Origin of the sequence: Stappia sp. (assembly GCF_048268045.1) — a bacterium.
In the GTDB taxonomy this organism is placed as follows: Bacteria; Pseudomonadota; Alphaproteobacteria; order Rhizobiales; family Stappiaceae; genus Stappia.
Map to the genome: position 1 here is coordinate 54,620 of NZ_JBLWWG010000010.1, position 102,949 is coordinate 157,568.

The following is a 102,949-nucleotide window of genomic DNA, read 5'->3' on the forward strand; positions in this document are numbered from 1 at the left end:
GATCTTGCCGTCGCCATCGGTGTCGAAGATCTCGGCGAAGGTCATCATCATGCCCATGCGCTGCGGGCCGTGGTGACCGTGGCGCTTGCCCCAGCCGCGCTTGCCGTCCTTGTTGTGATGCCCGCCCTTGTGCATCCAGGACCGCTCCTGGCCCTGCTCGTTGCGCTTGCCGTCACGATCGGCGAAAGCGGGCATGGCGAAGGCGCCGGTCAGGGCTGCGGTGATCGCCACGAGGGCCAGATTGCGTACGGTTTTCATATCGAAACTCCTCATCGAATGTGAAATCGATGAGCAAGAGATAGGCGGCGCCTGTCGCAGAACTATGCCCGGATTGCCCCTGTTGTGTCGCAAGCTGTCGCCCTGCGCGGCTCCGTTACACCTCGATACAATTGGGATTTCCAAGCTGGCGGCGGTCTCGATAGATAGAAGGTGCAGGCCTTATGGATACGAGACACATGACCGAAAGCGGACACCACATCCTCGTCGTCGACGACCATCGCGACATCCGGGAATCGCTCGCGCGCTATCTGCGCAAGAATGGCCTGCGCGCCTCCGTCGCGGAAAATGCCGCCCAGGCACGCAAGTTCCTCAAGGCGGCGTCGGTGGATCTTGTCGTGCTCGATATCATGATGCCGGGCGAGGACGGTCTGTCGCTCTGCCGCCATCTCATGGAGAGCGAGGCGACGCCGGTCATCCTGCTCACTGCAATGGCGGAGGAAACCGACCGGATCATCGGCCTAGAGATCGGCGCAGATGACTACGTGACCAAGCCCTTCAATCCGCGCGAGCTGCTTGCTCGGGTTCGCGCGGTGCTGCGCCGCTCATCCCAGGTGCCAAAGGAACGCGACCCGGTGGAGGCGGAGCAACTTGCCTTTGCCGGATGGACACTGGACGTGCCGAAGCGGCTGCTCACCGGAGAGGACGGCGTCGCCGTGCCGCTTTCCACCGGCGAGTTCCAGCTCCTCGTGGCATTCCTGAAGCGTCCCCGCATGGTCCTGTCGCGCGACCAGCTTCTCGATCTCACTTCCGGACGCAGCCCCGGCGTCTTCGACAGGTCGATCGACAATCAGGTCAGCCGGTTGCGGCGGAAGATCGAAGCAGATCCGAAGACCCCGGAGCTGATCAAGACCGTCTGGGGCGGCGGCTACACATTCACCGCTGAAGTCGAGGACAGCACCGCATGAGCGCCCGCGCCCGCTTCCGCCTCTGGCCGCGCTCGCTGGCCGGCCAGCTTATCGCATTGCTGCTGATCGCCGTCGTCGGCGCGCAGCTCATCACCCTCTGGCTCTTCACCGACGAGCGCCGCGTCGCGCTGGTGGACCTTGCCCGCAACGTCATCCTGTCGCGCACGGGCTCGCTCGTGCGCTGGATCGACGCCTCGCCTCCCGACATGCACGACGACATTCTCGGGGCCGTGTCGAGCCCCTTCCTGCGGTTCTGGGTTGCCAGCGATCCGGCGCTTGCCCGCAGCGGTGATCGCCAAACCGACACGCGGCTGGCCGAAATGCTGAGCGAGGAAATCGGCGACGGGCGCGAGGTGAGGATCGACGTGGTGCGACGCCCGCCGATGCCCCCGAAGGGCATGTACCGGATCGGTGAGTCCGATGATGACGATGTTGACAGGGACGCACCGAAAAAGAGCGGAAAGCGCCATCACCGCTGGAAGGACGCGCCGACCTTGCTCACACTGTCGGTGTCGCTTTCCGACGGGCGCTGGCTCAATGGTGTCAGCCGCTTCCGCGTGCCCCGCAACACACTGACGCCGCTTCTCGTAACCGCCGGCCTGATGGCCGCGGCCATCGTTCTCGTCATCGCCTTCACCGTGCGCCGGCTGACGCGCCCCTTGCGCGACCTCTCGGCGGCTGCAGAGCGACTCGGGCGGGGGGAGGACGTCGATCCGCTCGTCGAACGCGGCCCCTCGGAAGTTCGCGGGACGATCCACGCGTTCAACGTCATGCAGGACCGGTTGACCCGTTTCGTGCGCGACCGCACCCGCATGCTTGGCGCGATCAGCCACGACCTCAGGACCCCGATCACCTCCTTGCGCATCCGCGCCGAGTTCATCGACGACGACGAGAACCGCGAGAAGATGATCGAAACACTCGACGAGATGCAACGCATGGTCGAGGCAACGCTTGCGCTTGCACGCGATGAAGCATCGCGCGAGGATGTCGCCCGCATCGACCTCGGCGAATTCCTGGAGGCCATCGTCGAGGACTACCGCGACATCGGACAGACGGTTTCCTTCGAAAAGCCGGGCCGACGCATCGTTTCGTCCTTCCGCCCCCTTAGCCTCAAGCGCGCCCTGCGCAATCTTGTCGAGAACGCCCTGCGCTACGGCAAGGGGACTGAAATCAAGCTGGAGGCAACCGCCGACACCCTCGCCATCACAGTCCTCGACAATGGCCCCGGCATCCCGGAAGATCGGCTTCAGGACGTGTTTGAACCCTTTGTCCGGCTGGAGGAATCCCGTTCGGAAGAAACGGGAGGGATCGGGCTTGGCCTGTCGATCACACGCTCCATCGTGCATGCACACGGCGGCACGCTGGTGTTGTCCAACAGGCCGGAGGGTGGGCTCTCGGCGCGCATCGTCCTGCCGATGGGCCGGACGGCGTGATCCAGGCGCTGCGAGCGTCCGGCTCAAGACTCCCCTGGCGAGGGACACCGCACGCACCATGTAAACGCGGAAGCGGATGGCGGCACCCGGCAACGACCGGACAGGCGGACGCGGATATGTCGTGAGCGAGTTCCCGCCAAGGCTTGCATTCATTTCCGAGAAAATCCAGAAATTCTGGCAAGATACGATTCGTCGACACGCTTATCGGGTGGGAGAGAGAAGATGGCAGAGCCCCCACAGGGCAGCAACTTCGGTCCGTTCATTCAGATGGTTCTCGAACGCAACCGCACATCACCCGACGAGCCGCTTCGACCGCCGCTTTCCAAGGAGAATTCCCGCCGCCGATCCGAGGGCGAAAAGCCTGAACGGCGCAGTGCGCCGCGTGCAAGGGGCGAAGCCGATGTCATGGTCCTGACCATGCGCGGCCCGGTCGCCGGCACGCTTGTCGACCTGAGCCTGACGGGTTGCAGCATCGAGGCCGACGAGCTTCCGAAACTCGCCATCAACGCCAGGATCGCGATCCTGGCGCACGGGCTCGAGATGCGCGCCGAGCGGCGCTGGGTGCACGGCGCAAGGTCGGGCTGGCGCTTCGTCTACAGCGAAACGGAACAGACCCGGCTCTCCGCCCTCCTGCCGCGACGCGCCGAGCGCTTCCCGCACCCCTTCACAACCCGCGCCTGAGCGCGGGCGGCAGGACCAGAGGCGGAAAGGTCGAAAGTCAGCCGCGCGCGGATGCCTTCACCTCGAGACGACGGGCGTGCAGGATCGGCTCGGTGTAGCCCGACGGCTGGCTCGTGCCTTTGAACACCAGATCGCAGGCCGCCTTGAAGGCAATGGAGGCGTCATAGTCCTTCGCCATCGGCCGATAGAGCGGGTCTCCGGCGTTCTGGCCGTCGACGACGGCCGCCATGCGCTTCATCGTTTCCATGACCTGCGCCTGAGTGCAAACACCGTGACGCAGCCAGTTGGCGATGTGCTGCGAGGAAATGCGCAGCGTCGCCCTGTCCTCCATCAGTCCGATATCGTTGATGTCCGGCACCTTGGAACAGCCGACGCCCTGGTCGACCCAGCGCACCACGTAGCCGAGGATGCCCTGGGCGTTGTTGTCGAGCTCGGCCTGGATCTCTTCCGCCGTCCAGTTCGGCCGCTCAGCGACCGGGATCGAGAGAATGTCGTCGAGGCTGGCGCGACCGCGCGTGGCCAGCTCCTTCTGCCGGGCGGCGACATCGACCAGATGATAGTGCAGCGCATGAAGGGTCGCGGCGGTCGGCGACGGCACCCAGGCGGTGGTGGCGCCCGCCTTCGGATGGCCGATCTTCTGCTCCAGCATCGCCTGCATCAGATCGGGCATGGCCCACATGCCCTTGCCGATCTGGGCGTGCCCCGGCAGGCCGCACTCGAGGCCCACGTCCACATTCGAGTTTTCATAGGCCTGGATCCACGCAGCCGACTTCATGTCGCCCTTGCGAATCATCGGGCCAGCTTCCATCGACGTGTGCATCTCGTCGCCGGTGCGGTCGAGGAAGCCGGTGTTGATGAAGCAGACGCGGGCGGATGCAGCGCGGATGCACTCCTTGAGGTTGACCGTGGTGCGGCGCTCCTCGTCCATGATGCCCATCTTGAGCGTGTTGGCGGCAAGGCCCAGCACCTTCTCGACGCGGGAGAACAGCGTCTGCGCGAAGGCGACCTCCTCCGGCCCGTGCATCTTCGGCTTGACGATGTAGAGCGAGCCCGCGCGCGAGTTGGCGCGCAGGCCGCCGCCATTGGCGCCACCGCTGCCGATGTCGTGCTTGGCGATCAGCGCCGTCATCATGGCATCGAGAATGCCCTCTGGGATCTCCCCGCCATCCTCGTCGAGAACCGCCGGCGTCGTCATCAGGTGACCGACGTTACGCACAAGCATCAGCGAACGGCCGTGGAGGGTGAGCGCGCCGCCTTGCGGGGTGGTGTAGGTTCGATCCCCCTCCATGCGCCGGGTGACCGTCTTGCCGCCCTTCTCGAAACTGGCGGACAGATCGCCCTTCAGCAGGCCGAGCCAGTTGCGATAGGCGACGACCTTGTCCTCGGCATCAACCGCGGCGACGGAATCCTCGCAGTCCATGATGGTGGAGACGGCCGCCTCCAGCACCACGTCGGCGATGCCGGCGGCATCCGCCTTGCCGATCGGGCTCGTGCGGTCGACCACGATCTCCAGGTGAAGGCCGTTCTTGGTGAGGAGCACCGCGTCGGGGGCGGCGGCATCGCCGCGATAGCCGGCGAACTGGCCCGCGTCCTTCAACGTCATCTCGCCGCCAGAGGAAGATGCGACCACAAGAGTGCCGTCACGCACGCAAAGCCCGGCGGCCTCCGCCCAGGAGCCGGACAGTGGGGCGCGCGCGTCGAGAACCTGGCGCGCATAGGCCACCACCTCTGCGCCGCGCGCGGCGTCATAGCCGCCCGGCTTCGGCAGGCTGCCCATGGCATCCGTGCCGTAGAGCGCATCATAGAGCGAGCCCCAGCGCGCATTCGCCGCATTGAGCGCGTAGCGGGCGTTGGTGATCGGAACGACGAGCTGCGGGCCTGCGAGCGTGGAGATTTCCGGGTCGACATCGGCGGTCGTCACGGCGAAGTCGCCGCCCTCTTCCACGAGATAACCAATCTCGCGCAGGAACGCGGTGTAGGCCTTTAGGTCGACAGGACCGGGATGCGCACGGTGCCAGTCGTCGATCTTCGCCTGAAGCTCGTCGCGGCGCGCAAGAAGCTCGCGGTTCACCGGTGCGAGGTCGCGCAGAATGTCCGCGAACCCGGACCAGAAGTCACCGGCTGCGACGCCGGTTCCCGGCAGTGCCTCCTTCTCGACGAAGTCGCGCAATTCGGGGGCAATCTTCAGGCCGGCGATTTCGATGCGATCCATGATGCGTCGTGCTCCTGGGACTCTGTCTGCTGAAACCTTGTGAAGGGTACGAGGCGGCACGCGGCCGAACGCCGGGCGCTTCGCGGCGGATGCCATTGGTCACGGCATCCGGTTTTGCGCATCATCGAAGAAAGAGCGCCTACCGGTCAATCCGTCACAAATCGAAAAGACTTCCTCCACAGGAGAAAAAATCACGCGCGCCAAGACACCGGGCCGACTTGCATCGCCCGTGGCGATTGGTCATACGATATGGCAACCGGGGACCTGCCGCACGGCCTGCCCCCTCCTCCTCACGTTGCCCGATGCGCGGGCATCCCCCAAGACGAGGGCCTGGAACCGCCGGGGTGCCGGCCGATCCGCTTGCGCCTCCTCGAGAAACCCGGTCGCAATTCGCCATGTCCCAGTCAGGCACGTCCCTCACCGCCCGCTTCTACGCTCAGCCGCTCGTGCTGCTCTTCCTCACGACGCTGTTCTGGGGCGGCAACGCGGTCGCGGGACGGCTGGTGATCGGCGAGGTCTCGCCGCTTGCGGTGGTGTTCCTGCGCTGGATAGCGGTATCGGGTCTGATGCTCGTTCTCTATGGGCGGCAATTGCGCGCCGAGATGCCCTTGCTGCGGCGTCACCTGCCGATGATCGTGGCGATGGGTGTTTGCGGTTTCACCGCCTTCAACTCCCTCTTCTATGTCGCCGCCCACAGCACGACCGCGGTCAATCTCGGCATCATCCAGGGCGCGCTGCCGGTCTTCGTCCTGATCGGGGCCTTCATCATCCTGCGCTCACCCATCGGCGTTCTGCAGATCGTCGGAGCGCTGGTCACGCTTTCCGGCGTCGCCCTGATCGCCAGCCAAGGCAATCTCGCCCGGCTCGCCGCCCTTCAGATCAACCCGGGCGACGGGCTGATGATCGTCGCCTGCCTGCTCTACGCGCTCTACGCGATCCTGCTGCGCAACCGGCCGGCGGTGTCCGGGATGGTGTTCTTCGCCGCACTCTCGGTCGTCGCGGCGATCTCGTCGGTTCCGGTCGTCGCTTCGGAGATCATCCAGGGCACGGTGCAATGGCCGACCGCCAAAGGCTGGCTTATCGTCGCCTATATCGCCATCTTTCCGTCCTTCATCGCGCAGATCTTCTTCATGCGCGGTGTGGAACTGATCGGGCCCGGACGTGCGGGTGTCTTTATCAACCTCGTTCCGATATTCTCTTCACTGCTCGCGGTGGGGCTTTTGGGCGAGCCATTCCATCTTTATCACGCAGCGGCGCTCGTCCTTGTTCTGGTCGGCATCGCGCTTTCGGAACGCACCCGCCGAAAGCCCACGACACAAGGCAAAGGGGCCGACGCTTGACCGACGCACCATCGATTTGCCGCAGAGCGGTCCGATAGGAGGTCCATGCAAGCGCCACTTTTCATCGCCGCCATAGCCGGCCTTCTTGTCGTCATATCGCTGATCGAACCGCTGGCACGACGCCTCGGGCTGGCGGCGTCCGTGCTTCTCGCCGTGGTCGGCGTTGGCATCGGAGCTGCTTCGGCCTGGCTCTACCACACGCCGCGCACAGACGTTTTCAACGAGATCGCGAGCGTTTTCGTCAATCTGCCGCTTAACTCGAGCGGCATTTTGAACCTGTTCCTGCCGGTGCTGCTGTTCCAGACCACGCTGACGCTCGACGTGCGGCGCATGGCGGAGGATGCAGGCGTCATCTTCGCCATGGCGGTGGTGGCGGTGCTGGTGGCGACAGTCTTCATCGGCGCGGCCCTTGCCCCGTTCGCCGGTCTCTCCCTGGTTGCCTGCTTGCTGCTTGGCTCCATCGTCGCCACGACCGATCCCGTCGCCGTCGTGGCCATCTTCCGAGACATCGGCGCGCCGGCCCGCCTCGGGCGGTTGGTCGAGGGTGAGAGCCTTCTCAACGACGCGGCGGCGATCGCGCTCTTCGTCATCCTGCTCGGCGTTCTCACTGGCGGCCAGACGCCGAGTGTGCTCGACGGATTGTCAATCTTCGGCTGGAGCCTGCTCGGAGGCCTGACACTCGGCTATCTGGGTGCCCAGACGCTCGTCCGCCTGCTGCCTGTCGTGCGCGAGTTCCGCCTGGCGCAGGTCACGTTGAGCGTGGCGCTGCCCTACCTCGTCTATGTGCTTGCCGAGCATGTGGCAGGCGTTTCCGGTGTCGTCGCGGTCGTGGCTGCGGGCATCGTCATCAATCTGGTCGGACCGACGCGTGTGAGCCCCGACGGCTGGACTTACCTCAACGACGTCTGGAACCAGATCGCCTTCTGGGCCTCGTCGCTGATCTTCATGCTCGCCTCGATCCTGATCCCCAAACTGCTGGTCGATGTCGGCTGGTCGGACCTCGGTCTGCTTGTCATCGTCATCGTCTCCGCGCTGGTCGCACGCGGCGTCGTGCTCTTCGGACTGTTGCCATTGATGTCCGCGCTGAAGCTGTCGCAACCGGTGAGCACACCGTTCAAGACCGTCATGCTGTGGGGCGGCATGCGCGGCGCGATCACCCTGACGCTGGCGCTCGGCGTCACCGAGAACGCGGCGATTGATCCGCAGGTTCAGCGCTTCGTCGCCGTTCTTGCCACCGGTTTCGTGTTGTTCACGCTGCTCGTCTACGGCACGACACTGAAACCCCTCATCCGCATCTTCGGCCTCGACAAGCTCGCCCCCATCGACGTGGCGCTGCGCTCTCAGGTGCTCGCCCTCGCCCTGGCGGAGGTGCGAGAGGGCATCTCTCGTGCCGCCAAGAGCTATGGCATGGCGCCCGAGATCGCCGAAAACGTCGATCGTCCCTACCGCCAGCGCCTGTCGAACGAAGCGGAAGGGGCCAGTGGCGCGGCCGAGATCCTCGACAGAGACCGGGTCACGCTCGGACTGGTCGCGCTGTCGAACCGGGAACGTGAGATCGTCCTGCGCCACTTGCTCCAGCGTACCGCCTCAAGCCACACGGCGGAGGTCATGCTCGCGAAGATCGGACGGATCGGCGATGCCGCGCGCTCCGGCGGACGCATCGAGTACAACCGCGCCGCGCGTGACGCGCTCGCCTTCCCCGCGACAATGCGGATGGCGCAATGGTGCCAGCGGCGTCTGATGTACGACCGCTGGCTCGCCCGCCTGCTCGCCGACCGCTACGAGATGCTGCTGCTGAAACGCATCGTACTCGACGAGTTGCTGGCCTTCACCGGCGAGAAGATCGAGCCGCTGCTCGGTCACCGTGTGACGGAGATCCTCACGGAGATCCTGCTGCATCGGCGCGAAGCGACCGTGACCGCGCTCGAGGCGCTCAGGCTCCAGTATCCCGACTACGCCGACAGTCTCGACCAGCGTTTCCTGCAAAAGGCGGCCCTGCGCATCGAGGAGGACGGATACCGCACGCTGTTCTCGCAGAACCTGATCGGCGCGGAGCTGTTCTCCAATCTTGCACAGACCGCGCACCATCAGCGCGCCCATGCCGACCGCCGTCCGAAGCTGGACCTCGGCATGCATACCGAGGAGCTTGCCGGCCAGCTCCCCCTCTTCCACGATCTCTCGCCGGAGCGCGTCCACGCGATCTCGAAACTGATGCAGCCGCGCTTTGCCGTTCCCGGAGAGACCATCATACGCAAGGGGGAGCACGGCGACACGGCCTATTTCATCTCCTCCGGCGCGGTAGAGGTGGTCACCGGACAACAACGCATCCGCCTCGGCCGCGGCGACGTCTTCGGCGAGATCGCGCTCCTGACTGGCGGGCTGCGGACTGCGGACGTTCACGCCCTCGGATATTGTCATCTGCTGGTGCTGACGCGCTCCGACTTCCGCGAACTGTTGCGCCGGGATCCAGATCTGCAGACGCAGATGAGCGTGATGGTCCGCGAGCGCCAGGCGATGAACGCGCAGGCAGTGGAAGACGCGGCAGCCGAGGACACATGAGGGACCGCGCGAGTCGAGTCCATGCGGTCGCTCGTCGTAATCACCATGCCGCGCGCCGGCAGTCGGCTCAGGACGACGGCGCGTCGCCGGTCTCCCGCTCGCTCCACATCTGGATACGCCGATAGATCGTCGAGGGACTGACCCGAAGCGCCTGGGCGGCGCGTGGGATGTTGCCACCGCATTGCTCGATGGCGCGTTCGATGGTGCGGCGAATGACCGTTTCCAGCGGTTCGATGGCATGCCGGGCGGACAGGCCTGACGGCTCCGCATCGACGATGGGCGGCGCGCCGGCCGACTGCAGGGTGGCCAGCGGAGCGACGACGGCCCTCGCCGCCTCTCTGACCAGGGCGGGCAGCATGGTTTCATCCATGACCTCGCCATCGTTGAGGACGACGGCCCGGCGGATGGCGTTTTGCAGCTGTCGGATGTTGCCTGGCCAGTCGCAGGCAAGCAGGGCCTGCTCGCAGCTTTCGCTGAAGCTGCGAAACCGCTTGTCATCCTCCGCCGAAAAGGCGGCCAGAAACTCCCGCGCGATCAGCAGTACGTCGTCCTCACGTTCGCGCAAGGGAGGCAGCTCCACCGGAACCACATGCAGGCGGTAGAAAAGGTCCTCGCGAAAACGCCCTTCCTCGACCTCGACCTGGGGATTGCGGTTGGTGGCGCAGACGATGCGCACATCGACCGGCCGCACGGCATCCTCGCCCACCCGCTGCACCGAGCGCTCCTGGAGCACGCGCAGCATCTTCGACTGCAGCTCGAGGTCCATCTCGCAAATCTCGTCAAGAAACAGCGTCCCCCCGTCGGCGGACAACATCGCTCCCAGCCTGTCCGACACAGCACCGGTGAAAGCGCCGCGGCCATGGCCGAAGATCTCGCTTTCGAGCATTCCCTTCGGAATGGCCGCGCAATTGATCGTGATCATCGGCCCCTTGGCCCTGCGGCTCATGCCATGGATCGCGGCGGCACACAGCTCCTTCCCCGTTCCGCTCTCTCCGGTGATGAAGATCGTGGCGTTGGTGGGGGCGGCATTGTGCAGGATGCGATAGACGGTGCGCATGGCGCGCGAACGGCCGATCATGCCGGCCAGACGGTCCGGCTCCTCGCTTTCGTCGGCCTCCGCAGCCAGTTCCTCGATGCGGTGAGCCATGCACACCCGGTCGAGAGCATTGCGCAAGGTGACCCTCAGCCGCTCGGCGGAAAACGGCTTCATGATAAAATCGTAGGCCCCCTCGCGCATGGCCTCCACGGCCATTTTGACAGACGCCTGACCGGTGACGAGCACAACTTCACAAGCCGCCCGGCGGCGCTTGATGTCACGCATCAGGTCGAGGCCGTTCCCATCGGGAAGGTTGACATCGATGACGATGACCGAAGGACAGGCCTCCTCGACCGCCTCCAGGGCGCTGGCGCAGTCAGGCGCGATCAGGACCTCGACGTCCTGCGGCTCGAGATAGGCGCGATAGGTCTCGGCGAGGGCACGTGTGTCCTCGACCAGCAAGACCTTGGGCCGGTTCGCTGTCATCCCCTTCAAAAACCACCCCTGTCGGCGGACGCCCGCTTTCTCGTGCGGTCAGCAAGGACCAGCGCCTGGCGCGGGTCTCGAGACGAGCCATCCATGTTTCTACCGGATTACCCAGGAAGCCGAAATTCCCAGTTTGACTATATAGCCATGCGTTTCCTCCGCGCGCCGATGCCCTGATCGCAAGCCAACTCCCGAAATCGTGCCCGAGAAGGCATGCCACCCGGCAAGGCCAACAGCTTGCGCTAAGGCAAGTATACGCCAGAAGAGCCCGAATAAAATTGACATGCCAACGTCAATTCGCCGCCCTGAGAGCGTTCAGGCAATGGTAGTTCTCACCATACGCACCGCCCCGGTGCGGCGCGCCGGCGCCAAGCGGCGCCTCACGGCTGCTGCCGCGGATCCGTTGGGGCGAGATCATCGGGAAGAACGATACCTGCCCGGGCGAGATTGTCGCGCAGGGACGCCCAGACCTCGGGCGAACCGATGGGAAGACAGTTTCCGATCCAACGAAAGATATCCGCGTTCTCCGGCCGGCTCGGCAGCACCCATCGATCGCGGATACGCTTGCACAGGCGCTCCCCCTGCTGCCGCGCGCCCTCGACGCCGCCCGTCATGACCAGCGCGGCCAGATGCCAGGCATCGCCGATGAGACAGGCGCCATGCGCCTTTTCCTGGGCCCGCACAGCCGCAGCCCCCTCCCCGCACAAGACCATCGTTCCCGCGAAGAGGTTCCACTGCAGCGGAGAAAAGGGAAGCCCGCGGTCGCGCACCCGAAGCGCGGTGCTGAGCGCCTCCGCCGAATGCCCGTTGCAGGCCAGGCCATAGGCAGCGGACAATGCGACCCAGGGGTCGCTGTCGTTCAGATCGAGCGCCTTTCGGTGATGGCGTTCGGCAATGCCGAACCGGCGTTGCAAGGCGGCGCTCCAGGAAAAACAGGAATGGGCGCGGCAATCGAACGGATCGAGGCCGAGCGCGGTTCCCGCAAGTGCGCTCGCGCGCTCCAACGAGCGATGGGAGTAGCTCGTGCCCGGAAACACCAGGTGACGTGCATTGATAACCTGGGCGAGGCCCGAGTAAGCCGGAGCGTAGCGCGGATGTTCCTCGATCAACGCGCTGAAGACCGCCTCGGCACGCAGCGAATCCTCGATACGCATGGAATTCAGCAGTCCGCGCCCGCGAAGCAGCCGGTCGTAAACATCGAGTTCCGCGTCCGGCAGGTTTGCCAGTTCCTGAAGCCGCTCGGCCGAGATATGGGCATTGGTGGCCATGGCGATCTCGCCGAGCAGCGAAAGCTGGCGCGACATCAGGACATCAAGAGGCACTTCCGAAGTCCGCCCCCAGACATAGTGCCCCGTCCTGTGGTTCTTCACGGTCACCGTATAGGCAGCCCGGTCCTCGGCGCGCATGGCGGCGACGCCGATGCGGTAGACAGGGATGCTCGAGCGTTCCAACTCGTCATCCACCGTGTCGATCACCGTCCACTCGCGAAAGCGAAGGAGGCGGGCAACGAGGTCGTAGCGGAAAACCTCCGCGAGCGGTCCGTCGCCGCCGGCGCGCATCACCGCGCTCACCGGATCGACCACCACGACAAGATGCCCGTCAGCGCTACGGCCGGCGGAAGACCGGCCAGCCGGCCGCGCAGGAGGAAGAGGCGCGGCGGCGGGAGCCTCCGCGAACCCCGGCTGCCCGGAGGCGGTCGCCTCCGACGCAAGATCGAAGTGTTCGGGGAAGCGCCCGAGCTTAATCTCGACGATCAGTGCCTGGGTCTCGCTGGAGGGTTGGGTGTCGAATTCCTCCTCCAGGACATTCCAGAGGTCTTCGTAGGCGCGAAGCGCCGTCGCATAGTCCCCGTTCGCGGCACGCGCCCTGATGAAGGCACGGCAGGCCGGTTCGTGAGTCGGATCCAGATTGAGAAGCGCGAGGGCCGCATCCTCGACCCGACTCAAGTCGCCGTCGACCGCCGCGATGCGAGGTTCCAGCAGGCCGCGCAACTCGTCGTGCAACTGTTGTCGCCGCACCCGCAGCCATGCGGTGAACGGTTCCGCCAGCACCTCCCCTCCCTCGAACAACCGCTCGGACAGCCGCCGCTCGTGCAGCAGGCGCGGAGGCAACCTGTCTCCCGGCTTGAGCAGGACATCGACGTCCGTTCTGACCCGCGCCAGGTCGACGGCGATCGCCTGCTTGTCACTCGACAGTCCGTCGAAACCAAGGGTTTCGAGATTGCGCCGGAGGATCAGCAGCGTCTGACGCAGCGAGGACCGCGCGTGGTGCTCCGAACTGTCTTCCCAGAACAGATTGGCTGCGGCTTCTCGCGGCAAGTGGCCGTCCGGCGACAGGCACAGGCGCGCCAGCAGCCCCTCGGCCTTGCGCGAGCGGAAGGTGACCGGAATTCCGTCAACGGCAAACCGGGGAGCGCCAAGCACGACGACATCGAGCACCGGCCCACTGCGAGCGGTTTCAGAGCGCGACGGCGCGCCCTGCGCGCGTCTGGTTCGCCGGTCTTCCAAGCTATTTCCCCCCGCCGCCCGTAATTCGCCGCGAGCCTGGAACACCCGGTCGACGTTGCCTCATCCCGGTCCGGCGGCGCACCTGCCAAATGCGACCTTCCACCCAAGGCTGAGAAAATCACGGACAGATAACGCTAATTGGTGTTGCATCCGAATAACAAGCAATTGTTGCAATCGGTATCGACTACAAGCGCCTATGCGACCGTGGGGAGACCGGCCCCGCAGTCATAAAAGACATATGAATCAGTTCGTTGCCTTCTCCTTCAGGAGGAACGACGCGTTCTTGGGTCGGCCGCTCGGCCAACCCCGCACAGGTGCCATCGAAACGGCAAGGTCGAGGCCGGCCTCGCTGAGAGGCGTCCGTTTCGATGCACGGCGAGCTTTGGAAGCCTTTTCGGTTTCAGCTCACACGTGACCCAACTGGGCCGGGGAATTTCCCCCGGCCCGTTTTTCCCGCCACCAGCACAAGAGGCTGGAACGGGGGGGCTTGCGGAAAATGCCCTTCATCGCTTTGGGTAGGGAGCAAGCCGCCAGAATTGTGGGGAGCAGAATCGCCCGACGACGCGGCGCTGTAATTGCGCATTCGACGGGCAACGGGTTTTCAGTAGATGCTTTTGGGAGGAAATTCAGAAGGATCGGCCACCCGCACGCGATACTCGCGGCGGGTGGTCTTTTTTGTCGAACTGACTGCCCCGGGCAATCGCCTCAGGCCACGTGCACTTTCGTGTCCTCGCCCTGCAACCGTCGAATATCGGAGAAGAAGTCGCGGATATCCTTGGTGATGGACTTGGCGTGCCCCTGAAGGTCGGACGAGACCACAAGGAAGCTTGTGGCCGCACCCTCCGTCTTCTCGATCGCATCGCTCACACTCGAGACATTTCGGTTGAGAGTGGAGGTTCCCTGGGCCGCCTGCTGCACGTTGATCGAGATCTCGCGCGTCGCCGCACCCTGCTCCTCGACCGCGGCTGCAATTGCAGCGGTAAGACTGTCGATCTCGCCCACAGTCGAGGCAATCGACCCGATGGTGGCAACCGCGCGCGTCGTCGCGGCCTGCACCTCCGACACCTGCTTGGCGATGTCCTCGGTTGCCTTGGAAGTCTGGCCGGCCAGCTGCTTCACCTCCTGCGCGACGATGGCGAAACCGCGCCCCGCCTCGCCGGCGCGCGCCGCCTCGATGGTGGCGTTCAGCGCCAGCAGGTTGGTCTGCTCGGCAATCGCCTGGATCAGGCCGATCACATCGCCGATCTTCTGGGCGGTGACCGAGAGCAGGCCGACCTCGGAAGAGGCGTTGTCCGTGATTCCGGTGGCGCGGCGGGCAACGTCGGAAGCTCCGGAGATCTGACGCGCGATCTCGACGATCGAGCTGGCCAGTTCCTCGGCCGCGGCCGCAACCGTCTGGACGTTGCAACTGGTCTGCTCGGACACCGCAGAGGCGGACAGGGCCTCCTCCGACGCGGCGTTTGCCACAGCCTTCAGATTTCCGGCGCCGGCGCCGACCTGATCGGCGGTATTGCCGACGGCCTGCAGCGCACCATCCACCTTGACCTGGAAGCGGTCGACAGCTTCCTTCAGGGTCTTGGTCCGGTTCTCCTGCGCCTCCATCAGAATCTCTTGATAGGTGGAGATCGCATAGTCGAGATCGAGCATGACCGCACGGTTCATCGCCTGGATCGTCACCGTCAGGCGCTTCGGCGACAAGCGGTACTTTCGCACCACGATCGCGACAAGTTCGTTCAGGACAAACTGATAGCCGGCGATGTACCAGCGCGGCTCGAGGCCGATACGGACGTGAGCCCGCCCGATCCGGTTGATGCTGTCGACATATTCCTGGTCGAACGCGGCGTGAAACAGACGCCCCCAATGGGCTTTCTGCGCGCTCTCCAGCGAGGCTTGTCGGCTGCCGACCAGATTCTTCAACGCAGGCTCGGACATGACGTGCTTGTAAAAGCGACGCAAAATGTCGTCCAGATGCGCTTCCACCACAGGCCAGAGCGCGCGAAGGCAGTCTCTGGTTTCATCGGTAATGCAGGCAAAGGAGACGCGACGCCCGACTTGCTCAATTTCTGTTTTCGACATCTGGGGGGCCTCTATTCAATTCCGAAAACAAGTTTCCCCTATATTTCTTGAGATTCGACTAATTTTTGCCAGCCCTTCCGTAGGGTTTTTAAAAAACAAACCACAACAACCAATCGCACGAAGATCAAAATAATCCTTTGAAATCAAATGCATAAAAGCGAGACCCAAAATTCCCACGCGAAAATCTCCCCAAAGGCCGCACTGCCGCTGCGTTCCAGGATACCCCCGAAAAATGAATACTGACACAGAAAATCAAAAACCCGCAGACTTACGCAATTTACCGAAAATATTCATTTAAATATGAAAGAAAGCTCCTGCAATCGCAGCAGGAAATCTGCAACAGCGAATTCATGTCGCAATAAAACGGAATTAAGGGCGCGCTGCCGGCAAAGCCATTGGTGGAAACTCCGGCCGAGGCAGCGCTCGGAAACTGGCTGGGGCGGCAGGATTCGAACCTGCGCATGACGGTACCAAAAACCGTTGCCTTACCACTTGGCGACGCCCCACCGTTTGCGGTCGCCTGTATAGCCAGCAGCCATCGGAGACGCAAGCACGGCATTGTCATGGCCACCTTCCCCGACGGCGCGAACAAGCACCTACCGGCGGCAACGCCTGTCATCCACAGGCTGATTCAATTTCGAGGCAACGTCGGGCTTGCAGTCGCAAAATCATGGTGCTAATAACCCGCCACACAGACGAAATGCCTGCGGCGGCGACGCTCGACACGGCAGGTTTTCTGAAAATGTCGGAGTGTAGCGCAGCCTGGTAGCGCACCTCGTTCGGGACGAGGGGGTCGCAGGTTCAAATCCTGCCACTCCGACCATTATTTGAAGACATCTAGTTGTGCACTGTAAGTGGACCTCCTGTCGTCCCAGCAGAAACACACCATCGCTGATACGGTTCCTGGAGGTCACGCACCCTAGGTCCTCTTGCCAGTCAGCGTAGATCGCTGCCCCCCCATATCAAGAAACACGGCTCACGACCCTTGTTTGGGTATTTTTCGGCGACCCTAACGCTGGCCCGCCGAATCCTGCGGAACCTGCCGCGCGAATTCTTGCCCGCACAAAGATCCTTGCCGACAACGATGATTTTTAACTTCGTACCGTCGGCGGGGAGCTGCACCCAACAATCATGCCATTGCAGGCGAGACTACGAAAAGCAGGTTTTCCCGGCGCGAGCAGAACATTGCCCCCTCCGCGCGTGCAATCGCGGTCAAATGTCTTCAGCAGCCAAGCTTGCCCCCAGCCCCTTGCCCTGGCTCTCACGACATCTCAGCCCGGACCTATCCCTCGCCCTCCTGTCACGCCTCAAGCTGCGCTTCCTCGGGAACCGGGTGCACAAGCCGAGCACTGACCGCAATTCGGTTCCAGATGTTTATCGTGCCTATGGCTATGGTCAGCTGCGCGACTTCGGTCTCGGAGAAAACGGAGCGAACTGCATCGAATGCAGCGTTCGGGACACCCGTTTGGGCAATCAACGTGACGCTTTCGGTCCATTCCAGCGCGGCGCGGTCCCTGTTGTCGAAAAAGGGAGATTCACGCCAGACCGACACCAGATGCAGCGTTTGCGGATCCAGCCCGTCCGCGAGAGCTTCCTTGACGTGCAGATCGACGCAGAACGCGCATCCGTTGATCTGCGAGGCGCGCAGCTTGACCAGATGCAGCAAGCGACTGCTGATGCCGGATTTCTTCACCACCCCATCCAACTGCGCGACGGCGCGGTAGAGTTCGGGGGCGAGTTGCGCGATGTTGAGTCTGGGTTGCATGACAGGTCCTTCAGATATCGGCTTACCGCTAATCATGGATATATTATATCCATGATTAGCGGATGCAACCCTCATGATCCGCGGAAGGTGGGAGAAACTGAATGAGGCGATTGAGCGATGGGGTCGAGGCTGCGTTGCACTGCGCGTTGGTGCTCACCGGCCTGCCGGACGGAAAAGTTCTGCCCGGCAAGAGCCTGGCCGAACTTCACGGCGTCTCGGAGACCTACCTGCTCAAGCACCTTCGCGCCCTGACGGCAGCCGGAGTGATCAGGGCGTTGCCGGGTCCGCGTGGCGGCTATCGGCTGTCGCGCGCACCGGCGAGCATCACGTTGCTCGACATAGTGGAAGCCATTGACGGTCGTGAACCCGCCTTCCTTTGTCGTGAAATCCGGCGTCGTGGCCCTGAACAGACCAAGGACCCTTGCGCGTACAAAACAGACTGCTTCATCAAATCTCGCATGCTGGCGGCGGAAGACGCCTGGCGGGACGCCCTTCGTGTTCAAACGCTCGCCGATCTGGTGCGTGACGGGGAGACATTGATTGACGAACGCAACAAGGAAGCCATCTCCGCTTTCGTACAAAACGCGCAGCGTTAAGCTCTCCCGCTTTCGCCCCTCCCCTTTTCCAAGCTGTCGCCTTGCGGTTCAGCGGTGGCGCGGGCGCAGGAAAAGCATGGGGAAATAGCCTGCCGCGAAGAGCAGATAGGCGAGCGACCAGCAGCCGGCCGCGCCGTGAAACAGAGGCATCGCCTCCTGCGGGACAAAACCGGCGAGCACACGGGCGAGCGCGCCTGCGAAAACCAGCACAAAGATCGCCAGCTCCAGCCGCCCGGCGACAAGTCCCCTGCCGGAGTGTCCCCGGCTTGCGCGTGTCATGACCGCAAGCGTCATCATGCCCACCGTACCGGCTGTCCACACATGCACCATGGCCAAGGGGTCGATCGCGGCAACGCCGAGCACGCCGGCTCCGACCAGCAGGAAGCCGGCGGGAATCGTGGCATAGGCCGCGTGCAGCACGAAGAGCAGCGGCTCGCTGCGGGTGGCAAGGCCACGCCAGCGAGCAACGCGCACGCTGTTTGCAAGGCCTGCGAGGACAAGAAGTACGCCGGTTGCGCCCGCCTCCGGCCAGGCGATCCAGCTTACCAGGGCAATGACGGACATAAGCATGGCACTGCCATCAACGCGCGAAAAGGGCGCGGGAAGCCGGTCGCTGCCACGCATCATCAGCCAGTTTCGCGTGAAAGCCGGAATGATCCGGCCACCCACAAGCATGATCATGGCCAGCACGACGGCCACGGCCGCGCGGAGTGAATGATCGGCGGCGCCGGCAAGCGCGCTTTCCAGATGGAAGCAGGCATTTGTCAGGCCAAAGACCGCGACCAGAGCGACAATGCGCAGGTTGCGATAGTTCCCTCCGGCGATCACCTCGCGTGCAAACACAAAGACCAGTGCCAGCGGGAAAAGCATGTCGAGGGCCGCAGCAAGCCAGGGGCCGAGCAGAGCGGACGTCGAGACGGCGACGCGGCCGATCACCCACAGAACAACGAGCGCGAACAGCAAGCCTCCGCTTACCAACGGCCGTCCCGTCCAGTTGCTGACCGCCGTGAGCGCAAATCCCGCGATGATTGCCGAAACTCCGCCGAAAAGCAGCGTATGGACATGCCATTCGACCGGCAGGAAGCGGGTTGGCACTTCAAGACTGCCGGAAAATACCGGGAGCCACACCAGTATGCTCGCGACCATTGCGATGGCTCCGAGAAAGAAGAACGGCCGGAAGCCGCCGGAGAGCCAATAGGCATCGGCGAAAGGGAAGGCAGCACGGTCGGCGTGCGGGAGGGCCTGCGACATTGGGTGATGCCTCGAGCGTTTCGTGGAGTGGAACAAGACGGCAGGCGTGGCGAAATGCCCGTCACTGCCGCCTTCAGCGGAAGGACCGGGCTCATGCGCCCGGCCCTTGCCGAAGGATCAAAGACCGCCGAGCAGGGTCTCGAACTTCTTGCCTGCCCGGCCGGGGTTCTTAACCGCCTTTACCTCGGCGAGATTGACCGGCTCGCCGACGACGACCGCCGCCACCATACCCATGGCGAAATGTGGCTTGCACTTGATGCCGTAGACCCCCGGGGTGTCGAAGGTCACCGTCACATCCTTGCTCATCTTGCCGGCAAAGGGCTCCGCGCCTTGCGGGATCATGCCCTTGATCGTCTCGGCGTTGTGACCCGGATTGGTCGACACGAAGCGAACCGTGTCCCCAGGGGCGATCTGAAGGAGGTCGGGTTCAAAAACCATGACGCCCGTCGCCCCCTTGTTGAGCATCTTCACTTCGTGCTCCGCAGCCTGAGCCACGCCCATCATCGCGACGAGACCGGTGGCGAGCGCAAGGGTGAAAATCCTGATCCTGTTCATCTTCCTGCTCCGAATTTGGTTTCCGGGGGACTTTCCCGCGGGGGCGGGCTCGCAAAGCCCCGTCCCTTTCTGTCTAGCGCCCCGCGCCTTTGCGAACGTTGTGCGAGCGCAAACTCGGGGCGACTTGAAAGATCAGGGCAGCTTGAAGAAGTTGACGATCTCGACGCGGTCACCGCTCGCCTCGTCAATCAGGGCAAACGTTAGGTCACCCGCGAGGTCGGGAGTTCCCGCGACGGTGACGCGAAGCTGGCGTGACTGGCCCGCCTCAAGCGGGATCACCGCGATCCCGTCGTCGAACTTGCCTTCACCGACCACGCCGAGCACCAGCGGCGCCTGTCCATTCACCTCGAGACGAAGCCCGCCCGAACCCTGCGAGACACGCGACAGGCGAACCTCATAGGCGTTGCGAATGCGCCCCTCCGACAATGCCACGGCGATGGGATTGCGCTCGTGCGCGACCGTCATCGAGATCGTCGAGCGGGTCGAGACGGAAACAACAACCGTCGCGAGGATCGCGACCAGCGCCACCGTGAGGGCTACGATCTTGGGCCTGACCAAGCGGACGGGCTTGCGCGCCGAACCGGAGCGGCCGCGCTCGATGTTGGTCCAGGCTTCATAGTCGATGAGCCCGCGCTCGCGGCCGACCTTCGACATGGTGGAGTCGCAGGCATCGACACACAGTCCGCAGTTGATGCAGGCGAGATTCGGTCCCTCGCGAATGTCGATGCCCATCGGACAGACTTGGACGCAAGCCATGCAGTCAACGCAATCGCCGGCCGGCTCGCCAAGAGCGCGTGCGGCAGCCGCCTTCTTGACCGACATCCGCTCTTCACCGCGATAGTCGCGGTAAGCGACGACGAAGGCATCCTCATCCCAGACGGCGCCCTGCAGGCGGGGCCAAGGGCACATGTAGGTGCACATCTTCTCGCGCGCGAAGCCGGCCAGTGCATAGGTCGTGAGCGTCAACGTGAGAATGGCACCATAGGCGGCGACCGAGGCCTCGCCCGCAAGCGCCTGGGAGATGAATGTCGGCGCATCGACAAAATAAAGCACGAAGGCTCCACCCGTGCCGATGCCGATGGCAAGCCAGATCACATGCTTGAGGCTCTTGCGAAGGACCCGGCCGACAGTCATCGGCAGATGCATCTGCCGAAGTTGCTCCCGGCGGTCGCCCTCGAGCCAGCGCTCCGTCAGCAAGTAAAGGTCCGTCCAAACCGTCTGCGGGCAAAAATAGCCACACCAGATACGTCCGGCGATCACGTTGGTGAGCACCAGCATGATCGTCGCGGCGACCAGAACCGCCGTCAGATAGTAGAGCTCCTGCGGGCGGATCTCGAGAGCGAAGAGGAAGAAGCGAACATGCGCGAGGTCGAACAACACCGCCTGCCCCGGAAGCTCCGCCCCGCGATCCCAGCGCAGGAACGGCACGGTGTAGTAGACCGCAAGGCACAGGACGACCATCACCCACTTGAGGCGCCGATAGAAACCGGACACCGACTGCGGCACCACCGGCTCGCCCGTCTGGGCGGGCGGGCGCACAATCGGCTTTCTGCGACGCGTCGGCCTCGCCGCCGCAGTCGGTGACGCGGCCGGCAGCGTGGCGGTCACGGCTTCGGATTTCAGGAAGTCTGCGGGGATATAGGTCATTCAGGTCTCCACGGCCGGAGCCGTCCGCAAGGAGGGCCGCGACGGGGACCGGTGGTAAAACGGGGGGCACCGGTCTCCAAAAGTGCTGGAGACCACACTAGGAAACGTTCGCCGCCACTTCTTTGTGCTGGAACAAACTGAAAAGCGATCCGGCGCACCGCCGGCGGAGGCGATGCCTCAAAGCCCGATCCAGCTACGCAGGCGACTGAAGGCACCCTGCTCCTCGCGCACCAGACGGATGCCGAGGTTCGAGGGCGGAATGCCGACCGAGCAGGCCCCGGCCTTCGGGTCGCGGATGAACGCCGTCATATAGGCGCGGTGGCTCCCCTCCGCGATCCGTGCGCCGCAGTTCTCGTGGCTCGTCATTGCGCCGGTTTGCGGGTCGATGCGGGTTCGCACATAGCAGGTACTTGTCCATTCCCAGACGTTTCCGGACAGGTCGTAGAGGCCGTTCTCATTGACGCCAAAACTGCCGAGCGGACGGGGATGAGGGTTGGGCGCACGTGCCCGGGCCGCCTCTTCCTGATATTCCTGCAACCACCGGAGAGCGGGGTTGGCAGGATCGTCAACACCCTGGAACGCGTCGTCGGAAAAGCGCGATCCGGCGGCAAGCGCCCATTCGACATCGCTCGGCAAGCGCCAGCGATCGCCGGTCCTGCGGCTCAGCCATTCAGCGTAGGCGACCGCATCGTCCCAGTTCACACCGACGACCGGCAGGTCCGCTGCCTGGTCGGAAGCGAGCGCGACACACGCCCCATCCTCGACGCAAAGCCGGTACTCTCCCGCAGTTACCTGCCGCTTCATGATCTCGAACGGCTCATCCGCCACCAGCGTGACGAGGGCGCCATTGACCGCTCTCTCGCCCTTCAGGAACTCGCCCGGCTGCCTGTATTCAACCCGCACACCCTCGATGCGCACGCGCTCGGGGAGCTCAATCTCACCGGCCAACGTTGTCACGGGCGCGATGGATACCAACAGGCAGGCAAGTGTTCGAATGAAACGCGGTTCCATGGCAGGACGCCTTTCGCGGAGGGTTGGGCCGCCCCACCGCGGGGCAGCCCTGCCTTCAATTGACCAACCACCACCTCACTGGACAACAATCGGACCGGGTGCGCTGATCTGTGTCATCAGGTCGTCGTCCCAGTCGCCCTCGACCGTGACATGCCCCGTCGCGCCGAGTTCGGCCGCCTCGATCAGGTTGTGGTTGACATAGGCGTAGATGCCCGGCTGCAGGAAGGTGTAGAGCGCCGCTGCCGCGCTGCCGCCGCGCACGAACCAGGTCTCCTGATCACGCTGCGGGAGGTTGGCGAACTTGCCGTTCTCCCAGACCCAGTCGCCATGGCCACCGATCAGGTGCGGACGGGTGTCCCGGTTGGCAGTGCTGTGGATGAAGAGCACCGTCTCGCCGACCTTCGCCTTCATCGCGTTGTCGCCGGTCAGCGATCCCTTGGCGCCGTTGAAGACGACATGGGTCGGGATCAGGCCACGCATCACCTCGATGGTATCGGCGAAAGCATCGCCAGCGCTCTCATAGGTCTTGTAGTTGCCGTCCTCGTCCCGCGGGATATAGAGGTCGAACTCGCCGATGGTATAGATGCGGTCATAGCGGACCGGGTTGCCGTCGCCGTCCTTGAGCCCGTCGCGCGGCAGTACCATCAGAGCGCCGCTCATGCCGCTGACCACATGCCAGGGAACCATGCCCGGAGGGGCGCAGTGATAGACAAAGGTGCCGGTGCGGGTCGCCTTGAAGCGCAGCGTCGCCTGTTCGCCCGGATTGACGAGCGTCAGTTGCGCGCCACCCAGAGCGCCTGTGGCGGCGTGGAAATCGATGTTGTGCGGCATCGAGTTGGCTTCGGGATTGATCAGCGTCAGCTGGACATAGTCGCCCTCGTGCACCACCATGGTGGGACCGGGCATCGATCCATCGAAGGTCATGGCCTGGAAGGTCGTGCCTTCGTCGTCGACGACAACCGTCTTTTCCTCAATGGTCATGGTGAACTCGACCACTTTCGGAGCGCCTGTCGCAACCTGATCATGCTCCATGACGAACGGCGGACGCAGGAGCTTGGCCTTGACATGCTCGAGCGTGTCGGCGCTCTTGTCCGGGCCGGTGTAGCTGACTGTCCGAGCCTCCTCGGCGACAACCGGGGTGGCAGCCAGAAGTGCAGCTGCGGCGGTGCCGATGAGTGCGGTGCGGCGGGTGATCATGGCTGTGTCCTTTCGTGTCGTCGGTCGTTATCGACGCCACGACTGAACACCACGTCGCGGTTTCCCTATTTGAGAAAACGCAAACAAGATCGACATTCGGCCCGGATTTCTCAGGAAGTGCCGTTGCCGGGAACAGAAACTGCAAGGAACCCTTACGGGAGATTACACATGCCGCAAGGGAATCTCGACCGCTCGCTGATCCGCGACCTCACGATCTTCCAATCGATGGGCGAGGAAGATCTCGACGCTGTTCTGGCGATGGCCGTGTCGCGACGCTTCGCGCCCGGCGCCTCTGTCTTCGAGCAGGGATTTGAGGCGAAGGAGTTCTTCGCGCTACTGCACGGCAGACTCAAGGTCGTGCAGACGACACCGAACGGCCAGCAGGTGGTGGTCCGCCACGTCAGCCCCGGCGATATCTTCGGCATCGCCAAGGCGATGCGGCGCACGGATTATCCAGCGACAGCGCTTGCGGTCACGGACAGCATCGCGCTGGTCTGGCCGTCGAGCCAGTGGGACAGCTTCATCGCCAGAAGCCCCGTGCTCGCGATGAACGCGCTGCAGACGGTGGGTCAGAGACTGCAGGACGCCCACACCCGCATTCGCGAACTCTCGACGGAGGAAGTCGAGCGACGCGTCGCGCATGCGCTCCTGAGGCTCGTCAATCAGGCCGGGCGGAAAACCGAGGACGGCATCCTGATCGATTTTCCGGTAACCCGGCAGGACATTGCCGAGATGACCGGAACGACATTACACACCGTCAGCCGGGTAATGACAGCCTGGGAGGGCAAGGGCCTCGTCTCCAGCGCGCGCAAGAAGGTTGTCGTGTGCGATGCTCACAAGCTTTTCATGATCGCAGAACGTCAGACCTAGCGGGGCGGAGCGCCCTGCGGCTCCCCTAGTGCGACAGCTTCATCGTCACGATGCCGGCAATAATGAGCAGGGCAGCCACGACACGCTGCGGCGAGATTGCCTCGCCCAAAAACAACACGCCGACGCAGAAGGCGCCCACGGCTCCAATGCCCGTCCAGACCATATAGGCGGTGCCGAGCGGGAGATCGCGCATCGCAAGCGCGAGCAGGCCGAACGAGCCCAGCATCGCAACGATCATGACCAAGGTGGAGGGAAGATGGGTGAACCCTTGCGATTGCTTCATCGCATAGGCCCAGACGACCTCGAGCAGGCCAGCAACGAACAGAAGACCCCAGGACATAGCATCCCCGTATGCGGGCCGTCCCGAGCGCTATACCCACCATGGGTGGAGGTCGTCCTCTCCGCCAGCAGATAAACCACCCTTCACCGCCTGGCAAGAGGTGACGACGCCTCAGAGGGCACCCTCCCCTCGCGCCATCGCCAGGTTGAGATCCTCGATGAACCGGGGGAGCGCGACACCGTGCTCGCGGCAGGCCTCTTCGAGGTCGTGAAGACGCGCGACCGGGCAGCCGACGCACATCATGCGGTGACTTAGAAAGACGGCGATCGTCGCGCTGTGCGTTGCCATGAGCTCGCCAACGATGGTTTCAGCGCCGATCGGCAGCAGATTTTTCCTGACCATTCGAATGCTCCTCGCAGCTTGCAGGCTCCATCGCTACACCCGTTTTCTCTGCCGTTCTTTGTCCCCGCGCAACGAAGACAGCCATCGGGCGGGCTAAACGGGACCTTTCGAAGATCCGCGCGGGCGCAGTGTCCCGCGCCAACCGGGAGAGCCCTGATGGCAACCGCCACCTTCCGACGCGGACAGGAAACACGCGCAAACATCGGCGGGTGGTGGTTCGCGGTCGCATTTCGTCCGCTTTTCGCCGCCGCTTCGCTGTTTGCCGCAGCAGCCATTCCTCTTTGGATCTGGATCTACCTGACCGGCATTGCGACCATCGCCGGCATGCCGGCCGCCATATGGCACGCTCACGAGATGGTTTTTGGCTTTGTTCCTCCGATCATGGCCGGCTACCTGCTTGCAGCCACGCCCAACTGGTCCGGCAAGCTGCCGACCCAGGGACTGCCTCTTGCGGGGCTTGTGCTGCTCTGGGCGCTTGGCCGGCTGGTTCCGCTCGCAAGCCCGCTTGTTCCAGCCATTGTTGCCGAGAGCCTGTTTCCCCTCGCGGTTGCCGCGGTGCTCTGGCGCGAAGCGCGCCATCGCCGGCCCGGGCAATCCCGCCACGGACTGGCGTTGTTTCCCGTCATTGCGGCGGCGGCGGCGGCGCACCGCGTGTTCGCGTTCGATCCCGAGGTCGCAGCACTTTTCGCCAGGGGCGGTGTGGCGGTCGCGATGCTGCTGATCTCTGCCGTCGGCGGTCGGCTGGTGCCGAGCCTGACACGCAACAGCCTTGCGGGACGCTGCGCAGACCGTGTGCCCGTGCCCTACGGCCGGTTCGACGTGATCGTCCTGCTGATCGCAAGCCAAGCGCTCGCGGTGTGGGTCGCCTCGCCGCTCAGCCCCGCCTCGGCGGCCACCATGACCATCGCCGGCCTGCTCCAGGCCCTGCGCCTCGCGCGTTGGCGGGGGTGGCTGCTTCGCAGGGCCGATATTCTGGCGCTGCACGCCGGCTATGCCTGGCTTGTGGCCGGCACCCTGCTTGCCGGAGCCGCGGCCGAGCCGCTGTCGCTCGCGCCGCCGGACGCGGCACTCCATGCCATGACGGCAGGAGCCATCGGCTGCATGACGCTCGCGGTGATGTCCCGCCTTGCCGTGCACCGGGGTCCTGGCGGCAAGGCCAGCGGGCGACTTGCCGCCATTGCTCTCGTCGCGGTCAATCTGGGTGCAACGCTACGTGTCGCGGCGCCGCTGCTCCCCGAGCACATGCCGGTTCTGCTGATCGCCGGGGCAACCGTGTGGAGCGTTGCCTTCCTCCTCTTTGCGCTCGCACTCGCGCGCGGCCGAAGGCAATGACCCAAGCGCCACAGAGCGAGGTGACTGAGCAAGAAGACCTATGCCGCGTATCCGCCCGGAAGCGGCGTCACGGAACGGCAGCGACGAGCAGGAAGCTGCCGAAGATTACCAGATGCACAGCCCCCTGGACGATCGTCGTGCGACCGCTTGCAAGCGTCAGCGTGCCGATGAAGAGCGTCAGCGCCAGAAACAGGACGTGCTCCGTATCGAGGCCCAGCGTCAGGTTCTTGTGCGTTACAAGCGACGCGATGGCGATCGCCGGGATCGACAGGCCGATGCTGGCCAACGCGGATCCGGTGGAAACGTTGAGGCTGGTCTGCAGCCGGTTGTCCGCGGCGGCTCGCAGAGCCGTGAGCGCCTCGGGCAACAGCACGATGGCGGCGATGATGACGCCGACAAAGGCATCGGCGAAACCGATGCTTGCAACTCCATGCTCAATACCCGGCGCCAGCGCTTCCGCCAGCAGAATGACGGCGACGAGCGCGATCACCAACAACACCCCGCTCAGGACCGCCTGCCTTTTGGTCGGCATATGCGTACCTTCGAGTATCTCGTCGTCCATATCGACGAAATCGGCACGGTGGCGCACGGTCTGGGCGAACAGGAAGGTGGCATAGAGGATCGCCGAAACGACAGCCACGAAGATGAGCTGTACCGGCGAGTAGAACGGCCCGGCGACCGCCGTCGTGTAATTCGGCAGCGCAAGAGCGAGCACCGCAAGCGCGCCGAGCACGCTGAAGGCGGCAATCGCGCCGTGGCTTCGGAAGAGCTGCTCCTTGTGCCGGATGCCGCCAATGAGCAGGCTGAGACCGATGATGCCGTTGAGGACAAGCATCAGCGTCGCGAAGACGGTGTCGCGAGCAATTGTCGTATCTCCCTCGGAGGGCGCCATCATCATCGAAATGATCAGCGAGACCTCGATCACCGTCACCGCGGTGGCAAGCACGATGGAACCGAAAGGCTGTCCGAACCGCGCCGAGACAATCTCGGCATAATGCACCGCCCCGAAGACGGAGATGATCAGCAGCGGAACGGCAGGAACGATGAAGAATACGCTCTCCTCTGCGACGAGGTGCAACTGCTCGACAGCGACCAGCACGAAGGCAAGAGCAAGGCTTGCCAGTCCTTTCCAGGTGGCGACCGGATGCCCTGGCGCGCCCGCCACCGCCTTGGTCGTGCCGCTGCTTTCGCCAGTCATGGAGCCCCTTCCTGAATCCGCGCGCCGTTACGGCCCTTAAAGAGCGAGCTTTAGCCATGCGGCATGACGAAACTGTAAAGGTCTGCCTGCCCGCTGGTCTTTCGCGGCGAAAGCCCGTCCTCAGGGCAAGGGCGCGGATGAGGGCGCAAGGCGTCCGGCGCGCAATTCCGCGACGAGGATGCCAAGCGCGACCAAAGCGAGCGGATAGGCAATCGCGAGCCCCTGTGCCAGCACGAGAGCAAGGGCCAGCAGGCCGACGCCGACGGCCAGCATCCTTTCCAGGAGATTGCGTCCGACCCGGAACAGCGCCATCGCAGCGACGCCGTAAAGGATCAGGAAGTTCTGGCCCGAAAGCGCCAGCATCCAGTCGAGCCGGAAGAGCCCCGCGCCGCTGGCGCCGATCACCGCGGCAAGCGCCAGCGCGGTCGTCATGACCGCCACCCAGGGCGAGCCGCCCCGCGTCCGGGCGAAGACCTCCGGCAGAACGCCCTCGCGGCTAAGGGAAAAGACAAGGCGCGAGACCGCCCATATCGCTCCGGCGAGATTGGCCAGGATGATCGTGCCCGCGAGAAGCGCCACCGCGGTCTCTCCGGCCGCGCCCAGGCTTGCCCGAGCGATGGTGGCAAAGGCCGTCTCGTAGCGCCCACCGAGGTCCAGCCGCTGCGCGAGGTAGGCAATGGCGAGATAGAGCGCCACTGTCACGGCGTAGGAGGCGAGCATCGCCAGTGGAAAATCCCGCCGAGGATTGCGGAATTCCTCGGCCGTGTTCGCCGCGATCTCCCAGCCAGTGAAGGCGAAGAACAGCATCATGAAGGGCGCTGCGGCGCGCGAAAGGCTGATTTCCTCCGGGATCAGGGGACCGACGCCGCCCTGCGCGCCGCCATCCGCCGCTGCCCCGGCGAAGGCAAGACCGGCGATGGCCAGACCGACCACTGCCAGCGTGATCGTCACCGCCATCACGGAGTTGACCCGCGAGACCGCTTCGCTGGGGGCGAGATGCAGGAGCGTTGCGCAGGCGAGAAGCATCAGGCCCGTCGCATAGGGCGGCAGGCCTGTGAGCGCCGCCAGATAATGCCCGCCCGTTAACGCAATGGACGGCAAGCCGAACAGGACGGCACCCAACAGCAGGAAGGAGGCGGCGACATAGCCGCGCCGGCCGAAGCCCACATCGGCATAATGGGCGATGCCACCGGCGTTCGGATAGCGCCGGCCGAGGAGGATAAAGGCGCCCAGCAAGGGCAGCGAGGCCAGCGCGCAGAGCACCCAACCCAGGAACGCATGGTCACCCGCCTGCCGCACGGCCAGGCCCGGCAGCGCGAGAAGTCCCGCGCCGATGACGATGTTCATCATCAAGGCGATGCCCCGGGGAACTGTCAGGGGATGGCGAAGTCCGGACATTCCTGCCTCATTCTCGCATTGCGTGCGGGCCGCGAGCGTCTGAACGGGCGCGCGCAGTCCCCTTCGCGAACAATCCGCGCGGCGCAACGGCCTTTCCCGGTCGCTCGGGCTGTATTGCCGAACTTGCGGGAACGGCCGCCGCTTGCCAGACATGAAGCGCCCAGACCCCATCGGACAGCGGACTTCCGCTGCGGCGAACCCGGTCGCGTCTCCCTCTCGCGTCCTCAACGCAATCGCAAAAGCCCTGCTCTCTGGATAGTCAGACAAACCGAAAGGCGATATCTTGCGATTTGACAAATAGCTATCGAAATGCGAAAAAATTCGCGTATCGGTTGCATATCGGGAAGCAACATGACCGGATCCAACGGAAATGCCCGTGCGGACATCGTACTGTCCCCCCTCGACAGGAAACTGCTTCATCTGCTTGAGGAAGATGCCCGCCGGTCCTACACCGAGCTTGCCGGGCTGCTTGATGTGTCGCGCATGACCGTCAAGAACCGCATTGATCGCCTGCTGGAGAAGGGCGTCATCGAGACGTTCACCATCAAGCTCGCAGATGCGGTCGCCGGGCGCACCGCCGGAGGCTCCGAGGGTGAGACTGCGTTCTTCCACCTGAAGTTGAAACGCCCGTTTTGCAAGACGGTCTATGACACCGTTCGCTCCTGGCCGGAGATTATCGGCGCCTGGTCGATTGCAGGCGAAACCGACATGACATTGCTCGTCCGCTGCGCTCCCGACGGCACGCTGGAGGAGGTTCGCGACCGGCTGGCCAGGCATCCGGAAGTGCAATCGCTGTCGACGGCGATGATCCTGCGCCAATGGCGACACCGCACAACGCCCGCGGCAAGCGGAATGGCAAGTGTCGTGGCCGAGGACGAAGAAGCGGATCGCACGATCCACGCAATGCCGGAGGGCGTAATGTGAAGACAGAAACGAAAGCGAATTCCTTCGTCCTCATCTCCACCGAGATCAATCGCTGCATCTTCGAAGGGGATGTCGACCAGGCGCTCAGCCTGATCGGTGACTACATGCAGCAGAACGGCATGAAGGCCTCGCTTGAGGTGGTCGCGGCAATTCCCACCGACGCCGTGCCGCGCGTCACGCGCCACTCCGTCCAGTAGCAAGGGGCCCCGACGACCCGGTGCCTGCCCTCAGAGCAATGCACGGGTGCCATGAGCTGCCGTCTGGCAGTCTAGATCGATCAGCGTGACGATGCGGTTGCCGCGCAGGTCGTTGGCGCAGACGATAAATCCCTGCTCTTCCATATGGGTGAGAAGCCAGCGCGCACGCCCGGGCGACCGCGTTCCATAGGCTGTCGCGATGTCCTGGTCCGATGGGCAGGGCTCCCCCTTCAACGCCGAGCGCGCAAGCAGAAGGTAGACGCCGCGCATCTCCTCAGGCAGGCTTGCCGCGACCGTCTCCGCGTTGGCCCACACCTCGGGATCGAGATCGGTCGCCTCAACGCCGGCCCGAGCCAGCGCCACCCGCTGGCGGAAAGCCGCCAGATCCGGCGGCCTGCCCGGCAGCCGGGCAATCCGGCAGCGGACCTGAAAATCCTGGTAGAGCGCCGCGACCGGCTGGAAGGCCGCTTCGGGATCGCCGAGAAGTTCCGCGATGATCGCATCGACCGCCTGGTCGAGCGCAGCATCATCCCTCGGCGCAGCCGTTTCAAGCGCCTCGCGCGCCGTGGCCTGCCGGGTCAGCCGCTCAAGCACCTCGGATGCGGGGACGGTCTCCTGAACGGGCGGCCGCTCGGCCTCCGTCCGCTCGACATGGGACGCCGGCTGGAAGAGCAGGTCCTGCAGTTCCTCCGGCCGCCCCTGCGGAAGCGGTGTCAGCTTCGGCCCACCTCCCCGGCCGACGGTCTCGACCACGCCGATGCGGACCTGCGTTGGCCGGCGCGATACCGCCGGACCGAGGGCGACGAAATGACCCCGGTCGAGATTGCGGAAGGCTTCCGCCTGACGCTTCTCCATGCCGAGAAGGTCTGCAGCGCGCGCCATGTCGATGTCGAGAAACGTCCGCCCCATGAGGAAGTTGGAGGCTTCGGCGGCAACGTTCTTGGCCAGCTTCGCCAGCCGCTGGGTGGCGATGACGCCGGCCAACCCGCGCTTGCGGCCACGACACATGAGGTTGGTCATGGCCCCGAGCGAGACGCGGCGGGCGTCCTCACCCGTGTCGCCGGAAGCTGCGGGTGCGAAGAGCTGCGCCTCGTCCACGACCACGAGTACCGGGTACCAATGGTCGCGGTCCGCCTCGAAAAGAGCGTTGAGGAACACCGCCGCCGCCTTCATCTGGCGGTCGGGGTCGAGACCCTCGAGATTGAGCACGACAGACACTCGATGCGCACGAACGCGCGCCGCGATGACCGCAAGGTCGCGCTCGCTCGCCGCCGCGTCGACGACCACATGGCCGAAGCGGTCGGACAAGGTGACGAAGTCCCCTTCCGGATCGACGATCACCTGCTGCACCCAGGCCGCGCTCTGCTCAAGCAACCGCCGCAGCAGGTGGGACTTGCCAGAACCGGAATTGCCCTGGACGAGCAGTCGGGTCGCGAGCAGTTCCTCGAGATCGAAGCAGCACGGGCCGGACATTCCCGCACCCATAAGCTCTCCCATGTCGATCGTGACTGTCATTCGCTCGGCTGATCTCGTGCTTGGATGGCGGTGGTGGCCTCTGAGTGCCACAAAGCGGGGCGCAGCGAAACCGCGTCCTCGCGGGGCAAGGAGGCCGCACACGTTTTCCCCTTTTGAGGCGGCGGATGCAAGTCCGCAGGCAACTGCCACACCGCTTTGGCAGTAGGACGCGGAGAGGGTGCCCCATCGACAAATTACCCTTACGTCACAAACCTTTAATCGCTTTGTTAGCCTGTCGTTTACGCGTCTACCGATAAGCCGGAGGCACAGCGCAATTATGGAAGATGCCGAAATGACCACCTCCCCCGCCGAAAACCCCTCCTCTTCCTCGTTCGAGGCCCTTTCCAGGGAGATTGAGCATTTTCTCGGTATCGAGGGGCGGAACACGGCGGAAAGCAAGGCGGTCTGGCAGAAGGTGCGCCCGGCTCTCCCGCAGATTCTCGACGCCTTCTACGGCGCGATCACCAAAAACGAGGAGCTTCGCGAGAAGCTCGGCGATGTCAGCAAGGCCGTTCCGCGCCTGAAGTCCGCGCAGGTCGACCATTGGGACCACATCTTCACCAATAAGCTGGGCCGCAGCACGGCGGACCGCTCGAAGCTGGTGGGTGAGGCGCATGTGCGCATCGGCCTCGAGCCGAAATGGTATCTTGCCGCGTACGGACGGCTTCTCGTCGATGCGATTCCCGCGCTCGCCGGCGCCTACCCGCTTCAGCCTGGCCGGCTTGCCGCCGCGCTCCAGGTTCTGATCGGACGCATCTTCGTCGACATGATCGTGTCCTACGACGCCTATGAGACCGGCGTTCTGCAGCAGCAGGCCGAGGAAAACCGGCAGGAAAACCAGCTCACCGCACTGCGCAGCCTCGCTGGCACGGTCTCCGATATCAACGATGTTGCGATCGGCATGGCGTCCTTCTCTCGCAACACCAAGCGCGCCCGCGAGAGTGGCCAGGCGATCTCGGCCGCGGCGACGGAACTCGTCACCTCCGTCGAACAGATCGCCGCCAACAGCGACAGCGCCGCGCACCAGGCCGACGCTACCAACGAGGCGGTGGCCCACGGCCTGAGCGCAATGGACGACGTTTCGCAGTGCATGAGCGACATTGCCGCGACAGCCAAGGAAAGCGCGAACAACCTCGCCGACCTGCAGCAGGCCTCCGAGCAGATCGGGGAATTCCTGTCTGTGATCGAGAGCATCGCCAGCCAGACGAACCTGCTGGCGCTGAACGCGACCATCGAGGCAGCGCGCGCGGGCGAGGCCGGCCGGGGCTTCGCCGTTGTCGCCAGTGAAGTCAAGACGCTGGCGTCGCAGACAGCACGGGCGACCGAGGACATCACCCAGCGCATCGGCGCGCTGCGAGCAGGCATGACGACCACGCAGCAAGCCATCGCCAGCTCGAGCGAGGCGGTGACGCGCGGCCAGAAGACGATCGAGGGCGCCAACGAACGCATGCATACGATCAGCTCGCAGATCGGCGAAGTGTCCGAGCGCATGAAGGAAATCTCCCAGATCCTGCAGCAGCAGAAGCACTCCAGCCAGGAGATCGCCGAGAGCATCAATGGCGTCGCCGATCTCGCGGCGGAGAACGACCGGCAACTCGTCGAGATGAGCACGACGCTGCAGCAGAGCAACGACCGCTTCGCCCAGGATGCGCAGAAGTGGTTCAACGACAGCTCGAACAGGTCCATGTGCGAGATGGCGAAAATCGATCACGTGCTGTTCAAGAAGCGCGTGATCGACACGGTCATCGGACGCGACGACTGGTCGGCCGGCGACGTGCCCGATCATCACGCCTGCCGATTCGGCAAGTGGTATGCTTCCATCGACAGCGAAGCGGTGCGTCGCCACCCCGCTTACAAGGCGATCCAGGATCCGCACCAGCGCGTGCACCTGGCGGCAAAGGCCGCTCTTGAGTCTCATGCCGCCGGCAACGCGCAAGAAACCGCCGCGCATCTCCACGACCTCGACAAGGCAAGCCGCGACGTGCTGACCGCGCTGGCAGCCCTTTCGCAGATGTTCGCAGCCGGCGGTGTCGCGGACGACCGGCGCAAGCCGTCGTCGTCTCACGCGCACGGCAGGGGTTGCGCCCATGCGACCACCGCACCTGTCCGGGCAGCCGCAGGCTGAGAACCCCGTGTCAGGCGCGCAAGAGGCTCGTCGCTTTTGCGACTTGCGCTTTGTCTTCACATTCGAAATCATCAATCTGTTTTCAGAGGCCGACAGAATTGGCCCGTTCGGGAGGATGATTTCATGAAGACGACCCGCATGCCCGCACCCACGCGGCACAACGCTTGCCTGTTTGCCCTTGGGCTGGGGCTCTGGCTCGGGGCCGGATTTGCCCCGGCCTCCGCCGAGGATGCACTGCAGATCACGCCGGACGTCACGTCGGTGACGATCGAGACCGAGGACGGGCCGGTCGACATCACCCGCACGCGCAACGACATGCAGCTCATCGGCGGTGTGCTGCAGCCGCTCATTCCGGTGCCAGGCGTGCATCCCGCCGGCGAGCTGGAGGTTCTCGCAGCGCTGGGCGACGAAAACGCCCGGGTCGTCGACATGCGCACGACGGAATGGCGCGTGAAGGCCACCATTCCGGGTTCGATCCACATTCCCTACACCGAGGTCGCGATGCGCCTCGATGAGCTCGGCTGCTCGGGTGAACAGGGCAAGTGGGACTGTTCCGGGGCGCTGGAGGTCTTCGCCTTCTGCAACGGCCCCGCCTGCCCGCAGAGCCCCACCGCCATCAAGGCGATGGTTCGCGAGGGCTTTCCGCCCGAGAAGATCCACTATTATCGCGGCGGCATGCAGGACTGGATTGTCCTCGGCCTGACCACCGTCGAGAACATGTTCTAGGGCGATTTTGTTTCGCCAATGCGAAAAAGGGCGAGGTGCCCAAAGCCCCCGCCCCTTTTCTCAGGTCCGCCTTTGTCTCTGCACCGCTCAGGCGGCGGAGAACGTCTCCTTGAAGCGATCCCGCAGCACGTTCTTCTGGATCTTGCCCATCGTGTTGCGCGGCAGTTCGTCGACCACATAGACCTTCTTGGGCTGCTTGAATTTGGCGAGCCTGTCGGCCAGCGGTGCAACGATCAGGTCCGGATCGAGATTCGCGCCCTTGTGGGGCGCGACGACGGCAACGACCGCTTCGCCGAAGTCGGCATGGGGCACACCGATCACCGCGCTTTCCGCCACGCCCTCGATCTCGTCGATCACCGCCTCGACCTCGGCCGGATAGACATTGAAACCACCGGTGATGATCAGGTCCTTCGACCGCCCGACGATGGAGACATAACCGCGCTCATCGACGCGGCCCATGTCGCCGGTGATGAAGAAGCCGTCGACCCGGAACTCGGATGCGGTCTTCTCCGGCATCTGCCAGTAGCCCTGGAAGACATTGGGGCCCTTCACCTCGATGCCCCCGACCTCGCCCTGCGCCAGCACCTTGCCCGTCTCCGGATCGGCGATGCGCAGCTCGACGCCCGGCAGCGGGAACCCGACGGTTCCCGGCCGCCGGTCGCCCCGGTAGGGGTTCGAGGTGTTCATATTGGTTTCGGTCATGCCGTAGCGCTCGAGAATGGCGTGTCCCGTGCGTGCGCTGAAAGCCTTGTGAACCTCTGCCGAAAGCGGTGCCGAGCCGGAGACGAACAGACGCATGTGCGCAGCCAGCTCGCGGGTGAACGCGTCGCTGCCGAGCAGGCGGGCATAGAAGGTTGGCACCCCCATCAGCGCCGTTGCGCGCGGCATCAGCCGCAGGATCTCGGCAAGATCGAATTTCGCAAGAAACAGCAGCGAGCCGCCGGCAAGCAGCGTCACATTGGTGGCGACGAAAAGACCGTGCGTGTGGAAGATCGGAAGCGCGTGCAGGAGCACGTCGTCGGATGTGAACTCCCACTCCTTCACCAGAACCCGCGCGTTGGAGGCAAGGTTCTCGTGAGACAGCATTGCGCCCTTGGAGCGCCCCGTCGTGCCGGAAGTGTAGAGAATCGCGGCCAGGTCGTTCGCTCCGCGCGCGACATCCTCGAAGGTCTCGGAGGCCGCGTCGGCGGCATCTCGCAGCGAGCCCTTGCCATCGGCACCAAGCGTTTCGAGACGCGCTTCGCTCTGTTCGGCAATGGGGCCGATGGCATCGGCGCGCGCCGGATCGCAGACAACCAGCGCCGGCTTGGCGTCGCCGACGAAATACGCCACTTCCGCCGGCGTGTAGGCGGTGTTGAGCGGCAGGAAGACGCCACCGGCACGCACCGTGCCGAGATAGAGCATCAGGGCCTCGGGCGTCTTTTCCACCTGCACCGCGACCCGGTCGCCAGGCTTGACGCCCATGGCAACCAGCGCATTGGCGAAGGCGGAGGAGCGCGCGATCAGCCCGTCATAGGTGAGACGCGTGCCGTCCGGGGTCTCCAGGAACAGCGCGTCGCCATCACGGATGGCGGAGCGGATCTGAGAAAAAAGGTGGTTCTGCTGTGTCATGCAACCGGGTCCGGTGTCTGTTTTCTTGGTTCTGGCACGGCCTTCAGGAGGCGGGACACGCCGCTGGAGGCGGCAACGTGACCAGTCGCCGCGAAGGCTTCGTGGTTCCTTTCGATCTCACCGAGATCGTAAAGATAGTTGACCATCACGCCGAAGGACTGGCGGCGGCCGTTGGCGGAGGGATCGGCATCCCAGTTGACGCGCTCGAGACGCGCGCCATTGCCGAGGTGGAACCTGGCGACGGGATCGAGCGGTCGATTGCCCCGTCCCTTTTCGCGCACGAGATAGTGGGCGGCCAACGCACGCAGCGGCTCACGCAGTTCCTCGGCCTGCGTCTCATCGGCGAGCAGGCCGGCGATGGCCGCGTCCGCGTCGGGCGCCGACAGAGCCTCGCGGAAGGAGGCCGGCAACGCCTTCACCGCCACCCCTTCCCCGTCCGTGACCGCAGAGGATAGCCATGTCCTGAAGCCCGGCATCGGCGACAAGGTGATGAAGGTCTTCAGGTTAGGCAGGTCGCGGCGCAGTTCCTCAACCACCTGCTTGATCAGGAAATTGCCGAAGGAAATGCCGCGCAGCCCCTCCTGGCAGTTGGAGATCGAGTAGAAGACCGCTGTTGTCGCTTCATGCGCCGGCAACTCAGGCCGCGTCTCGGCAAGGATCGGCGGGATCGCCTCTGGAATCGCCCGCAGCAGCGCCACTTCGACAAAGATCAGCGGATCGTCGACGAGCGCGGGATGGAAGAATGCGTAGAGCCGGCGGTCGGCGAGCGCGATGCGCCGGCGCAGGTCATCCCAGCCGTGAATCTCGTGCACCGCCTCGTAGCGGATAATCCGCTCAAGAATCGCGGCCGGAGTCGACCAGTCGATCCGCTGCATGACGAGAAAGCCACGGTTGAACCAGGACGAGAACAGATGCTCGAAATCCTTGTCGACATCGCGCAGCTCCGGCATCTCGCGCGTCATCGCGAGCAAGTCCTTGCGCATCCGCACCAGCGCCGTGGTGCCGCCGGGTGAGAGGTTGAGACGCCGGATCAGTTCCTGCCGGCGCGGCTCGGAAGCTGCGTGAAGCTGGCGCAGAAGCGCATCATCGCCCGGGGTCTCGAGCACCGCGCGCGCGGCTTCGGCGACACGCTGCTCGTCGACGCCGAACCGCGCGTGAAGCTCGCCGAAGAATATCTTGCGCTCCTCGGGGACGAGCGTCGCGTAGCTCGTCAGCACATCGCGGGCCAGCGCGACGCCGGAGGCCTCGCCACGCCCGGAGATGAGCGCCTCGCACAGGTCGCCAAGCCCGTGGCCACTTGGCGTGCGCTCACGCCTGAGATCGAGAAGCTGGCGCCCCTGCTCCGCGATCGAGGACAGGAGGTCATTGAAGAAACTGCCACTGCTCATTGGCCGGGTCCCATCAGAAGATTCGGGAGCCAGAGCGCGATCTCGGGCACGAGGCAGAGAAGAAGGATCCCGACCACCATGCAGCCCACATAGGGCATCGAGCCGCGCAGGACTTCCCCGAGGGTGATATTCGGAGCGATCCCGTTGATCACATACAGGTTTAGCCCCACCGGCGGCGTGATCAAGCCGATTTCCATGTTGATCGTCAGGATAACCGCGAACCAATAGGGGTCGAACCCAGCCTGAATGATGATCGGCAGCAGGATCGGCGCCGTCATCAGGATCACCGCCACCGGCGGAAGGAAGAACCCCGCAAAGAGCAGGAAGGCGTTGATGATCGCCATCAGCACCCAGCGGTTGACGTCGAGGGCTGCGATCCATCCGGCGATGGTCTGAGTGATGAACAGCGACGACAGCGCGAAGGAGAAGAGTTCGGAAGCGCCGATAATCATCATGATCATCACGCTTTCCTTCAGCGTGTCGCGAAAGAGACCGGCATAGAGCGAGGGACGGAACAGACGGTAGATCACCGCGACGAAGACGAGACACAGCAACGCCCCGACGCCGGCCGCCTCCGATGGCGTCGCGAGCCCGCCGTAGAGTACGTAGAGGATCGCCACGATGATGGCCAGGAATGGCAGCACTCGCGGCAGCACCTCGAAGCGCTCTCGGAAGGAGAAGCGCCGGCCGAGCATATCGAGGCCGACGCCGCGACGGTGACAGTCGTAGATCGTCCAGACCATGAACAGCACGGTCAGCATGAAGCCCGGCAGCAGCCCGGCCAGGAACAGCCGGCCGATGGATGTCTCCGTGGCGATACCGTAGACGATCATCGTCAGGGAGGGCGGAATCAGGATGCCGAGCGTGCCGCCGGCGGCGATGGACCCGGCGGCGATCTCGTTGGGATAGCCGCGCTTGGTCATCTCCGGGATGCCCATCTTGCCGATGGCGGCGCAGGTGGCCGGCGACGACCCGGAAAGCGCTGCAAAGATCGAGCATGCCCCCAGATTGGAGAGCACCAAGCCACCCGGAATCCGATTGAGCCAGCGATCGAGCGCCTCGTAGAGATCCTTGCCTGCCGGCGACGAGGCAACCGCTGCACCCATCAGGATGAACATCGGGATCGAGACGAGGCTGAAGGAGGCAAGCCCGCCGAAGAAGGTTTCGCCGAGTATGCTGAGACTGCCCCAGCCGTCGGCGAGGATGAGCACGGCGATGGAAACGAAGCCGAGCGCGAAAGCGATGGGTACGCCCATGGCGAGAAAGACAAGCAGCGCGGCGAGAACCAGCGCGCCCCAGAGCATCGGGGTCATTCGACGCCTCCGTAGATCTTGATGATCTCGGCGAGGTACTGAAGCACCAGCACGCCGATACCCAGCGGCAACGGGAAAAGCGGGATCCACAGCGGAATGCGCGCGACTGAATCCGTGGTCCAGTCATAGACCCACGCCTCGTGCAGGTAGAGCCAGCCCGACCAGGCCAGAAGCGCGCAGAAGGCGACGCCCACAAGACCTGACACCGTCTGCATCAGCCGCCTGAGACCCGGAGAAGCCTGAAGCTGGAGCAGGTCGACATTCACGTGCCCCTTGTGCAGAAGCACATAGGGCGAGCCGAGGAAGGTCGCCGCGACCAGCGAGTAGATCACATATTCGGTCTGCCAGACCGTCGACCCGTTCAGGAAGTAACGAACAATCACCATGTGGGTCACGACCAGGGCAGCCGACCCGGTGAGGCACATCGCGACAAGGCCAAGCAGGCGCGAGATCGCCGAAATGAGAGAAACATACGCTGCTGTCATCGAAATCTGCTTCCAGCTCGTTCGCGCGCCGGCGGATTCAAGGCGCGCCGCAGGGAAGCCGCCGGTCGGCGACGGGACGCGCTCCGGACGGAGCGCCGATGCAGGAAGAATGCGGCCCCCCGACGGGAGGGTTGCCGTCGGGGGCCCGCGTTCGATCAATCAACGGCCAGCGCCTTCGCGATGAGCTCCTCGCCACCGGGCACGTTCTCGGAGAAGTTCTTGTAGGAAGTCTCCTTGGCGATCGCGAGCCAGGCGTCATAGTTCTCCGGGCTCATTTCCACGACCTCGACGCCGGCGTCCTTGAACGCCTTGATCATCTTGTCGTCGAGCCCCTTGGCCTCGGCAGCGAAATAGGTCTCCGCCACTTTCCCGGCCGCCATCAGCGCGTCCTGCTGTTCCTTGCTCAGCTTGTCCCAGCTGCGCTTGGACATCAGGATCGGCTCATACATGAACCACAGGGCATTGGCGCCCGGTGCCGTCAGGCAGGTTGTCTGCTCGTAGAGCCGGTAGGACACGAAGGACCCGGACGAGGTGTTGGCGGCGTCGAGAACGCCGGTCTGAAGGCCGGTATAGATCTCCGAGGACGGCATCGAGGCAATCGAGCCACCGGCACCGACCAGCATCTGCTCGAAAGCCGGACCCGCAGCGCGCGTCACCTGTCCCTTCATGCTCTCAGGCGAGGTGATGCACTGCTTCTTGGAGGCGAAGCCGCCGGCAAGCCAGGCATCGGCAATGACAACCACGCCGGCATCGTTCACAATCTTTTTGATGTCACCCATGAACGGAGAGCTGTTGAGACGGGCGGCGCGGTCGTGGTTGCGCACGAGGCCCGGCATCAGCGTCGCCGAGAATTGCGGATGGCGGCCTGAGGCGTAGTCGAGCGGGAAAGCCGAAATGTCGAGCTGCCCCTTGGTCATGGCACCCCATTGTTCGCGAGCCTTGAACAGCGACTGCCCCGGATAGACCACGATCTCGACACCGACATCGGCCTTGGCGACCTCGCGGGCAAGGATCTGGACCATCTCGTCGCGCACGTCGCCCTTGCCGCCCGGCCACTGGTGCGAGGCCTTGAGCTTCACGTCGGCCGCCTGGGCGGCGGGAATTGCAAGCGCGAGCGCAGTCGTCAGCGCAAGCGCAGTCCTGGTGAATGTCTTCAGCATGTCGTCCTCCCTTCGACACCCGACGATCTCCCACCGCCGGGTTGAAACGTTCGTCCGGCAACGGCGCCTGTGTTTCGCGCTTCTCCCCCGGTCGTTCCTCAAGGCAACCATGCGGCAGGTATCCAAGTCAACGGATTTTGTATACAAGAGAGATCGAGTTGCATATCTTTGCCCCATGGATACCATGACCGCCCCTTCGAAAGCCGCCACGAGAACGGCAAAGGCACTGCGCGAAGCGCTGGAGGACGACATTGCCGTTGGTGTTTACCCGCCCGGCACCCGTCTCGATGAAGTCTCGCTCGCGACCCGCTTCTCGGTCTCGCGCACACCGATCCGCGAAGCACTGATTGAGCTTTCCGCCTCCGGTCTGATCGAGATCCGGCCCCGACGCGGCGCCTTCGTCCGCGAGATCGGCATTCCCGGACTGATCGAGATGTTCGAGGTAATGGCGGAACTCGAGGGCATGTGCGGCCGACTGGCTGCGCGGCGCATGTCGCCAGCCGAAAGCGCGGAACTCGTCGCCGTGCATGAGGCATGCGAGACGGCCGCCGCCTCGGGCGAGCCCAACGCCTATTTCGGCGCCAACGAACGCTTTCATCACACCATCTACCGCTTGAGCGGCAACGGCTTTCTGGCCGAACAGGCACGCGCATTGCAAAACAGGCTGAAGCCCTATCGTCGCCTCCAGCTGCGGGTGCGCAACCGTGTGCACAATTCCTTTTCCGAGCACCAGACCATCGTCGACGCCCTTCTTGCCGGAGACGCCGCCGGTGCGGAAGCGGCCATGCGTGCCCACATCCTTATCCAGGGCGAGCGCTTCAACGACTTCGTGGCCTCTCTCGCCGCAGCCGGCAAGACCGGTATCAATGGTACGGACGGGTCTTGAGCCCGCAAAATCCCCGGCCAAACGAACCGCCGGAAATGCAAAAAGGCGCGGCCACTCCCGGTGACCGCGCCTTTGGCGTCATGCAAAGCAGGTCCAGCGTATCAGGAGGACCCGGCCTTGCTCAGGACAACGACCCGGGTGTGCGTCGGCACGCGCTCGAACAGGTCCATCACATCCTGGTTCCACATGCGGATGCAGCCGGAAGACACGCTGCGGCCGATGCTCGACGGATCCTTGGTACCGTGGATCCGGTAGAGCGTATCCTTGCTCCCCTGCCAAAGATCGAGGGCGCGCGCGCCGAGCGGGTTCTGCGGACCGCGCGGGTAGCCGTCCTTCCAGTATTTCTCAAGGCCAGGATTGCGGGCAATCATCTCCCGCGGAGGGCGCCAGAGCGGCCACACGCGCTTGACGCGGATCTTGGCGTCGCCTGACCATGCGAAACCCGCCTTGCCGACACCGATGCCGTAGCGCAACGCCTTGCCGCCGGGAAGCGTCAGGTACAGGAACTTGGAATAGGGATCGACCACAACGGTTCCCGCCGGCTGACCACCCTTGTAGTCAACGACCTGGCGCCAGTACTTGCGGTCGAACTTCTTGTAGGGGATCGCCGGGATCTTGAAATCATAATCCGTGCGCGCGGCATAAGCGGCCGCGTAGTCGAAATCCTCGCCCGGAAGGGGAGGTTTACTGGACGAGCCGGTGAGCGCCGTCGTCGCGCCGCCTGTCGACTGGCAGGCTGCCAGCAGCATCGGCAAGCCGACCATCAGACTGCGGCGCGTCAGCACCGCACTGCCGGACCCATCCTCGGAATTGGAACCCATGCACATCGCTCCAAGAGAAAAAACGCCTCGCCCAATTGCCCTTCTAGCCGATCCTTTCGACAAGTGCGAGTGCGACGAAACGCCTGACCGCGCCGAGTGCGCATCCAACGCGCGATCTCCCACCGCTGTTGCCGAGATACCGCATCGGCGGCGGAAAACCCCACGTCTTGCGTGCATCCATGAGCCCGCTGGCCGGTTGGGCTTGATTTGTGGCGGGCGATGGCCAAAGGCTGCATCCCTGATCCCTTTACGGCACCCGACACCATGACCTTTCGCCCTGCCGGCAGCACCGCGCGACGTGCAACGCTCAAGTCCGCGGTCGCGGAAACCATCGCGATCCGCATCCTCGATGGGACCTATCCGTCCGCCAGGACGCTGCCGACCGAAGCAGAGCTTCTCGCGGAATTTGGCGTCAGCCGCACCTGCCTGCGCGAGGCGATGCAGACGCTCGTCGGCAAGGGCCTGATCGCTTCCCGTCCGAAGCACGGCACCAGCGTTCGCCCGCAGGTGGACTGGAACTTTCTCGACGGCGACATGCTCACCTGGCGGCGGAAGGTGGTGGCTCAGCACACGTTCCTCGGCGAACTCGTTGCCGTTCGGGATCTTGTCGAGCCGGAAGCAGCCGCGCTCGCCGCGCACCACGCGAGCGCCCGGCAGATCGCGGAAATGCGCGAGGCGCTCGAGGCGATGGGCAGTGCCGACGGTGCGCGCACGCCGGTCACCCTCGACGCCGACGTGCGCTTTCATCGCCTGATCCTTGCAGCAAGCGACAACGCGCTCATTTCCGGCCTTGGCGCCTGCATCGAGAACGCGCTGCGGGCGCTGATCGAGATCACCTCGGACCCGACGATCACCGCGCGGCTGCCGCTTGAGGAGCACGCACGGGTGCTCGAGGCGATCGAAGCGCGCGACGCGGATGCCGCCCGCTCGGCCATGGCTCAACTGATGGGCATGACCCGGGCCATCCTGACGAAGGCCCGCGCCCTCGCCTGACGCCATAAACCGGCGCGGGAATCCCTTGCGCCTGCGACGCACGGCTTGTCTGCCGGCCCGTCCTCTCCTACCAATGCGCGCGGTGGCCGCGTCCCGTCGCGAAGATGGGGCGGCGGCCTTTCGCCTTTCACGACCACGAAACGGACTCCATGGCTCCTCCGCTGCTCCACATCCGCGATATCGCCCTTACCTTCGGCGGCACGCCGCTTCTCACCTCGGCCGAATTGCAGGTCGGCGAAGGTGACCGCATCGGGCTTGTCGGGCGCAACGGCTGCGGCAAGTCAACCTTGCTCAAGATCGCCGCCGGCCTGATCGAGGCCGACGCGGGCGACCGTTTCGTGCAACCGGGACGCACCATCCGCTACCTGCCGCAGGAACCGGACCTCGCCGGTCACGCAAATGTGCTCGACTACGTCACCGAGGGTCTCGCCCCTGGCGACGATCCCTACCGGGCGCAATATCTGCTCGAGGTTCTGGGCCTCACTGGTCAGGAAAACCCGGTGTCTCTCTCCGGCGGCGAGAAGCGCCGCGCCGCGCTTGCGCGCACGCTCGCCCCGGAGCCGGACATCCTGCTTCTCGACGAGCCGACCAATCACCTCGACCTGCCGGCCATCGAATGGCTCGAGGGAGAGCTTTCCTCGATGAAGTCCGCCCTTGTGCTCATCAGCCATGATCGGCGCTTTCTCTCCGACCTGACTCGCGCCACCGTGTGGATAGATCGCGGCGTCGCGCGTCGTCTCGACAAGGGGTTCGCTCATTTCGAGGCCTGGCGGGACGAGGTGTTCGAGCAGGAGGAAAGGGACCAGCAAAAGCTCGCGCAGAAGATCAAGCGCGAAGAGCACTGGATGACCTACGGCGTCACCGCTCGGCGCAAGCGCAACATGCGCCGTGTGCGCGAACTTGCCGACCTGCGTGCCCAGAAGCGGGACCATCGCGGCCCCCAGGGAACGGTCAAGCTGAACATCGGCGAGACGGAGGTGTCCGGGAAGCGCGTCATCGAGGCGACCGGCATCTCGAAGGATTTCGGCGGCGGACCGGTGGTTCGCGATTTCTCAGCACGCATCCTGCGCGGCGACAGGGTCGGGCTTGTCGGCGCCAATGGTGCAGGCAAGACGACGCTGCTGAAAATGCTGACCGGCGAGCTCGCACCCGACACCGGATCGGTGGTCATCGGCACGGGCCTTACCATGGTGACCATGGATCAGGGGCGCGCCTCCCTGAAGGACGACGACACGGTGTCCGAGGTCCTGACCGGATCGGGCGGCGACACGGTGATGCTGCCCGACGGCCCGCGTCACGTCGTCTCCTACATGAAGGACTTTCTGTTCTCTCCCGAGCAGGCGCGCACACCCGTTTCGGCGCTGTCGGGCGGAGAGCGCGGTCGGCTGATGCTGGCGCGCGCCCTTGCCCGAGCCTCGAATCTTCTCGTGCTCGACGAGCCGACCAACGACCTCGATCTTGAGACGCTCGATCTCCTGCAGGAAATGCTGTCCGACTATCCAGGCACCGTGCTTCTGGTCTCGCATGATCGAGACTTCCTCGACCGGGTCGCCTCTTCGGTGATCTTTGCCGAAGGCGACGGCCTGTGGCGGGAATACGCAGGCGGATATACCGACATGCTGGCACAGCGGGGCGCCGGCGTGACCGCGCGAAAGCAGCGCGCGAACGGTGGCGGCTCCGAGGACAAGCGCAAGGACGGCGGCGAGGCCAAGCAGGTGCCGCAGAAAAAGAAGTCCGCGTTGAGCTTTACCCAGCAGCATCAGCTCAAGTCGCTGCCCGGCGAAATCGAGAAGCTCGGCAAGGAGATCGCGAAGATCCAAGCTGAACTTGAGGACCCGGACATGTTCGCCAAGGACCCGAAGCGGTTCGAGAGGCTGATGGCTTCTCTCGCTGCAGCCGAGACACGGCTGACGGAGGCCGAGGACGCCTGGCTCGAGCTGGAAATGCTGGCCGCAGGCGAGGCGGGCTAAAGGCCCGCCCGCCATTGTGCTGCTGTCGTCGGCTAGAAGGCGCCGTCGCTCAGCAGCACCTCGCCGTTCGAAACGAGATGCAGCGGGGCAGACGACCCATCGGCCGTGACGGCCACGACCAGACGCACGCTGTCGCGTTCCGCTCGCTCGATCTCAAGCCCCGCGCCCTCCGGAACGAAGAACGCGTCGATCCCGTAGTCGACGATCAGTGTCCTGACGTCCGCAACGCGGCGCACGACACCACGAAGAGCGATGCGGCCGGCAGGGGCCTCTTCGGACAGGGCGTCGACGGCGCGAAAAACGCCCTGCCCGTCCGGCTCGACCAAGGTCCAGACCGTATCCCCCACCTGAGGCGTCCCGCGGGACTGGCGGTCGGCGGGCAGTTCAACCCGCTCGATTTCGAGATTGATGATCACATAATCGCCGCGCAGCAGGTCACGTGGGTCGACCGGACGCAACGCGAGCGTCACCTCCGTCCCCATGGCGTGAACAAAAAGGCGTTCTCCGAGCGGAAGAGCGATCAATGCGAGCTGCACGAGCGCCGCAATGCTCCAGAGGATCCACGGCGAGAGGCGGCGCTCCTTTCGATCTTTCGCGATCATTGGCTTTCCTCTCCCGTTTCCGCGGCCCGGGGCTTGCGCAGGCGTCGCGATATCACGAATGCCGCGATGACAAGAACTGTGCCCGCGACGAGGAAGAACACCGACTGGTCGAGCAGCGACCCCACGGTCTCGTAGAGCAGTAGCAACAGACAGACGGTGATGGCCAGATTGCCAAAGGCGCTCCAAGCGCGCGAGGAAATGAGCGTGCCGACAACCGTCAGCCCGATGGCGGCGGCAAACGTCGCTGCCCCGTTCAACACCAGAAAATCAGGCATATAGAGAAAGACCCACGGCACCGCCACGGCGAGCGCGACGGCTCCGACGACGGCGAACGCCTGGTTCTCGATTGCCCGGTGCGACAGCAACGCACCGGCGGCAGCGGCCGCTATCGCGAATGCCGCCCAGACCGGCCACGGTATGGCGGGAAGTATCAAGCCGCTCATGTTGAACTCGTCGATGAGCGCGAGAAGCAGCGTCAGGCAGACGACGCCGGCCAGAATCAAAACGCCGAAGGAGGACGCGGAGGCGGCGAAGGCGGACACCTCGCCGATCATTCCTTCACGCCGGCGCGGCAGAAAACCTTGCACTCCGACGCGCCCGGCAAGCGTCAGCAGCGCACCAAGCGCAACCGGCGCCAGAAGGCCGAGCACGACGAATTCCGTATCCTGGGACCAGCTGCTGTCCGTTGCGGTGGCAAGCACGAGCCAGCCGTAGACCGCCAGCCCCTGAAACAGCACTGCCCAGCGGCCGGCAAAGGAGGGATGGCGGACGACATGAAGACCGGTGGCGCCAAGCAGCGCCAGCGCGATGCCGCCGGCCTGAAGCGTCAGATGCGGATGCTCGTCGATCCAGATCAGCCAGCAGGTCGCCGCGATCGAGGCGACGACAAGGCTGCCGCGCGAGGCGCAGGCCCAGGCCGCTGCAAGCGCGCCGAACGCCACAAGCAGCGCCCCGCCCGACCAGTCGGAGGGCAGATGATACATCTGCCCGACGAGCGCCATGCCGCAGACGAAGACGAGTGTCGCAAAAACCGTGAGAAGATCGGCCAGGATCCGCCGGCCGCGCGAGGCGGCGAAGGCCGCCAGCCAATGCGCACCCAGGAGCAACGCGGCAATGCCGACCAGCTTCACCGGACGCGGGATTGCCGGCCAGTTCGAGGCAACGAAGGCGGCAAGCGCGAGCGCCAGACAAATCGTGCCCACGGCCCCCAGAAGCGACGGCAGGCGAGATCCGCCCGTCTGTCGCGTGGCAAGATCAGCGCGGATCTTGCTGGCCGCCTCCGCATCCACCCATCCTTCGTCGACCCAGCGCGCGAGGTCGGTGCTCAGGCGTTTGCTATATGTCGAAATAACGGGCCCCTCCTGCTGTCCATGGCCATTCCATCTGTCGGGAACGCGTCAAAATTGCGGCTGGTGTCGGGTTCACGCAAGCAGATAATGGATGACGGCGGCCAGAAGAGCGCTTGCCGGAACGGTCACCATCCAAGCGGTGACGATGGTCAGAACATGGGCGCGACGCACCAGACGGCGCCGCCGCATATCAGCAGCTTCCCGCCGCCAACGACGCCGAAAACCGACGTTCGCCTCCGGCTCCATCCCGATCACACTGCGCACTCTGGCGCGGTTGGTCGACCATTCGCGGAAGAAGCCAACACCGAACACAGCGCCGACGGCGATATGAGTCGAGGAGACCGGCAGGCCAAGCGCGCTTGCCACAAGCACGACCGATGCGGTGGCAAGCACCACGCAGAAACCTCGAATCGGATTGAGCCGGGTGATGCGCTCGCCGACCATGCGCACCAGCCGGGGGCCGAAAAGCATGATGCCAAACGATATGCCGACGGCAGCAATGGCAAGCACTGGAAGGCCGGAGCCGCCCGGCAACGCCGAAGGCGCGAACTGAAGAGCCGTGAAGATCGCGGCAACCGGACCGACCGCATTGGCGACGTCGTTGGCGCCATGCGCGAAAGACAGGATCGCCGCCGCCGCGATCAGCGGCACGCGGAAGAGCTGACGCAGGGACTGGTTGCGGTTCTCCAACCCCCGTGCGCTTGCCCGAACCAGCGGAACCGATAGCCCGCCGCCGCATAGCGCCGCCAATGCGGCAAGACCGGCGGAGGCAGACGAGGACAGGTCCAGGGTCGCGGGCGGAGCGACAGTCAGGAGATAGAGCACGAATGTTCCCGACATCACGCCGAAAAGCACCGGCAACCAGCACCGCGCGGCACCGATCTTGTCTTCACGCTCCGAAATTCCGGCCTTGATGGCCGCAAGCAGCAAGGCGGCGCAGATGCCGCCGATCACCGGCGTCACCAGCCAGGAAAAGGCGATGGCGACCAGCGTGCCGGTTTCCACCGCGACAGTGCCTGCCGCGCCGATGCCTGCCCCGACGACGCCGCCGACCACCGCGTGGGTGGTGGAGACCGGCGCGCCGATCAGCGTCGCAACGTTGATCCAGACGGCGGCAGCGACGAGCGCGCTCATCATCGCCAGCGCGAAGGCGGGAGGCGAGGAGAAGGCGGAGACATCGAGCAAGCGGGAGGAAATCGTCGCAACCACATTGCTGCCGACCAGAAGCGCGCCAGCGGCCTCGCAGACTGCGGCCAGGAGCAATGCTCCCCCCATCGTCATGGCGCGCGCGCCAACTGCCGGCCCCATGTTGTTGGAGACGTCATTGGCGCCGATATTCAGCGCCATGTAGCCACCGATAGCCAGCGCCAGCGTCAGCATCAGGACATGCGGATGACCGGAAAAGAAGACCGCCCCGGCCGCCGTCGTCGCGACCAGAAACAGAGCCCCCACTCCCAGCGCGATACGTGAGCGCGACAGGAATGCGGTGGCCTCCTCGACATAGGTGAACTTGTCGAGATCCTTGTCTAGGGTGGTTCGGCGGGGTTTGTGAAGGGTCATTGCGAATTCCGGCTGCAGGCAAGTCGGGAGAACGGCCCGCTCCGCTTGCAGGCAAACCGTTGCATCATACCAGCCGTTCGAAGACAGCCTTGTTACGCAGCAACGCGGAAAGCTCAGGCTCCTGGACAAAGTCCGCAGCCTCTTCCGGGCGGAACCAGCGCATCTCGCGCTGTCCCTTCTCCGGCCAGTCATCGGCCTGCCCGCTCACACGCAACGCGAACACCTGCACCCGCACGCGACGGTCCAGGCCGTTGTCGAGGCCCTTGAGATAGAAGAAACTGCCGAGCGCACGCTCGCCAATGACGCCGGTGAACCCTGTCTCTTCCCAGGCCTCCTGTGCGGCGGAGCCAGCAAGCGACAGCTTCTTGTGCGGCCAGCCCTTGGGCAGAACCCAACGCCCTGTATCCCGACTGGTTGCCAGCAGAATCTCAACACCACCATCCAAACGCCGACGCCAGGGCAATGCCGCGACCTGCACGGCGCACGGCTTTCCACCCAGCCACAGCCGTAGCGTCTCCAGCACGCGGTCGAGCCGGAGGGTCAGCTTCGGAAAGGAGGCGTCGGTAAGGGCCACGACATGAGCCCTCCTGCTCATTAAGTCGAAACGGGAGTTGGCGGAATCAATTGCGCCAGCTAAGCTGTGCAATCGATCTTCTAGATAGTTCAATCTAGGTGAATCCGCAAGTGAAAGGCGCACATATTACGCCTCACTCCGCGAACCCTGCGCGTGCCCCACGTTCCGAAAACCGTCAACTCTCAGGGAAATGAACGATTTCGCGGGTTTCACGGAAGCGAATATCAGGATTTTTCTCACCGATGTAGGAAACTTCCCAAGCATTCTTGAAGAGGAATACGGGTCGATCATCGCGATCCTGTGCCAGGCTACCGCGATTCGTCTCGAGAAACTTCTTCAGAACAAGTTCGTCGTCGCACTCGACCCAACGCGCCGTGCTGTAGGGAACAAGGTCAAAACCGATATCGGTGCTGTATTCAGTAGAAAGACGGTCAACCACCACGTCAAGCTGCAGGACGCCGACGACACCGACGATCCAGTTCGAGCCGATCTGCGGCTTGAAGATCTGCACAAGCCCCTCTTCCGCGAGATCCATCAGGCCCTGACGCATCTGCTTGACGCGCATCGTGTCGCTGAGGCGCACGCGCCGCAGGACCTCGGGCGCGAAGGCCGGAAGTCCGGTGACGTGGATCTCCTCGCCCTCGCTGAGCGTATCGCCGACGCGCAACTGACCGTGGTTGGGTACACCAATGACATCGCCGGGATAGGCCGTCTCGGCGAGTTCGCGCTCCTCGGCGAAGAAGAAGATCGGGGCGGAAACCGCGATGGTCTTGCCCGCGCGCACATGCTTCAGCTTCATGCCGCGCTTGAAGGTGCCCGAACACAAGCGCACGAAAGCGATGCGATCGCGGTGCTTGGGGTCCATGTTGGCCTGCACCTTGAACACGAAGCCGGTCACCTTGGGCTCGTCCGGCCGAATGACCCGCAGAGTCGCCGGCTGGGCATGCGGCGCCGGGCCAAAGCCGGCGATGAACTCGATGATCTCCTCGACACCGTAGTCGCGCAGCGCCGACCCGAAGAAGACAGGCGTCATATGGCCCTCGAGAAAGGCCTCGCGGTCAAAGGCCGGATAGGCTTCCGCGCCGAGTTCGACGTTCTCCTCCAGTTCCGCCATCACGTTCTCGAAAACCGTATCGGTGAGGATCGGATCGTCGAGACCTGTGACCTCGCGGACGGTGTCAAAGCGCTGACCGCGCCCCTCGCTGGAGGTGAGGAAGCGCTTGTTGCGCCAGTCGTAGACGCCGAAGAAGTCAGAGCCCATGCCCACCGGCCAGGTCATCGGCGACACGTCAAGGGCAAGCGCTTCCTGGATCTCGTCGAGCGCCTCCAGCGGATGGCGGCCCTCGCGGTCGATCTTGTTGACGAAGGTGATGATCGGGATGTCGCGCAGCCGACAAACCTCGAAGAGCTTGCGTGTCTGCGTCTCGATGCCCTTGGCGGCGTCGATGACCATGATCGCCGCGTCGACGGCCGTCAGCGTGCGATAGGTGTCCTCGGAGAAGTCCTCGTGACCTGGCGTGTCGAGCAGGTTGAAGGTGATGCCGTCGCGCTCGAAGGTCATCACGGAGGATGACACCGAGATGCCGCGCTCCTGCTCGATCTTCATCCAGTCCGAACGTGCGCGGCGGCGTTCGCCTCGCGCGCGCACCTGCCCGGCTGCACGGATGGCGCCGCCCGAAAACAGCAACTTTTCCGTCAGCGTGGTCTTGCCCGCATCCGGATGCGAGATGATGGCGAAGGTTCGCCGGGAAAGATAGGGCGTGTCCGCGCCGCCGGTGGCGGCCGGGCTTTGCGTATCGGTCAGGCTCATGCCGTCTCCTTGGCCGCATCTGGGCCTGGCGTTCTGGAATTCGTGGCGCAGCCCGCCGAGCCGGCAGGGCGCTGCTTCGCGCAGAGATCTAGTGGAAGCGGGGCCAAAACGCCAGAGCGGATGCGGATTGCCGCAGCGCGCCGGCCACGCTATGGCTTGCCGCCCCTGCCCGCCGCCGGAGACAAAAGCCAGATGACGCCGACCGGAAAGACGCTTGCCCCCCTCGCGACAGCGGTCGCCCTGCTCGCGCTCACCGCCGCAATCCTGCTTGCCATGGGTCGCGTGCCGATTTGCACCTGCGGGGAGGTCAAGTTGTGGACGGGAGATGTCACTTCCTCGGACAACTCCCAGCACATCTCGGACTGGTACACCTTCTCCCACATCATCCACGGCATGCTGTTCTACGGCCTCTTCCATCTGGCAACGCCGCGCCTTTCCATGGGATGGCGGGCGGTCGGCTCCATCGTCATCGAAGCCGCTTGGGAAATCCTCGAGAACAGCCCCTGGATCATCGACCGCTACCGCGAGGCGACCATTGCGGTCGGCTACACCGGCGACAGTGTTCTCAACTCCGTGTTCGACGTCATCTGGATGCTGGTCGGGTTCTGGCTGGCGCTGCGCCTGCCTGTGTGGCTGACCGTCGTGCTGGCGCTCGCCATGGAAATTGTCGTCGCCGCGGTCATTCGCGACAATCTCACCCTCAATATCATCATGCTCGTCTGGCCGCTCGACGCGATCCGGGACTGGCAGTCGGCCGCAGGTATCTGAGCAGCACCGGACGCTCAGCCCCGCGCCTCGCCGCGTGTCTTGACACGTCGGAGCGCCCCGGCGACTGTCCGCCCCTCTTCAACAGGCGGATCTGTCTCGATGTCCCTGCTCGTCCCTCTATCCCTTGCCGCGATCTGCGGTGGGGCCGCGACTGCCATCGCCGCTCATGATTTCTTCGAGGGGGAGACGCTGGTTGCCGACATGATCCGCGCCGCGCGCCTCGCGCGCGCGGACCTTGGCGATCTCGACCGCAAGGTGGCGGCGCGCGCGAAGAGCCCGCTCGTCATGACGCTGACAACGATCCCGAGCCGCATCGGCCTTCTCGACATGACGCTGAAGAGCTTGCTCGACCAATCGCTGGCACCGGCCGAAATCCGCCTCAACGTGCCTCATCATTCCCGCCGCGAGGATTGCGCCTACGAGATCCCCTCATGGCTCGAGAAACTCGAAACGGTCAAGATCGTACGCTGCGATGACTCCGGCCCGGCGACAAAGCTCTTTCCGACCCTCCCCTGCGTTGAAGCCGACGCCCCCGTCGTCGTGGTCGACGACGACCGCATCTATCCGCCACGCTTCCTCGAAACGCTCGCGGCGGCGGCCGACGCGGATCCTGACAGCGCCTTCGGCCTGTCGGGCTGGGTGGTACCGGAGGACTTTATCGACCGGCCAACGACGATCCGCAGCAATCTCTACCTGCAACCGCCAGCTCCGGTGCGCGCGCGCCGCCTGCGCAAGCCCTTCGAGATCGACATCCTCCAAGGGTTCTCAGGCTATCTGGTGCGTCCGCGCTTCTTCCCGGAACTTCAGGCGATGCTCGCGCATGAGGGTGCTCCGCGCGAGGCGTTCTTCGTCGACGATGTATGGATTTCGGGCTTCTGCCGCGCCCGCAAGTTCGTGGTTCCGGCGAAGCGCGCCGGCTTCCAGCAGTGGAGCCGGCGGGAACACTACCGCGCGTCGAGCCTCGGCCTCGTCAACAGGGGCGAGGGAACGCCGGAAAGCCGCAACAACACCATCGTCATCCGCCATCTGGCAGATCGCTGGACAGTCGGAGGTCATGCTGCGGCCTCCCGTCGAGCGGGCGCACCTGGGCAACAAGCTCCGGCAGAAGCCGGGCAAGCGCGTCCGTAATCGCGCGTTCGCCGGACAGGAAACGCTTCGCCGCAGGGTCCAGCCCACTCAGCCTGCGCCCAAGCCAGGGAATGCCCGAGACGAATCCCAGCCGGGTGCGAAGATCGAAGGCGACACAATCGCCCGCCATCGAGACGTGATGCGGTGAAGTCAGTCGCGCGAATTCCGCAAGCGGGTGTTCATCGCCGACAGGTGTTTCCAGATAGGCCCCGTCGGCGTCGAGGCCGATGCGCCGCACCTCCACCGCCTGGCCGTAGTAGCTCCGGTTGTTCTGCATGACCCGCATGGGTCCCTCCGCGTCGGCGAAGACATCCCCGGCGCCCCGGCCGAGCCCGTGCGAGCCGTCGGCGAAGATCCCCTTTGCATTGACCGGATCGGCGACAAGACCGCCCGTCGCCGGATCGTCCATATGGTAGACTGCAAGCGTACGTGCGCCATCTGCTCCTTCCGGCTTCTCGCACAGGACAAGGCGCCAGCCGCCGCCCTCCTTGAAGATCACCGCATCCACCGCATTCGTGCTCCCCTTCATCCGGCGCACGCGGCGCCATTTGTCGGGAAACCGCTCGCACCGGTAAAGATCGAGCGCGCCCATGGCGCAGGTCTCCGGCAACATGTGGAGCACGCCACCGACCTCGAACAGGAAGGGATAGGACGCATGTTCGCGGATCGGCAGCACCGGCACCGGCGGGCCCGGCTTCAACGCCTCGTCCAGTTCCATGGCAACCAGACGTCCGCGTTGCTCAAGATACTCGAATTCCTCGACGAAGAGCCATAGCCGCCCATCGATCCGGCGCAGGAACGGGTCCGCGTAATAGCTGAATGCAGGTGCGGAAACAGCCGTTGGCCGGATGTCGCCGGAGCGCATGACGAAAACCTGAAAATGCTCCTTGGGAAGGCGATGCAGGCCGAGCAAACGCCGGCGATAAAAGTCCTGCCAGCGCAGGTTGGCCCGATCTCCCGCCTTGTAGAGCCGATGCCAGAGGCGTTGCAGCGGGTCGGTCCAGGATGGACGGTTCGGGGTGATCTTGTTGCGCGTGCTCGCCCAGCGTATCGGTCGGGGCGAGGAAATGTCGACGTCGTCGCCATTGAGAACCAGATCGCCCGCGGCCTCTGCCCTCAAGAGCAGGATGGTCAGCACCGTCTGGTCGGCGTTGTGGCGGGGCGTCGCCGGGCGGAAGGCAAGCGGATCACCTGCAAGCCGGGCCCAGTCCTCGACAAGCCGTCGCACCGCTGCCCGCTCCAGATCGAACCCCAGCAGCCCGCCGATCCGGATCTGCCGGTCGAGGAACTCCGGCTCCACCCGCAGATAGGTCAGAACCTCCGGCAGGCAGCGCTCGCTCAGGTTCGCCTGCCCCTTCAGCGTGTAGCTGCCATTTTGGGCCAGAACCGACAGTGGCTCGGACAGATCCGCACGAAGGAGCGTCGCGCTGTCGAACCAGAAGAGGTGCCCGCCAAAACGCTCCGCCGCGTCGGCAATGGCCAGAGGCTTCCAGGCATAGGTGCCCGCCGCAACCGCCACATGCGGCGGGTGGTCGGCAAACGGGAAACGAATGACCTCGGCGAAGGGGAAGCGGGCCGCGATCAAGGCGCGGTCTTCATTCGAGAGGCCAAGATCGTAAACGAGGACGCGGGCGCTCTCGCACACACGGCACCGCTTCAGGTTCGTCAGAAGCTGAAAGAGCGTGCGGGCGAAACGCGCGTCCGAGCCGGTCGCTATCGTGCAATTCGTCCCGGCACCGGTCCTGCCTGTGCTTGTCATGTTCCGCGCTACCCGGCCCAATTTCACTTGAGGCCTTTGACCACGCCGGACAAGGCCAAGGCAAGGAAAAGGGGCAAGGCGACGCCAGTCCTGCTAGCCCTGCGTTCCCGCAGCCCGACCGGCGACAAGACCGAGGGCAACGGCCGTGAGCAGACCGTTACCGGACAGATAGCCTGAAGCGTCATTTCCCGAGACCCCGCAAGCGGCCCCGCCGACGGCATAGAGGTTGGGCAGTGCCTCGCCTCCCTGTCCGATGACGCGCGCTGTCTCGTCGACCACGAGACCGCCCTGTGTGTGGAACAACGCCCCCGTCACCCGTACCGCATGGAAGGGCCCCTCGAGCTGCGCGACGCCCTCGAAACTCCGGCCGAATCGGTCGACCGCGCCCTCCGTCTTGGCCCGCGCGACGTCGGCAAAGCTCTCCTTCAGGGCTGCCGCCGGAACGTTCATCCGCTCGGCCAGCTCTTCCGGGCTCGCACCCGACAAGACGATGCCCATGGCCTCGGCCCGCCGGTAGTCCTCGAACTGACGAACGATGCCGGCAATGCGCGCATCGAAGACGGTGAAGGCAAGGCCAGCGGGCTGGCGCAGCACTTCCGCCGCCTGCTCGGAATAGCCTTTCGCCTCGTTGGAAAACCGCTCACCCGCGCTATTCACCTGAAAGCCCCCCTCGGTGACGGTCGCCCAGGAGATCAGGATACCGGCGGGATGCGCCACCGAGCCATGACCCTGATGGCCATTGAGATGCCGGGTCGAAGCGCCCAGCGCCTCGCCCCAGACCAGTGCGTCGCCCTGGTTCCCCTCGTGGCCGAAGTAGAGCGCGCCGGACAGCGAGGAAATGTGTTCAGCGACCAGTGCCTTGTTGCCGCCATAGCCGTTGCAGGCCAGGACGAGGCGAGCGCAACCGACCTCATCCCGTGCTCCGTCGGGACGGGCGAAGGCCAGACCGCGCACGCGGCCGCTTCCATCGGCATAGAGATCGGTCACATGGGCGTCGCACAGCACCTCGATGCCAGCGTTCTCTACCGCCTGTCGCAGCGCGTCGATCAGTTCCTCACCGGACCGCGAAGGCAGCCCGTGCATCCGTCGCGCCGAGTGGCCCGGATAGGTGAAATCCTCGATTACCGAAAAATTCAGCCCGTGCCGGTCGGCGAGCCATTCGATCGCCGGCCCAACGGTTTCGGCCACAAGTGAGACCAGACCTGCATCGGGCTCGCCATGGGCCTTGGCCATGATATCGCGCGCGAAAAGCTCTGGACTGTCCTGGATGCCGGCGGCCTTCTGGAAGCGGGTGCCCGGCGCGGGTATCAGCCCTGCCGACAGCGCCGTGGAGCCACGCGGCAGCGGATCTCGCTCCAGGACCAGTACGTCGGCCCCGGCCTCGTGTGCGGCAAGGGCCGCAACAAGACCCGCCGCACCGGCGCCAACAATGACCACCGGAACCTCGAACTCAAACCCCTTCCCCTCGACCCGGGACACCTGTGACATGCGACCTTCACCCTCTTCAGACAGCTACCTGACGTTTTTCGAAAACAATAATCTGTATTACTTTTAAAACAAGATTTGATTCAGACAGCGCGTCGTGCGCTAATTTCGGTGCGTAGCCGGGGAAGGAGCAAGGCATGGCCAAGCCAGGGCAATCGGGAGCCAGGACGCTTTTCGACAAGGTCTTCGACAGCCACGTGGTCACGGAAGGCGACAGCGGGCAGTGCCTGCTGTGGATCGACCGGCACCTGTTGCATGAAGGTTCGTTTCACGCCTTCAACAAGCTGAAGGAGCGCAGCGCCTCCGTCTTTCGCCCTGACCTCACCTTCGGCATCGAGGATCACTACGTCCCCACACGCACGCATGACCTGACGAAGGTCGACCCGGCGATCCGCGGCATGATCGAACAGTTGCGGGGCAATGCCCGCCATCACGGCCTGCGGCTCTTCGGTCTCGACGACCCAGCGCAAGGCATCGTCCATGTGGTCGGCCCTGAGCAGGGGATCACGCTTCCCGGCCTCACCATCGTCTGCGGCGACAGCCATACCGCCACCCATGGCGCCTTCGGCTCCATCGCCTTCGGGATCGGCGCCTCCGAGGTTGCCCACGTTCTCATGACGCAGACCCTGTGGCAGAAAAAGCCGAAGCGGATGCGCATCACGGTCGACGGCAAGCTTTCGCCAGGCGTTTCGGCCAAGGACATCGCGCTGTCGATCATTGCCCGCATCGGCGCGGACGGTGCCGCCGGCCATGCCATCGAATATGCCGGCGACGCCATCACCGGGCTCTCGATGGAAGGCCGCATGACACTGTGCAACCTCTCGATCGAGGCGGGCGGACGCTGCGGCATGATCGCTCCCGACGCGACCACTATCGACTACCTGCGCGGCCGTCCCTACGCGCCGTCCGGCGCGCTTTTCGAACAGGCGACGGCGCACTGGCTGACGCTTGCGAGCGACACGGATGCCCCCTTCGATCGGGAGGTGAGTCTGGCGGGCAGCGAAATCGCCCCCGTCGTTACCTGGGGCATCAGCCCGGAGGATGCCTCGCCGATCACCGGCACAGTGCCCGACCCCGACCGAATTTCCGATCCTGCCCGCGCGGCGCACGTCCGCGAGGCGCTCGACTACATGGGGCTTACCGCCGGGCAGAAACTTACCGACATTGCCGTCGACCGGGTCTTCATCGGCTCTTGCACAAACAGCCGCATCGAGGATCTGCGGGCGGCGGCGGCCGTGCTGACGGGACACAAGGCGAGGGTGCCAGGCCTGGTCTCCCCAGGATCCGCGCCCGTGAAACGCCAGGCGGAGGAGGAAGGCCTCGACCGCATCTTCCGCGATGCTGGACTGGAATGGGTTGATGCCGGCTGCTCCATGTGCGTGGGCATGAACGGCGACCTCGTACGCCCTGGCGAGCGTTGCGCGTCAACGACCAACCGCAATTTCCGGGGCCGGCAAGGGCCCGGCAGCCGCACCCACCTGATGTCCCCGGCCATGGCGGCGGCGGCCGCCGTCACCGGTCATCTCGCCGACATGCGCCCGCTGGTCGGCGCACGCAAGCTTCCACAGGATTGAGGAGAGCCCGCCATGCAGCCCTTCACGACCTTGACCGCCACCGCCTGCCCGCTGCCCCTGTCGAGCGTCGACACGGACCAGCTCATTCCCGCCCGCTTCATGAAGCGATCACGGGCCGATGGCTATGGCGACTATCTGTTGCACGATCTGCGCTTCGACACGCAGGGCCACGCACTGGCCGACTGCCCGCTCAACAGTCCCGACAGGACCGGCGCGCGAATTCTGGTCACCCGCCGCAACTTCGGCAGCGGATCATCACGCGAGGCCGCGGTCTATGCGCTGGTCGACTACGGCATCGCCTGCGTCATCGCCCCGTCCTTCGGCGACATCTTCGCATCCAACTCGGTCAACAACGGCCTGCTGCCGGCGACGGTCTCGGAAGAGGACGGAGAGGCCCTTCTCCGCGCCCTGCAGGACGGCACGCTGGCGGCGACCGTCGATCTCCAGGCCACCCGCATCCGCATCGGCGGACTGTCCGTGTCGTTCCGCATCGATCCAGTCTGGCGCACGAAATTGCTCAATGGCTGGGATGACATCGACCTGACAAAAAGCCACGCCGCCGAGATCGCTTCCTTTCAGGAGCGCGACGCGGCGGCACGTCCCTGGCTCGTGCCGCGACAGCCGGACGCGCCTTGAAATTTCAGATGTCACGACATTGACAAACTATGCGATCTGTATTCTCAATAAGACAGAACATGTCTTAAGCATAAAACAGGAGAGAAGGACATGTCCGCCGCGATCGAACCCCTCAAGGCACGTCGTCTCTATCTCCTGCTCAGGGAGCAGATACTGAGCGGCGAGGTTGCCGACAGCGCCCGCCTGCCAAGTGAACCCAACCTTGCCCAGGAGCACGGCGTCTCGCGCGTCACCGTGCGCCGCGCGCTCGACAAGCTTGCCAGCGACGGCATGATCGAGCGACGGCCGGGATCCGGCACCTTCGTCAGCGCGAAGCCGGCGCAGATGCCGGTCGTGGCGGACCTTGCCAACGCGCTGTCGCATCTCGTCGAGATGGGGCGGCAGACGGACGTGCGGCTGATTTCCTTTTCCTATGTGAACGCCACTCCGGCGATGGCCGAGGAATTGAAGCTCGAGCCGAACGAGCGGCTGCAACGGTCGATCCGCGTGCGCCTGATCGACGGGCAGCCCTTCTCCTACCTCGTCACCCATGTTCCCGAGCGGATCGGCATCTCCTATTCGGAAAGCGATCTTGCCTCGACCCCGCTTCTGGAGCTGCTCGAGCGTTCCGGACTGGTCGCCGACAAGGCGCAGCAGATCATCGGAGCCACGCTCGCCGGGCCGGAGGTCGCCTCCGCGCTCGATCTGGAGATCGGCGCCGCACTGCTATCGATGACGCGCGTCGTCTTCGAAGAGAACGGCCGTGGCATCGAGCATCTGCAGGCCCTCTACCGGCCCGACCGCTACTCTTTCAACATGGAGCTGACGCGCACGGGCGACGACGGCGCCCGTCGCTGGAAAGCGGCCGACACCTTTCGGCTTGCAAGCCGGAACACACCGAACGCCAAGAACAAGAAGAAGAAGACCGGCGCGGAAAAACCATCACCTTCGAGGAGAACCAAGCCATGAAGTTTCTTGAAACATCTATCCGACGCCGAACCATCCTGAAGGGCGGCGCCGCCGCCCTCGCCACACTTGCGGCACCCGGCGTGCTGCGCGCGGCAGAACCCGCACCGATCAAGGTCGGCATTCTTCAGCCCGTGACCGGCGCCCTGGCGCAAGACGGCGGCTTCGGCCGGCTCGGCGCCGAACTTGCCATTTCCGACATCAACGAGGCTGGCGGCATCAAATCGCTCGGCGGTGCCAAGATCGAGATGATCTTCGGCGACGCCCGCTCCACCCCCGAGGCTGGTGCCCAGGAAGTGGAACGCATGCAGGAAGAGGGCGTCGTCGCCGTTGTCGGCGGCTTCGCCTCGCCGATCGCCCTGGCCGCCTCGCAGGCTGCCTCGCGCTACGACCTGCCCTATATCGTCGACGTCGGCGTCTCCGACCAGATCATCAGCCGCGGTCTCAAGAACACGTTCCGCTTCGCGCCGGGCTTCTCGATCTGCACCAAGACGGCAATCGAGAATCTCGTTCGCATCAACGAGGCCGCCGGCAAGCCGGCAAAGACCGTCGCGCTCGTCCATGAGGACGGCCTGTTCGGTTCCGGCCTCGCGAAGCTGATGTCGACGGAACTGCCGAAGTACGGCTTCGAGATCGTCGAAGAGATCGCCATTCCGACGCCGTCGCGCGACCTGTCGAACGTCGCGCTTCGCCTGCGCTCGCTGAAGCCGGACCTCGTCATTCCGAGCACCTACTACGGCGAGACGGTTCTCCTCGCCCGCACCATGCAGCAGCAGCGCGTGCGCCCGATGGGCGTCTACGCGGTTCTCAACGGAGCCGCCTCCAACCGCCGCTTCGTCGCCGAGTTCCCCGAAGCCGCCAACGGTATCATGGACTGCAACCACTGGCCGGATCCGCGCAGCAAGAAGTCGCAGCTTCTCAAGGAGCGCGTCGAGAAGCAGGGCTCGACCTACAACTACAACACGCCGCTCAACTACTCCTGCGTGGCGCTTCTCGCCGACGCCATCGAGCGCGCGGCCTCGAGCGACCGGGGCAAGATCATCGAGGCCCTCGCGAGCTCGACCTTCTCCGATCACCTGATGCCCTATGGCCCGACCAAGTTCGTCAACGGACAGAACACAGGCGCGGCGCCGGTCTCGACCCAGGTGCAGGAGGGCGACATTCGCGTCGTCTATCCGGAGGAGTTCTCCAACGCCAAGCCGATCTTCCCCGCCAACGGCTGACGTCGCCACAGGATCGCGGGCCCGGCCACATGGCCGGATCCGCGATCCGTCGCCGTACTCCAGGCAGCGGAACGCAAAATGTACTCTCCCATCATTATCATCGAGGCGATGATCAACGGGCTTTTGACGGGCGCCATCTACGCGATGATCGCCCTCGGCCTGACGCTGGTCTACGGCGTGCTCCACATCATCAATTTCGCGCACGGAACGCTGCTCGCCAGTGCCATGTTCGCGGTCTGGAGCCTCAACGTCCTCTTCGGCGTAGACCCCTACGTGTCGATCCTCGTTCTGGCTCCCGTCTTCTTCGGGCTCGGCTATGGCCTCCAGCGCTTTGTCATCGGCCCTGCCTCCAAGGGCGACGAAGGCAACATCCTGCTGATCACGCTTGGGCTGTCGATCCTTATCGAGAACGCCCTGCTGGCCGGCTTCGGCTCGGACACGCGCGCCATCTCCTCCGACTTCTCGTTCTCCGTCGTCGAGGCGGGACCGTTCCTCATCTCCACGCCCAAGCTCGTCGGCTTCGCCGGATCTCTCGCCGTAACCGCGCTCTTCTGGTTCGTGATGAGTCGCACGGATGCCGGCAAGGCCATCCGTGCGGTCGCCAAGGAGAAGTTCGGCGCCAGCCTGATGGGGATCGATGTGCGGCACATCTACGCGCTGACCTTCGGGCTAGGCTGCGCGGCGCTGGCCATTGCTGCAGGCCTGCTGATGCCGACCTTCTACGTCAATCCGCGCGTCGGCGGCGCCTTCATCAACATCGCCTTCACAATCGTCGTGCTCGGCGGCATGGGCTCGATCCCCGGCGCCATGGTCGGCGGCCTCCTGATCGGTGTCGTGGAGAGCGTCAGCGGCCTGGTGCTGGGCGAGAGCCTCGGACAGATCGGCATCTTCATCATCTTCATCCTGGTGCTGCTGCTGCGGCCTACCGGACTGTTCGGAGCGAAAGCATGATGGCCCGGGGATATCTCTCAATCGTCGTCGTCACGGTCGCGCTCGCGCTCGTCCCGACTCTCTTCCATTCCAACAGCATGGCCAACTTCATGGTGCTGACGCTGATCATCGCGTTGGCCGCCCAGGGGTGGAACCTGCTCGGCGGCGTCGCCGGCCAGACCTCCTTCGGCCACGCGGTGTTCTTCGGCACCGGCTGCTATACGAATGCGATCCTCCAGTCGCACTTCGGCGTCAACGCCTGGGTGGCGCTGGTGGCGGCGATGGGCGCGGGAGCGGCGGTCGGCTTCGTCATCGGCTTCCTCAGCTTCCGGGCCGGACTGCGCGGCTCCTACTTCGCGCTGATAACCCTCGCCTTTGCCGAACTCGCGCGCATCCTGGCCAACTCCTCGGAGATGACCGGCGGCGCGGCCGGCTTGCTGCTCAAGCTCGACCCGGGCTTCGCCAACATGCAGTTCGCCGACCGCGGGGCCTTCCTCTGGCTGGCGCTCGGCTTCGTCTTCGCGGGGCTGGTCATCAGCCGCGCCATCGCCAACTCACGCTTCGGCGCGCAGCTTGTCGCCGTGCGCGAGAACGAGGACGCGGCCCGCGCACTCGGCGTCGACGTGCTCAAGGTGAAACTCAAGGCAATCAGCCTGTCGGGAGCGATGACGGCGACTGCCGGGGTGCTCTACGTGCAGAACTTCCTCTACGTGGACTCCACCATCGCCTTCGGCGTGTGGATCTCCATCGAGGCGCTGCTCGCCCCGATGGTCGGCGGACGCGGCCTCGTGCTCGGCCCGCTCATCGGCGCCTTCACCCTGCATGGGCTTGGCGAGCTGACCAAGAGCTTCGCCGGTCGCCTGCCGGGTATCGACCTCATCGTCTTCGCCGTTGTGCTGATCCTGGTCGTGGCCTTCGCCTCCGGCGGCGTGCTCGGCCTCCTGCGCCGTTTCACGCCGCGCCTTGCCAAGGGAGCTGCCTCATGATGCTCGGCGTCGATGACATCACCATGCGCTTCGGTGGCCTCGTCGCCGTGCGCAATGCCTCCTTCGGGGTTGGCAAGGGCTCAATCACCGGACTGATCGGCCCCAATGGCGCCGGCAAGACGACGCTCTTTGCCATCATCGCCGGCTTCTTGAAGCCAAGCGCGGGGCGGATTTCATGGTCGGAGCGCGATATCACCGCGCTCCACCCCCACCAGCGCGCCGAACTTGGCATCGCCCGCACCTTCCAGATCGTCCAGCCGTTCAACGGGCTGAACGTTCTGGAGAACATCACCGTCGGTGCCTACCTGCGCCACCGCAAGACGGAGGACGCGGTCGAACGGGCGCGCGCGGTCGCCGTCCGCGTCGGCCTCGAGAGGGAGCTGGAGGCTCCGGCCTCGAGCCTCACCGTGGCGGGGCGCAAGCGGCTGGAGCTTGCCCGCGCGCTTGCCACCGAGCCCAAGCTGCTGCTGCTCGACGAGGTTCTCGCCGGTCTCAATCCTTCCGAGATCCGCGACATCGTGCCGGTCATCCGCGCTATCCGCGACGACGGGGTAACGATCCTGATGATCGAGCACGTCATGCAGGCGGTGATGAACCTGTGCGAGCAGGTTCATGTGCTGGCACAGGGTGCGCTCATCGCCGAGGGCACGCCGGCACAGGTGTGCAACGACCCGACCGTGATCGAAGCCTATCTCGGAAAAGGTGCGGCGGAACGGATGGCGAAGCTGGGAGAAGCACATGCTTGAGGTCAAGGACCTGCGCGCCGGCTATGGCGCGGTCGAGGTGTTGCGCGGCATCGATCTTTCCGTCGCCAGTGGCGAGATCGTCGCCGTGCTCGGCGCCAATGGCGTCGGCAAGACGACGCTCAACAAGGTGCTCTCCGGCATGTTGCCGGTCACATCAGGCAGCATCGCCTTCGATGGTGCAACGCTTGGCGGCTCGCCCATCGCCGCGGTCGACGCCGGCCTGATACATGTGCCCGAGGGCCGGCGGATCTTCCCCAACATGTCAGTGGAAGAGAACCTCGAACTCGGCAGCTACAGGCGTGCGCGTCCCAGCCGGGCGCGCAACCTTGCTCATGTCTACGAGGTCTTCCCCCGCCTCAGGGAACGCTCCGCCCAGGCGGCGGGCACGCTCTCGGGCGGTGAACAGCAGATGCTGGCCATCGGGCGCGGCATGATGGCCGAGCCGAAGCTCCTCATTCTCGATGAGCCCTCGCTCGGCCTCTCCCCGCTTCTGGTGGAGGAAATGTTCACGCTGATCCGGCGGCTCAACGCGGAAGGACTGCCGATCATGCTCGTCGAACAGAACGTCGTGCAATCGCTTGAGATCGCCAACCGCGCCTACATCATCGAGAACGGCGAGGTGATCATGTCCGGCACAGCCGCCGACATCGCCGCCGATCCCGATCTCAAGCGCGCCTATCTCGGATTGTAAGGGAGACAAGCGATGTCCACGACCTCCCCGGGCCTCGTGCCCGCCTCCGTACTTCTTGCCGAACCTCGGCCGGACTGGCTGGCGCATTGGGCCCGTTTCGCGACCGGCTTTTCCGTCGACAAACTGCCGCCGTCGCTGCTCGCCCAGGCCAAACTTGTCATGCTCGACTGCATCGGAGCCATGGCCGCCGGCATGCAGGAGACCGAGAACGCGGCGCTGGCCGGCCGCCTCGCCCGGCGCGGCCGGGGCGAGGTTGCGGCCATCGGCGCCGGTGTCGCGCTGCGTGGAGACGACGCGGCCTTCGTCAACGGCATTGCTGGAACCGCACTGGAACTCGACGAGGGCAATCAGTTCGCACGCGGACATCCGGGCATTCACGTCCTGCCCGCGGCCCTGGCCACCGCGCTGGCCAACGGCCGCAGCGGCGCGGAGCTGCTCACCGCCTTCATTCTAGGCTACGAGATTGGCGCGCGCGTCGGAGCGGCCTGCCGCCTGCGTCCCAGCGTTCATCCGCACGGCACATGGGGCACCATCGGCGCGGCCTTCGCCACCGCCCTGATGGAAGGCGCCGACGAGACCCGGCTCGCGGAGACGATCAACGTCGCCGCGACCATGAGCGTTGGCGCAAGCCTCAGCGCCATGCTCGAGGGAGCGACGGCCCGCAACAGCTATTGTGGTCTCTCCAACCGCAACGGCATGGCCGCCTGGGACCTCGTCGCCAGCGGCTTCACCGGCGAGCGCGACTGCGTTGGCAGCGTCTACGGCTCGATCCTCGCCGAGGGCTTCTCCCCGGCGGGAATGACCAAGGAACTAGGAACGCGCTTCGAAATCGAGCGCAACTACTTCAAGCGTCATGCGGCGTGTCGCTTCACCCATGCAGCCCTCGACGTGGTGGTGCGGCTCGTTGCCGAGAACGGAACACTCGCGCCCGAAGCCATCGAGTCCATCGAGGTTGCGACCTACGCGATGGCCGCACAGCTCGACGGTCCCGAACCGCACAATGTCCTCGCTGCCCGGTTTTCCCTGCCTTTCGCCATTGCCACGACGCTGGTCAATGGCGAAGCCTCGGTTCACGCCTTCCGCGAGCCGTCGCTATCGGATGCGCGCATTCGCGACCTTGCAAGGATTGTCCGGGTGCGCGAGCACGCCGACTACACCGCCCTGCTGCCGGCCATGCGCCCGGCCGCCGTCACCGTCCGCCTTCGGGATGGGCGCGTGCTTTCAGGCGAGACGCTGACCAACCGCGGCGATGCGGTTGATCCCTTCACCGCCGACGAGGTGCGGGCCAAGTTTCGCGACCTTGCCGCCCCGGTCTGGGGCGAGACCCATGCCGAACGCGTGCACGCCGCCGTGGAAACGATCGACACGGCGGAAAACCTTACGGGCCTGAACGGTCTCCTGACCGAACCCGCGATCAAGGATCGATAAGAAATGACCCTGAAGTCCCAACTTGCCGGCGGCAAGCCGATCGTCGCTCCGGGTATCTATGATGCCCTGACCGGCTCGATTGCCACCGATGCCGGCTTCTCCGCGCTATATCTTTCCGGCGCGGCCATTGCCTACACCAAGCTCGGTCGTCCCGACATCGGCCTCGTCTCCATGAACGAGGTCGCCGAGACCATCGCCCTGATCCGCCAGCGGGTCGAGACGCCGATCATTGTCGATGCAGACAATGGCTATGGCAACGCGCTCAACGTCCAGCGCACCGTGAAGACCTTCGAGCGCGCGGGCGCCAGTGCCATTCAGCTTGAGGACCAGACGCTGCCCAAGCGTTGCGGGCACCTCAGCGACAAATCGCTGGTTTCGGCCGCCGAGATGGTCGGCAAGGTCAAGGCTGCCGTCGATGCGCGGGCAAGCGAGGATACTCTGATCGTCGCGCGCACCGACGCGGTCGCAGTTGAAGGCTACGAGCGCGCCATAGAGCGCGCCTCGCTCTATGCCGATGCCGGCGCCGACGTACTCTTCGTCGAGGCGCCGCGCTCGTCCGAGCAACTCGCGGAGATCTGCAAGTCGCTCGGCGGCCGGCTGCCGCTGCTTGCAAACATGGTCGAGGGCGGCAACACGCCGATGTTCACAGCAGCCGAACTTGGCGAGATGGGCTTCAGCATCGTCATCTTCCCCGGCGGCATCGTACGCGCCCTCGCCCGCACCGCGCAGGCCTACTACGCCTCGCTGTTCGCCAATGGCACCAATGCGCCCTTCGCCGACAACATGTTCCAGTTCGGTGAGCTGAACGAGCTGATCGGCACACCGGCCATGCTCGAGACCGGCCGGCAGTATGAGGAATACGGGGCGGCGCAAGCCTCTTCCATGAAAGGTGACGCGGAATGACGACGACGCTCGACCCCGTAACGCTCGCCATTCTCAACGGCCGTCTCGAGCAGATCGCCGACGAGATGGACGCGACGCTCTACCGCTCCGCGTTCAATCCGATCATCGCCGAGGCGCGCGATGCCTGCCACGGCCTCTACCACGCCGAGACCGGGGCGACGCTGGTTCAGGGCACGCGCGGCCTGCCGATCTTCGTCGGCGCCATGGCCTTCGCCGTGAAGGCGGTTATCGACAAGGTGGCGGAGGACGGCGACCTGTCGCCCGGAGACACCTATCTCTTCAACGATCCCTACGCCGGCGGCACGCACCTCAACGATTTCCGCCTCGTGCGCCCGGTGTTCCGCGATGACAAGCTTTATTGCTGGATCGCCTCGGTCGGCCATTGGCTGGACATCGGCGGCAACGTGCCCGGCGGCTTCAATGCCAAGGCGACGGAGAGCTTCCAGGAAGGCGTCCGCATTCCTCCGGTGAAACTGATCACGAAGGGCGTCATCAACCGCGACCTGCTCGACATTCTGGCCGCAAATTCGCGGGTACCCGCGTCCAACTATGGCGACCTCAACGGCCAGCTCAACGCCCTCGACCTCGGCGAGCGGCGGCTTGCGGACCTGCTCGACGGCTATGGCGACGGCACCGTTTCGGCAGCCTTCGACGCCTTCTCCGACCGCGCCGAGGCGATGATGCGCGAGGAGATCCGCGCGCTGCCCGACGGCTGCTATTCGTTCGAGGACTATCTCGACAACGACGGCATCACGCCAGACAAGCTGACAATCGCCCTCGATCTGACGATCCGGGGAGAGGAGATGACGCTCGACTTCTCACGTTCGTCCGCTCCCTGCGCGGGCCCGCTCAACATCGCCTATTCAACCGCCGCCGCCTGCTGCTATGTGGCGCTGAAGCATGTCTTCACCTCCGTTCCGGCGAATGCCGGCTGCCTCCGTCCGATCACCTTCAACATACCCGCGACAACGCTTCTCGGCGTCAAGCCGCCCAAGCCGGTGGGCGGCTACACGGAAACCATCTTGCGCGTCATCGGCGTCGTCTTCGGCGCGCTCGCCCAGGCGGATCCCGCGCGCGCCACCGCCGGCCCCTTCGGCACGATCAACGCTTTGTCGGTTGCCGGCTACCGCGATGACGGCTCGCGCTACGTGATGTTCTCCTTCTTCGGCGGCGGACTCGGCGGAAATCCGCAAAGCGACGGGCTCAACCATGCCAACAATCCGATTTCCATGGCGACTATTCCGCCGGCGGAAATCCTTGAAGCGTCCTACCCGGTCAAGTTCACCCAATGGGCGCTGCGGCCCGATTCCGCCGGAGCCGGGTACCACCGTGGCGGCGTCGGCGCGATCTATGAACTGGAGACAATGACCAACGCGGATGTGTTCCTGCTCGGCGAACGCGGCATCTATCCGCCGCTCGGCGTCGCAGGCGGCGGCCCGGCCGCGCTCAACCGCTTCGTCTGGCAATCGGACGAGGGCGACAAGTCGCCGGAACTGGCCTCCAAGATCACCGATGTTCGCGTCCGTCCGGGCCAGCGCATCCGCATCGAGGCGCCCGGAGGCGGCGGCTTCGGCGATCCAATGACGCGCCCCGCCGACAAGGTTGCCCGCGACGTGCGCCTCGGCTTCGTCACCCGCGAGGCTGCGCGCACGCTCTATGGCGTCGCCCTTGGTGCCGATGGCCAGGTCGACCAGAACGAAACCCGGCAACTGCGCAAAGGAGCTGCCGCATGACCAACCAGTTCACCACCAGTGGCGGTGCCGTCGTCGGCGTCGATGTCGGCGGCACCTTCACCGACCTGTTCTACTATGACGAGGCCGCGGGACGGTTCCGGACCGCGAAAGTCTCCTCCAACCGCGGCGACGAGGCCACCGGGTTCCTCGAGGGGCTGAAGACCTTCGGCGACATCGCCGATCTCGGCTCCATCGTCCACGGCACGACGGTTGGCACCAATGCGCTGCTGGAGCGCAAGGGCGCTCGCACCGCGCTGATCACCACCCGGGGCTTCCGCGACGTTCTCGAAATGCGTCGCCGCGACCGCCTCAACACCTGGGGCCTGTGGGGCGACTTCACACCGGTGATCGAGCGCGACCTGCGCTTCGAGGTGCGCGAGCGCGTGCTCGCCGACGGCAGCGTCGACGAGGCACTGGATACGGACGGCGTGACCGCGGCTGCCAAGGCAGCGCTTGCGGCGGGCGCCGAGGCGATCGCGATCGTCTTCATCAACGCCTACGCGAACCCCGAGAACGAGCTTGCCGCCCTCGAGGCCGTGCGGGCGGTCTGGCCAAACGACAACATCGCCTGCTCGGTGCAGATCCTGCCGGAGATCCGCGAGTTCGAACGCACCTCCACGACCGCGCTCAACGCCTATCTGCAACCGGTCGTCGGCGGCTATCTCGGCAAGCTCTCCGCCGCACTCAACGCGGAGAAGTTCACCGGTCGCTTCCACATCGTGCAGTCGAACGGCGGCGTCATGTCGACCGACACCGCCCGCAAGCTGCCGGTGCGCACCGCACTCTCCGGCCCGGCCGCCGGCGTGATCGCGGCGGCCGCCATCTCCCGGGCTGCCGGCTTCCCCAACATCATCACCGGCGACCTCGGAGGCACCTCCTTCGATGTGTCGCTCGTGGTCGACGGCGAGACCTCGCTGGCGGCGCAGACCACCATCGACTTCGGCCTCGTGGTGCGCACGCCGATGATCGAGATCACCACCATCGGCGCTGGCGGCGGTTCCATCGCCCATGTCGACGCCGGCGGCCTGCTCCAGGTCGGGCCGGAAAGTGCCGGCTCCCGCCCCGGGCCGGTCGCCTACGGTCAGGGCAACACGCGCCCGACCCTCACCGATGCCAACATCGTGCTCGGCCGCATCAATGCAGAGCGCCCCATCGGCGGCAAACTGGCGCGGCTCGACGTCGAAGCTGCCAAGGCGGCGATCGAGGAGCATGTGGCAAAACCCACGGGCCTTGGCGTCATGGAGGCGGCGGAAGCCATCGTTCGCGTCGCCGACGGGCGCATGGCCGGAGCCATCCGTCTCGTCTCTATCGAGCGCGGCCACGACCCGGCGAAATTTGTCGCCGTGCCCTTCGGCGGCGGCGGGGCGCTCCATGCGGGCGCTCTCATCAAGGACGTCGGGCTCCAGGCAGCGCTCGTTCCGCGCTATCCGGGCATCAATTCGGCGCTCGGCTGCGTCATTGCCGACATCCGTCACGATCAGGTCCAGACCGTGAACCTCACGGTCGACGCACTCGATCCCGCCGCGCTCGACGCCCGCATGATCGCGGAAGCCGCCGCAGCGCGCCAGGTCGTTGAGGACGCCGGGCTTCAGATGGACCGGATCGACATCGTGTTCGAGCTCGACATGCACTATATCGGCCAGACCCACACGGTGTCGGTGCCGCTGCCGGTCACGATCGAGACGGGCACCACCGGCGTTACCCGTGACGTCGTCCAGGCGGCCTTCGACAAGTCCTATCAGGCCTCGTTCAGCCGCCTTCTGCCGGGGCTGGCCGCAAAGATCGTCAACCTGCGCACCTCGGCCATCGGCCGTCGCCCACAGTTCAATCTGAAGACCCTGGCTCCCGGCGACGACTGCTCCCTCGACAAGGCGCGGATCGGCACGCGCCCTGTCTGGTTCGACGGCGGATGGCACGACACGATGATCTACGCCCGCCTCGACCTTCCCGTCGGTGCCGAGATCTCCGGTCCGGCCATTCTCGAGCAGCCGGACGCCACCGTTCTGGTGGATCCCGACCTCAAGGCACGCGTCGACGAACTTGGAAACATCATCATGGAGCGCAAATGATGCGTGAAGAGATCCCCGCCGCCAACACCGGCCTCGTCGTCGTCGACCTCCAGAACGACTTTCTGCACCCGGACGGCGCCTACGGGCGGGCGGGACAGGGCGCGGCCGATATCGCCGCCCTGCCCGCGCGGCTAGCGCCGCTTGTCGGCCGCATCCGCGCGGCCGGAGGCTGGATTATCTCGACCCAGTTCACGCTGGTCCCAGCCAAGAACGGCGAGCCGCTGATCTCGCCGCATCTGAAAGAGCTGCGCCCCTTCCTGAAGAAGGGCGATTTCGTGCCCGGCGGCTGGGGACACGCTCTCGTCGACGAACTCGCCCCCGCCGACCTTTCGGTCGAGAAGGTGGCCTATTCAGCGTTCTACATGACGCGGCCCGAGTGGGTGCTGCGCAAGTGCGACATCCGCAAGCTCATCGTCTGCGGCATCGTCACCAACGGCGGCGTCGCCTCCACGGTCCGCGACGCCCATGTGCGCGACTTCGACGTGACGGTGCTGTCCGACGGCAGCGCGGCCTTCTCGCGAGAAACGCATGACACGGCGATCGCGGCGCTCAAGCCTGTCTGCCGTGTCGCCACGGTCGCGGAAATCACCGAGGAATTCCCGGGCTAAGACCGGAAAGAGACTTCAAGGAGGAAAGTTTGGCAAAGGTCCTGGTGATCGTTCCCTTCCCGATGAGCGCGGAGAACCTCGAGAAGCGCAAGGCGCAGCTCGACGCGGTTGAGCTCGGGGACGGGATCGAGTTCGACTTCAAGCCCGTGCGCATCGCACCCGTCAACTACGTCAGCCAGCAGGATTCCGTGCTCGCAGACATAGGCATCCTCGAGGCCGGCCTTTCTGCCGAGGCAGACGGCTATGACGCGGTGTGCATCGACACGGTGAGCGATTCCGGCATGTCAGCTCTGCGCTCGGTGCTGTCGATCCCCGTCATCGCACCGGGTCGGCACGCGATGCTGACCGCGTTGATGCTGGGCGAGAAGTTCTCCGTGCTCGCCATGTGGGACCGCTGGCGTCACCTCTACAGCAAGACGGTGGCCGAGCTCGGCATCGCCCACAAGCTCGCCTCCGTGCGCTCAGCCGGGCTTCAGCCCAACAACCAGAGCCTGCTTGCCGGCAAGGAGGACGAGTTCTTTCCCGCCCTCCACGATGCGGCCATGAAATGCGTCACCGAGGATGGCGCCGACGTGATCATGCTTGGCTCCACGACCATGCACGAGGCCCACGCCTGGCTGGCCGAGCGTCTGCCCGTGCCGATCATCAATCCGGGCCCGCTCACCTACCGGCTGGCCGACGCCGCGATCAAGCTGAAGCTCGCGCACAGCCGGGCCAGCTATCCGGCGCCCTCCTCCGTCGCCACCGAAGGGCTGGCGCGCATGGGCGAAATCGCCGACACGCTTTCGGGAGGCGCGAAATGACCCGTATTCTCGTTCTCGTGCCGCAGGATCTCGAGCTCTCAGCCGAGACCGACGCGGCAAGGGCGGCTGCCGATGCAGCGACCGAAATCGTCGTTCGCGGCGTACCTCTTGTCTCCACCCCACCGGTCGGCGCCCATGACTGGGCGCTCGCGGACCTTGCGGTAATGGCCGCCGGCCAGGACGCGGAAGCCGAAGGCTTCGACGCGGTGGCGCTGGCCGACTTCGGCGACTACGGCGCTCCGGCGCTGCGCTCTCTGCTCTCGATCCCGGTGGCCCCGGCCGGCCGCTGCTCGATGCTCCACGCGATGAGCCTGTCGGGCCGGTTCTCCGTGCTCGCCACGTCGCGCGATTTCAACCGCGCCGGCCGGCTCGTGCATGACTATGGCCTCCTGGGCAATTGCTCCGGGGTTTTCGAGGTGTCCAGCGCCGAGGACATCGCCATGCGCGCCGCATCGAGCGACGCGGTGGTGCTTGCCGGCACTGCGGCCACGCTTGCTTCGGGCGCAGCGCATGTCCCGCTCGTGCGTCCGCTTCCCGTGGCGGTGAAGCTTGCCGAAAGCCTCGTCGGCCTCGGTCTCACGCACAGCCGGCGCGCCTATCCGGAACCGGAGATGCGCAAGCCGGATCTCATACGCAAAATCGGCGGAGCCTGACGGCGCCCAGCCCCATCGACCGGATCGGGCACCAAGATCCGGTGCCACGTGCGCCACGGCGGAGAGGGTTCACCCCTCTCCGCTGCCGTCCGCCAGCAACAGATGCCCGTGCTCGAAATTGGCCGCCACTTCCAGCGGCACGGCGTCGGCGACAAGCACGTCGACCCTCGACCAGTCGCAAACGTGTATCAGGCCGGACTTGCCGAACTTGCTGCTGTCCATCAGCAACATCGTCTGGTCGGCGCGCGGCATCATCGCCCGCTTGAATTCCGCCTCGAACAAGTCGAAGTCCTGGCACCCGCGATCCGACCCCGCCACCACAGACATGACGAAATAGCTCGGAGTGAAGTCCGACAGGAACTCGATCGTGCTGTTTCCCGTGATCGTGCGATCCTCGGCGCGCAACTCGCCGGCGGGCAGGATGACCCGGTGTCGCGTTGCGGCGGCGGCAAAGATCTGCGCGATCTCCAGGGAGATCGTCAGAACCGTCATCGGTTCACGGTGAACAAGTTCGCGCGCCAGGAAACAGGCGGTCGAGCTGTTGTCGAGCAGCACGGTCGCGCCCTCGCGAATGAAGGCGGCGGCACGCGCGGCAATCAGGCGCTTGGCATCGGTTGCCTCGCGCAGTCGGCGCTCGAAGGGCGGTTCGGTACGCGGAAGCGACAAGCGCACGCCGCCGTGAAACTTCTCCACCAGCCCGTCTGCCGAAAGCCCCTTCAGGTCCCGACGGACGGTCTCGTCCGAAACCTCGAGATGTTCGGCGAGCTCCGAAATAGCCGCCTTACCTCTCACCTTCAGCAGCGAGAGGATCTGGTTCTGTCTCGCGGTGGTCGCCATGACCTCGCTCCTCCAGCCTATCCCCTGAGGTCGATAGCCTGTCCCGTGCCGGCATGAAAGAGCCTGGCGCGGGCAAGATCGAAGTCGAGGCCGACATCGCAGCCCGGTTCCGGCGCGTCGGAGACGGCACTGCGCACCGTTATCCGGTCCTGGCCCAGCATCACCTCGACGACCGCTTCCGCGCCAATCAACTCGGTGCTCTCCACCCGGGCGCGCGCCATGCCGCGTGCGCGGGTGAAACGCACCTCCTCGGGCCGAATGCCGAGAATGACGTCGTCGGGAAGCTCGGCCCCGCCAAACGCCAGCGGCGCGCCGAAGGCGACGTGATGCAGCGCGCCCCCCTTCTCGCTGCGGCAGGGAACAAGCCCCATCTCGGGTGAGCCGATGAAGGTCGCGACGAAAGTGTTGGCCGGCTGCATGTAGATCTCCATCGGCGCGCCGACCTGCTGGAGCGCACCCTCGGACATCATCGCCACACGGGTGCCGAGCGTCATGGCCTCGATCTGGTCGTGGGTCACATAGATCACCGTCAGACCCAGTTCCTGATGCAGGCGCTTCAACTCGCCGCGCATGCGATTGCGCAGCTTGGCGTCGAGGTTGGACAGCGGTTCATCGAAGAGAAACACCTTGGGCTGGCGCACCAGTGCCCGCCCGATGGCGACGCGCTGGCGCTCTCCGCCGGAGAGTTCCTTCGGTCTGCGGTCGAGAAGGTCCGTGATATTCAAGATCTCCGCCGCTTCCTGGATCCGCTTGTCGATCTCGGACTTCGAAAGCCGCGTCGTCTTCATCAGACCGAAGGCCATGTTCCGCCAGGCCGTCATGTGCGGGTAGAGCGCATAGGACTGGAACACCATGGCGATGTCGCGCTTTTGCGGCGCCGCCTCGGTGACGTCGCGCCCGTCGATCAGGAGCCGGCCCGAGGTGATGTCCTCAAGCCCGGCGACCATACGCAGCGTGGTCGACTTGCCGCAGCCGGACGGGCCGACGAGCACCATGAATTCCCTGTCCTCGATGGTCAGGTTGACGTCGTGGACGGTCTTTCGGTTGCCGTAGGACTTGCAGACGTTCTGCAACGTGACGGTGGCCATGAAACGGACTCCGGATGGGGCGTCACTTGACGCCGGTATGCATGAAGCTGTCGATGAATCGGCGCTGGAAGATCACGAAGAGGAGCAGCAGCGGCGAGACGACGATGGTCGTGCCGGCCATCAGTCGGGTCCAGTCCGCGCCGCTGTCCGACTTGGCAAGCAGCCCAAGCCCGATTGGCAAGGTGCGCACGCTGTCGGAGTTGGTGACCAGCAGCGGCCACATGTAGTCGTTCCAGTGCGTTACGACGGAGATGATGCCAAAGGCGATCAGCGTCGGCTGCACCAGCGGCAGGTACACGTGCCACAGAATGCCGAAATGACCACACCCGTCGAGCCGGGCAGCATCCGACAGCTCCGAGGGAACCTGACGGAATGACTGGCGCAGCATGAAGGTGCCATAGCCCGAGGCCACGAAGGGCACGATCATCGCCGGCAGGGTGTTGATGAGCCCGATTTCCCGCAGCGTGACGAAATTTGTCAGGAAGATCGCATAGATCGGGAACATCACCTGCAGCAGGAACAGGGTGAAGAGCACCCTCTTGAAGGGAAACTCGAGTCGCGCGAAGGCATAGGCGGCCAGCGTGATCGTCACCAGCTGGGCTGCCAGGATGGAGCCCGTGACAATGATCGAGTTGACGAGATAGGTGCCGAAGGGGGCCACGGCGAGCGTTGCCGGATAGTTGGCGAAGTTGAGGACAGCGGGAAGGAACCCGGCCTCGGGGTCGAAAACCTCCGACCGGGTCTTCAGCGAGGTAAGGACGATCCATGCCAGCGGGCTCAACCAGAGGATCGCGACCGGGATCATGACCAAATGGAGCCAGCCTTGCCGAAAGCGCTTCATTGCCGAAGGGCGGCGTGGCGCGACGTCGGCCTTTGCCGAGGGCGCGACAAGCGGGGTCGCGGTCATCAGCGTTCTCCCATGTAGTGCACGCGCCGGCCGAGCGTTGCGGCGACGATGCCGATCAGTCCCAGCACGAAGACGAGCAGCGTGTTCGCCAGCGTCGAGGCGTAGCCGATGTCCTGATACTGGAAGCCGTTCTGGTAGATGTAGAAGGTCAGAACATTGGTCGCGTCGGCGGGGCCGCCCTGCGTCATCACATAGACGTAGTCGAAGATCTGGTAGCTGTGCAGCAGGCCGATCACGATGACGAAGTAAAGCGTCGGCGAGATCAGTGGAATGGTGATGTGCAGGAGCTGTTGCGGCGCGCTCACCCCATCGAGGCGCGCGGCCTCGTAGAGATCAGAGGGCACCAGCTTGAGCGCGGCCAGCAGGATCAACATGAAGTACCCGGAGTATTTCCAGATGCTCATCAGGACGATGGCCGGCAGCGCCCACTTGCTGTCGTAGAGCCAGTCGAGACGCGGCAGGCCGATCGCGGTCAGCGCCTCGTTCACCGGTCCGTAGCCCGGCGCATAGAGGAACACCCAGACCATGCCGGCGGCGACCGAGGGGATCATCACCGGGTAGAAGAAGGCGGAGCGGTAGACCGCCATGCCGCGCAGCTTGCTGTCGAGCGCCACCGCCAGAAGCAGCGCGACGGCGATGGACAGGGGTATCGTCGTCAGCGTGTAGAAGGCGGTGTTGGCGAAGACCTTCCAGAACAGACCGTCGTCGAGAAGCCGCACATAGTTCTCCGCCCCCATCCAGAACATCCGCGGATCGCCGAGCATCACGTCGTGCAGGCTGAACCAGAAGGAGCGCATGATCGGCCAATAGGTGAAGAGGCCGAGAAAGACGAGCGAGGGAAAGAGCAGCGCGTAGGCAAGAAGCGCTTCGTTCCGGCGCGCGCGGGCGACGCCTGGCGTCATGGCGGGTGTCCTCGGGTCGGGCGGGAGCCATCAGGGCTCGGGCCCCGCAAACGGGAGACGGACGCGGGCTCGCGAGAGCCCGCGCCACTATCGGCGAGGTGAAGGCAGATCAGCCCTTCTGGCGACGCAGGATGCGCTCGATCTCGCGGTTGGAGCTGGCGGCGGCTTCCTTCAGCGCCACATCCGGCTTGATCTCGCCGGCAAGCGTGCGGTCCAGCGCGCTCTTCAGATACTCGCGCACACGGTGGTAGCCCGGGACCTGGAGGAATGCGCCGGCATAGGCGGCCTGGTCGAGGGCCACCTTGGCAGCCGGAACCTCCTGCAGATAGCTCTGCATCTCTTCGGATTCCCAGGAGGACTTGCGCACCGCGAGGTAACCGGTCGCCTTGCTCCAGGACGCCTGGTTCTGGGTGTTGGTCATCCAGCGGGCAAAGGTCCAGCTGGCTTCCTTCTGGGTGTCGGTCTGGTTCTTGGCGATCATGAGCGGACCGCCGCCCTGGGCCGCGCCGTAGGTCTTGTTCTTCGGCATGAAGGCCACGCCCACGTCGAACGGCGCCGACGTGCGCAGGTTGGTCAGCGAGCCCGTCGAGTGGTAGAGCATCGCCGTGCTGCCGGCCATGAAGTCGTTGGCCGAGCCCTGCCAGGTGGACGCGGGCGCCATGACGCCTGCCTCGACCATCTTCACCCAGAACTCAAGCGCATCGATCGCCTCGGGACGGTCGAACAGGACCTTGTCCTTCTGCCACGGCACGAGCTCGTTCTGACGGCAGTAGCACTCGAACATCCAGTCGTGCCAGCCGCCGCCGATGATCAGGCCCCAGCGCTTGAGCTCGCCGTTCTCGCGGATGGCGAGCGCCTTGGCGGTCTCGAGAAGCTCATCCCAGGTGTCCGGCGCCTTGGTAATGCCGGCAGCACGGAAGGCGTCCTTGTTGTAGTAGAGCACCGGTGTGGAGGGCTGGAACGGCAGACCGTAGAGGCGATCGTCGGACACGCAGGTGTTCAGGAACCCCGGCAGGAAATCCTGATAGATGTCGTCGCCCTTGGCCAGGTCCGTGACATCCTCAAGCGCGTCGAGGCCGAGGAAGGTCTGGAGCGCGGAATTGATCGGCAGCCAAAGTGCGGGAGGCTCGCCGACGCCCAGGCTGGTGATCACCTTCTGCTCGGTGTTGTCGTAGCTGCCGGCATAGACAGCCTCGACCTCGATGTCCGGGTGCTCGGCATTGAAGTTGGCGATCATGCCGGAGATGATCTTGTTGATATCGCCGGAAACGCCAACCGGATACATGAACTGGAGCTTGGTCTTGCCAGCGGCCATGGCCGGGCGGATCACGCCCGACATCATGCCGGCGAGAGGAGCTGCCGCGCCGAGCGCGAGGAGATGGCGGCGGGAAATGCCGGAATTTGTGGATTTCATGCGAGAGACCTCCATGAGCTTGTGGAAATTCGCAAGACCACGCATGTACAGGCCACACAGCACCGCCTCTGCGCCCAGGGACAAGGCAGAGAAAGCACTTTAATTCAGCGACTTCAGCGAAATCTCACCCTATGAGATGGTTTCGCCGCAGTCGGCTGCGGGCCTTCATGTGAAGGAGTTGACGAATTCGGATTCCAATATCGTCAACTTCCAAAACAGTTTTGTGACGAATGCCCCCTCTTCCCATCTGACGCGAACAAAAAAGCCCCGCCAGCGGTGCGAACCGCGGGCGGGGCCGGTCGAGCTTGCGATGGGGCCTTGCTCGATCAGAACTCTTCGGACATCGACGTCACTGTCTCGAGGAAGGCATGATCGAGGGTCACGCCAATTCCGGGACCGTGCGGCACCGGCATGCGCCCGTCGCGCGCTTCCAGCGGCTCGTTGACGATATCCTTGGTGAAATAGCGGCTCGAGCTTGAGGTATCACCCGGCTTGCGGAAATTCGGCAAGGTCGAGAGATGGATGTTGTGCGCCCGGCCAATGCCGGATTCCAGCATGCCGCCACACCACACCGGCACGCCCCAGGCCGCGGCCAGATCGTGGATGCGGCGCGATTCCAGATAGCCGCCGACGCGACCGACCTTGATGTTGACGACCCGCGTCGCATCCATCTCCATCGCCTTGCGCGCCTGCTCGGCGGTGCGAATGCTCTCGTCGAGGCAGACCGGCGTCTCGATATGACGCTGCAGGAAGGCATGATCGTTGAGATCGTCGTAGGCCAGCGGCTGCTCGATATACTCGAGACCAAAGGCGTCGAGCTTCTTCAGGTGCCTCAGGTCGGCGAGCGTATAGGCTGTGTTGGCGTCGACGCTCAACTTGGCGCGCGGAAGCGCCTTGCGCACGGCCGCGACCAGTTCGACGTCATGGCCCGGCATGATCTTCAGCTTCACCCGCTTGTAGCCAAGCGCATCGTGATCGCGTGCCTTTTCGACCGTCTCGGCAATGCCGTCGATGCCGAGTGACACGCCGACATCGACGGCGTCGCCGGTGCCGCCGAGGACGCTCTTCAGCGGCAGGTCGAGGGACTTGGCCCACAGGTCCCAGAACGCCATCTCGATCAGCGCCTTGGTCATGTAGTGACCGCGCCAGGGCCGCAGCACGGCTTCCAGCGCTGTCGGGTTCTCGAAGCTCTTGCCGACGACAAGCGGCAGCAGCGTGTCGCGCAGGCAGCCGAGCGACCCGGAGATGGTCTCGTCCAGATAGTCGGGATGTGGATCGACGACGCCCTCGGCGATGCCCTCGAGATCACCGCTGCGAAGGACCAGCAGCGGGAAGGTCTTATCGTAGGCCGTGCTGTTGGAGACCGTGAAGGGCGTGATCAGCGGAAGGTTCACAAGGCGCAGCGACGCGCTGTCGATGCGAAGGGGCGCACGCGTGCCGGCGGAAGGTGTCGTTGTCATCGTTTCCTCGAGGACTGGGTATTCCGGAAGGGGGCGGGAGAGCGAAGGGAGCGTTCAGCCTGCGGGGCCGGCGAGGCTCGGTACGGTCAGGGCCGAGGCGAGCAGCCGGCGCGTATAGTCCGTCTTCGGTGCGGAGAAGATCTCGTCGACGCCGGCCAATTCCAGCAGCCGGCCGCCCTGCATGACCGCGACCCGGTCGGCGATGTATTCGACGACGGCGAGATCGTGAGAGATGAAGAGATAGGTGAGATCGAACTCCGCCTTGAGTTCCATCAGCAGGTTCAGCACCTGTGCCTGGACGGAGACGTCAAGCGCCGAGGTCGGTTCGTCGCAGATCACAATCTCCGGCCGTGAGATCAGAGCGCGGGCGATGGCGACACGCTGCCGCTGGCCGCCCGACATCTGGCTCGGATAGGCGTCCATCATGCGTTGCGGCATGCGCAGGATGTCGAGCAGATCCTTCACCCGCTGCCGCCGCTCCGCCGCTCCGGCCGAACGGTTGATGACCAACGGCGCCTCGATGATGCGGCGCACGGTCATGTGCGGGTTCAGCGAGGAATAGGGATCCTGGAAAACCGGCTGCACCTTCTGTGCGAGCTTCCGGCGCGGTATCCGGGTCACGGGTGTCCCCTCGACCAGCACCTGCCCCTCGGTCGGCCGGTCGAGGCCGAGCAGGATACGCGACAGCGTGCTCTTGCCGCTGCCGGACTCTCCGACCACTGCCAGCACTTCGCCACGTCGTAGGTCGAACGAAACGTCGTCGAGCGCCTTCAGGGTTCGCGCCGGTGCGAACAGGCCGCTGTCGAGCGGAAAGACACGCGAAACGTTCTGCACCTGGATAAGGGCTTCCCTCATGATTCCGCTCCCTCGCCGTTCTCGTCCCAGGTGACCGCGCCAAGCGTGTCACGCCCCCACCGCATGCCGCGGCGCGGCACCGCGGACAGAAGCGCGCGCGTGTAGGGATGCGTTGGATGCGACAGGAGCTCGTTCACCTCGCCGCGCTCCACCGTGCGCCCGCCGTGCATCACCTGCACTTCGTGGGCGATGTGAGAGACAACGCCGATGTCATGGCTGATGAAGATCATGGCCAGTCCCCGCTCCTTCTGGAGATCGGCGAGCAATTCCAGGATCTGCGCCTGCACGGTCACGTCGAGCGCCGTGGTCGGCTCGTCGGCAATGATCATCTCCGGCTCGCACATCAGCGCCATGGCGATCATGACACGCTGGCGCAGACCGCCGGAAAGCTGATGCGGATAGACCCTGAGCCGGTCGGCCGCCTGCGGAATGCCGACCCGCTCGAGCAGCGAAACCGCGCGCTCCTCCGCCTCGCGCCGCGAGGCGGAACGGTGCCTGAGATAGGTTTCGCGCAACTGTCGGCCAACGGTCAGCACCGGGTTCAGCGCCGTCATCGGCTCCTGGAAGATCATCGACAGCCGGTCGCCGCGGACATCGGCCATCTCGCGCTCCCCGAGGCCGGAAAGGTCGAGCCCGGCAAGACGCATCTCGTCCGCCTCGACGCGGATGCGGGAATTGAGCAGCCGCATGATCGCCAGCGAGGTGATCGACTTGCCCGATCCGCTTTCACCGACGATGCCGAGCGTGCGTCCGCGCTCCACGGTGATGTCGACGCCACGCACCGCCGGCAGCTCGCCGTCGTGGGTCGGGATGGTGACGTTGAGGTTGCGGACACGGAGCACCGGATCCGCCTTGGCATCCTGCCCGCTCATGCCCGGCCCTCCGGCGAGAGAACATCGCGCAGGCCGTCGCCGATCAGGTTCACTGCGAGAACGGTGATGGCGATGGCGGCACCCGGCAGGGCGATCAGCCTTGCGTCGAAGAACACCATGCCCTTGCTCTCCGCCACCATCAGTCCCCAAGAGGGGGTTGGCGGCTGCACGCCCAGACCGAGGAAGGACAACGCCGATTCAAGCAGGATCGCGTGGCCGACCTCCAGCGAGGCAACGACGAGCAGAGGTCCGAGCAGATTGGGCAGCAGCTCGACAAGGAGAATGCGCGGGGTGCTGCTGCCCATGGCAAGGGCGGCAGTGACGAACTCGCGCGAGCGCAGCTGCATGGTCGCCGCGCGGATGACGACCGCGAAACGATCCCAGAGCAGGAGGCTCAGCACCGCGATGACGATCCATAGACGGCCGCCGTAGATCGAAACGATGGCAAGCGCCACGAGCACCACGGGCAACGCCAGCCGCGTCGAGATGGCGAATGTCACCACCGCGTCGACCTTGCCGCCATAGTATCCGGCCACGAGCCCCAGCGTCGTGCCGATGAGCCCGGAGCCGATGGCGGCGCACAGTCCGATCAGCAGAGAAACCCGCGCTCCGTAGAGAATGCGCGAAAGATAGTCGCGGCCGAGCGCGTCGGTGCCGAACACATGTGCCCAGCTTCCGTTCTCCGCCCAGACCGGCGGCACCATGCGGCTGGCCAGATCCTGAGCGTTGGGATCGTAGGGCGCGAGCAGAGGCGCAGCGAGCGCAACGAAGACAAGAAGGGCGATGATCGTGCCGCCGATAACCAGGCCGGGGTGACTACGGGCCCGGCGCAGCAGGATCTGGCGCGGCGAGAGCCCGGGGGAGATGGCTGTGTCTGTCATGGGTCAGCTCACTCGGATGCGCGGGTCAAGCCAGGCGTTCACGATGTCCGCCAGGAAGGTCAGCCACACGTAGATCATGGCGTAGAGCAGGATGATCGCCTGGATCGTGGGAAAGTCGTTGCGGGCGATGCTCTCCCAGGCAAGCAGGCCAACGCCCTTGATGCTGAAGACGCTTTCCACGACGACCGAGCCGCCGAGAATGAAACCGAACTCCACCGCCGCGACGCTGATCACCGGCAGCACCGCGTTGCGGATGGCATGGCCGAAGAGCACCTGGTTGGGCAGCAGCCCCTTGGCCCGGGCGGTTCGCACATAATCCGACTGCAACGCTTCGATCATGCCGGCACGGCACAGGCGCAGCATCGAGGGCACGGCATAATAGCCGAGCACAACAGACGGCAGCACGAAGTGGGCCAGCGTCTTCGACCCGGAAACAGGCAGAAGATGGAGTTTCACCGCGAAGAACCAGATGAACATCAACGCCAGCCAGAAGCTCGGCGTCGCCTGCCCGATGGTGCCGATGGCCAAGGCCAGACGGTCGGGAAAACGGTTTTGAAAGACGGCCGCGAGCATTCCAAGCGGGATCGCCATGACAACGGCAAGCGTAATCGCGAGCGCGGCAAGTGTCGCGGTCGCCGGCAGTCGCTCGGCCAGCAGATCGACCACAGGCTTGCTGAAATAGAAGCTGTCGCCGAAATCGCCGGAAACGGCTCTGGCCATCCAGCTGCCATATTGCACGAGGATCGGCCGATCGAAGCCGAAGCGCTGCCGAACAACGTCGATGTCGGCCTGGGTCGCGCCCTCGCCGGCGATGGCGACCGCCGGATCGCCCGAGGCGAACATGAGCCCGAAGCTGAAGGCGGAGACGGTCAGCGCCACCAGCAGCGCGATGACCAGCCTCTTCAGGGTGAAGCGAAGCATGAAGCTTTCCAGATATCGGGGGCAACCGCCCGTCGCATACGGACGGCGAACGGAGACGCGCAAAGGACGTCGGGCGGGCGGGGCATCGCCCCGCCCGCCCGTGCGGTCACTTCCAGCTTGTGGCGTAGAACTTCGGCAGCTCATCCGCCGTCGGGGCGAAATCGAGCTGCGAATTGAAGCTGTAGTTCTTGGTGTAGGTGAAGAGCGGCAGCCAGTAGACCTCCTCGGCGATGCGCTGCAGCGCTTCCTTGTAGGCCGCGCGACGCTCGTCCGGATCGGACGAGAGATCGCCCTTGCGGATCGACGCCTGAACCTGCTCGTCGTTGGCGGGATCATCCGGGCCGCCGCCGAAGAAGTAGCTGGTGATCGCGGACACGTCCGGGATCGAGGACGAGCCCCACGTCATGTTTGCGACCTGGGCCTTGCCGTCAACGATGAGCTCGCGCGCGGCGGCGTATTTCATCCAGCGCAGGTTGGACTTGATACCGACCTTGCTCAGATCGCCCATGATCGCCTCGGTGACCTCACGGTCACGATAGCCAACCATGTTGACCTCGATGTCGCCGGAATAGCCGGCCTTTTCCAGGAGCTCCTTCGCCTTCTCCGGCGAGTAGTCATAGGACATGACGTCATTGGTGCAGCCGAACTGGACCGGATGACAGGCAGCGTTCACGACCTCGCTGTTCTCGCCCATCAGGAACTTGGCGATGCGGCCGCGGTCGATGGCATGCGCAACCGCGCGGCGCACGTCGAGCTTGGTGAAGGCATCGGTACCGCTGGTGCCCTTCAGATCGAAAGTCAGGTAGCTGATGCGCATGGTCGGCGCGTTGACCGAGGTGATCTGCGGCGCTGCGGCAAGGGCTGCCGCCTGATCGTTGCTCAATCCCCAGATCCAGTCGATGCCGCCCGTCATCAACTCGGCCACCTGGGCCGAAGCGTCGGATACGGTGCGGTAGGTGATGGTCTCGATCTTCGGGGTGCCCTTGGGGCTGTCGGCGAAGTAGTCCGGATTGACCTCCATCACCACCGTATCGCCCTGGCTGAGCTCGGCGACCCTATAAGGACCGGTACCGACCGGCTTGACGGCGGCATAGCGCTTGGAGCCGTCCGAGGCGGTCTCGGCGGCGTCGAAGTGCCCCGCGGGCAGGATCGGCAACACAAGTGCAAGATTGGAGAGAATCGCCGGGAACGGCTCGTTGAGATGCAGGCGGATCGTATGGTCGCCCGTCTGCTCGGCACCCTTCAGCCAGCGAATATCGCCGTAGTTGAGAACGCCGTTCGCCTGATCCGTGATGAAGTTGAACGTATAGACGACATCCTCGGGGCCAAAGCTGCTGCCGTCGTGGAACTTGACGTCATCGCGCAGCTCGAATTCCCAGGTGGTCGGGTCGACCTGCCGGAAGGACTTGGCGAGCAGCGGCTCGAACGTCTCGGTCTCCTGGTTCCAGTAGACCAGACCGTCGTAGACGTGCTGGGCAAGCACGATCGCCTCGCGGGAGGTGTCGTAGTAGGGATCGACGGCCGCGACCTCCTTGGCCCCGGACCACGTCAGGCTGTTGTCATCCGGACCGGCCAGCGCCGGCATGGAAAGTGTCATCAGCACACCGGCAAGCAACAGGCCGGCATTCTTCCTCAGGATCATCATCTGCAATTCCCCTTTTCAGTCAGACAACATCATCGCTTTTCGCTTGCGATTATCATTATTTGATATTGATGGGTACTATTTAATTTGATAGCCTTGCCTCCTGTCAAGAGCACAGAGACGCTGAGATCAGGATTTGCTGGAGAAGATCGATCTGATGTCCGAACCCGACCGTCCACAGGTGCTATCCGCTACCCTTGAGAAGGGACTTCGGGTTCTGCAGGTCTTTCGTGGAACCCACGAGGGGCTGAGCCTGACCGAAATCACGCAACGCACGGGGCTGGAGAAGAGTGCCGCCCAGCGGCTGACCTACACGCTTCACGCGCTCGGCTACCTCGACAGGGACGAAAAGACCCGTCGTTACGCGCCCGGCCTGAAGATGCTGGACCTGGCATATGCCTATCTCATCCACGACAGGCTGCTCGAACGCGCGATGCCGCGCATGCTGGAGGCCAGCCGCAGCCTCAACACCACCGTCAATCTCGGCATCCTCGACGGCTGCGAGGTGGTCTACAAGGCGCGCATTCCGCACACGGCCATCGCCTTCGACAACATGCTGATCGGCGTGCGTCAGCCGGCTGTCGTCACAGCCGTGGGACAGGCCATTGCCGCCTTTTCAAAAGACAGCGTGCTGGACCGGCTCCTCGCAAACGGCATGCCGGATCCTGTCACCGCCTTCACCTGCCGCAACCCCGACGAGGTGCGCGGCCGGGTGGAGAAGGCACGTCGATGCGGCTATGTCATTTCAGTCCAGCAATTGCTTCTGCAGGAGATCGTGGTCGCCGCACCGGTGATCGGGCCGAACCGACAGGCCATCGCCGCGATCAGCATTCCAGTTTACATGCCAGACTGGACGCCGGAGCGGGTCGAGACCGAACTCGTCCCGGCAATCACCGAAACCGCTCGCGCCATCTCCTCGAACTTCATGCAGAAATAACCGCCTCGGCCGACTGGCCACCGCTGATCGTTCAAAGTCGCGCTTGTCAGCCGGCGGCGCTGCGCGATGTGGACAGACCGTAGAGGCGCTCGACCGCGGCCGCATCATCGAAGGCGTCGCGTGCGGAGGACAGAAGCCCCTCATACCCCAACCGCGCCCCCCAACCGCGCCATCGAGATGATCGTCCCGGCTCCTGCCGGCGGCGGCACGGACGTGTCCGCCCACAAGCTCGCCAAGCTGCTCGAGAAGGAACTGGGGGCCTCCATCGCCATCATGAACATCGCCGGTGGCGGCGGCTCGGCGGGCGTGACGTGGTTCATGTCGGCCAAGCCGGACGGCTACAAGCTGCTGGCGACCTGGAACAGCCCGATCATGACGGTCTCGCAGGTTCAGCCCGTCGCCTATGACAGGAACAGCTTCACCCCCGTCGCCTCCACCTCGGAGACAGTCTACACGCTGTGCGTCAAGCCTGACTTCCCGGCCAAGACGGGCGCCGCGTTTCTTGCCGCGCTGGCGGACAACCCGGGGAAGTACACCTACGGCAACGACGGCATCCCGCGTTACACCTTCGGCGAACCGTGGCTGCTTTCGGGTCGCGACCTGATTGTCATTCTCCTCGGCCTCTACGCGCTGCCGCCGGTGCTCCATCTGGCCGAGGTCGCCGACAAGGATCCGGAAAGCTTCGGCACGGGACGCGTGGAAGGCGTGGCGGCGGCGGAATGCGGCAACAACGCCACCTCGATGATCCCCGCCCTAACCCTTGGCATCCCCGGCAATGTGATCGCCGCCCTTGTCCTTGGCGCGTTGATGATCCACGGGCTCCAGCCGAGGTCGCAGCTCTTCAACCAGAGCCCCGGCCTTGTCGGCGGGTTCATGGTGCAGATGCTCATCACCTCGGTGTCGATCTTCTTCGTCGGCGGCGCGGCGGCAACCCGCGTCTTCGCGCAGGTTCAACGGCGGCGCGGCGTTCTTCTCGTGCCGGCGATCCTGGTGCTCATGCCCGTTGGCGTCTATGTGATCAACGGTCGGATCGTTGATCTCTGGGTGATGCTCACGGCTGGACTGGTCGGCTACGTCCTCGAAAGGTCGAGGTGCCGCTCGCCCCGATCATCCTCGGCCTCATCCTCGGGCCGATGGCCGAGCAGAACATCCGCCGCGCCCTGCTTCTCAGCCGGGGCGACTGGACACCCATCGTCACGCAGCCGATCTCCGCCGTCCTCGCGCTCGCAACGCTGGCGCTGATCGTCTGGCCGCTGGTCAAGTCCCGGCGAGGCCGCGCCCGGACAAAGGACGGCTCCGGCACGCTGTCTTGATAAAGGTCCGTTCGAGGACTACTCCCGGGGTCGCGCCAGCACGAAACGGAGGATGCGACGGGGGCACATGACGACAGCGACAGCAATGATCGGCGAATTGCTTGCCCTGCTGCCGGAGGCGGAGAGCGATCTGCTCGAACGCGTCTGCCGCGCCGACGACACAGGCTTGCCGGACGCCGGTCAGCCGCTGTCCCTCAGCCTGGCACGCCGCCTCCCCGGCACGGTGCGGGTCAACCGAGCGACCGGGCGGCTGACGATCCCCTCGCCCCAGCAAAAGGCTCTTCTGCTCTCCGTTTTCGACGGCAACAGCGCGGAGGGCGTCGAGATACGTGACTTGCCCGCCGTGCTCACGACGATCCGCGCTTTCCAGGCCGTCGGCGAGTACGAGGAGGCGGCGGCCCTCTTTCGCAAGGTCGGCGGGTTCTACTTCATCCACCTTTACGGCCTCGACATCTGTCTCGATATCCTGAACGGCTTCCCCCCTGAAATGGTGACCGAGAACGAGGTGCTGATCGCGGCGTCGGCCATGCACGCGCTCAAGTCCGGCAATATCAGCCGCGCGCAGCACATGATGGGCGAACGCTTCGGCTCGGGTTTTCTGTCGCTGGAGACCGGTACGTTCAGCAAGGCTTTTCCCGCAAGTCTGCGCGTCTTCCGCTTCGTCATGGCAATCTACGAGGACGCGCCGATATCCCAGCAGATGCGTCAGCGGCTGTTCGCGTTGCTCGGCGAACTCGCTGTCGACGACCACCTGCATCGCGGCGGCTTCTACAACGCGATGCTGACCTGCGCGATCGACCGGCATGAACTCGCCCTCGCCGAGGAGCTGGCGAACCGGGCGCAGCACCACTACCGCATGGCGGAAGCCCATCTGCTGGTCTTTTATGTCGAGCTGCACAGAAGCCTGGTCGCGCTTCAGCGCGGTCGCATGCGCGATGCGTCCTCGGCGCTCACGGGTGCCCGCGCTGCGCTTGAGCGGGTCACCTTCGAGACACCAGCCGACTGGCGCCTGCTCACCATGATCGAGGCGATCATTGCCTTCGAGGACGGCGACACAAGCGCGCTGCTGCGGTTCATCAACGAGGAGTTCGACCAGTTCGCCTATGGCGAGATCTGGCCGAGCATCGTCGAACCGGCGCTTGCGGCCGGCAGTCAGCTCCTGCTGGAACAGATAGGGCTTGGCGCCGCCCTCACCTTCCTCGACCGATGGCGTGTGCAGGAATGGCGCTCGCGCCGCTTCAATCTCGCCATCACCATGCGCGAGGTCGATGTTCTGCAGCGGGCGCGGCGCTGGCAGAACGCGGCAGACAGGATGATGTCAGTCCAGTCGCGCATCAACCTGACATGGATCGAAAGCGCGGAAGAGGCGCTCACCCGGCTCGTGGACCCGATGGAGATCGATCTGGCGATGGGCTGGCTGCGCCATCTGATCGAGCAGGTGCCCAACCGGCCGCTGCTGCGTGACCAGATTGCCGCCCTGCTGCGCAACGACAATGTTGGCGAGCGCAACCGCGGCCGGCTTCAGCTCTGGGCGGCATACCTCGCCCGTCTGGATCGAGACATTTCCACAGCGCGACGCCAACTCGCCAACGTTCTGGAATCGGTCGCCCAGCTCGGCATCCACGCCCATCTGCTCGGCGATGCCGGCCTGTTCGAGACCCTGATCGGCGACAAGCGAATCGCCTCGCATGTCATGTCGTCCTCCGAACGGCGCACGGCCGCTCGCCAGTTGAAGGCACGGCTTTCCGGGGGGGATGCGGAGCGCACGCCGTTGACGCGGCAGGAACTCCGCGTGCTGAGGCTCGTTGCCGAGGGCGGCACCAACAAGTTCGTGGCCCGCCAGATGAGGATTTCAGAGGTGACGGTGAAATTCCACCTGTCCAATGCCTACCGCAAGATGGGGTGCCGCCGGCGCGGCGAGGCGATCGCCGCCGCCCGGGCACTCGGCTGGGTTTCCTAACCTTCTTCCATCAGCCCCGAGACAGCCGAAACAGTCCCGAGATCAGGCCGCACGCTCCCGATCACACGGTCGGAACGGGATAGGTCTGCGTGTTTTTGCGAGCACAAAACCTATACCAATTATGAAAAAACCTATTCGTATGACTTGTTGTGCGCTGCCTGCATCCCCCTTCAAGATGGGTTGAAAGCGCGAGCGCCAAGCGCCGCCGACCCTCTGGAGACGAGCGAACAGTCGATGGGATCGAGCTATCTGCTTCTGCTTTTGAAGAGAATCCTGGGCTTCATCGGGGTTCTCTTCGTCCTCTCGCTGATGATCTTCATTCTCGCCCGCGTCGTGCCGGGCGACCCCGCACGCATCGCCCTGGGACCAAGCGCCACGCAGGAGCAGGTCGATGCCATGCGGCTTTCCATGGGGCTCGACCGACCGATCATCGAGCAATATGCCAGCTATCTGTGGAACGGCCTGCATGGCGATCTCGGCCGATCGCTGATCTCCGGCAAGGCGGTCAGCGGAGAGATCGCCTCCCTGCTTCCCGCGACCCTGGAACTGGTCCTGGTCACGGTGATCATCATGATCGCCATTGCCGTACCGCTCGGTGTCGTCACCGCCCGGCACCGCAATTCGTGGATCGACAACTCGGGCCGCTTCTTCTCCATCGTTGGCGTGACGATGCCGAGCTTCCTGTTCGCGATCCTGCTCCAGCTCTTCGCCGCGCACTTTCTTTCCGACTGGCCGCTTCTGGGGCGCATCGACCAGAACCTTGCCGTGCCGCACGGGCCGACAGGTTTGCTGCTGATCGATTCGCTGCTGGCCGGTCGCATGGATGTCTTCGTCGACGCGCTGCGCCATCTCCTCTTCCCGGCTCTGGCGCTGGCCATGTCCGGCATCGGCCAGATCACCCGGATCACCCGTTCGGCCATGATCGAGCATCAGCGTCGCGACCATGTGCTGACGCTGAAGTCCTTCGGCGTGCCGGACCGGGTCATCGTCTTCCGCTATCTGCTGAAGCTTTCCTCAATCGCCCCGCTCACCATCCTCGGCCTCGAGTTCGCATCGCTGATCGGCAACGCCTTCGTCGTTGAGATGGTCTTCTCCTGGGGCGGTTTCGCGTCCTACGGGCTTGAGGCGATCCTCCAGAAGGACCTCAACGCTGTGATGGCTGTGGTGCTCGTTTCCGGCGTCTTCTTCGTTGTCGCCAACATCCTGATCGACCTCGTGTTGCTCATGCTCGACCCACGCCTGCGCCTGAAGGAGGAACGCTGATGGCGCTTGCCAACGACAGTCAGGAAGCCCTCTCCCCGCGCTACATGGCCTGGTACCGCTTCTCGCGGAATCCGGCCGCGGTGATCGGTGCGCTCATGGTGCTCTCGGTCATCCTGATCGCGATCTTCGCGCCACTGATCGCCCCCTTTCCCGATCACGCCGGCGCGGTGGTGAATTTCCGCGCCCGCCACGCGTCTCCGGACTGGACCTACCTGCTCGGCGCCGACAAGGTCGGTCGCGACATCCTGTCCCGCGTTGTCTTCGGCTTCCGCGTCTCGCTGCTGCTCGTCGTCGGCGTACTCGGCATCGCGGTTCCCGTCGGCACGGCCCTTGGCCTGCTCGCCGGCTATTTCACCGGATGGATCGAGAAGACGATCACCGGCTTCACCAACGTCATGCTGGCGATCCCGCCGCTGGTTATGGCGCTTGCCATCGGCAACGTACTGGAGCCGAACCTGGTCAACGCGATGATCGCGATCACCCTGCTGTGGTGGACCTGGCATGCACGCCTTGTCTACCGGGTCGCGAAGTCGGTCGCGGCAGAGGATTTTGTCGAGGCCTCGCGCCTTGCTGGCGCCAGCCACTGGCACATCCTGACGCGCGAGATCCTGCCGAACTGCGTCTCGGTGATCTCCGTCAAGACCACGCTCGACGCCGCCTTCGTCATCCTCTTCGGCGCGACGCTTTCCTTCCTCGGTCTCGGGGTGAAGCCGCCAACGCCGGATCTCGGCTCAATGGTCGCCGACGGCCGCCAGTTCCTTCCCGAAATGTGGTGGGAGGTGCTCGGACCGGGCTTCGCGATCTTCTATGCCACGCTCGGTTTCAACCTGCTGGGCGACGGCCTGCGCGACATGTTCGACGTGGAGGTCTGAGCCATGACCAATCTCCTCGAGATCAAGGACCTCAACGTCGCCTTCCGGACCTATGGACGGCGCCAGCACATCCTCAAGGATGTGGCGCTGACCATCCCCGAGGGCGGGCGGGTCTCGCTCATCGGCGAGACAGGTTCCGGCAAGTCGGTGACCAGCAAGGCGATCCTCGGCACGCTTCCGGGCAACGCCGACGTCGAGGGCGGAGAGATCCTGTACCGGGGCGAGAACGTTCTCGCCATGCCGCCGGCGCGTCGCGAAGGGCTCAAGGGTACGGCCTTCTCGATCATCATGCAGGACCCGCTTTCCTCCTTCAATCCGGTGTTCCGCATCGGCCGGCACCTCGACGACGTGATGCGCTTCGCCGATGCGCGCATGGGCGTGCGGGCGTCCTTCGCAGACCGCAAGGCGCGCATCTTCGACGTCCTGCGCAAGGTGCAGCTCTCCGATCCGGAGCGGGTGTTCCATGCCTATCCGACGCAACTTTCCGGCGGAATGCGCCAGCGCGTGCTGATCGCCCTGTCGCTGCTTCACCAGCCCGACCTGCTGATCGCGGATGAACCTGGAACCGCGCTCGACGTGACCACCCAGGACGAGATCATGAAGCTGATCAACAGGCTGGTCTCGGACAACGGCCTGTCGCTGCTGATGATCACCCACAATCTCGGCGTCGTGCGCCAGATGGCCGACGATATCTACGTTATGCGCCACGGCGAGATCGTCGAGCACGGGCGGCTGACGGACCTGTTCCACCGGCCGCAGCAGGCTTACACGCGCGAACTGGTCGAGGCGATCCCGCCGCTCTACGGCGACAGCGTCACCGATCAGCCTGCCTCCGACGGGGCTCCCATCGTGGAGATGTCCGGCGTTTCCAAGGTGTTCGAGAGCCGGCCGCTTCTCGGCAAGGGATCGCGTCATGTAGCGGTGAACAACGCCACGATATCTGTCCGCAAGGGCGAGATTTTCGGCCTTGCGGGGGAATCCGGCTCCGGCAAGACGACGGTCGCGCGCATGATCATGGGGCTGGTGCGGCCGACCGGCGGCACGATTTCCATGGACGGCGCTCCGCTCGACGCCCGCACCGCCGCGCAACGCCGCAACCGCATCCAGATCGTCTACCAGAACCCGGGCACTTCGCTGAACCCGAAGCGCACCGTCGGCCAGACGCTGGCCGTGCCGTTGAGCTTCGCCGGCATCCGAGGCGAGGCCGCGCAGAAACGCATTTGCGAGCTGCTCACGCAGGTCGATCTGCCCGAGAACTTCATCGCGAAATATCCGCACGAGCTTTCCGGCGGCCAGAAGCAGCGCGTGGCGATTGCCCGCGCGCTTGCCGCAGAACCGGAAATCGTCGTTCTCGACGAGCCGACATCGGCGCTCGACGTGTCTGTCCAGAAGAACGTCATCGCCCTGTTGACGCGGTTGCGCGACGAACTGGGCCTGACGTTCCTCTTCATCTCCCACGACCTTTCGCTGATGCGCAATTTCTGCAGCCGCATCGCCATCATGCTGAAGGGCGAAATCGTCGAGAGCGGCGAGCCGCGCGACGTCTTCGCAGATCCCCAGCATCCCTATACCCGCGCGCTCATCGCCGCCGTTCCGGTGATGACCGAGGAAGAAGAACGGCAAAAGCCCCGCGTCAGCCTCGAGGAGCGCCAGCGCTACCTCGTCGACGCGGTCGCCTGAGCCATCAGCTACGCAACGGAAAGAGAGACCGATGTATCGTCTTGGAATTGATGTCGGTGGCACCAACACCGACGCGGTCATCATGCAGGGGCGCAACGTCCTTGCCGGCGTCAAGGCATCGACGACGGAAGACGTCACCGGTGGCGTGCTGGAAGCGCTGGAGGCTGTGATCCAGAAGGCCGGCGTCGACCGCGCCCGGATCGGCAACGTGATGATCGGCACGACGCATTTCACCAATGCCGTGATCGAGCGCAAGCACATCAACCCTGTCGCGGCGATCCGCCTGGGTCTGCCGGCGACCGCCTGCCTGCCGCCCATGGTGGACTGGCCGGACGACCTGCGCGAAGCCGCGGGCGGACACGGCTACATGGTGCGCGGCGGTTACGAATTCGACGGCCGCGAGATCGCGCCGCTCGACCTGGACGAAATCGACCGCATCGCAGACGACATCAAGGCAAAGAAGATCGTCGCGGCGTCCATCAGTTCCGTCTTCAGCCCCATCAACCGCAACATGGAGGAGGTCGCCCGCGAGCGCCTTCTTCGCAACTGCCCGGACCTTCAGGTCGTGCTGTCGAGCGACATCGGCCGCATCGGTCTGCTGGAGCGCGAAAGCGCCGCGATCATGAACGCGAGCCTGCTGGCGCTCAGCGACCGGACGGTCGACGCCTTCGGTCACGCGCTTGCCTCCGCCGGCCTCGACTGCCCGTTCTTCATCACCCAGAACGACGGCACGCTGATGGCCGCCGAGACGGTGAAGAAGTTCCCGGTGCTGACGTTTGCCTCCGGTCCGACGAACTCGATGCGCGGCGCGGCGTTCCTCACAGGCGTGCGTGACGGCATCGTCGTCGACATCGGCGGCACCACCACGGACATCGGCGCGCTGCAGCACGGCTTCCCGCGCCAGGCCGCGACCGTCGTCGACATCGGCGGCGTGCGCACCAACTTCCGCATGCCCGACGTGTTCTCCATCGGCCTCGGCGGCGGCTCGCTCGTGCGCGAGGCAAAGGATGGCTCCGTCACCGTCGGCCCACAGTCCGTCGGCTATCGCATCTCGAAGGAAGCCATGGTCTTCGGTGGAAGCACGATGACGGCGACCGACATCGTCGTTGCCCTTGGCGAGGCGCATGTCGGCAGCACCCCCGATGCGGTCAAGACGATCGATCCGCAGGTGCTGGCAAAAGCGCGTGCCGAAATGACCGCCATCCTCGAGCGTGGCGTCGAGCGCAGCCGCATCTCCCCCGATCCGATCCCGGTGATCGCCGTCGGCGGCGGCTCGATCCTGATGCCGGACCGTCTCGGCGATCTGGAGGTCATCCGTCCGGAGAACTTCGCCGTCGCCAACGCGGTCGGCGCGGCCATCGCGCAGATCAGCGGCGAGGTCGACCGGATCTTCGCCCTGGAGAACGGCCTGACACGCGAGACCTGCCTGAAGCAGGCCGAGGACGAGGCGCGCGCCAAGGCAATCGCCGCCGGCGCGGTCGCCGAGACTATCGAGACCATCGAGCGCGAGGACGTGCCGCTCGCCTATCTGCCGGGCAACGCCACGCGCATCCACGTCAAGGTCGTGGGCGAGATGGGAGGCATCAATGCTTGACGTGACCTCCAAGACCTGGGCCCTCGACGAGGCCATGGTGGATGCTCTGGAGATCGGCTCCGGCATCCTCGGTACCGGCGGCGGCGGCAATCCGTACATCGGCAAGCTGCGCGCGCGCCAGGCCCTGCGCGAGGGTCTCGACCTCAAGGTTCTGCCGCTCGCGGAGCTGCCCGACGACGCCAAGGTGGTGTCGCTTGGTGGCATCGGCGCGCCGCTCGTTTCCTTCGAACGCATCAAGGAGGGGCGCGAGGGCCTTCGCTGCGTGCGGGCTCTCGAGGAGCGCCTCGGCATCCGCGTCGACGCCATCGCCTGCGAGGAGATCGGCGGACAGAATTCCATGGAGCCGCTGATCGTGGCGGCGATGGCCGGCCTGCCGGTGGTGGACGGCGACGGCATGGGCCGCGCCTTCCCCGAGATGCAGATGACCACCTATTCGATCTACGGCCACCGCTCGACGCCATCGGTGATGTGCGACCTGCACGGCAACGTGGTGATCTTCGACCACGCGGTTTCGGAAAAGTGGCATGAACGCATGGCACGCGCCTGTGTCGTGGCCCAGGGCGGCTCTTCGGTGCTGGCAAGCGCGCCGATGACCGGCGCTTTCGTCAAGCAGTATTCGATCCCGGACTCCTACACCAAGGCGATCTCGCTCGGGAACGCGGTTCTGGAGGCACGGCGCAGCAACACCGATCCGATCCGCGCCGTGTGCGACAGCGAGGACGGAACGGTCGTCTTCCGCGGCAAGATCAATGACCTGAAGCGCCACCTGCGCGGAGGCTTCGTCACCGGCGAAGCCATCCTCTCGGGCTTCGACAGCTACGAGAACGACACCGCCTCGGTGCTGATCCAGAACGAGAACCTCGTCTTCTCGCGCAACGGCGAAGTCGAGGTGATCGTCCCCGACCTGATCGTCATCCTCGACATCGATACCGGCGAGGCGATCACGACCGAGATGCTGCGCTACGGCCAGCGCGTCGCCGTGCTCGCCCTGCCCTCGCATCCGCTTCTGCGCTCGCCGGAAGCGCTCGAGGTGGTCGGCCCGACAGGGTTCGGCTTCACCGACCTCACCTGGCGCCCGATGCGGGCCAGCGGCAAGGGAAGCGCGTCATGAGCTCCTTCTCCGTCTCATCCACGGACATGGAGGCGATCGCGCTCGGCGGGGCCTTCCTGGCCACCGGTGGTGGCGGCGATCCCTACATCGGCAAACTGATGGCGCAGGCGGCAATCGCCGCGCACGGGCCCGTCACCGTGATCCCGCCCGACGCGGTCGCCGACGACGCACTCTGCGTCCCGGTGTGCATGATGGGCGCTCCGACTGTGATGCTGGAGAAACTGCCGAACGGCCGCGAGGCGCATGAGGCGCTGGAGCAGCTCGAGGCCTACCTCGGCCGCAAGGCCGACGCGCTGGTATGCATCGAGGCCGGCGGGCTCAACTCCACCATTCCCTATGCGGTCGCCGCCGCGACCGGGCTGCCGCTCGTCGACGGCGACGGCATGGGCCGCGCCTTCCCCGAGTTGCAGATGGTGAGCTTCACCATGCACGACATCAAAGCCACACCGATGGTGCTGGCCGACGACAAGGGCAACAGCTCGGTGCTCAAGGCGATCTCCAACCGATGGACCGAGCGGCTCGCCCGTTGCCAGACGGTGGAGATGGGCGGTGCCGCGCTGGTCGCGCTCTACCCGATGACCGGCGCTGAAATGAAGCGCGGCATCCTGCGCAACACGATGTCGCTCATCAAGGAAATCGGCGAAACCATCGCCTCGGAACGCAGGGCGAACCGCAATCCGGCCGAGGCGCTGATCCGTCGGCTCGACGGCCGGAAGCTCTTCACCGGACGCGTCGTCGACATCGAGCGGCGCACCGAGGGCGGCTTTGCACGCGGCAAGGCGATCTTCAAGGGCATGGACGAGGACGAGGGCCGCACCTTCACGGTCAACTTCCAGAACGAGTACCTGATCGCCTCCGACGACCAGGACCGCCTTCTTGCCGTGACCCCGGACCTGATCTGCGGCGTCGACGCGGACGGCGGCTTGCCGGTGACCACCGAGCAGCTCCGCTTCGGCCTTGCCGTGACCATGATCGGGCTCGCGTGCGACCCGCAATGGTCGACGCCCGCCGGCCTCGATCTCGTCGGCCCAGGCTACTTCGGTTACCCGCACGATTATGTGCCCATCAAGGAGCTGTCCCGCTGAGAAGGACAGCCGTCGAATTGCTACCAGCAGAGGACTCCGTGATGAATTGCCTCAAGAGCACCGGCATCGCACTGCTTGCCGCCACCACACTCGCCGCCACCCCGGCCATCGCCCAGGACAAGGTCTCGCTTACCGTCAACACCGTGCAGATCTTCGGCACGGTCGACCCGGCCAAGGTCAACGACTACACGGAATACATGGCGATCGTGAACCTTTACGACGCCCTGACCACCGTTGACGGCGACGGAAAGATCGTGCCGCAGCTGGCAGAAAGCTGGGAAATCTCGGACGACAGCAAGACCTACACGTTCAAGCTCAAGGACGGCGCGACCTTCCAGGACGGTTCGCCGGTCGAAGCCAAGGATGTGGTCTGGTCGTTGCAGCGCCTCATCGCCCTCAACGAGGGACCCGCCTATCTCTTCGCCGAGCTGATCAAGCCCGAAAACGTCAAGGCCGTCGACGAACGCACCGTCGAAATCACGCTGAACCGCGTCCACTCTCCCTTCATCGCCTCGACGCCGCTGATCCTCGTGGTCAACTCCGATCTGGTGAAGGAGCAGAACGACGGCGAATGGGGCGAGACCTTCCTCGCCGACAAGCCCTCCGGCGCCGGCCCCTACAAGCTCGACAACTGGACGCGCGGCTCCGGCATGACGCTGTCGCGCTACGACGGCTACCACAGCGGCTGGACAAAGGGGCGGCCGATCGATGAACTGCGTTTCATCGTCACTCGCGACGAAGCGACCGTGAAGGCGCTTGCGACCCGCGGCGAACTCGGCATGTCCTCCCAGTACCAGGGCAGCGAGACCTATGAGGCGATCGACAAGCTCGACGACTACCACGTGCTGTCCGTCGACACGGCGACCGGCTTCTACCTGAAACTCAACAACCAGCGTCCTCCCACGGATGACGTGCACATCCGTCGCGCCATCGCCTACGCGATGGACTATGCGACGATCCGCGAGGTCATCTATCCGGGCAGCGAACTCAAGGGCCCGCTCGCTCCGGCCTTCGCCGACGCCTACGACAACGACCTTCCCGCGCCCGAGTTCAATCTCGAGAGGGCGGCCGAGGAGTTGAAAAAGTCGAAATACGCCGATGGCGGCCCGGTCAAGCTCTCCCACGTCTATGTCGCCAAGACCGCATTCGAGGAAGAGATCGGCCTGCTGTTCAAGGCTACGCTCGATTCCATCGGCTTCGACGTGGATCTTCGACCCGAGCCGTGGAACCGGATCACCGAACTTGCCTCCTCGCCGGAGACGACGCCGAACGTGACGCAGGTCTTCTACGGTCCGACGTATCCGTCTCCGGACTCGGTCTTCTTCGTCCAGTATCACTCAAAGGCCAAGGGCACCTGGTCCTCGATGAGCTGGGTCGACGATCCGCAGATCGACGCCCTCATCGACAAGGCTCGCGAGACGGTCGAAACCGGTCCGCGCAACGAGATCTACAAGGATCTTCAGGTCCGGCTTCAGGAGCGTCAGTCCGACGTGTTCCTGCTTGCCCAGAACAAGCGCATCGCCGCCAACAGTTGCCTCAAGGGCTACTACCAGGTGCCGATGCAGAGCTGGGACTACGACTTCGCCCACATGTGGTGGGATTGCGAAGCCAAGTAATCCAGCCGTTTCAGGAATCCCTCTCCCCCAGGGATGATCGAGCCGGTTCTGCCCGGCCAACTCGGACCCGTCGCGCTAAGTCGCGGCGGGTCTTTTTTGTGCCTTGCCGCGCATCCGCCGACGTCCCGCCGGGGCAACGGCAGACAGGCATCTCTGGGGCGCTTCGGTGAGGGGGCTTCGGTCGGCAGCTCCCGCCGCCATCCGTCTTTCTCAGGTCGCTGTGGGCACCGAAGCGTCGCGAAGCGGATCATAGACGGAATAGCCGTTCCGGCCGCTCCGCTTGGTCTCGTAGAGAGCCGCGTCCGCATCCTGCAGGTGGTCCGAAAGCTGCTTGCCGCTTGCCGGATCCCAGACGCTGAGGCCGACGCTGACGGACGTCTCGATGACAACGCCGGTGTGAATGACAGGTGTCGATGACACGAGCCGCGCAAGCGCCTCGGCAAAACCTTCCGCATCGTCAACCTCACGGACCGGCAGCAGCACGGCGAACTCGTCTCCCCCCAGCCTCGCCAGCACATCCGCCGGCCGCAGCATGCCCTTCGCAAGGCTGGCAACATGAACGAGGCAGGCATCACCCGCGCCGTGACCGTAGGTGTCGTTGATCACCTTGAGGCCGTCGAGGTCGATCATCACCACGCAAACCTTCTCCCCCTGGCGCTTCGCCCGCTTGGCGATCAACGCGGTGCGATCGCGCATGCCGCGACGATTGAGAAGTCCCGTGAGATCATCGCGCGTCGCGAGGGCCACCAGCTCGGAATTGAGCCGATCGATGGCCATCAGCAGGAAGCCGAAGTTGAGCGTGCTGGTGCCGATGATCGTCGCCATGAGCAGCCAGGCCGCAAAGGAGAAATACTCTTCGTCGGAAAGCGAGCCTGCGACGCGCATCAGATTGGAAATCACCTCGACCGACTGCCCGCAGAGCGCGATGCCGGCGGCGACAAGCGCCACCCTGGTCCCCAGCCCGAGGCTCTCATCCGACTTGAGCGCCAGTGCGCTGAAGATCATCGGAGGTATCTGGATCGCGGAAAAGACGGCGTTCTGCCCCGCCCTGGTGTCGCCTGCTAGCGCCAGGGCAATCACGCAGGCCGTCATGTAGGCCATGGCCAGCGGCCACCGCGCGGAGCGCCCGAGGAAGACCTGCACCCCCTGCCAGATCAGGCTATAGCCCAGGCCGATGGCGACAATGCCGAGGAATGTCCAGAAACGTGCACTCTCGGCGGCCTCGATGAACAGCATGATCCCGCCAAAGCTCGTACAGACCAGCGCCGCCAACCAGAACCGCGCCGCCACGAGTTTCGGATAGGAAATGGCGACACCGGCCCATACGACGGCGATGCCGATTGAATTCAGCAGGATGACGACATAGAGCGTCGTGAAATCGAGAGTCATGAAGGCTCTTTAACTGTCAGGCCCTTGCCGCATCCGGGCGATCTCGCCCGACGCCGCTTGTCATGGCTTGCCCCCCATGCATGCCCAACTGCCCTGTCTGATAAGCCGCCGCCCTGAACAAGTCACTACAAATACCGAGGCAAATTTACGAAAATCAAGCCAAAATCTCGGCGTGTCGCAGCGCAACCGTCGATGGTGTCGGCTCAAGCAGATTGACCGGGGGCGTAGGTCATGGTCTTAGTGGCGACGTCGGTTTCTTTCGAGAATGAAAAGGGAATCCGCCCCTGTGTGACAACAGGGAACCGGAACTGCCCCCGCAACTGTAGGCGGTGAGCTCTCTCCAGATATGCCACTGGGCCAGAAGGTCCGGGAAGGCGGGGAAAGCGTCGATCCGTCAGTCAGGAGACCTGCCGACACGGGTTTCAACACGACCGGGCGGGGTGCCTCGGGGAAAGGACACGACATGGTTTCTTGGACAATCGGGACAGGTTTCGTCCCCGTTCGGATGCCGTGGGGATCCGAACCCTGGTCTTGCGCCGCCCGTTCCGTCTGACGGGAAAGACCAGATGAGCCACATTCTCCGCGCCCTCGGCGCAGTCGCTGCCCTTGCAATCGTTTCGCCGGCCAAGGCCGAGGCAACCCTCTATCCGCTGACGCTGACCAACTGCCGCCTGGAGATCACTTTCGATGCGGCTCCCGCAAGTGCGGTGACCCTTGGCCAGTCGGCAACGGAGATCCTCTATTCCCTGGGGCTTGCGCCCAAGGTCACGGGAACCGCGGTGTGGTTCAACCCGGTGCTGCCGGAGTTCGCGGAGGCGAACGCGCGGATCGAGCGGCTGGCGGACAATGATCCCAGCTTCGAAACCGTGGTCGCGAAGAAGCCCGGCCTCGTCGCCGCGCAATACGAATGGCACGTCGGCGAGGCTGGCATTGTCGGTACGCGCGAAATGTTCCACGACCTGGGCATTCCGACATACATCCTTCCCGCGGATTGCGACACCAAGGACAATTCGACCGGCGGCGACGGAACGCGGGTCGGAGCCTTCTCGACCGCCTCGGTCTACAAGGGCATCCGCGAGCTGGCGGCGATTTTCGATGTTCAGGAAGCGGGAGAAACCCTCGTTTCCGACCTGAAGGCCCGAGAAGCCGAGGCGATTGCACGCGCCGGCGCGCTCGACCTGCCCGACGACCTGTCCGCCGTCTTCTGGTTTTCGTCCGCCGATCTGGAAATCGATCCCTATGTCGCCGGGCGGCTGGGGGCACCAGGCTACATGATGTCCAAGCTCGGGATCCGCAACGTCATCGAGTCGGATGAGGAATGGCCGACAGTGGGTTGGGAGAGCATTGCCAAGTCCGACCCGGACGTGATCGTCATTGCCTACATGGATCGCCGTCGCTTTCCCGCCGACGACATCGAGAAGAAGCTCGAGTTCCTGCGCAACGACCCGGTCGCCAGCCAGATGACGGCCGTGCGCAAGGGCCGCATCATCCGGATGGATGCCCATGCGATGAGCGCCACGCTGCGCACCATCCACGGGCTGGATGCCCTGTCCAGGGCTCTTGCGGACCAGAGCTTCGCCGAATGAGCGAGGCCGCCCTGCCTCTCTATCGTCGCCGGAGCCTTCCCTGGCTCTGGCTGACGCCGCCGGTGCTGCTGACGGCGATCCTGCTCGGCACGGCGATTGGCGAGACCAACATCCCTTTTTCAACCGTCCTGCAAAGTCTGGCAAACCGGTTGTGGGATGCGGGTTACCCTGTCGATCGCATCGACGAGGGCATCATCTGGAGCTATCGCCTGAGCCGGGCCATCGTCGCCGCCGCCTGTGGTGCCGGACTGGCCCTGACCGGCGTCGTGCTTCAGGCGCTGTTGCGCAATCCGCTGGCGGAACCCTACCTGATGGGGCTTTCCGCCGGAGCCTCGACCGGTGCCGTCCTTGTCTCGGTCGCCGGCTTCGGCGCCGGTGCGGTGAGCCTGTCGGGCGGCGCGCTGATCGGGGCGCTCGCCGCATTCGGACTGGTGGTCTTTCTGGCTCATTTCTCCTCCGGAGGCTCCGGTGGCGGCCGCGCAACCCAGGCCGCCGCCGCGATCATTCTGGCGGGCATCGCCGGCTCTCAGCTCTTCAATGCACTCACCGCCTTCATCATCGCCAAATCCGCGAATGCCGAACAGGCCCGCGGCATCATGTTCTGGCTCATGGGAAATCTGTCCGGCATCCGCTGGGAGGATGTCGGCATGGCCGTGGCCGCCGCGCTCTTCGGGCTTGTCGTCTGCCTTTGGCATCGGCGCGCGCTCGATGCCTTCACCTTTGGCGCCGACAGCGCGGCCTCGCTCGGCATCGCCGTGCGCCCGGTGCGCGGCATCCTGATTTGCGTCACCGCGCTGATGACCGGCGTCATGGTGTCCAAGGTCGGAGCCATCGGCTTCGTCGGACTTGTCATTCCCCACGCCATGCGGTTCCTGGCCGGCACGCGACACCACCGCCTGATACCTGCCTCGGCACTGGCAGGCGCGGTTTTCCTGATCGCCGCCGATGTTCTTTCGCGCATCCTCGTGCCGGGCCAGGTGCTGCCCATCGGCGTCATCACCGCGCTCGTCGGCGCTCCCGCCTTCGCGGTCATCCTGGTTCGCGGGAGCCGTCGACAATGATCCTTTCCGCCAGGAATGTCTGTGTGTCGGTCCACGGGACCGGCATCCTGCACGATGTTTCGCTGACCGTCCGCCCGGGCGAATGCCTCGGCCTGATCGGTCCGAACGGATCGGGAAAATCCACCTTGCTGCGCTGCCTCGCCGGGCTGCGCGCGCCGAATGCAGGGCAGGTCACGCTGGATGGCGCGCCGGTTCGGCGGATCAAGCCGCGCGATCTCGCGCAAAGGCTGGCGCTGGTCGAACAGCAGGCGGAGACAACCGACCGCATCACCGTGCGCGATGCCGTCGAACTGGGCCGCACCCCCTTCCTCTCCGCGCTGCGGCCCTGGAGCCGGCAGGACGACGCCAGGGTCGCCGACGCTCTCGAAGCGGTCGAGATGAGCGCATTTGCCGACCGTCTCTGGCACACGCTCTCGGGCGGAGAAAGGCAGCGGGTCCACATTGCGCGCGCGCTGGCGCAGGAACCCCGGATCCTGCTGCTGGACGAGCCGACCAACCATCTGGACATCCGCCACCAGCTCTCGATCCTCGAACTGGTGCGCGGCCTTCCCGTCACGGTCGCCATCGCGCTGCACGACCTCAATCAGGCAATGGCCTGCGACCGGCTTGCGATGATGGACCGGGGTCGCCTGATCGCCTGCGCCTCTCCCGCCGAGGTCCTGACCGAGGGCCGGCTGCGCGAGGTCTTCGGGGTCGAGGCGACCTTCCTGTCGCCAGAGCCAGGTTCCCCTCCCTTGATGCGGTTTCGCAAGGCAATCTGAAACAGGTGTCCCGATGAGATTTCTTCTGGCTCTCGCCATGATCATGAGTGTCTCCACCGCTTCGGCGGAAACCTACGAGGTGCGCATGCTGAGCCGCGGCGCGAGCGGTCCGATGGTCTACGAACCGGCCATGCTCGCGCTCGCCCCCGGCGACAGCGTCCGCTTCATCGCTGCGCAGCGCGGCCACAACGCGGCCTCTATCCCCGAGATGCTGCCGGCTGGCGCCAAGCCGTTCATCGGCAAGATCGACGAGGAAATCACCATCCGCCTCGACGCGCCGGGGATCTACGGCATCAAGTGCTCGCCGCACTACGCGATGGGCATGGTCATGCTGATCACAGTCGGCGACGTCGAGGCGCGGGCGCAAGATATCCCGCAGGACCTGCCGCGCCGCGCCAGAACAAGGTTCGAGGCAATCCTCGCCACCAGCGGCAAGTGAGCCTCGCTCATCACGACGACCGGCCGGCAGCGTCATCGGGAAAATGCATGGCGATCAGGACGATGTATCTGATCGCGCCGTGGGGCCGGTCCTCGTTGTAGTGCCGACGCCAACCCTCCAGCTTTCCGCGAGCGTCGGCAAGACTCGGGACCGGTGGGCATTCAGACATTTCGCCCGGAGCTTGCAGTTGAACGCCCGGCAAACACACACTTTCAATGCGAGCTGAAAACAGCATCAGATCGCGAGGCATTCAACATGCCACCCGACAAAATATCTAGCGATTTAAAGAAGATAAGTGGTGCCCAGGGCCGGAATCGAACCAGCGACACGCGGATTTTCAAGCCGCCCCTGAGAACACCGATAGTGCAACAGCGACAACACCTTAGGTAACCCAGCGATCAACCCTGTCA

At 64.8% G+C, this 102,949-nt stretch carries 87 protein-coding genes, 2 tRNA genes, 1 pseudogene and 1 riboswitch (1 of these 91 only partly in view); of the genes and pseudogenes, 47 read left to right on the top strand and 43 right to left on the bottom strand.

Annotated features, from left to right (window positions below; all coding sequences use genetic code 11):
• A protein-coding gene (locus ACN0WF_RS15865) for an EF-hand domain-containing protein (protein WP_417773753.1) crosses the window boundary here: on the bottom strand, nucleotides 1-258 show its beginning. It extends 702 nt beyond the left edge of the window; the window shows 258 of its 960 coding nt (coding positions 1-258); its start codon is at nucleotides 256-258; the stop codon falls past the left edge of the window.
• 197 nt (nucleotides 259-455) lie between these two features.
• Here ACN0WF_RS15865 and ACN0WF_RS15870 point away from each other — a divergent pair, with 197 nt between their 5' ends.
• The 3 genes from ACN0WF_RS15870 to ACN0WF_RS15880 all read left to right on the top strand — a co-directional run bounded on the left by ACN0WF_RS15870 (nucleotide 456) and on the right by ACN0WF_RS15880 (nucleotide 3,298).
• Nucleotides 456-1,184, top strand: a complete 729-nt coding sequence (locus ACN0WF_RS15870; RefSeq protein WP_417773754.1) for a response regulator — start codon at nucleotides 456-458, stop codon at nucleotides 1,182-1,184.
• A complete protein-coding gene (locus tag ACN0WF_RS15875; protein ID WP_417773755.1) occupies nucleotides 1,181-2,617 on the top strand; it encodes an ATP-binding protein in 1,437 nt (478 codons plus the stop codon). Before ACN0WF_RS15870 ends, ACN0WF_RS15875 begins: the two co-directional genes overlap by 4 nt.
• A gap of 222 nt (nucleotides 2,618-2,839) precedes the next feature.
• The gene (locus ACN0WF_RS15880) at nucleotides 2,840-3,298 is read left to right on the top strand and encodes a PilZ domain-containing protein (RefSeq protein WP_417773756.1); all 459 of its coding nucleotides are present in this window, start codon (nucleotides 2,840-2,842) and stop codon (nucleotides 3,296-3,298) included.
• Nucleotides 3,299-3,335: 37 nt separating this feature from the next.
• Here ACN0WF_RS15880 and ACN0WF_RS15885 read toward each other — a convergent pair whose 3' ends face one another.
• Nucleotides 3,336-5,513, bottom strand: a complete 2,178-nt coding sequence (locus ACN0WF_RS15885) for a malate synthase G (protein WP_417773839.1) — start codon at nucleotides 5,511-5,513, stop codon at nucleotides 3,336-3,338.
• Between the two features lie 392 nt (nucleotides 5,514-5,905).
• Here ACN0WF_RS15885 and ACN0WF_RS15890 point away from each other — a divergent pair, with 392 nt between their 5' ends.
• A complete protein-coding gene (locus tag ACN0WF_RS15890; RefSeq protein WP_417773757.1) occupies nucleotides 5,906-6,850 on the top strand; it encodes a DMT family transporter in 945 nt (314 codons plus the stop codon).
• A 45-nt stretch (nucleotides 6,851-6,895) separates the two neighbouring features.
• Complete coding sequence (locus ACN0WF_RS15895; protein ID WP_417773758.1) at nucleotides 6,896-9,409, top strand: cation:proton antiporter; 2,514 nt, start codon at nucleotides 6,896-6,898, stop codon at nucleotides 9,407-9,409.
• Nucleotides 9,410-9,476: 67 nt separating this feature from the next.
• Here ACN0WF_RS15895 and ACN0WF_RS15900 read toward each other — a convergent pair whose 3' ends face one another.
• The 4 genes from ACN0WF_RS15900 to ACN0WF_RS15915 all read right to left on the bottom strand — a co-directional run bounded on the left by ACN0WF_RS15900 (nucleotide 9,477) and on the right by ACN0WF_RS15915 (nucleotide 16,020).
• The gene (locus ACN0WF_RS15900; protein ID WP_417773759.1) at nucleotides 9,477-10,931 is read right to left on the bottom strand and encodes a sigma-54-dependent transcriptional regulator; all 1,455 of its coding nucleotides are present in this window, start codon (nucleotides 10,929-10,931) and stop codon (nucleotides 9,477-9,479) included.
• 380 nt (nucleotides 10,932-11,311) lie between these two features.
• Nucleotides 11,312-13,438, bottom strand: coding sequence for a BTAD domain-containing putative transcriptional regulator (locus ACN0WF_RS15905; protein ID WP_417773760.1), 2,127 nt, complete (start codon nucleotides 13,436-13,438; stop codon nucleotides 11,312-11,314).
• A gap of 705 nt (nucleotides 13,439-14,143) precedes the next feature.
• On the bottom strand, nucleotides 14,144-15,514 hold the full coding sequence (locus ACN0WF_RS15910) for a protoglobin domain-containing protein (protein ID WP_417773761.1): 1,371 nt from the start codon (nucleotides 15,512-15,514) through the stop codon (nucleotides 14,144-14,146).
• 431 nt (nucleotides 15,515-15,945) lie between these two features.
• Nucleotides 15,946-16,020: transfer RNA gene (locus tag ACN0WF_RS15915), tRNA-Gln, on the bottom strand.
• 240 nt (nucleotides 16,021-16,260) lie between these two features.
• On the opposite strand from ACN0WF_RS15915, the gene ACN0WF_RS15920 reads away from it, so the two are divergent.
• Nucleotides 16,261-16,337, top strand: a tRNA-Pro gene (locus tag ACN0WF_RS15920).
• A gap of 477 nt (nucleotides 16,338-16,814) precedes the next feature.
• Here the strand turns inward: ACN0WF_RS15920 and ACN0WF_RS15925 are convergent.
• Nucleotides 16,815-17,279, bottom strand: a complete 465-nt coding sequence (locus tag ACN0WF_RS15925) for a carboxymuconolactone decarboxylase family protein (RefSeq protein ID WP_417773762.1) — start codon at nucleotides 17,277-17,279, stop codon at nucleotides 16,815-16,817.
• A gap of 101 nt (nucleotides 17,280-17,380) precedes the next feature.
• Here ACN0WF_RS15925 and ACN0WF_RS15930 point away from each other — a divergent pair, with 101 nt between their 5' ends.
• Nucleotides 17,381-17,875: an Rrf2 family transcriptional regulator gene (locus tag ACN0WF_RS15930; RefSeq protein ID WP_417773763.1), complete on the top strand. Its 495-nt coding sequence runs from the start codon at nucleotides 17,381-17,383 to the stop codon at nucleotides 17,873-17,875.
• A gap of 48 nt (nucleotides 17,876-17,923) precedes the next feature.
• Here the strand turns inward: ACN0WF_RS15930 and ACN0WF_RS15935 are convergent, their stop codons facing one another.
• From ACN0WF_RS15935 to nirK, 5 genes are all read right to left on the bottom strand, one after another.
• On the bottom strand, nucleotides 17,924-19,126 hold the full coding sequence (locus tag ACN0WF_RS15935; protein ID WP_417773764.1) for an NnrS family protein: 1,203 nt from the start codon (nucleotides 19,124-19,126) through the stop codon (nucleotides 17,924-17,926).
• A 117-nt stretch (nucleotides 19,127-19,243) separates the two neighbouring features.
• Nucleotides 19,244-19,681 (bottom strand): pseudoazurin, encoded by a 438-nt coding sequence (locus tag ACN0WF_RS15940; RefSeq protein ID WP_417773765.1) that lies wholly within the window; start codon nucleotides 19,679-19,681, stop codon nucleotides 19,244-19,246.
• A gap of 132 nt (nucleotides 19,682-19,813) precedes the next feature.
• Nucleotides 19,814-21,328, bottom strand: a complete 1,515-nt coding sequence (gene ccoG / locus ACN0WF_RS15945; RefSeq protein ID WP_417773766.1) for a cytochrome c oxidase accessory protein CcoG — start codon at nucleotides 21,326-21,328, stop codon at nucleotides 19,814-19,816.
• A 177-nt stretch (nucleotides 21,329-21,505) separates the two neighbouring features.
• A complete protein-coding gene (locus ACN0WF_RS15950; protein WP_417773767.1) occupies nucleotides 21,506-22,339 on the bottom strand; it encodes an SUMF1/EgtB/PvdO family nonheme iron enzyme in 834 nt (277 codons plus the stop codon).
• Nucleotides 22,340-22,414: 75 nt separating this feature from the next.
• A complete protein-coding gene (nirK, locus tag ACN0WF_RS15955; protein ID WP_417773768.1) occupies nucleotides 22,415-23,536 on the bottom strand; it encodes a copper-containing nitrite reductase in 1,122 nt (373 codons plus the stop codon).
• 168 nt (nucleotides 23,537-23,704) lie between these two features.
• Here nirK and ACN0WF_RS15960 point away from each other — a divergent pair, with 168 nt between their 5' ends.
• Entirely contained in the window at nucleotides 23,705-24,406 is a 702-nt protein-coding gene (locus tag ACN0WF_RS15960; protein WP_417773769.1) for a Crp/Fnr family transcriptional regulator, read from the top strand.
• A gap of 25 nt (nucleotides 24,407-24,431) precedes the next feature.
• On the opposite strand, the gene ACN0WF_RS15965 is transcribed toward ACN0WF_RS15960, so the two are convergent.
• Together ACN0WF_RS15965 and ACN0WF_RS15970 are read right to left on the bottom strand one after the other, a co-directional pair.
• A complete protein-coding gene (locus tag ACN0WF_RS15965; RefSeq protein ID WP_417773770.1) occupies nucleotides 24,432-24,746 on the bottom strand; it encodes a DMT family transporter in 315 nt (104 codons plus the stop codon).
• 111 nt (nucleotides 24,747-24,857) lie between these two features.
• Nucleotides 24,858-25,088, bottom strand: coding sequence for a DUF1858 domain-containing protein (locus ACN0WF_RS15970; protein WP_417773771.1), 231 nt, complete (start codon nucleotides 25,086-25,088; stop codon nucleotides 24,858-24,860).
• 156 nt (nucleotides 25,089-25,244) lie between these two features.
• Between ACN0WF_RS15970 and ACN0WF_RS15975 the strand changes: the two genes are divergently transcribed.
• A complete protein-coding gene (locus ACN0WF_RS15975; RefSeq protein WP_417773772.1) occupies nucleotides 25,245-26,420 on the top strand; it encodes an NnrS family protein in 1,176 nt (391 codons plus the stop codon).
• Between the two features lie 67 nt (nucleotides 26,421-26,487).
• Here ACN0WF_RS15975 and ACN0WF_RS15980 read toward each other — a convergent pair whose 3' ends face one another.
• Nucleotides 26,488-27,618, bottom strand: a complete 1,131-nt coding sequence (locus ACN0WF_RS15980; protein ID WP_417773773.1) for a calcium:proton antiporter — start codon at nucleotides 27,616-27,618, stop codon at nucleotides 26,488-26,490.
• 120 nt (nucleotides 27,619-27,738) lie between these two features.
• Nucleotides 27,739-29,016, bottom strand: coding sequence for an APC family permease (locus tag ACN0WF_RS15985; RefSeq protein WP_417773774.1), 1,278 nt, complete (start codon nucleotides 29,014-29,016; stop codon nucleotides 27,739-27,741).
• A gap of 351 nt (nucleotides 29,017-29,367) precedes the next feature.
• On the opposite strand from ACN0WF_RS15985, the gene ACN0WF_RS15990 reads away from it, so the two are divergent.
• Together ACN0WF_RS15990 and ACN0WF_RS15995 are read left to right on the top strand one after the other, a co-directional pair.
• A complete protein-coding gene (locus tag ACN0WF_RS15990) occupies nucleotides 29,368-29,940 on the top strand; it encodes an Lrp/AsnC family transcriptional regulator (RefSeq protein WP_417773775.1) in 573 nt (190 codons plus the stop codon).
• Nucleotides 29,937-30,137: a hypothetical protein gene (locus ACN0WF_RS15995; RefSeq protein WP_417773776.1), complete on the top strand. Its 201-nt coding sequence runs from the start codon at nucleotides 29,937-29,939 to the stop codon at nucleotides 30,135-30,137. The genes ACN0WF_RS15990 and ACN0WF_RS15995 overlap by 4 nt, the downstream gene beginning before the upstream one ends.
• A gap of 30 nt (nucleotides 30,138-30,167) precedes the next feature.
• Here ACN0WF_RS15995 and ACN0WF_RS16000 read toward each other — a convergent pair whose 3' ends face one another.
• Entirely contained in the window at nucleotides 30,168-31,652 is a 1,485-nt protein-coding gene (locus ACN0WF_RS16000) for a helicase HerA domain-containing protein (protein WP_417773777.1), read from the bottom strand.
• 292 nt (nucleotides 31,653-31,944) lie between these two features.
• Here ACN0WF_RS16000 and ACN0WF_RS16005 point away from each other — a divergent pair, with 292 nt between their 5' ends.
• Together ACN0WF_RS16005 and ACN0WF_RS16010 are read left to right on the top strand one after the other, a co-directional pair.
• Nucleotides 31,945-33,777, top strand: coding sequence for a methyl-accepting chemotaxis protein (locus ACN0WF_RS16005; protein ID WP_417773778.1), 1,833 nt, complete (start codon nucleotides 31,945-31,947; stop codon nucleotides 33,775-33,777).
• Nucleotides 33,778-33,900: 123 nt separating this feature from the next.
• Nucleotides 33,901-34,503 (top strand): rhodanese-like domain-containing protein, encoded by a 603-nt coding sequence (locus ACN0WF_RS16010; RefSeq protein ID WP_417773779.1) that lies wholly within the window; start codon nucleotides 33,901-33,903, stop codon nucleotides 34,501-34,503.
• A gap of 87 nt (nucleotides 34,504-34,590) precedes the next feature.
• Here the strand turns inward: ACN0WF_RS16010 and ACN0WF_RS16015 are convergent, their stop codons facing one another.
• The 5 genes from ACN0WF_RS16015 to dctP form a co-directional block, all read right to left on the bottom strand.
• Complete coding sequence (locus ACN0WF_RS16015) at nucleotides 34,591-36,114, bottom strand: malonate--CoA ligase (protein WP_417773780.1); 1,524 nt, start codon at nucleotides 36,112-36,114, stop codon at nucleotides 34,591-34,593.
• On the bottom strand, nucleotides 36,111-37,502 hold the full coding sequence (locus tag ACN0WF_RS16020) for a malonyl-CoA decarboxylase (RefSeq protein WP_417773781.1): 1,392 nt from the start codon (nucleotides 37,500-37,502) through the stop codon (nucleotides 36,111-36,113). The genes ACN0WF_RS16015 and ACN0WF_RS16020 overlap by 4 nt, the downstream gene beginning before the upstream one ends.
• On the bottom strand, nucleotides 37,499-38,815 hold the full coding sequence (locus ACN0WF_RS16025; protein WP_417773782.1) for a TRAP transporter large permease: 1,317 nt from the start codon (nucleotides 38,813-38,815) through the stop codon (nucleotides 37,499-37,501). The genes ACN0WF_RS16020 and ACN0WF_RS16025 overlap by 4 nt, the downstream gene beginning before the upstream one ends.
• Nucleotides 38,812-39,300 (bottom strand): TRAP transporter small permease subunit, encoded by a 489-nt coding sequence (locus tag ACN0WF_RS16030; protein ID WP_417773783.1) that lies wholly within the window; start codon nucleotides 39,298-39,300, stop codon nucleotides 38,812-38,814. Before ACN0WF_RS16030 ends, ACN0WF_RS16025 begins: the two co-directional genes overlap by 4 nt.
• Before the next feature lie 155 nt (nucleotides 39,301-39,455).
• Nucleotides 39,456-40,460 carry a TRAP transporter substrate-binding protein DctP gene (gene dctP / locus ACN0WF_RS16035; RefSeq protein ID WP_417773784.1) on the bottom strand — a complete coding sequence of 335 codons (1,005 nt, stop codon included), beginning with the start codon at nucleotides 40,458-40,460 and terminating at the stop codon, nucleotides 39,456-39,458.
• Nucleotides 40,461-40,644: 184 nt separating this feature from the next.
• On the opposite strand from dctP, the gene ACN0WF_RS16040 reads away from it, so the two are divergent.
• On the top strand, nucleotides 40,645-41,346 hold the full coding sequence (locus tag ACN0WF_RS16040) for a GntR family transcriptional regulator (RefSeq protein ID WP_417773785.1): 702 nt from the start codon (nucleotides 40,645-40,647) through the stop codon (nucleotides 41,344-41,346).
• Between the two features lie 101 nt (nucleotides 41,347-41,447).
• Here the strand turns inward: ACN0WF_RS16040 and ACN0WF_RS16045 are convergent, their stop codons facing one another.
• Nucleotides 41,448-42,167, bottom strand: coding sequence for a L,D-transpeptidase (locus ACN0WF_RS16045; protein ID WP_417773786.1), 720 nt, complete (start codon nucleotides 42,165-42,167; stop codon nucleotides 41,448-41,450).
• Nucleotides 42,168-42,431: 264 nt separating this feature from the next.
• Here ACN0WF_RS16045 and ACN0WF_RS16050 point away from each other — a divergent pair, with 264 nt between their 5' ends.
• Both ACN0WF_RS16050 and ACN0WF_RS16055 read left to right on the top strand, forming a co-directional pair.
• A complete protein-coding gene (locus tag ACN0WF_RS16050; protein WP_417773787.1) occupies nucleotides 42,432-43,160 on the top strand; it encodes a FadR/GntR family transcriptional regulator in 729 nt (242 codons plus the stop codon).
• A gap of 149 nt (nucleotides 43,161-43,309) precedes the next feature.
• Complete coding sequence (locus ACN0WF_RS16055; protein ID WP_417773788.1) at nucleotides 43,310-45,130, top strand: ABC-F family ATP-binding cassette domain-containing protein; 1,821 nt, start codon at nucleotides 43,310-43,312, stop codon at nucleotides 45,128-45,130.
• 32 nt (nucleotides 45,131-45,162) lie between these two features.
• Here ACN0WF_RS16055 and ACN0WF_RS16060 read toward each other — a convergent pair whose 3' ends face one another.
• From ACN0WF_RS16060 to ACN0WF_RS16080, 5 genes are all read right to left on the bottom strand, one after another.
• A complete protein-coding gene (locus tag ACN0WF_RS16060; RefSeq protein ID WP_417773789.1) occupies nucleotides 45,163-45,732 on the bottom strand; it encodes a GDYXXLXY domain-containing protein in 570 nt (189 codons plus the stop codon).
• Entirely contained in the window at nucleotides 45,729-47,081 is a 1,353-nt protein-coding gene (locus ACN0WF_RS16065) for a DUF2157 domain-containing protein (protein ID WP_417773840.1), read from the bottom strand. Before ACN0WF_RS16065 ends, ACN0WF_RS16060 begins: the two co-directional genes overlap by 4 nt.
• Before the next feature lie 72 nt (nucleotides 47,082-47,153).
• On the bottom strand, nucleotides 47,154-48,641 hold the full coding sequence (locus ACN0WF_RS16070) for an inorganic phosphate transporter (protein ID WP_417773790.1): 1,488 nt from the start codon (nucleotides 48,639-48,641) through the stop codon (nucleotides 47,154-47,156).
• A gap of 64 nt (nucleotides 48,642-48,705) precedes the next feature.
• The gene (locus ACN0WF_RS16075; RefSeq protein WP_417773791.1) at nucleotides 48,706-49,215 is read right to left on the bottom strand and encodes an NUDIX hydrolase; all 510 of its coding nucleotides are present in this window, start codon (nucleotides 49,213-49,215) and stop codon (nucleotides 48,706-48,708) included.
• Nucleotides 49,216-49,390: 175 nt separating this feature from the next.
• Nucleotides 49,391-51,025 carry a peptide chain release factor 3 gene (locus ACN0WF_RS16080; protein ID WP_417773792.1) on the bottom strand — a complete coding sequence of 545 codons (1,635 nt, stop codon included), beginning with the start codon at nucleotides 51,023-51,025 and terminating at the stop codon, nucleotides 49,391-49,393.
• A 192-nt stretch (nucleotides 51,026-51,217) separates the two neighbouring features.
• Between ACN0WF_RS16080 and ACN0WF_RS16085 the strand changes: the two genes are divergently transcribed.
• Nucleotides 51,218-51,793, top strand: coding sequence for a DUF2585 domain-containing protein (locus ACN0WF_RS16085; protein WP_417773793.1), 576 nt, complete (start codon nucleotides 51,218-51,220; stop codon nucleotides 51,791-51,793).
• A 99-nt stretch (nucleotides 51,794-51,892) separates the two neighbouring features.
• Nucleotides 51,893-52,921, top strand: a complete 1,029-nt coding sequence (locus ACN0WF_RS16090; RefSeq protein ID WP_417773794.1) for a hypothetical protein — start codon at nucleotides 51,893-51,895, stop codon at nucleotides 52,919-52,921.
• Here ACN0WF_RS16090 and ACN0WF_RS16095 read toward each other — a convergent pair.
• Together ACN0WF_RS16095 and ACN0WF_RS16100 are read right to left on the bottom strand one after the other, a co-directional pair.
• The gene (locus tag ACN0WF_RS16095) at nucleotides 52,809-54,680 is read right to left on the bottom strand and encodes a hypothetical protein (protein WP_417773795.1); all 1,872 of its coding nucleotides are present in this window, start codon (nucleotides 54,678-54,680) and stop codon (nucleotides 52,809-52,811) included. The genes ACN0WF_RS16090 and ACN0WF_RS16095 overlap by 113 nt on opposite strands.
• A 93-nt stretch (nucleotides 54,681-54,773) precedes the next feature.
• Nucleotides 54,774-56,168, bottom strand: a complete 1,395-nt coding sequence (locus ACN0WF_RS16100) for an FAD-dependent oxidoreductase (RefSeq protein ID WP_417773796.1) — start codon at nucleotides 56,166-56,168, stop codon at nucleotides 54,774-54,776.
• A 134-nt stretch (nucleotides 56,169-56,302) separates the two neighbouring features.
• On the opposite strand from ACN0WF_RS16100, the gene leuC reads away from it, so the two are divergent.
• The 15 genes from leuC (at nucleotide 56,303) to ACN0WF_RS16175 (ending at nucleotide 72,093) form a co-directional block, all read left to right on the top strand.
• Entirely contained in the window at nucleotides 56,303-57,739 is a 1,437-nt protein-coding gene (gene leuC, locus ACN0WF_RS16105) for a 3-isopropylmalate dehydratase large subunit (protein ID WP_417773797.1), read from the top strand.
• A gap of 12 nt (nucleotides 57,740-57,751) precedes the next feature.
• The gene (gene leuD, locus ACN0WF_RS16110; RefSeq protein ID WP_417773798.1) at nucleotides 57,752-58,375 is read left to right on the top strand and encodes a 3-isopropylmalate dehydratase small subunit; all 624 of its coding nucleotides are present in this window, start codon (nucleotides 57,752-57,754) and stop codon (nucleotides 58,373-58,375) included.
• Nucleotides 58,376-58,465: 90 nt separating this feature from the next.
• On the top strand, nucleotides 58,466-59,323 hold the full coding sequence (locus ACN0WF_RS16115; RefSeq protein WP_417773799.1) for a GntR family transcriptional regulator: 858 nt from the start codon (nucleotides 58,466-58,468) through the stop codon (nucleotides 59,321-59,323).
• Nucleotides 59,320-60,543 carry an ABC transporter substrate-binding protein gene (locus tag ACN0WF_RS16120; RefSeq protein WP_417773800.1) on the top strand — a complete coding sequence of 408 codons (1,224 nt, stop codon included), beginning with the start codon at nucleotides 59,320-59,322 and terminating at the stop codon, nucleotides 60,541-60,543. Before ACN0WF_RS16115 ends, ACN0WF_RS16120 begins: the two co-directional genes overlap by 4 nt.
• A 78-nt stretch (nucleotides 60,544-60,621) precedes the next feature.
• A complete protein-coding gene (locus ACN0WF_RS16125) occupies nucleotides 60,622-61,494 on the top strand; it encodes a branched-chain amino acid ABC transporter permease (RefSeq protein ID WP_417773801.1) in 873 nt (290 codons plus the stop codon).
• Complete coding sequence (locus ACN0WF_RS16130; protein WP_417773802.1) at nucleotides 61,491-62,459, top strand: branched-chain amino acid ABC transporter permease; 969 nt, start codon at nucleotides 61,491-61,493, stop codon at nucleotides 62,457-62,459. The genes ACN0WF_RS16125 and ACN0WF_RS16130 overlap by 4 nt, the downstream gene beginning before the upstream one ends.
• On the top strand, nucleotides 62,459-63,205 hold the full coding sequence (locus ACN0WF_RS16135; protein WP_417773841.1) for an ABC transporter ATP-binding protein: 747 nt from the start codon (nucleotides 62,459-62,461) through the stop codon (nucleotides 63,203-63,205). Before ACN0WF_RS16130 ends, ACN0WF_RS16135 begins: the two co-directional genes overlap by 1 nt.
• Nucleotides 63,198-63,896, top strand: a complete 699-nt coding sequence (locus tag ACN0WF_RS16140) for an ABC transporter ATP-binding protein (RefSeq protein WP_417773803.1) — start codon at nucleotides 63,198-63,200, stop codon at nucleotides 63,894-63,896. The genes ACN0WF_RS16135 and ACN0WF_RS16140 overlap by 8 nt, the downstream gene beginning before the upstream one ends.
• 12 nt (nucleotides 63,897-63,908) lie before the next feature.
• On the top strand, nucleotides 63,909-65,324 hold the full coding sequence (locus ACN0WF_RS16145) for an MmgE/PrpD family protein (protein WP_417773804.1): 1,416 nt from the start codon (nucleotides 63,909-63,911) through the stop codon (nucleotides 65,322-65,324).
• Between the two features lie 3 nt (nucleotides 65,325-65,327).
• Nucleotides 65,328-66,227: an isocitrate lyase/PEP mutase family protein gene (locus ACN0WF_RS16150; RefSeq protein WP_417773805.1), complete on the top strand. Its 900-nt coding sequence runs from the start codon at nucleotides 65,328-65,330 to the stop codon at nucleotides 66,225-66,227.
• Nucleotides 66,224-67,960 (top strand): hydantoinase B/oxoprolinase family protein, encoded by a 1,737-nt coding sequence (locus ACN0WF_RS16155; RefSeq protein WP_417773806.1) that lies wholly within the window; start codon nucleotides 66,224-66,226, stop codon nucleotides 67,958-67,960. The genes ACN0WF_RS16150 and ACN0WF_RS16155 overlap by 4 nt, the downstream gene beginning before the upstream one ends.
• Nucleotides 67,957-70,029 (top strand): hydantoinase/oxoprolinase family protein, encoded by a 2,073-nt coding sequence (locus ACN0WF_RS16160; RefSeq protein ID WP_417773807.1) that lies wholly within the window; start codon nucleotides 67,957-67,959, stop codon nucleotides 70,027-70,029. Before ACN0WF_RS16155 ends, ACN0WF_RS16160 begins: the two co-directional genes overlap by 4 nt.
• A complete protein-coding gene (locus ACN0WF_RS16165; protein ID WP_417773808.1) occupies nucleotides 70,026-70,637 on the top strand; it encodes a cysteine hydrolase family protein in 612 nt (203 codons plus the stop codon). Before ACN0WF_RS16160 ends, ACN0WF_RS16165 begins: the two co-directional genes overlap by 4 nt.
• 29 nt (nucleotides 70,638-70,666) lie before the next feature.
• On the top strand, nucleotides 70,667-71,440 hold the full coding sequence (locus ACN0WF_RS16170; RefSeq protein WP_417773809.1) for an aspartate/glutamate racemase family protein: 774 nt from the start codon (nucleotides 70,667-70,669) through the stop codon (nucleotides 71,438-71,440).
• The gene (locus ACN0WF_RS16175) at nucleotides 71,437-72,093 is read left to right on the top strand and encodes an aspartate/glutamate racemase family protein (protein WP_417773810.1); all 657 of its coding nucleotides are present in this window, start codon (nucleotides 71,437-71,439) and stop codon (nucleotides 72,091-72,093) included. Before ACN0WF_RS16170 ends, ACN0WF_RS16175 begins: the two co-directional genes overlap by 4 nt.
• A 69-nt stretch (nucleotides 72,094-72,162) precedes the next feature.
• Here the strand turns inward: ACN0WF_RS16175 and ACN0WF_RS16180 are convergent, their stop codons facing one another.
• The 11 genes from ACN0WF_RS16180 to ACN0WF_RS16230 all read right to left on the bottom strand — a co-directional run bounded on the left by ACN0WF_RS16180 (nucleotide 72,163) and on the right by ACN0WF_RS16230 (nucleotide 83,875).
• Complete coding sequence (locus ACN0WF_RS16180) at nucleotides 72,163-72,930, bottom strand: DeoR/GlpR family DNA-binding transcription regulator (protein ID WP_417773811.1); 768 nt, start codon at nucleotides 72,928-72,930, stop codon at nucleotides 72,163-72,165.
• Nucleotides 72,931-72,947: 17 nt separating this feature from the next.
• Nucleotides 72,948-74,018, bottom strand: coding sequence for an ABC transporter ATP-binding protein (locus ACN0WF_RS16185; protein ID WP_417773812.1), 1,071 nt, complete (start codon nucleotides 74,016-74,018; stop codon nucleotides 72,948-72,950).
• Nucleotides 74,019-74,040: 22 nt separating this feature from the next.
• Nucleotides 74,041-74,925 (bottom strand): carbohydrate ABC transporter permease, encoded by an 885-nt coding sequence (locus tag ACN0WF_RS16190; RefSeq protein ID WP_417773813.1) that lies wholly within the window; start codon nucleotides 74,923-74,925, stop codon nucleotides 74,041-74,043.
• Complete coding sequence (locus ACN0WF_RS16195) at nucleotides 74,925-75,827, bottom strand: carbohydrate ABC transporter permease (RefSeq protein ID WP_417773814.1); 903 nt, start codon at nucleotides 75,825-75,827, stop codon at nucleotides 74,925-74,927. The genes ACN0WF_RS16190 and ACN0WF_RS16195 overlap by 1 nt, the downstream gene beginning before the upstream one ends.
• Nucleotides 75,828-75,936: 109 nt before the next feature.
• Nucleotides 75,937-77,241: an ABC transporter substrate-binding protein gene (locus tag ACN0WF_RS16200; RefSeq protein ID WP_417773815.1), complete on the bottom strand. Its 1,305-nt coding sequence runs from the start codon at nucleotides 77,239-77,241 to the stop codon at nucleotides 75,937-75,939.
• A 326-nt stretch (nucleotides 77,242-77,567) separates the two neighbouring features.
• Entirely contained in the window at nucleotides 77,568-78,701 is a 1,134-nt protein-coding gene (gene menC / locus ACN0WF_RS16205) for an o-succinylbenzoate synthase (protein WP_417773816.1), read from the bottom strand.
• A 54-nt stretch (nucleotides 78,702-78,755) separates the two neighbouring features.
• Nucleotides 78,756-79,556 carry an ATP-binding cassette domain-containing protein gene (locus tag ACN0WF_RS16210; protein ID WP_417773817.1) on the bottom strand — a complete coding sequence of 267 codons (801 nt, stop codon included), beginning with the start codon at nucleotides 79,554-79,556 and terminating at the stop codon, nucleotides 78,756-78,758.
• On the bottom strand, nucleotides 79,553-80,428 hold the full coding sequence (locus ACN0WF_RS16215) for an ABC transporter ATP-binding protein (RefSeq protein WP_417773818.1): 876 nt from the start codon (nucleotides 80,426-80,428) through the stop codon (nucleotides 79,553-79,555). Before ACN0WF_RS16215 ends, ACN0WF_RS16210 begins: the two co-directional genes overlap by 4 nt.
• Complete coding sequence (locus tag ACN0WF_RS16220) at nucleotides 80,425-81,309, bottom strand: ABC transporter permease (RefSeq protein ID WP_417773819.1); 885 nt, start codon at nucleotides 81,307-81,309, stop codon at nucleotides 80,425-80,427. The genes ACN0WF_RS16215 and ACN0WF_RS16220 overlap by 4 nt, the downstream gene beginning before the upstream one ends.
• Nucleotides 81,310-81,312: 3 nt before the next feature.
• Nucleotides 81,313-82,230, bottom strand: coding sequence for an ABC transporter permease (locus ACN0WF_RS16225; RefSeq protein ID WP_417773820.1), 918 nt, complete (start codon nucleotides 82,228-82,230; stop codon nucleotides 81,313-81,315).
• Nucleotides 82,231-82,336: 106 nt separating this feature from the next.
• Complete coding sequence (locus ACN0WF_RS16230) at nucleotides 82,337-83,875, bottom strand: ABC transporter substrate-binding protein (protein ID WP_417773821.1); 1,539 nt, start codon at nucleotides 83,873-83,875, stop codon at nucleotides 82,337-82,339.
• A 154-nt stretch (nucleotides 83,876-84,029) separates the two neighbouring features.
• On the opposite strand from ACN0WF_RS16230, the gene ACN0WF_RS16235 reads away from it, so the two are divergent.
• The 10 genes from ACN0WF_RS16235 (at nucleotide 84,030) to ACN0WF_RS16280 (ending at nucleotide 97,303) form a co-directional block, all read left to right on the top strand.
• Nucleotides 84,030-84,809, top strand: coding sequence for an IclR family transcriptional regulator (locus tag ACN0WF_RS16235; protein ID WP_417773822.1), 780 nt, complete (start codon nucleotides 84,030-84,032; stop codon nucleotides 84,807-84,809).
• Nucleotides 84,810-84,929: 120 nt separating this feature from the next.
• A complete protein-coding gene (locus ACN0WF_RS16240; RefSeq protein WP_417773823.1) occupies nucleotides 84,930-86,051 on the top strand; it encodes a tripartite tricarboxylate transporter substrate-binding protein in 1,122 nt (373 codons plus the stop codon).
• A gap of 138 nt (nucleotides 86,052-86,189) precedes the next feature.
• Nucleotides 86,190-88,082: a response regulator transcription factor gene (locus tag ACN0WF_RS16245; RefSeq protein ID WP_417773824.1), complete on the top strand. Its 1,893-nt coding sequence runs from the start codon at nucleotides 86,190-86,192 to the stop codon at nucleotides 88,080-88,082.
• A gap of 234 nt (nucleotides 88,083-88,316) precedes the next feature.
• Nucleotides 88,317-89,345 carry an ABC transporter permease gene (locus tag ACN0WF_RS16250; protein ID WP_417773825.1) on the top strand — a complete coding sequence of 343 codons (1,029 nt, stop codon included), beginning with the start codon at nucleotides 88,317-88,319 and terminating at the stop codon, nucleotides 89,343-89,345.
• The gene (locus tag ACN0WF_RS16255) at nucleotides 89,345-90,217 is read left to right on the top strand and encodes an ABC transporter permease (protein ID WP_417773826.1); all 873 of its coding nucleotides are present in this window, start codon (nucleotides 89,345-89,347) and stop codon (nucleotides 90,215-90,217) included. The genes ACN0WF_RS16250 and ACN0WF_RS16255 overlap by 1 nt, the downstream gene beginning before the upstream one ends.
• Before the next feature lie 3 nt (nucleotides 90,218-90,220).
• Nucleotides 90,221-91,897 carry a nickel ABC transporter ATP-binding protein NikE gene (gene nikE, locus ACN0WF_RS16260; RefSeq protein ID WP_417773827.1) on the top strand — a complete coding sequence of 559 codons (1,677 nt, stop codon included), beginning with the start codon at nucleotides 90,221-90,223 and terminating at the stop codon, nucleotides 91,895-91,897.
• 31 nt (nucleotides 91,898-91,928) lie between these two features.
• On the top strand, nucleotides 91,929-93,491 hold the full coding sequence (locus ACN0WF_RS16265) for a hydantoinase/oxoprolinase N-terminal domain-containing protein (protein WP_417773828.1): 1,563 nt from the start codon (nucleotides 91,929-91,931) through the stop codon (nucleotides 93,489-93,491).
• The gene (locus tag ACN0WF_RS16270) at nucleotides 93,484-94,602 is read left to right on the top strand and encodes a DUF917 domain-containing protein (protein WP_417773829.1); all 1,119 of its coding nucleotides are present in this window, start codon (nucleotides 93,484-93,486) and stop codon (nucleotides 94,600-94,602) included. Before ACN0WF_RS16265 ends, ACN0WF_RS16270 begins: the two co-directional genes overlap by 8 nt.
• A complete protein-coding gene (locus ACN0WF_RS16275) occupies nucleotides 94,599-95,687 on the top strand; it encodes a DUF917 domain-containing protein (RefSeq protein ID WP_417773830.1) in 1,089 nt (362 codons plus the stop codon). Before ACN0WF_RS16270 ends, ACN0WF_RS16275 begins: the two co-directional genes overlap by 4 nt.
• 41 nt (nucleotides 95,688-95,728) lie before the next feature.
• Nucleotides 95,729-97,303, top strand: a complete 1,575-nt coding sequence (locus ACN0WF_RS16280; protein ID WP_417773831.1) for an ABC transporter substrate-binding protein — start codon at nucleotides 95,729-95,731, stop codon at nucleotides 97,301-97,303.
• 210 nt (nucleotides 97,304-97,513) lie between these two features.
• Here the strand turns inward: ACN0WF_RS16280 and ACN0WF_RS16285 are convergent, their stop codons facing one another.
• Nucleotides 97,514-98,692, bottom strand: a complete 1,179-nt coding sequence (locus tag ACN0WF_RS16285; RefSeq protein ID WP_417773832.1) for a GGDEF domain-containing protein — start codon at nucleotides 98,690-98,692, stop codon at nucleotides 97,514-97,516.
• 233 nt (nucleotides 98,693-98,925) lie between these two features.
• Nucleotides 98,926-99,122: riboswitch (cobalamin riboswitch) on the top strand.
• Between the two features lie 136 nt (nucleotides 99,123-99,258).
• Here ACN0WF_RS16285 and ACN0WF_RS16290 point away from each other — a divergent pair.
• From ACN0WF_RS16290 to ACN0WF_RS16305, 4 genes and pseudogenes are all read left to right on the top strand, one after another.
• Nucleotides 99,259-100,278 carry an ABC transporter substrate-binding protein gene (locus tag ACN0WF_RS16290; protein ID WP_417773833.1) on the top strand — a complete coding sequence of 340 codons (1,020 nt, stop codon included), beginning with the start codon at nucleotides 99,259-99,261 and terminating at the stop codon, nucleotides 100,276-100,278.
• On the top strand, nucleotides 100,275-101,339 hold the full coding sequence (locus tag ACN0WF_RS16295) for a FecCD family ABC transporter permease (protein ID WP_417773834.1): 1,065 nt from the start codon (nucleotides 100,275-100,277) through the stop codon (nucleotides 101,337-101,339). The genes ACN0WF_RS16290 and ACN0WF_RS16295 overlap by 4 nt, the downstream gene beginning before the upstream one ends.
• Before the next feature lie 59 nt (nucleotides 101,340-101,398).
• Nucleotides 101,399-102,100, top strand: a pseudogene (locus ACN0WF_RS16300) (ABC transporter ATP-binding protein); the annotation flags it as partial.
• 13 nt (nucleotides 102,101-102,113) lie between these two features.
• Nucleotides 102,114-102,539 carry a pseudoazurin gene (locus tag ACN0WF_RS16305; RefSeq protein WP_417773835.1) on the top strand — a complete coding sequence of 142 codons (426 nt, stop codon included), beginning with the start codon at nucleotides 102,114-102,116 and terminating at the stop codon, nucleotides 102,537-102,539.
• Between the two features lie 10 nt (nucleotides 102,540-102,549).
• Here ACN0WF_RS16305 and ACN0WF_RS16310 read toward each other — a convergent pair whose 3' ends face one another.
• Nucleotides 102,550-102,789 (bottom strand): integrase core domain-containing protein, encoded by a 240-nt coding sequence (locus ACN0WF_RS16310; RefSeq protein ID WP_417773836.1) that lies wholly within the window; start codon nucleotides 102,787-102,789, stop codon nucleotides 102,550-102,552.
• Nucleotides 102,790-102,949 lie beyond the last annotated feature (160 nt).

Bases quoted from the DNA above. Each gene is read 5' to 3' on its own strand.
- ACN0WF_RS15870 (WP_417773754.1), top strand. From the start codon at position 456: ATGACCGAAAGCGGACACCACATCCTCGTCGTCGACGACCATCGCGAC.
- ACN0WF_RS15875 (WP_417773755.1), top strand. From the start codon at position 1,181: ATGAGCGCCCGCGCCCGCTTCCGCCTCTGGCCGCGCTCGCTGGCCGGC.
- ACN0WF_RS15880 (WP_417773756.1), top strand. From the start codon at position 2,840: ATGGCAGAGCCCCCACAGGGCAGCAACTTCGGTCCGTTCATTCAGATG.
- ACN0WF_RS15890 (WP_417773757.1), top strand. From the start codon at position 5,906: ATGTCCCAGTCAGGCACGTCCCTCACCGCCCGCTTCTACGCTCAGCCG.
- ACN0WF_RS15895 (WP_417773758.1), top strand. From the start codon at position 6,896: ATGCAAGCGCCACTTTTCATCGCCGCCATAGCCGGCCTTCTTGTCGTC.
- ACN0WF_RS15900 (WP_417773759.1), bottom strand. From the start codon at position 10,931: ATGACAGCGAACCGGCCCAAGGTCTTGCTGGTCGAGGACACACGTGCC.
- ACN0WF_RS15910 (WP_417773761.1), bottom strand. From the start codon at position 15,514: ATGTCGAAAACAGAAATTGAGCAAGTCGGGCGTCGCGTCTCCTTTGCC.
- ACN0WF_RS15925 (WP_417773762.1), bottom strand. From the start codon at position 17,279: ATGCAACCCAGACTCAACATCGCGCAACTCGCCCCCGAACTCTACCGC.
- ACN0WF_RS15930 (WP_417773763.1), top strand. From the start codon at position 17,381: ATGAGGCGATTGAGCGATGGGGTCGAGGCTGCGTTGCACTGCGCGTTG.
- ACN0WF_RS15935 (WP_417773764.1), bottom strand. From the start codon at position 19,126: ATGTCGCAGGCCCTCCCGCACGCCGACCGTGCTGCCTTCCCTTTCGCC.
- ACN0WF_RS15940 (WP_417773765.1), bottom strand. From the start codon at position 19,681: ATGAACAGGATCAGGATTTTCACCCTTGCGCTCGCCACCGGTCTCGTC.
- ccoG (WP_417773766.1), bottom strand. From the start codon at position 21,328: ATGACCTATATCCCCGCAGACTTCCTGAAATCCGAAGCCGTGACCGCC.
- ACN0WF_RS15950 (WP_417773767.1), bottom strand. From the start codon at position 22,339: ATGGAACCGCGTTTCATTCGAACACTTGCCTGCCTGTTGGTATCCATC.
- nirK (WP_417773768.1), bottom strand. From the start codon at position 23,536: ATGATCACCCGCCGCACCGCACTCATCGGCACCGCCGCAGCTGCACTT.
- ACN0WF_RS15960 (WP_417773769.1), top strand. From the start codon at position 23,705: ATGCCGCAAGGGAATCTCGACCGCTCGCTGATCCGCGACCTCACGATC.
- ACN0WF_RS15965 (WP_417773770.1), bottom strand. From the start codon at position 24,746: ATGTCCTGGGGTCTTCTGTTCGTTGCTGGCCTGCTCGAGGTCGTCTGG.
- ACN0WF_RS15970 (WP_417773771.1), bottom strand. From the start codon at position 25,088: ATGGTCAGGAAAAATCTGCTGCCGATCGGCGCTGAAACCATCGTTGGC.
- ACN0WF_RS15975 (WP_417773772.1), top strand. From the start codon at position 25,245: ATGGCAACCGCCACCTTCCGACGCGGACAGGAAACACGCGCAAACATC.
- ACN0WF_RS15980 (WP_417773773.1), bottom strand. From the start codon at position 27,618: ATGACTGGCGAAAGCAGCGGCACGACCAAGGCGGTGGCGGGCGCGCCA.
- ACN0WF_RS15985 (WP_417773774.1), bottom strand. From the start codon at position 29,016: ATGTCCGGACTTCGCCATCCCCTGACAGTTCCCCGGGGCATCGCCTTG.
- ACN0WF_RS15990 (WP_417773775.1), top strand. From the start codon at position 29,368: ATGACCGGATCCAACGGAAATGCCCGTGCGGACATCGTACTGTCCCCC.
- ACN0WF_RS16000 (WP_417773777.1), bottom strand. From the start codon at position 31,652: ATGACAGTCACGATCGACATGGGAGAGCTTATGGGTGCGGGAATGTCC.
- ACN0WF_RS16005 (WP_417773778.1), top strand. From the start codon at position 31,945: ATGACCACCTCCCCCGCCGAAAACCCCTCCTCTTCCTCGTTCGAGGCC.
- ACN0WF_RS16010 (WP_417773779.1), top strand. From the start codon at position 33,901: ATGAAGACGACCCGCATGCCCGCACCCACGCGGCACAACGCTTGCCTG.
- ACN0WF_RS16015 (WP_417773780.1), bottom strand. From the start codon at position 36,114: ATGACACAGCAGAACCACCTTTTTTCTCAGATCCGCTCCGCCATCCGT.
- ACN0WF_RS16020 (WP_417773781.1), bottom strand. From the start codon at position 37,502: ATGAGCAGTGGCAGTTTCTTCAATGACCTCCTGTCCTCGATCGCGGAG.
- ACN0WF_RS16025 (WP_417773782.1), bottom strand. From the start codon at position 38,815: ATGACCCCGATGCTCTGGGGCGCGCTGGTTCTCGCCGCGCTGCTTGTC.
- ACN0WF_RS16030 (WP_417773783.1), bottom strand. From the start codon at position 39,300: ATGACAGCAGCGTATGTTTCTCTCATTTCGGCGATCTCGCGCCTGCTT.
- dctP (WP_417773784.1), bottom strand. From the start codon at position 40,460: ATGCTGAAGACATTCACCAGGACTGCGCTTGCGCTGACGACTGCGCTC.
- ACN0WF_RS16040 (WP_417773785.1), top strand. From the start codon at position 40,645: ATGACCGCCCCTTCGAAAGCCGCCACGAGAACGGCAAAGGCACTGCGC.
- ACN0WF_RS16045 (WP_417773786.1), bottom strand. From the start codon at position 42,167: ATGGGTTCCAATTCCGAGGATGGGTCCGGCAGTGCGGTGCTGACGCGC.
- ACN0WF_RS16050 (WP_417773787.1), top strand. From the start codon at position 42,432: ATGACCTTTCGCCCTGCCGGCAGCACCGCGCGACGTGCAACGCTCAAG.
- ACN0WF_RS16055 (WP_417773788.1), top strand. From the start codon at position 43,310: ATGGCTCCTCCGCTGCTCCACATCCGCGATATCGCCCTTACCTTCGGC.
- ACN0WF_RS16060 (WP_417773789.1), bottom strand. From the start codon at position 45,732: ATGATCGCGAAAGATCGAAAGGAGCGCCGCCTCTCGCCGTGGATCCTC.
- ACN0WF_RS16070 (WP_417773790.1), bottom strand. From the start codon at position 48,641: ATGACCCTTCACAAACCCCGCCGAACCACCCTAGACAAGGATCTCGAC.
- ACN0WF_RS16080 (WP_417773792.1), bottom strand. From the start codon at position 51,025: ATGAGCCTGACCGATACGCAAAGCCCGGCCGCCACCGGCGGCGCGGAC.
- ACN0WF_RS16085 (WP_417773793.1), top strand. From the start codon at position 51,218: ATGACGCCGACCGGAAAGACGCTTGCCCCCCTCGCGACAGCGGTCGCC.
- ACN0WF_RS16090 (WP_417773794.1), top strand. From the start codon at position 51,893: ATGTCCCTGCTCGTCCCTCTATCCCTTGCCGCGATCTGCGGTGGGGCC.
- ACN0WF_RS16095 (WP_417773795.1), bottom strand. From the start codon at position 54,680: ATGACAAGCACAGGCAGGACCGGTGCCGGGACGAATTGCACGATAGCG.
- ACN0WF_RS16100 (WP_417773796.1), bottom strand. From the start codon at position 56,168: ATGTCACAGGTGTCCCGGGTCGAGGGGAAGGGGTTTGAGTTCGAGGTT.
- leuC (WP_417773797.1), top strand. From the start codon at position 56,303: ATGGCCAAGCCAGGGCAATCGGGAGCCAGGACGCTTTTCGACAAGGTC.
- leuD (WP_417773798.1), top strand. From the start codon at position 57,752: ATGCAGCCCTTCACGACCTTGACCGCCACCGCCTGCCCGCTGCCCCTG.
- ACN0WF_RS16115 (WP_417773799.1), top strand. From the start codon at position 58,466: ATGTCCGCCGCGATCGAACCCCTCAAGGCACGTCGTCTCTATCTCCTG.
- ACN0WF_RS16120 (WP_417773800.1), top strand. From the start codon at position 59,320: ATGAAGTTTCTTGAAACATCTATCCGACGCCGAACCATCCTGAAGGGC.
- ACN0WF_RS16125 (WP_417773801.1), top strand. From the start codon at position 60,622: ATGTACTCTCCCATCATTATCATCGAGGCGATGATCAACGGGCTTTTG.
- ACN0WF_RS16130 (WP_417773802.1), top strand. From the start codon at position 61,491: ATGATGGCCCGGGGATATCTCTCAATCGTCGTCGTCACGGTCGCGCTC.
- ACN0WF_RS16135 (WP_417773841.1), top strand. From the start codon at position 62,459: ATGCTCGGCGTCGATGACATCACCATGCGCTTCGGTGGCCTCGTCGCC.
- ACN0WF_RS16140 (WP_417773803.1), top strand. From the start codon at position 63,198: ATGCTTGAGGTCAAGGACCTGCGCGCCGGCTATGGCGCGGTCGAGGTG.
- ACN0WF_RS16145 (WP_417773804.1), top strand. From the start codon at position 63,909: ATGTCCACGACCTCCCCGGGCCTCGTGCCCGCCTCCGTACTTCTTGCC.
- ACN0WF_RS16150 (WP_417773805.1), top strand. From the start codon at position 65,328: ATGACCCTGAAGTCCCAACTTGCCGGCGGCAAGCCGATCGTCGCTCCG.
- ACN0WF_RS16155 (WP_417773806.1), top strand. From the start codon at position 66,224: ATGACGACGACGCTCGACCCCGTAACGCTCGCCATTCTCAACGGCCGT.
- ACN0WF_RS16160 (WP_417773807.1), top strand. From the start codon at position 67,957: ATGACCAACCAGTTCACCACCAGTGGCGGTGCCGTCGTCGGCGTCGAT.
- ACN0WF_RS16165 (WP_417773808.1), top strand. From the start codon at position 70,026: ATGATGCGTGAAGAGATCCCCGCCGCCAACACCGGCCTCGTCGTCGTC.
- ACN0WF_RS16175 (WP_417773810.1), top strand. From the start codon at position 71,437: ATGACCCGTATTCTCGTTCTCGTGCCGCAGGATCTCGAGCTCTCAGCC.
- ACN0WF_RS16180 (WP_417773811.1), bottom strand. From the start codon at position 72,930: ATGGCGACCACCGCGAGACAGAACCAGATCCTCTCGCTGCTGAAGGTG.
- ACN0WF_RS16185 (WP_417773812.1), bottom strand. From the start codon at position 74,018: ATGGCCACCGTCACGTTGCAGAACGTCTGCAAGTCCTACGGCAACCGA.
- ACN0WF_RS16190 (WP_417773813.1), bottom strand. From the start codon at position 74,925: ATGACCGCGACCCCGCTTGTCGCGCCCTCGGCAAAGGCCGACGTCGCG.
- ACN0WF_RS16195 (WP_417773814.1), bottom strand. From the start codon at position 75,827: ATGACGCCAGGCGTCGCCCGCGCGCGCCGGAACGAAGCGCTTCTTGCC.
- ACN0WF_RS16200 (WP_417773815.1), bottom strand. From the start codon at position 77,241: ATGAAATCCACAAATTCCGGCATTTCCCGCCGCCATCTCCTCGCGCTC.
- menC (WP_417773816.1), bottom strand. From the start codon at position 78,701: ATGACAACGACACCTTCCGCCGGCACGCGTGCGCCCCTTCGCATCGAC.
- ACN0WF_RS16210 (WP_417773817.1), bottom strand. From the start codon at position 79,556: ATGAGGGAAGCCCTTATCCAGGTGCAGAACGTTTCGCGTGTCTTTCCG.
- ACN0WF_RS16215 (WP_417773818.1), bottom strand. From the start codon at position 80,428: ATGAGCGGGCAGGATGCCAAGGCGGATCCGGTGCTCCGTGTCCGCAAC.
- ACN0WF_RS16220 (WP_417773819.1), bottom strand. From the start codon at position 81,309: ATGACAGACACAGCCATCTCCCCCGGGCTCTCGCCGCGCCAGATCCTG.
- ACN0WF_RS16225 (WP_417773820.1), bottom strand. From the start codon at position 82,230: ATGCTTCGCTTCACCCTGAAGAGGCTGGTCATCGCGCTGCTGGTGGCG.
- ACN0WF_RS16230 (WP_417773821.1), bottom strand. From the start codon at position 83,875: ATGATGATCCTGAGGAAGAATGCCGGCCTGTTGCTTGCCGGTGTGCTG.
- ACN0WF_RS16235 (WP_417773822.1), top strand. From the start codon at position 84,030: ATGTCCGAACCCGACCGTCCACAGGTGCTATCCGCTACCCTTGAGAAG.
- ACN0WF_RS16245 (WP_417773824.1), top strand. From the start codon at position 86,190: ATGACGACAGCGACAGCAATGATCGGCGAATTGCTTGCCCTGCTGCCG.
- ACN0WF_RS16250 (WP_417773825.1), top strand. From the start codon at position 88,317: ATGGGATCGAGCTATCTGCTTCTGCTTTTGAAGAGAATCCTGGGCTTC.
- ACN0WF_RS16255 (WP_417773826.1), top strand. From the start codon at position 89,345: ATGGCGCTTGCCAACGACAGTCAGGAAGCCCTCTCCCCGCGCTACATG.
- nikE (WP_417773827.1), top strand. From the start codon at position 90,221: ATGACCAATCTCCTCGAGATCAAGGACCTCAACGTCGCCTTCCGGACC.
- ACN0WF_RS16265 (WP_417773828.1), top strand. From the start codon at position 91,929: ATGTATCGTCTTGGAATTGATGTCGGTGGCACCAACACCGACGCGGTC.
- ACN0WF_RS16270 (WP_417773829.1), top strand. From the start codon at position 93,484: ATGCTTGACGTGACCTCCAAGACCTGGGCCCTCGACGAGGCCATGGTG.
- ACN0WF_RS16275 (WP_417773830.1), top strand. From the start codon at position 94,599: ATGAGCTCCTTCTCCGTCTCATCCACGGACATGGAGGCGATCGCGCTC.
- ACN0WF_RS16280 (WP_417773831.1), top strand. From the start codon at position 95,729: ATGAATTGCCTCAAGAGCACCGGCATCGCACTGCTTGCCGCCACCACA.
- ACN0WF_RS16285 (WP_417773832.1), bottom strand. From the start codon at position 98,692: ATGACTCTCGATTTCACGACGCTCTATGTCGTCATCCTGCTGAATTCA.
- ACN0WF_RS16290 (WP_417773833.1), top strand. From the start codon at position 99,259: ATGAGCCACATTCTCCGCGCCCTCGGCGCAGTCGCTGCCCTTGCAATC.
- ACN0WF_RS16295 (WP_417773834.1), top strand. From the start codon at position 100,275: ATGAGCGAGGCCGCCCTGCCTCTCTATCGTCGCCGGAGCCTTCCCTGG.
- ACN0WF_RS16305 (WP_417773835.1), top strand. From the start codon at position 102,114: ATGAGATTTCTTCTGGCTCTCGCCATGATCATGAGTGTCTCCACCGCT.
- ACN0WF_RS16310 (WP_417773836.1), bottom strand. From the start codon at position 102,789: ATGCCTCGCGATCTGATGCTGTTTTCAGCTCGCATTGAAAGTGTGTGT.